Genomic DNA, 84,839 nt, shown 5'->3' with positions numbered 1-84,839 from the left:
GGTCGGCGGGGGGGGGGTGTGGGTGCGGTGACGGGCCTGCGGGGCCGGTGTGTGGGACTGCTTCGCTTTACGTCCCACACACCGGCCCCTCCGGCCCGTCCCCTCCCGTGGGTGGGGTGTTGTCCGTTCGGTGGGGATGCTCGTGGGTGGTTCGGTGCGGCTGGGCCCCGCAGTCCGCTACCCCCACGGCATGCGCCCACGTACGGTGAACTCATGACGAGCATCGGTGGAACCGAGATGGTCGACTGGAATCTCGCGGTCGCGACCGCGACCCGTTTCGTGCGGCCGGGCCCGGAGGTGAGCCGGGACGAGGCGCGCGCGATCGTCGCCGAGCTGCGCAAGCACGCCAAGTCCTCCGAGGCGCACGTCCGCGCCTTCACGCGGATGGCACAGTCCGACGAGGCGGACGAGGCGCCGCACGACACCCCGGTCCTCGTCGTGGACCGGCCCGGCTGGATCAAGGCGAACGTGGCCGGTTTCCGGGCCGTGCTCAAGCCGCTGCTGACCAAGATGGAGGACCGCCGCTCGGCGGTGCCCGGCGGCGCGGTGCTCGGCGCGGTGGGCGGCAAGGTCACCGGCGTGGAGCTGGGCATGCTGCTGTCGTTCCTGGCCTCGCGGGTCCTCGGCCAGTACGAGACCTTCGCGCCGGCCTCCCGTGACCTGCCGGCCGCGGCACAGGGCGGGCGGCTGCTGCTGGTCGCGCCGAACATCGTGCACGTGGAGCGCGAGCTGGAGGTGGAGCCGCACGACTTCCGGCTGTGGGTGTGCCTCCACGAGGAGACCCACCGCACCCAGTTCACCGCCGTCCCGTGGCTGCGGGACCACATCGAGGGCGAGATCCAGGCGTTCCTCGGCGAGACCGACATCGATCCGGGCGCCCTCCTGGAGCGGCTGCGCGAGGCCGCCCAGTCGCTGGCCGGAGCCAAGCCCGAGGGCGAGGAGGGCGAGGACGACGGCGGCCGTTCCCTGGTCGATCTCGTCCAGACGCCCGCCCAGCGCGAGATCCTGGGCCGGCTGACCGCGGTGATGTCCCTGCTGGAGGGCCACGCCGACTTCGTGATGGACGGCGTGGGGCCGGAGGTCGTGCCGTCGGTCGCCGAGATCCGCGAGAAGTTCCAAAAGCGCCGGGCCAGCGGCGCCGGGCGGCTGGACCAGGCGCTGCGCAGGCTGCTGGGCCTGGACGCCAAGCTGCGGCAGTACCGCGACGGCGAGCGGTTCGTCAGCGCCGTCGTCGAGGAGGTCGGCATGGACGGCTTCAACCGCGTGTGGACCTCGCCGAACACCCTCCCGACCAAACAGGAGATCGCGAAACCGGCGGACTGGATCGCGCGGGTGCACCGCAAGGCGGACGGGGCACCGTAAGCGAACGGCGTGAGCTGGGCACGCCGGGTGGCAGTAGCGCGCCCCTTCAATCACCCGTCTGAGGGACCGTTACGGATGGATAGGCGTGCAATGCTCGGGGAACCGCTCGCCTCTGTCACCATCTAGGCACTCTGTGTGACGAGAGCCCTCACCGGCCCGAGGCTCCCAGCTGAACGATTGGAAACGGACATGGGTCCCCATCCAGCGGTCGCCGCGATACGCCTGGCGGTCCGCCGCGTACTCCACGACGTCCTCACCCACCACTGCGCGCAGGACCGGCACGAGCCCCCGCTCGTGCTCGTCGCGTGCTCCGGCGGCGCCGATTCGATGGCGCTCGCCTCCGCTCTCGCCTTCGAGGCCCCCAAGCTCGGGGTCCGCGCCGGGGGCGTCACCATCGACCACGGCCTCCAGGAGGGCTCGGACCTCCGCGCCGCCGAGGTCGCCCTGCGGTTGCGGGGCCTGCGGCTGGACCCGGTCGAGGTCGTCGCCGTCCATGTCGGAGAGTCCCACCCGGTGGCGCACGGCGCCTCGCACCGCGGTGGCGGCGGGCGGGCGGTGGGCGGGCCGGAAGCCGCCGCCCGTGATGCCCGGTACGCCGCCCTGGACGCCACCGCCGAGCGCCACGGCGCCGCCGCGGTCCTCCTCGGCCACACCCGCGACGACCAGGCGGAGACGGTGCTGCTCGGTCTCGCCCGCGGCTCCGGGACCCGCTCGCTCTCCGGTATGGCCGCGACCAGCGGCAGGGACGGCCGCTACCGCCGGCCCTTCCTCGACGTGGACCGCCAGACCGCCCGCAAGGCCTGCCTGATCCAGTCGCTGCCCGTCTGGGACGACCCGCACAACGCCGACCCCGCCTACACCCGCTCACGGCTCCGCCACGAGGGCCTGCCCGCCCTGGAGAAGGCCCTCGGCAAGGGCGTCGTCGAGGCCCTGGCCCGTACCGCCCAGCTCTCCCGCGACGATGCCGACGCCCTGGACGCCTGGGCCGCCGACGCGGAGGGCGCGGTCCTCGACGACTCCGGCACCCTCGACATCGCCGCCCTCTTCGCCCTGCCCCCCGCCGTGCGCCGCCGGGTGCTGCGCCGGGCCGTCATCGGCGCCGGGTCACCGGCCGGTTCGCTCTTCGCCCGCCACATCGAGGAAGTCGACCGGCTGATCACGGCCTGGCGGGGCCAGGGGGCCATCAACCTCCCCGGGCGAGTAGGTGTGCGACGGCAGGGTGGCAGACTGGTGATTCGGCAGGGCTGAGCCGCAGACGCTGCCCCGCATCCGAAGTCTCACGACTGACGCGAACACCGAACAGAGCGAGAGTGGCACGGGTGGACGACAAGGACATGGGTTCCGACCTTCAGTCGGTACTCATCAGCAAGGAAGAGATCGACGCGAAGCTGGCGGAGCTGGCGGCGAAGATCGACGCGGAGTACGCGGGCAAGGACCTGCTCATCGTCGGCGTCCTCAAGGGCGCCGTGATGGTGATGGCGGACCTGGCGCGCGCGCTGTCCACCCCCGTCACGATGGACTGGATGGCCGTGTCGTCGTACGGCGCGGGCACCCAGTCCTCCGGCGTGGTCCGCATCCTCAAGGACCTCGACACCGACATCAAGGGCAAGCACGTCCTGATCGTCGAGGACATCATCGACTCCGGCCTGACGCTGTCGTGGCTGCTGTCGAACCTCGGCTCGCGCGAGCCGGCTTCGCTGGAGGTCTGCACGCTGCTGCGCAAGCCGGACGCGGCCAAGGTCGCCATCGACGTGAAGTGGATCGGCTTCGACATCCCCAACGAGTTCGTGGTCGGGTACGGCCTGGACTTCGCGGAGAAGTACCGCAATCTGCCGTTCGTCGGTACTCTCGCGCCGCACGTCTACGGCGGCTGAGGGCGCTGCCCGTGCCCGTCCGGCCGGCGTGGCCGGGCGGGACCCGAAACGGGCTGCCGCGCGGCGGCGGGAACCCTTCGGGGCCACCCGCCGTTGGAGCAGGGAGAGCGGAATCCTCGGCTTCGTGTTCACCGTCGGCGCAGGCGCCGGGTGACAATGCTGGGGTACCGTCCGAAGGCAGTTCTTTATTCGGGCCAGTAATACACCGTACGCAACGCACGACCAGCCCTCCCGAGGGCGTTGTGCCTCACTGTGGCAGGAGGGACGGGGCCTCAGCGGCTCCGTATGGATGGACGTGAAGCGATACTTCCGTGGGCCGGTCATGTGGATCGTGCTGGCCGTCCTCGCCGTGGTCGTGTTGATGCAGGTCGTCGGCTCGTCCGGCGGCTACAAGACGGTGGACACCGGTCAGGTCGTCAAGGCGATCGCTGACAACAAGGTGAAGTCCGCCGAGCTGACGACCGGTGACGAGAACAAGATCAAGATTGAGCTCTCCGGCTCCAACAAGATCGACGGCTCCAACAAGATCCAGGCGAGCTACATCGGCGACCAGGGCGTCGATCTGGCGAAGAACCTGCAGGCCAAGTACCAGACCGGCGACATCAAGGACGGGTACACCGTCTCGCCGGAGAAGCAGAACCCGTTCGTCGGGATGCTGATCTCCTTCGTGCCCTTCGTCGCCATCGTGGTCATCTTCCTGTTCCTGATGAACCAGGTGCAGGGCGGCGGCTCCCGGGTGATGAACTTCGGCAAGTCGAAGGCGAAGCTGATCACCAAGGACACCCCCAAGACGACGTTCTCGGACGTCGCCGGGTCGGACGAGGCCGTCGAGGAGCTCCACGAGATCAAGGAGTTCCTCCAGGAGCCGGCGAAGTTCCAGGCCGTCGGCGCCAAGATCCCCAAGGGCGTGCTGCTGTACGGCCCGCCCGGAACGGGCAAGACCCTGCTCGCGCGCGCCGTCGCCGGCGAGGCGGGCGTCCCGTTCTACTCGATCTCCGGCTCCGACTTCGTCGAGATGTTCGTCGGTGTCGGTGCCTCCCGGGTCCGTGACCTCTTCGAGCAGGCCAAGGCGAACGCCCCCGCGATCGTCTTCGTCGACGAGATCGACGCCGTCGGCCGGCACCGCGGTGCGGGCCTGGGCGGTGGCCACGACGAGCGCGAGCAGACCCTCAACCAGCTGCTGGTCGAGATGGACGGCTTCGACGTCAAGGGCGGTGTGATCCTGATCGCCGCCACGAACCGTCCGGACATCCTCGACCCGGCGCTGCTGCGTCCCGGCCGTTTCGACCGGCAGATCGCCGTCGACCGTCCGGACCTGCAGGGCCGTCTGGAGATCCTCAAGGTCCACCAGAAGGGCAAGCCGGTCGCGCCGGACGTCGACCTCTCGGCCGTCGCCAAGCGCACCCCCGGCTTCACCGGTGCCGATCTGTCGAACGTCCTGAACGAGGCCGCGCTGCTGACGGCCCGGAGCGACGAGAAGCTGATCAACAACCACTTCCTGGACGAGGCGATCGACCGCGTCGTGGCGGGCCCGCAGAAGCGGACCCGGATCATGTCCGAGAAGGAGAAGAAGATCACCGCGTACCACGAGGGCGGACACGCCCTGGTCGCGGCGGCCTCCCCGAACTCCGACCCGGTCCACAAGATCACGATCCTGTCCCGCGGCCGGGCCCTGGGCTACACCATGGTCCTGCCCGACGAGGACAAGTACTCCACGACCCGCAACGAGATGCTCGACCAGCTGGCGTACATGCTGGGCGGCCGCGCGGCCGAGGAGCTGGTCTTCCACGACCCGACCACCGGCGCCGCGAACGACATCGAGAAGGCCACCGCCACGGCCCGCGCGATGGTCACGCAGTACGGCATGACCGAGCGGCTCGGCGCGATCAAGTTCGGCACCGACAACTCCGAGCCCTTCCTGGGCCGTGAGATGGGTCACCAGCGCGACTACTCGGAAGAGGTCGCCGCGCTGGTCGACGAGGAAGTCAAGAGGCTGATCGAGACCGCGCACAACGAGGCGTGGGAGATCCTGGTCGAGAACCGCGATGTGCTGGACAACCTGGTGCTGACGCTGCTGGAGAAGGAGACCCTCAACAAGGAGGAGATCGCCGAACTCTTCAAGCACGTGGTCAAGCGCCCGGCCCGCCCGGCGTGGACCGGCTCCTCGCGCCGTACGCCCTCCAGCCGCCCGCCGGTGCTCTCGCCGCGGGAGCTGGCCCCGGCCAACGGCTCGGTGACCACGACCGCCACCGTCTCCACGGAAAAGGCGGAGGCCCCCGAGGAGCAGCGCCCCGAGAGCTGATCCCGAGGCCCCCGGGCCCCGGAATACGCGCCGCGCCCTCCAGGTTTAGCCTGGGGGGCGCGGTTTTTCGCTTTTCCACCGCGATTTCGAGCGGGCACAGAAGGAACGAGGCACCACATGACCGACCCTGTGACGCTGGACGTCGCCGGCAAGATCGGCACTTTCGACGAGAAGCGCGCGGAGAACGCCGTCCGCGAGCTCCTCATCGCGGTGGGCGAGGACCCGGACCGCGAGGGACTCCTGGAGACGCCGGCCCGGGTGGCGCGGGCGTACAAGGAGATCTTCGCCGGGCTGTGGCAGAAGCCGGAGGACGTGCTCACCACCACATTCGACCTCGGTCATGACGAAATGGTGCTGGTCAAGGACATCGAGCTGGTCTCGAGCTGCGAGCACCACCTCGTGCCCTTCGTCGGTGTGGCGCACGTCGGCTACATCCCCTCCGCCGACGGCAAGATCACCGGGCTGTCCAAGCTGGCCCGGCTGGTGGATGTGTACGCCCGGCGTCCGCAGGTCCAGGAGCGCCTGACCACGCAGATCGCGGACTCGCTGATGGAGATCCTGGAGCCGCGCGGCGTGATCGTCGTCATCGAGTGCGAGCACATGTGCATGACGATGCGCGGGGTGCGCAAGCCGGGGGCCAAGACGACGACGTCGGCCGTGCGCGGCCAGCTGCGCGACGCCGCCACCCGCGCCGAGGCGATGAGCCTGATACTGGCCCGCTGAGGCACCCGGCCGGGTACGCCGGCGGCCGGGCCCCTCGCCTGCTGCTGAGGGACCCGGCCGCGCGGCGGGCCGTACGGGACGGGCGGCCGGCCCGTCAGGCCTTGAGGTGGTTGCCCAGCCACTCCAGGGCGGCCGGGATCTCCCGGCGCCAGGTGTTGAAGTTGTGGCCGCCGCTGTCGAGGATGATCGACGAGATCCGGCTCGGCGACTTCGTCTGCTGGATGAACCGCAGCGTCTGGTGGTAATTCCCCTCGCCCTGCTTGCTGCTGGTGACCAGCAGGTTCACCTCGGGGGCGGGCAGGTGCCGCTGACGCCACAGCAGGTTGTTCTCGCGCTGCAGCTGCGGGTTGCCGCCGAAGAGGTCGCCGGTGGTGGCGTCGAGGGGAGCCTTGTAGGCACCGGAGAGGGCGACGGCGGAGGAGTACGCGTCGGGGTGGCGCATGGTCATCTTCAGCGCGCAGTAGCCGCCGGTGGAGTCGCCGATGACGCCCCAGTTCCTGGCCTCGCGCCCTATTCGGTAGTGCGCGGCGATATCCGCGCGCAGGTCCTTGGTGAAGAAGGTCTCGGTCTGCGGGCCGTTCGGTATGTCCACGCACTCGGTGTCGCGCGGCGGCGCCACGGTCGGGCGCATCATCACCAGGACGGTCGGCTGCATCCTGTGCTTCTTGAGCAGTTCGTGCTGGGTCTGCGGGAAATGCAGCTTTTTGTAGAGCGCCTCCGCGGTGCCCGGGTAACCCGTGAGCACCAGTGCCGCCGGGAATTTCTTGTGCGCGTATTTCTTCTGGAAGTACTGCGGCGGCAGATAGACGAACGCGGGGCTGGCGATCTGGGAGTGTTCGCCCTGGATCACCACCTTGTCGATCCGGCCGCCCGCCGCCGGGCGCGAGCCGTTCTGGACGCTGACCCGTTCGGTCCCCAGCATCTGCAGCTTGGTGCCGTTCGGGCCGGTCTGGTAGTTGGTGACCACGCCGGGCTCCTGCTCCTGGCCGAAGAGGTCGGCCCAGGACGCGTAGAAACCGAAGGAATTGTTGGCGTAGAGGCCGACCGCGGCGAAGAGGGAGAGCTGGGTCGCCGCCAGGAGTCCGACACGGCCGAGCACGGCACGCCAGTTGCCCTTGGACAGGCGGGGCCAGAGCCACACGGTGAGGATGAACAGTGCCACCGCAACAAGGACGGCAAGAAGCAGCACTTTCTTACTGGTGAGACCCATGCGGTGCTTTCTTCCGGGCGGCCGGGCCATCCGTACCGCTGGTGGAACCCCGAGCCCTGAAACGCCGTCATACAGGGCGCAAAAAGTCCAGATGCTGCGACAAGGCTCGCACGTTCTCTCGACCGGGGCGACGGGAAAGTGATGTCTGACAGGCTAGATGGCGAAAAGTCGGAGAAGGTTGCGTGGCGAACGCCACGCTGGCTCCGCGGCCCGCGGCCCGAAGCGGTGCCGGGGTGCGTCGGCACGGCCGGCGTCATCGTCGGTCTGTTGAACCTGGCCGCGGGCGTGTTCCCGCGGTTCCGGCACAGCCGGGTGCACGCCCTCGCCGAGGTGCTGCCGGGTGCGGTGAGCCCCCTCGCGGCCGCCGCGTCCATCGTAGTGGGCATCCTGCTGCTCCTTCTGGCCCACGGGCTCAAGCGGCGCAAGCGGCGGGCCTGGGGCGCGGCCGTGGCGCTGCTCCCCGTGGGCACCGCCGCCCAGCTGGTCTACCGCCACTCCGTGTTCGGCGCGGTGCTCTCGATGGCCCTCCTGGCGTTCCTGGTGTGGCACCGCAAGGAGTTCGCGGCGCTGCCCGACCCGCGCAGCCGCTGGAAGGCGCTGGCCAACCTCGTCGTCCTGGGCGGCGCCGCCTTCGCCATCGGCATGGTCGTCGTCAGCTCCCACCCCAACAAGATCGTCGGCTCGCCCTCCGTCTGGGACCGCGTCCAGCACGTCCTGTGGGGCCTGTTCGGCTTCGAGGGCCCGATCGGCTACACCCACCAGGTGGACTACACCGTCGGCTACTCCCTCGGCGCGCTCGGTCTGCTGACGGTGGCCACCACCGCGTACCTCGCCTTCCGCCCCGAGCACCCCGCGGCCCGGCTGACCGAGGACGACGAGCGGCAGCTGCGTGAGCTGCTCGCCCGGCACGGCGCCCGCGACTCGCTCGGCTACTTCGCGCTGCGCCGCGACAAGGGCGCGGTCTTCTCCCCGACCGGCAAGGCCGCGGTCTGCTATCGCGTGATCTCCGGTGTGATGCTCGCCAGCGGCGACCCGATAGGCGATGTCGAGGCCTGGCCGGGCGCCATCGAGCGCTTCATGGAGGAGGCCAGGGCGCATTCGTGGACCCCGGCGGTCACCGGCTGCAGCGAGACCGGCGGCCAGGTGTGGACCCGGGAGACCGGCATGGACGCGCTGGAGCTCGGCGACGAGGCGATCGTCGACGTGGCCGACTTCACCCTCACCGGCCGCGCCATGCGCAACGTCCGGCAGATGGTCAAGCGCATCGAGCGCAACGGCTACGAGACCCGGGTGCGGCGGGTGCGCGACCTGGCGCCGGCGGAGCTGGCGCGGCTCCAGCAGGCCGCGGACGCCTGGCGGGACACCGACACCGAGCGCGGCTTCTCCATGGCGCTGGGCCGGATCGACGCGGTGTCCGACGGCGACGCGGTCATCGCCACCGCGCACCTGGCGGCCGGCGAGGGCGAGGAGGACGGCCCGTACGGCGACCTGAAGGCGATGCAGCACTTCGTGCCGTGGGGCGACAGCGGGATCTCCCTGGAGCTGATGCGGCGCGATCGCGGCGCCGACCCCGGCATGAACGAGCTGCTGATCGTCGCCGCCCTGCAGGCCGCCCCGGACCTCGGGATCAAGCAGGTGTCGCTGAACTTCGCGGTCTTCCGATCCTCCCTGGAGCGCGGCGAGAAGCTGGGCGCCGGCCCGGTCATCCGGGTCTGGCGCGGGATGCTGATCTTCCTGTCCCGCTGGTACCAGATCGAGTCGCTGTACAAGTTCAACGACAAGTTCCGGCCGCGCTGGGAGCCCCGCTTCGTGGTCTTCCGCAACAGCCGTGACATCCCCCGGATCGGCCTGGCGGCGCTGCAGGCCGAGGGCTATCTGGAGCTGAGCCTGCCGCGCGTGCTGCGGCGGCGGAAGCCCGCCGAGCCGCGGCCGTGCGCGCACACGCCGGAGCCGGTCGGCGCGGCGGGCGCGGTCGGACGGGCGGCCTGACCGGCTGCCGGACCGGGCGCCGGAGAGAGCCGTTCCGCATCGCCGTGGCGCGGGCCGGCGTCCGGGCGGCCCCGCAGCCGACGGCAGCAATCCGGCCGGTCGGCACACGGCCTACGCTGGTGCCATGAGTACCTTGCGTGGCCGGGTGGCCGGACTCCCGGACTGGGAACGCTGCGCGGTGATGGGCGTCGTCAATGTGACGCCCGATTCGTTCTCCGACGGCGGTGACTGGTTCGATACCGAACTCGCCGTCAAACACGGTCTCGACCTGGTGGCGCAGGGCGCCGACATGGTGGACGTGGGGGGCGAGTCGACCCGGCCGGGCGCGGCGCGGGTGGACGAGGCCGAGGAGCTGCGCCGGGTCGTCCCGGTCGTGCGGGAGCTCGCCGCGGCGGGTGTCGTGGTCTCCGTCGACACCATGCGCGCCTCGGTCGCCGAGCAGGCGGTGGAGGCCGGGGCGTGCCTGGTCAACGACGTCAGCGGGGGCGCCGCCGACCCGGCGATGGTGCCCGTGGTGGCCGCGCACCACGTCCCGTTCGTGGTGATGCACTGGCGCGGCCAGTCCATCGACATGAACAACCGCGCCGTCTACGGGGACGTGGTCGCCGAGGTCGTCGACGAACTCGGGCGGAGCATGGCCCGTGCGGTGGCCGGCGGGATCGATCCGGACCGGATCGTCCTCGACCCCGGCCTGGGCTTCGCGAAGCAGGCGGAGCACGACCTCGCGCTGGTCGCCGGGCTCGCACGGCTGCGCGCGCTGGGCCGTCCGTTGCTGGTGGCGGCATCGAGGAAACGGTTCCTGGGCAGGGTGCTGGCAGGCGACGAGCAAGCCGCCCCGCCGCCGGCCCGGGAACGGGACGCCGCGACGGCGGCGGTGTCGGCGATCGTGGCGCGAGAGGGGGCCTGGGCGGTGCGGGTGCACGAGGTCAGGGCGAGCGCGGACGCGGTACGGGTGGCCCGTGCCGTGGAGGACGCGGCAGCGGCCGCGGCCGGTACGGACGAGATGAGCGACACGACGGGAACGGTGTGAGCGGCTTGGGCCCACGGACGGACATCGAGCTGGTCGAGCAGGCGAACACCACCCTGTACGAGACCATCGAGCGCGGCGATCACGAGGCGCTGTCCGGGCTGTGGCTGGACGGTCAGGTGAGTGTGGTCCACCCCGGGTGGCCGGTGTTGCGCGGGCGCGGTGAGGTGCTGCGCTCGTACGCCCTGATCATGGCGAACACCGAGTACATCCAGTTCTTCCTCACCGATGTGGAGATCGATGTCGTCGGTGACACCGCGCTGGTGACCTGCACCGAGAACATCCTCAGCGGCGGGCCCGCGGAGGACGACGGCTCGGTGGGGCCGCTGATCGGCCAGCTGGTCGTGGCGACCAATGTCTTCCGGCGCACGGACGACGGCTGGCGGGTGTGGTCGCACCACGGCTCGCCGGTGCTCGCGGACCGCGACGACGACGAGGACGACGGCGCCGACGATTCCGGGGGCGACGGCGAGGGCGACGCGGACGCGCTCTGAGCCCGCCGCCGGGGGCAGCGCACCCCGGGGAGGCGCGAGGGGCACGGGCGGGGTGTGAGCCTCGCCATGCCGCCCGCCCCGGCGTCCGGGCGCGGGCCGGGCCCCTCGTCAGTCGTGGGGGTCAGCCATCCGGGCGAGGGCGCACCCGTTCGAGCCAAGTGCGGTACGGGTAGGGGTGGGGCGTGGGCAGGGGGGTAAGAGGCCGCGCGGACGATCTCCCGGTTTGCCGGATGCTGTCCCTGTGGCGGCTGCTAGCAGGCGGGCGGGGTCTTGTCCATAGCCCCCGTAGGCGAGGACTGTCGTTCCTCGAAGGTAGATTCGACGGCGGGGCAGTGTTGCCGGATCGCTCCGGCGGCTGCCCGGAATCCGACGAACAGTGGCGCCAGAGGTGCCGTGGACCAGTGGGAGTGATTCGCGTGGATCGTGTCGCGCTGCGTGGGCTGAAGGCCCGGGGCCACCACGGGGTGTTCCCCCGGGAGCGCGAGGAAGGCCAGACCTTCATCGTCGACCTGGTGCTCGGCCTGGACACCCGCCCGGCAGCGGCCTCCGACGATCTCGCGAAGACCGTGCACTACGGCGTCGTGGCCGAGGAGGTGGTGGCCGTCGTGCAGGGCGAGCCCGTCGACCTCATCGAGACCCTGGCGGAGCGCATCGCCGGCCAGTGCCTCAAGCACGAGGGCGTGCAGGAGGTGGAGGTGGTGGTGCACAAGCCGGACGCGCCCATCACCGTCCCCTTCGATGACGTGACCATCACCATCACTCGGAGCCGAGTATGAATTCCGCCCGTCAGCCGACCGCCACCCCTGATGGAGCCGCGGTGCGGCGCCCCCAGCCCGGTGACCCGACCGTCCAGCCGGTGCCCGCCTCCGTCGTGGAGCAGGTGGACGCCGCGGACGTGACGCTCTCCAACCCCAAACGCGCCGTGATCTCGCTCGGCAGCAACCTCGGCAACCGCCTGGAGACCCTCCAGGGCGCCGTCGACGCGCTGGAGGACACCCCCGGCCTGCGGGTCAAGGCGGTCTCCCCGGTCTACGAGACCGAGCCCTGGGGCGTGGCCCCCGGCTCCCAGCCGACGTACTTCAACGCCGTGGTGCTGATCAAGACGACGCTGCCGCCGGCCTCCCTCCTGGAGCGCGGGCACGCGATCGAGGAGGCCTTCGAGCGGGTCCGCGACGAGCAGTGGGGGCCGCGCACGATCGACGTCGACATCGTCGCGTACCAGGACGTGCTCTCCGACGACCCGCGGCTGACGCTGCCCCACCCGAGGGCCCATGAGCGGGCGTTCGTGCTGGCGCCGTGGTACGACATCGAACCGGAGGCAGAGGTTCCGGGGCACGGTGCGGTGGCCGCGCTGCTGTCGGCGCTCGGCCGCGACGGGGTGGCGCCCCGCTCGGACCTGGAACTGCGGCTGCCCGAGTAGCCGTTAGGGTTGCGGGTCCGTTCCCTGCGGGAGGCATCCGTACGGGACGGACACGGCGGCCGTCACGACAGCAACGGCCGCAGGCATGGTCAGGACGGCGCGAGGGGCGATCGCTCGGTGAAGCAGCTACACATCAAGGTGCTGGTCGGGCTGTTCCTGGCGGCCGGGGTGCTGGCCTGGGGCGGCGCCCGGCTGTGGGACGCCCTCGGCACCCTCCCCGGCGTGCCGGTGGCGGCGCCGGTGGTACTGGCATTGATCGCCGCCGTCCTCGTCTACACCGCGTTCTCGCTCCGGTCCCGGCTGCGCGCCCAGCGCGAGCGCCGGCCGGGCGCCAAGGGCGTCGATCCGCTGGTCGCCGCCCGCGCGGTGGTCTTCGGCCAGGCGAGCGCGCTGGTGGCGTCGCTGGTCGCGGGGCTGTACGGCGGCGTCGGCGTCTTCCTGCTGACCACCGGCCTCGATGTCGCACCCCGCCGGGACCAGGCGATCTACGCCGGCCTGTCGGTACTCGCCGGCGCGGCGGTGGTCGCCGCGGCGATCTTCCTGGAGCGGGTGTGCAAGCTGCCGGAGGACGACGGCAACGGGAACGGCGACGGCGGGGCCGACGCGAGGGTGTGACCCGGGCAGGGGGCTCGGGCGGGGGCGCCCCCGTGGGCGGGTCAGGCGTCGTCGTCCGGGGCGCCGGCCGGGGCCGTGACGGTGCCCGGGGCTCTGACGCCGGCAGTGGTGGCCCGGACGGCCGGGCCCGGGACCGTGTCGAGCGCCACCTCCGCACGCGGGACGTCCGTGGCGTCCGCCGTGGTGGACCGGCGCAGCGCGGTGTGCAGCCGGGCGGGGGTGAGGACGCCCAGGTAGCGGTCGCCGTCCTGGACCGCGATCCAGCCCGCGTCGTGCTGCAGCATCGCGCTGAGCGCCTGCTTGAGCGGGGCGCCGAGCGGCAGGTGCGCGTCCATCGGGCGGGCGTGGGCGCGGACGGTGGCGGTCCGGGGGGAGGGCCCGGCGGGGCCGGTGGGGCCGGTGGGCTCACTGTTGTCGTCGAGTGCGGGTGCGGTTTCCGACGATTGCGGCATTTGCGGCGATTGGTTTGATTTCGACACCTCCGGGGCTTCCGGCGCGTCCGGTGCCTGCGGTGTGTCCGGTGCTTGTGCTGCGTTCGGTGCTTGCGGTGTCTCCGCGGCGCCCGTGAGGGACTCGGCAGGGACCCAGCCGTACAGCGCTTCCCCGGCGTCGAGGACGACCGCCCAGGTGGCACCGTCGGCGGCGAGGCGGTCGGCGGCGCGGGCCGCCGGGTCGTCGAGGTGGACGACCGGGGGCCGTTCGAGGTCGCCGGGCTCGACGGGCGTGACGGAGAGCCGCTTCAGGCCCCGGTCCGCGCCGACGAATGCGGCCGCGTACGGGGTCGCGGGGGCGCCCAGCACCGTCGCGGGGGTGTCGAACTGCTCGATGCGCCCCGCCCCGTAGACGGCGATGCGGTCGCCGAGCCGGACCGCCTCCTCGATGTCGTGGGTGACGAAGAGGACCGTTTTGCGGAGCGTGGACTGCAGCCGCAGGAACTCGTTCTGGAGGTGTTCGCGCACCACCGGGTCCACCGCCCCGAACGGCTCGTCCATCAGCAGCACGGGCGGGTCGGCGGCGAGCGCGCGGGCCACCCCGACGCGCTGGCGCTGTCCGCCGGAGAGCTGGTCGGGGTAGCGGTCGCCGTACACCGACGGGTCCAGGCCGACCAGGGCGAGGAGCTCGGCGGCGCGCGCCCTGGCCTGCTTGCGGGGCCGGCCGAGGAGGTGCGGGACGGTGGCGGTGTTGTCCAGGACGGTCTTGTGGGGGAACAGCCCGACCTGCTGGATGACGTAGCCGATCCGGCGCCGCAACTGGACGGGGTCGAGGGCGGATATGTCCTCGCCGTCGAGGAGGATGCGGCCGCTGGTGGGCTCGATGAGCCGGTTGACCATCTTCATCGTGGTGGTCTTGCCGCAGCCCGACGGCCCGACGAGCGTGACGAGTTCGCCCTCGGCGACCTCGAAGGTGAGGTCGTCCACGGCCGTGGTGCCGTCGGCGTAGCTCTTGGTGACGTGCTCGAAGCGGATCATGCGTTCCCCCAGGTGTGGACGGGCCCATTGTGGCCGGGCGGTCGTGAACGCGGTGTTGCGCGCGGATGGCGATGTGGCCGATGAGCTGCGGGACCGGTCCGATTGTCAGTGGCGGGGGTTAGGGTCGCAGACAGTCACCGAAAAGGTGAGCGAACGGGGCGGGGGAGGTGACGAGCCATGAGCGGCGGTGCCGCCGGGCCGGGCTGTCTGGCGCGGAACGACTGGATCTGCGGTGAGTATCTGCGCACCCGCAGCCAGGAATTGATGGACGCGACGGTCCAGCACCTCGGCATCACGGCCGTGTCGGTGCTGATCGGCCTGCTGATCGCCTTTCCGCTGGCGCTGGTGGCGCGGCGGTGGCGGGCCGCCGCCGGACCGGTCCTGGGGCTGACGACCGTGCTCTACACCGTCCCCTCGCTGGCGATGTTCGCGTTGCTGACGCCGGTCTTCGGGGTCTCCGCTGCCGTGGTCGTGACGGGCCTCGTGCTGTATTCGCTCACGATCCTGGTGCGCAACATCCTCGCCGGTCTGCAGGCGGTGCCCGCCGAGGTGCGGGAGGCCGCCCGCGGGATGGGGTACGGCCCGGCGCGCCTGCTGTACGAAGTGGAACTCCCGCTCGCGCTGCCCGCTTTGGTGGCCGGGCTGCGCATCGCCACGGTCTCGACGGTGGCGATGACGACCATCGGCTCCGTCGTCGGCTACGGCGGCCTCGGCAACCTCATAGCCAGCGGCATGGAGGGCTTCTTCAAGGCGGAGGTGCTGACGGCCTCGGTGCTGTGCGTGCTGCTGGCGCTGCTCGCCGATCTGCTGCTCATGGGCCTGCAGCGGCTGCTGACGCCCTGGACGCGGGCGCGGGGGCGGGCCCGGGCGCGGCGGGGCGCCCGTGCGGCGAAGGCGGTGGGCTGACCATGGGAGCGGTCACCGGAGCCTGGCAGTGGCTGACGACGGCCGCCAACTGGGCCGGGGAGAAGGGCGTCTGGCACCGCCTGGCCGAGCATCTGTGGCTCAGCGCGCTGTGCCTGGTGCTGTCCTGCCTGATAGCCCTGCCCGTGGCGCTCTGGCTGGGGCACCTCGGCAAGGGCGGGGCGCTGGCGGTCAACCTCTCCAACGTGGGGCGCGCGGTGCCGACGTTCGCGGTCCTGGTGCTGCTGACGCTCAGTCCGCTGGGGACCCGGGGCGACTGGCCGACGATCATCGCGCTGGTGCTGTTCGCGGTGCCGCCGCTGCTGACCAACGCCTATCTGGGAATGCGGGAGGCGGACCGCGACGTGGTCGAGGCCGCGCGCGGGATGGGCATGTCGGGGCCGCAACTCCTGCTGCGGGTCGAGATACCCCTGGCCTATCCGCTGATCATGACGGGCCTGCGCTCGGCAACGGTCCAGGTGGTGGCGACCGCGACGCTGGCCGCGCTGGCCGGCGGCGGGGGCCTGGGCCGGATCATCACCGCGGGCTTCGGCAACTACGACACCGCACAAGTGGTCGCGGGCGCGCTCCTGGTGGCCGTGCTCGCCCTGACCGTGGAGGGCGTCCTCGTCCTCGCGGAGCGGCTCTTCGACCCGATGCGGGGGCGGCGGCGCGCAGCCCGTACGGCCCGGGGCGGGCCGTCGGATACGTCCGAGGATGCGGCCGGGGGCCCGGGGGCGAGCCGGGCGGCACCGACCCCGGCCGGCGTCCCGTAGGCGTGACGCGAGGCGATCCGGCCTCACCGGCCGACCCCGGCCGACCCCGGCCGACCCCGGCCCGACGGGGCCGGGGCGACCGCCTCGGCCCGGCAGGCCCGACCTCCGACCGACCCGACCCGACCCGATCCGACCCGATCCGAACGGACTGAATGGTGGCATCCATGAGCAGCAAGTCGCGTGTGGCGCGTACCGCGGTGGCCGCGGGCGCAGTGATCACACTGGCGGCCGGACTGGCCGCGTGCGGTGGCCAGAGCCTGGAGGAGAAGGGCGGCGGCAACGGCAAGGGCACGGGCGACGAGATCGTCATCGGCTCGGCCGGTTTCACCGAGTCGAAGGTGCTCGCCGAGATCTATTCCAAGGTCCTGACGGATGCCGGTTACCGCACGCGGGTGCAGACCCTGGCCAATCGCGAGCTGTATGAACCTGCCCTGGAGAAGGGGCAGATCGATGTCGTTCCGGAATACGCCTCGACCCTCGCCGAATTCCTCAACGCGAAGAAGAACGGCAGCAAGGCGAAGCCCGTCGCCTCCAGTGACATCGGCAAGACGGTGACGGCGCTGAAGAAGCTCGCCGGGCCGCGCGGTCTCAAGGTGCTGGCGGCCGGCGGGGCGACGGACCAGAACGCGTTCGCGGTCACCAAGGAATTCGCCGCCGACCACGACCTGAAGACCCTCTCCGACCTCGGCGCATCGAAGCAGAAGGTCAAAATAGCGGCGGGTGAGGAGTGCGAGACCCGGGTGTTCTGCAAGCCCGGCCTGGAGAAGACCTACGGCATCGACATCACGGCGCTGGATCCCAAGGGCGTCGGGACCCCGCAGGCCAAGCAGGCGGTCAAGGACGGCAACGACCAACTGGTGCTCACCACGACCACGGACGCCACGCTCGGCAACTTCGGGCTGGTGCTCCTCAAGGACGACGAGAAGCTCCAGAACGCCGACAATGTGCTGCCCGTGGTGAATGCCAAAAGCGCAGGTGACAAGGAGATCGAGACCGCCCTCGGGAAGCTCACCCGGACGCTGACGACCGAAGATCTGATCACGTTGAACCGCAAGGTCGATGCCGAGCGGCTCAAGCCCGCGGATGTCGCGCAGGCTTATGTGGAGTCCAAGGGCCTGGTCAAGAAGTAACCACCGGGAAACGGATTGGTGTGCGGGGCCCCATAGGTCCCGCACGCACGGTAAGTTTCTGGCCATGCCACGAGGACGCCACCGCCATTCACCACCCCTCCACCGGCTGCTTCCTCCCGTGACGGTCGCCGGTGCGTCAATAGCCTGCGCCGCGGGCGCGTGGTTTGTCGGCGACGATCTGGTGCAACGGGTGCTCGCCGCGGGCGCGGCCGCCGCCGCCCTCACCGGCGCCGTCCTTCTGCGGACCTGGGACCGTACGGCCGGCCGACGGGTCGCCGAACTCGACCGCGCCCGGGTGCGCGACGAGTGGCGCACCGAGGAGCGGATCGCCGAGCTCGAAACGGATGTGGAGGAATCCCGCGAGCGCCGCGCCGCCCTGGAGGCCAAACTCCGCTCCAAGCGCGCCGAATTGGCCCGGCTGCGCAGCGAACACGCCGCGCTGCTGCGCCGATACGCGACCGCCGAGACCGAGCGGGCCAGCGCCCTGGAGGGCCGCCGGCTGCTCGCCATCGAGGCCGCCGCCCCGGCCAAGGCACTGCCGGCCGCCGCCACGCTTCCCCGGGCGCTCCACTTCGTCCGGGCGGGGGAGACGTCCGCCCCGGCCCGGCACGAGCCCGTCGCGCACGGAGACGGCCCGGCACGCACCACCGCCACCTACGCCGACGCCGACCGGGCGCTGCGCCAGCTGGCACGCAACGCCGCCCGGCAGCGCACCGCCCGGAAGGCCGCCCGCACGCCGCGGGACGGCGCCGGTACCGGGTCCGGAGCGGCCGCGGGCCGCGATGCCCGGGGCGGCCGGGGCGGTGAGGACGGCCGGGGGAACCCGCCGGCGGCAGCCGGGCAGCGCACGGGCGACGCAGCTGCCCGTACAGCCGCCGCCGGACCCGCGCTCCGTCCGGTCCCGGCCACCGCCGCCGCCTTCGCCCCGTCCCGCCCCGCCGCCGCCTCCCGCGCGCAGGGCGGCTTCGACTTCTTCGGCAATGCCACCGGCCCCGCCCCCCGGGAGCTGACCGCGCCGCTGGAGGACGATCTGGCGGATGTCGTCGGCGACGAGGCCCTCGCCGAACAGTCGGCCCGTGCGCGGGCGCGCACCGCCCGCGCGGCCCGTTCGGACGCCCGCCCCCAGCCGTCCGCTGAGCAGACCGACGCCGACGGCGGGCACGCGGAACCTGAGCGTGCGCAGGACAAGCCATCCGACGGCAAGCGGGCCGACGGCGAGCAGGCGGACGGCCGGCAGGCGGACGGCGAGCAGGCGGACGGCCGGCAGGCGGACGGCGAGCAGGCGGACGGCGAGCAGTCCGCCGGTGCGACGACCGCAGGTTCCGGCGAGGTCATCGACCTGACCGCGCACGACGAGACCGACCAGTTCGAGGTCGGCGCACTGCGCAGCGCCATCTCCTGAACCGGACCCCGCGACTGAGCGCGATCTGACAGCAGCCCGGCCCCGGAGCGTTCATCCGCTCCGGGGCCGGGCTGCGTCGGGTACGTCGCGCGGCTCCCGGCCGGCCGGGAGCCCCCGGCCTGTCCACAGGTGTGGACGAGGGGGCGGGAGAAGCCGCGCGTTGCGTCTGCTTGTCGCTGTCCCCGACTACTTGTCGATGTCCCCGACGACGAAGAACAGCGAGCCGAGAATGGCGACCATATCGGCGACCAGCGTGCCCGGCAGCAACTCCACCAGCGCCTGGATGTTGTTGAACGACGCCGAGCGCAGCTTGAGGCGGTAGGGCGTCTTGTCCCCCTTGGAGACGAGGTAGTAGCCGTTGATGCCGAGCGGATTCTCCGTCCAGGCGTACGTCGCGCCCTCCGGAGCCTTCAGGACCTTCGGCAGCCGCTGGTTGATCGGCCCCGGCGGCAGCTCCGCGATCCGGTCCATGCAGGCATCGGCGAGATCGAGCGCATTGTGGCTCTGCTCCAGCAGGCACTCGAAGCGCGCCAGGCAGTCGCCCTCCTCACGGGTGACGACCTTCAGCGTGGACTGCAGCTCCCCGTACGCGAGATACGGCTCGTCGCGCCGCAGATCGAAGTCCACGCCCGAGGCCCGCGCGATCGGCCCCGAGACGCCGTACCCGTGCACCGTCTCCGGCGCGAGCACCCCGACCCCGCGGGTACGGCCCCGGAAGATCTCGTTGCCCAGCACCAGATTGTCGAAGACGTCCATCCGGGACCGCACTTCCGCGACGGCCTGCCGGGCCCGGCCCAGCCAGCCCGCCGGCAGGTCCTCCTTGAGGCCGCCGACCCGGTTGAACATGTAGTGCATCCGGCCGCCGGAGATCTCCTCCATGACGGCCTGGAGCTCCTCCCGCTCACGGAAGGCGTGGAAGACGGGGGTGATGCCACCGAGCTCCAGGGGGTACGAGCCGAGGAACATCAGATGGTTCAGCACCCGGTTCAGCTCGGCCAGCAGCGTCCGCATCCACACGGCGCGCTCCGGCACCTCCATGCCGAGCATCCGCTCGACGGCCAGCACCACGCCCAGCTCGTTGGAGAACGCCGACAGCCAGTCGTGCCGGTTGGCGAGCATGATGATCTGCCGGTAGTCGCGCGCCTCGAAGAGCTTCTCGGCGCCACGGTGCATGTAGCCGATCACCGGCTCGGCGTGCTGGATGCGCTCGCCGTCCAGGACGAGGCGCAGCCGCAGCACGCCGTGCGTCGAGGGATGCTGCGGGCCGATGTTCAGCACCATGTCGGTGCTCTCCGCCGCGCCGCCGATGCCGACCGTCGTCTCCGTCATGGGAACAGTCTTGCAGCATGCCCGCGCGGCCCCCGCCCTGGCCCTCAGGGCCCTCAGGCGGCGCCCACCGCCCCGAGCAGGTCCGTACCCGCTTCGCCCACCGGCTCCAGCAGCCACCCGAAGCCGCCCAGGCCCGCCGGATCGGTCAGCTCCCCCGCGGCCCCCGCCGCACTCAGGGCCCGTACGTACCCGGAAGGGTCGGTGGCGGCCAGGGCGAGCGGCGGACGCCGGCCGTCCACCCCCAGGGCGCGCAGTGCCGCCCGCTGGGTCAGCCGCCGCGCCGACGGCCCGGCACAGGCGTCCAGCGCCACATGCGCCGTGATGTCGCAGCTCCCGTCCGGGACCGGGGTCACCTCCCGGCCGTCACGGAAGCCGGTGAGCGTGCCGAAGGGCGGCCGGTCGCCCCGCTCGTGCGCATAGTCGGCGGCGACCGCGAGCCCCGCGCGCAGCGTACGGACGGCCTGCGCCCAGGCCTCGTCCCGCGGCCGGCCGATCTCGGCGCGCAGGCCGGGAGAGCGGGCGGCGTCCGCGGCGGCAGAGCGGGACGCGGCGCCGCCGGCGGCGTCCGGGACCCGCTCCACGGCGGCGTCCGGGGCCGCAGCGGGGGACCACCACCGGCGCAGCCACTCCGCGTCCGCGCCGTCCACCGGCCCGCCCAGCCGCTCCGTGCCGTCGGCCCGTACGAGGACCCGGCGCGGCACCCCGTCCGCATCCGTCTCGACGACGTCCACCGGCACGTTGTCGAGCCACTCGTTCGCGAACAGCAGACCGGTGACCGACCCCGCAGCGGGCAGCTCGCCCCGCCACTCGATCCGCGGATCGAGGCCGGCCGGGCGCGCGGCGCGCTCGACCGCGCACGGGCGCAGCCGCGCCGCCACCTCACCGGGCAGCGCGGCCAGCACCCCGGTCAGCAGCTCCCCGCGCCCCGCGCCCACATCGACCAGCGCCAGCTCGTCCGGCCGGCCCAGAGCGGAGTCCACGCGGCACAGGAGGGTGGCCACGGCGCCCGCGTACAGGGGAGAGGCGTGCACGGAGGTACGGAAGTGACCGGCCGGGCCAGGGCCCCCGGGGCGCGTGTAGAAGCCGTCGCCCGGACCGTACAGCGCCCGCTCCGTGGCCTCGCGCCACCCGCACCACTCGTTCGTCACCCGCCCCACGGTACGGGCGGCCGCCGACCCGCGCGGACGGGGCGCCGCGCAGGCCGTCCCCCGTTCCGACACATTTGGCGCATGGAGTCTCCACCTTGGGGAGTAGGCCCCGCGCACAGGATCGCTCCTCCGGTTGACTCGTACACGTATTCACGGTGCCTACGCTGGGTTACGTGCAGCGCCTCTATGACTTCCTCCGCAGGCACCCGACGGGAGTGGACACCTTCTGGGCCGTCCTCCTGCTCGGGTTCGGCAGCCTGTGGGTCGTGGCCGACGCCGTCGGCGGCATCACACGGATCTTCGCCGCGATCTTCACCGTCGGCCTCTGCCTGGTCGTCGCGCTGCGCCGCAAGGCCCCCGTGCCCATGCTGCTGCTCACGGCGGCCATCGGCATCGGGCAGCTGATCTGCGGCATCCCCACCATGGCCGCCGACTTCGCCATGTTCGTGATCACCTACACCGTCGCATCCGCACCCGCCGTCCCCCGCTGGGCCTCCCGCTGCGCCCTGGCCGGCGCCCTCTTCGGGCCCGCCCTCTCCGCCGTCCGCTTCAGCGACACCTTCGGCAGCCGGACGATCTCGCAGAACGTGATCTTCACCGTGCTGCTCACCGTGCCCTTCGTCCTGGCCTGGGTGCTCGGCGACTCCATGCGCACCCGCCGCGCCTACTGGGCGCAACTGGAGGAGAGGGCCGCCCGGCTGGAGAAGGAGCGCGAGACACAGTCCCGGATCGCGGTCGCCGCCGAACGCGCCCGGATCGCCCGCGAACTGCACGATGTCGTCGCCCACAACGTCTCGGTCATGGTCGTCCAGGCCGACGGCGCCGCATACGTCCTCGACGCCGCGCCCGAGCAGACCCGGCAGGCACTGGAGACGATCTCCGGCACCGGACGCCAGGCGCTGGCCGAGATGCGCCGGCTGCTGGGCGTGCTGCGCACCGGCGAACAGCCCGAGGGCGGCGAATACGTCCCCCAGCCGGGCGTGGACCAGCTCGGCGACCTCATGGAGCAGGTGCGCGGCGCGGGACTGCCCGTCGACTACCAGGTGGAGGGCGACCCGCGGGAACTGCCCAGCAGCGTCGAACTCACCGCGTACCGCATCGTCCAGGAAGCGCTCACCAACACCCGCAAACACGGCGGCCCCGCCGTCGGTGCCACCGTCCGCCTCTCCTACAAGGACGACGACCTCGATCTGCTCATCGAGGACAACGGGCGCGGCGCCCAGCGCGAGCTCTACGAGGAGGGCGGGGCGGACGGCCTCGGCCACGGCCTGATCGGGATGCGCGAACGCGTCGGCATGGTCGGCGGCACCCTGGCCGCCGGACCACGGCCGGGCGGCGGCTTCCGGGTCAGCGCCGTCCTGCCGCTCAAACCGGCACGGTGAGCGGTGCGGTCCCCGAAGACCGGCCCGCCCCACCCCGTACGCTCGGCCCCCACTCCTGCACGAAAGGACCCCTCCCCATGACCATCCGCGTGATGCTCGTCGACGACCAGGTGCTGCTGCGCACCGGTTTCCGGATGGTGCTGGCCGCACAGCCCGACATGGAGGTCGTCGCGGAGGCGGGCAACGGCGTGGAAGCCCTCGACGTGCTGCGCACCACCCAGGTCGACGTGATCCTCATGGACGTACGGATGCCGCACCTCGACGGCGTCGAGGCCACCCGCCGGATCTGCGAGGGCGGGCAGAAGGAAGACGCCCCCAAGGTCCTCATCCTGACCACCTTCGACCTCGACGAATACGCCTTCTCCGCGCTGAAGGCCGGGGCCAGCGGCTTCATGCTCAAGGACGTACCGCCCGGCGAACTGCTGGCCGCCATCCGCGCGGTGGAGAGCGGCGACGCGGTCGTCGCCCCCTCCACCACCCGCAGGCTGCTCGACCGCTTCACGCCGATGCTGCCCGCCACCTCCGCCGAGCCGTCCCGGCCCGAACTGGAACGGCTGACGGAGCGCGAGCGGGAGGTACTGCTGCTGGTCGCCCAGGGCCTGTCGAACGGCGAGATCGCGGCACGGCTGGTGCTCTCGGAGGCCACCGTCAAAACCCATGTCGGCCGCATCCTCACCAAGTTGAGCCTCCGCGACCGGGTCCAGGCAGTGGTCCTCGCCTACGAGACGGGGCTGGTGCGGGCCGGGGGAGCGGGGGCGTAGCGGGACGGCGCGCCGCGGACGCGGTGGGGCGGCCGGGGAGGTCGAAGCGAGCGCGGGGGCGGGAGAGGGCGTGTAGGCCTCCGGCACAGGACGCCCTCGCCGTGGCACGCCTGCACCACCCCACGCCTGTACCGCTCCACGCCTGTACCGCTCCACGCACCGCCCCACGCCGTCAGCGCAGCACGCCTTCGAGGAAGTCGCTGCCCAGCCGGGCCACCACCTGAAGGTCCAGCTGGTGCAGCACATAGCGCCCGCGACGCCGCGTCTGGATCAGCCCGGCCTTCTTCAACAGGGCGACATGCCGCGACACCTCCGGCGACGTGATGCCGAACGCGGTCGCCAGCTCCCCCGTCGTATGCGGCCCCCGCGACAGCGTCCGGCACAACTGCATCCGCATCGGGTGGCCCAGCGCCTCCAACCGCTGGCGGACGAGTTCCAGGGCGGCCGGCGCCGGCAACTGCGGTCCGGCGACCGGGTACTGGAGCACGGGGCGCCAGCCCGGGGCGTGGCTGAACACCAGATGCGGCCAGCCGAACGACGTCGGCAGGAAGGTGACCCCCGGATCCCCGGGGCTCGCGAAGGCCGTCGTACGTCCCTGGGCCAGCTTGTCGACCAGGATGCGGGTGCCGCCGCTGCCGTCCTGCGCCTCCTCCAGGGACAGCGCCTTCGACGTCGCGGACAGCGTCTCGGCCAGGCCCTTGCGGCGCAGCAGCTCGGTCTTGTGCCGGGCGTCGGCCGCCAGATGGATGCCCTCCCGCCGCCAGATGTCCCCGAAGAACGCCTCCTCGCAGTCCTCCAGCAGGCGGCGCAGCCACACCCGCAGGCCGTCGGGGTCGGTGAGCATCCGGTCGGTGAAGGCCGCCTGCCGCGGACCGCGCGCGGCCGCCATCTCCCGTACCCGCGCCCGCTCGTCCGCATCGACGAGCGGCGAGGGCGTGGGGCGGGTGTACCGGGCCGAGCAGGTGATCTCGAACGCGGCCGCCACGAACCGCTCGTCGTCGATCTTGTCCAACTCGTCCAGCTCCTCGGCCAGCGTCGCCCCCGGACGGGCCGGCAGCAGGATGTCGGTACGCGACGACCGCCACAGGAAGTCCGCCTCGCACAACCGGTCGGCCAGGTCGGTCCTCAGCGCCGCGTTGGTCGCGGTGACCCAGCCGTGCAGCCCGGGATGGTGGCCCGGCTCGGAGAGCGCATGCAGCGCGGCGCCCAGCTCCGCCAGCGGCGAGGGGCAGAAGACGATGCGCTCCGGCGGCAGCCCGGTGATGTCGATGACGTTGGCCATGCGCCCATCATGCGCGAGCCCGCCACCTGCACGGACGTCGATTGACAGCTCCCGTCAATCGACGGGCCACGGGCCACGGGACCGCCCCACAGTGAGGCACATGAACGCCGCTCAGCAGCACCTCCTCGACAGCTACCGGGCCGCCCAGCGGGGCGAGCCGGCCCCGCCCGCGCCGGGCGTCCACACCGTCCGCACCGCCCGCGAGATCAAGCAGTGGCGCCGCTTCCTGGCCGTGGTCACGGACCCGGAGGAACGGGTTGCGGGGCGTGTGCGGCGGGGGGTGGGGGCGGGGGTGGCGGCTTTGCTCCGTCTTCCCCGCGGCCCCCTCCCCCCGCCCCACCCCGCCCCTCCCCAGGCCCCCGCCCCCGCCTCCGCCCAGCCCACCCCCACCTCCGCCCAAGCACCCGCGCCCGCGCCCGTCCCCACCCACCCCGACGGCACCCCGCGCCCCGACGGCACCCCGCACCCCGCCCCGAGGCTCCCCTCCGACGCGACGCCATAGGCCGCCCCGGGCCCGCGGTCCTCCCCTCCGCCGTCGGCCGAACGGCGGTCCGCCCCTGCCCGGGGCGCACAGATCACCCCCTGACGCGCCCCACGTACTCCACGAACTCCCCGACGGCCGCCCGCATCTCGTCCGCCGTCCAGTCCAGGGCGGCGGCGGTGACCGTCACCTCGGTCAGGGCCACCCCGGGCGGCCCGGCAGGGGTGGGCTCGAACCATTTCTGGAACAGCGCGGTCCGCGTCTCCTCCGCCTGGCGCACGGCGGCCTCGTCGAGCAGTTCGGGCGGGTGCGGAAGCCAGACCTGGAACTGATGGGTGTGCGGCACTTCCGGGTGCACCCGGAACCACGGGACGCCGGCCTCGGCCAGGCCCTCGCCCAGCGCCCGGGCCACCACCTTCGCCCGGGCCACATATTCCGGCAGCCGCGGAAGCTCACGGTCCAGGCCGATCAGGGCCGTCAGCGCGGCCGGCCACTGCTGGAACAGCTGGCCGCCGTACCGGTGCCGCCAGGTCCGCGCCTCCTCGATGAAGTCCTCGCTGCCCGCGAGCGCGGCGCCCGATATGCCGTCCAGCGACTTGTAGAAGGAGACATAGACACTGTCCGCGAGGGCCGCGATCTCCGGGAGCGTGCGGCCGAAGTGCGGGCCGGACTCCCACAGTCGCGCGCCGTCGAAGTGCACCACCGCATCACGGTCCCGCGCCGCTGCCACCACCGCCGTCAGCTCGTCCCACGACGGCAGTACGAAGCCGGCGTTCCGGAGCGGGAGTTCGAGCGCCAGGGCCCCGAACGGCTCCGCCAGGTCGTACACCTCCGACGCGGTCGGCAGGCGTGGAGCGTCCGTCGGATGCACCATGCGCAGCCCGCTGACCACTGCGAAGGCGTCGCGCTCGTGCACCTCCAGATGCGACAGGCGATGGCCGGCGACCGTGGCGTTGCCCGTACGCCCCGCCCAGCAGCGCAGCGCCACCTGCTGGGCCATCGTGCCGGTCGGGAAGAAGGCGGCGGCCTCGGTGCCCAGGATCTCGGCGGTCCGGCGTTCCAGCTCGCCGACCACGCCGTCGTCGTTGCCGTAGAAGTCGGGACGGTCGTCCAGGTCGTAGGAGGCCGGAGCGTCGGCCACCAAGCGGTCCAGCCGCTCGCGGATGGTCTCCAGGAACGCGTCTCTCGCCAGCATCCGTTCCGCGCCGCGGAGCGCGGCCCGCATCCGGGCCCGCGCGGCCGACGCGGCGTCCCCCTCGCCCGGGCCGCCGCCCGCGGCAGTGCTGCCCTCGTCCGTTTCCGTGCGCCGTTCGCTGTCCCGCATGCGCCCCCCTGGCTGCTGCTTCTCCCGCGCTCTCCGCGCGGCACCGCACCGAGCATGGCTCAGGCCCGCGCCGAGCCGCGACCCCTGTGGACAACTCTCGCGAGAGACCCCCGTCTCACCTTCCGTACAGCTCGGAAAGCCGCCGGAAACACTCGCGTAGCATGGCGAGGAATCGTCCGGTACCCCCCGCGGACTGGAACGGAAGGCCATCGCCGCGTGAATGCAATGCCACCCACCGAGGCCCAGGACCGCCCCGCCCGGCTGACCGTCGGAGTCGTCGGCGCGGGCCGTGTCGGGCCCGCTCTCGCCGCTTCGCTGCAGCTCGCGGGGCATCGCCCGGTTGCCGTGTCGGGCGTCTCCGACGCCTCCGTACGACGCGCCGCCGCACTGCTGCCCGACGTCCCGCTGGTCACCCCGGCCGAGGTGCTCGCCCGCGCCGACCTCGTCCTGCTGACCGTCCCCGACGACGCCCTCGCCGGCCTGGTGAGCGGCCTCGCCGAGACCGGCGCCGTGCGGCCCGGCCAGCTGCTGGTGCACACCTCGGGCCGGTTCGGAACCGCGGTGCTGGACCCGGCCACCCGCGCCGGCGCCCTGCCGCTCGCCCTGCATCCGGCCATGACCTTCACCGGCACCTCCGTGGACGTCCAGCGGCTGGCCGGCTGCTCGTTCGGGGTGACCTCGCCCGACGAGCTGCGGATGGCCGCCGAGGCGCTGGTCATCGAGATGGGCGGGGAACCCGAGTGGATCGCGGAATCGGCGCGTCCGCTCTACCACGCGGCACTCGCCATCGGCGCGAACCACCTGGTCACGCTCGTGGCCCAGTCGATGGACCTGCTGCGCGACGCGGGTGTGCAGGCCCCGGACCGGATGCTGGGACCGCTGCTCGGCGCCGCCCTGGACAACGCCCTGCGCTCCGGCGACGCGGCCCTGACCGGCCCGGTGGCACGGGGCGACGCCGGCACCGTCGCCGCCCATATCGCGGAGCTGCGCCGGCACGCGCCCCAGAGCGTCGCCGGGTACGTCGCCATGGCCCGGACGACCGCGGACCGGGCGCTGGACCACGGTCTGCTGAAGCCGGAACTGGCCGAGGACCTGCTCGAGGTGCTCGCGGACTCCGGCGACGGCCCGCGCCCAGGCTCCGCACCGAGCACCTCCGCTCCCGACGCCTCCGGCACGCCCGGCGAGGACCGGGCCGCCCCCGGCCCGGCCCCCGAAGCGGACGCCGAGGGTCCCGACCACGGCCCCGGCCCCGACGGCCCCGACGCCCCCGACCCCGGCCCCGAAGGAGGCGACCGATGACCTCCTCGCCGCAGAGCCCGGACCCGGCCGAGCCCACGGACGCGAGTCGCCCGGCCCGGCCCACGGACACGAGCAGCCGGACGGCCCCGCCCATGGACGCAAGCCCCCCGACGGCCCCGCCCGCGGACGCGCCCCACCCCACCCGCCTCGTCCACACCGCCGCCGCCCTGCGCGAGCTGCCCCGCCGGGCCGGGGCCCGTGCCGTCGTCATGACCATGGGCGCGCTCCACGAGGGCCACGCCACCTTGATCCGCGCCGCCCGCCGCCGGGTCGGTCCGCAGGGGCAGGTCGTCGTCACGGTCTTCGTCAACCCGCTGCAGTTCGGTGCCGGGGAGGACCTGGACCGCTATCCGCGCACCCTGGACGCGGATGTCGGGCTGGCCGCAGCGGCCGGCGCGGACGCGGTGTTCGCCCCGTCCGTCGACGAGGTCTACCCGGGCGGGGAGCCGCAGATCCGGATCGCCGCGGGCCCCATGGGGACCCTCCTGGAGGGCGCCAGCCGCCCCGGGCACTTCGACGGCGTCCTGACCGTCGTCGCCAAGCTGCTGCACCTGACCGCGCCGGACGTCGCCCTCTACGGGCAGAAGGACGCCCAGCAGCTCGCGGTGATCACGCGGATGGCCGCCGACCTCAACTTCCCCGTCGAGATCGTCGGTGTCCCCACGGTGCGCGAGGAGGACGGTCTGGCCCTGTCCAGCCGCAACCGCTACCTCTCGGCCCCGGAGCGGAGCACCGCGCTCGCGTTGTCGGCGGCGCTGTTCGCGGCCCGTGACCGGCTCGCCGCCGAGGAGGCGCTGCGCGCCCGCGCCGCCTCCGTGGGCCATGCGGCACAGCACCGCTCCGCGGCCCTGGCAGCCCTCGGCGAGGACCGGGCGGCCGCCGACGCACACGCGGTCGCCTACGCCGCCGCAGGGCCCCCGCACGGCCCCTGTGTGGCGCGGGCCGCGGCCCGCGCGGTCCTGGAGGACGCCGCCCGCCTCGACCCGCCGCTCACACTGGACTACCTGGCGCTGGTCGACCCGTCGGACTTCACCGAGATCCCGGACGCGTACGAGGGCGAGGCCATCCTCGCGGTCGCCGCGAAGGTCGGCACCACACGGCTGATCGACAACATCCGGCTCGTCTTCGGGGCCGGACGCCCCCAGCCGGCGACCGCCCACCAGGACAGCACCACGCCGCAGGACAGCACCACGCCGCAGGACAGCACCACGCCGCAGGATGGAACCACGGGGCAGGACGGGACCACGGCGCAGGACGGGACCACGGGGCAGCACGGCACCACCCCGCAGGACTCCCGCACCACGCCGGCCCCCACCCCCACCGCCCCCACCACACCCCCGACCACCCCCCAAGGCCCCCTCGGAGCGACCCGATGACCGCCACCGGAACAGGCACCGGCCCCGGCCCCGTATCAGGCACCGGCATACGCCTGAAGGCCCCAGCCCCCGGCTGGTCCATCGAAGCGGACGTCGTGGTGGTGGGCTCCGGGGTGGCCGGGCTGACCGCCGCGCTGCGCTGCGCCGCGGCCGGGCGCCGTACCGTCGTGGTCACCAAGGCCCGCCTGGACGACGGCTCCACACGCTGGGCCCAGGGCGGTATCGCGGCGGCTCTCGGCGACGGCGACACCCCGGAGCAGCACCTGGCCGACACGCTCGTGGCGGGCGCCGGGCTGTGCGACGAGGCGGCCGTGCGGACCCTGGTCACCGAGGGCCCGGACGCCGTGCACCGGCTGATCCGCTCCGGTGCCCGCTTCGACACCGCACCGGGCAGCGACGAGATAGCGCTCGCCCGTGAAGGCGGCCACCACCGCCGCCGGATCGCGCACGCCGGCGGCGACGCCACCGGGGCCGAGATCTCCCGCGCGCTCGTCGAGGCGGTCCGCGACGCCGGGCTGCGCACCATCGAGAACGCGCTCGTCCTCGACCTGCTCACCGACGCCGACGGCCGTACGTCCGGCGTCACCCTGCACGTCATGGGGGAGGGCCAGCACGACGGCGTCGGGGCCGTCCACGCCCCGGCGGTGGTGCTCGCCACCGGAGGCATGGGGCAGGTCTTCTCCGCGACCACCAACCCGGCGGTCTCCACCGGCGACGGGGTGGCGCTGGCGCTGCGCGCCGGCGCGGAGGTCTCCGACCTGGAATTCGTCCAATTCCACCCCACCGTCCTGTATTTGGGCCCGGAAGCGGAGGGCCAGCAGCCGCTGATCTCCGAGGCCGTACGGGGCGAGGGCGCACACCTCGTCGACGCCGACGGCACCCGCTTCATGGTCGGGCAGCACGAACTCGCCGAGCTGGCACCGCGCGACATCGTCGCCAAGGCGATCATGCGCCAGGCGCACGAACAGGGCGTCGAGCACATGTATCTGGACGGCCGGCACTTCGGCGCGCAGATGTGGGAGACCCGGTTCCCGACCATCCTGGCCGCCTGCCGCAGCCACGGCATCGACCCGGTCACCGAGCCGATACCGGTCGCCCCGGCCGCGCACTACGCCTCCGGCGGCGTACGCACCGACCTGCGCGGACGCACCACCGTCCCGGGTCTCTACGCCTGCGGCGAGGTCGCCTGCACCGGCGTCCACGGCGCCAACCGCCTCGCCTCCAACTCCCTCCTGGAGGGCCTGGTCTTCGCCGAGCGGATCGCCGCGGACCTCACCGAGGGCCCCGTGCCGGATCCCGCGCCGGATCCCGCCGGGGACCGCGCTCCGGCGTCCGCGCCGCGCACCACCCTCCCCCTCCTCGCCCCCGAGAGCCGTACCGCCGTGCAGCGGATCATGACCGCCGGGGCGGGCGTGCTGCGCAGCGCCGAGAGTCTCGCTGGGGCCGCCGCCGCACTGGACCGCATCCACCGCGAGGCGACGGAGCCGAGCGCCGGCACCGCCCACAAGTCCCCCGAGCCCGGTGTGGAGGCGTGGGAGGCGACCAACCTGCTGTGTGTCGCCAGGGTGCTGGTGGCCGCGGCACAGCGCCGCGCGGAGACCCGCGGCTGCCATTGGCGCGAGGACCACCCGGACCGCGACGATGCCTCCTGGCGCCGGCACTTCCGCATCACCCTGGACGCGGACCGCGCGCTGACCCTCCGTACGACGGCGACCGCCGACTTCCCGCCGACCACGGCCCCGTGACCACCGATGACCGCCCACCCCGCCCCTGACCACCGGCCCCCCGACGCGCACCGGCCCGCCGGCCCCAGCGCCCGCCGGGACAGCCCCGCGCAACCCCCCGCCCCCTTCCTCCCCGAAACCGGAGCCCAGCCCGTGAGCAGCACCCGCGACGACCTCCCCCTCCTCCAGATCGGCCGGCCCACCGGCGGCGGCTGCGGCGACGCCTGCGGCTGCGGCGGCGACGAGGGCGCGTACGAGCTCGACCCGCTGACCTGCGGTCTCGACCCCGACCTGGCAGCCCTCCTGGTGGCCGCCGGGCTCGACCCCGTACAGGTCGAGGACCTCGCGCACCTCGCCATCGAGGAGGACCTCGACCAGGGCGTGGACGTCACGACCGTGGCCACCGTCCCCGAGGACGCGGTCGCCACCGGCGACTTCACGGCCCGGCAGGCCGGTACGGTCGCCGGGCTGCGGATCGCCGAGGCGGTGCTGTCCATCGTGTGCACCGACGAGTTCGCGGTCGAGCGGCACGTCGAGGACGGCGACCGGGTCGCGGCCGGCACCCCGCTGCTGAGCGTCACCACCCGCACCCGCGACCTGCTCACCGCCGAGCGCAGCGCGCTGAACATCCTGGGCCGTCTGTCGGGCATCGCGACCGCCACCCGGGCCTGGGCCGACGCGCTCGAAGGGACGAAGACCAAGGTCCGCGACACCCGTAAGACGACGCCGGGGCTGCGCGCCCTGGAGAAGTTCGCGGTGCGCTGCGGCGGCGGCGTCAACCACCGGATGTCGCTGTCGGACGCGGCGCTGATCAAGGACAACCACGTGGTCGCGGCGGGCGGCGTCGCCGAGGCGTTCACGGCCGTACGGTCCGAGTTCCCCGGGGTGCCGATCGAGGTGGAGGTCGACCGGATCGACCAGATCCCGCCGATCCTCGCCGAGGGCGCCGACCTGATCCTGCTGGACAACCTCACCCCGGAGCAGACCCGCGAGGCCGTGGAGCTGGTCGCCGGGCGCGCCATGCTGGAGTCGTCGGGCCGGCTGACCCTGGACAACGCCCGCACCTACGCCGAGACCGGCGTCGATTACCTCGCGGTGGGTGCCCTCACGCACTCCTCCCCGGTCCTCGACATCGGCCTCGACCTGCGCGAGGACGGCTGACCGTCATGCTCGCGACCATCGACGCAGGAAACCCCCGCCCGCCCGTCGCCCCGCCCGCCACCGCGGGCGGGCCGTTCGGGCGTGATGTGACCCGGAGGCGGTGCGGAGCATGCTGCTGACCATCGACGTGGGGAACACCCACACCGTTCTCGGCCTGTTCGACGGCGAGGAGATCGTCGAGCACTGGCGGATCTCCACCGACGCCCGGCGCACCGCCGACGAGCTCGCCGTCCTCCTGCAGGGCCTGATGGGCATGCACCCGCTGCTCGGCGACGACCTGGGCGACGGCATCGAGGGCATCTCCATCTGCTCCACGGTCCCCTCCGTCCTGCACGAGCTGCGCGAGGTGACCCGCCGCTACTACGGCGACGTGCCCGCGGTCCTGGTGGAGCCGGGCGTCAAGACGGGGGTGCCGATCCTCATGGACAACCCCAAGGAGGTCGGCGCCGACCGGATCATCAACGCCCTGGCGGCCGTCGAGCTCTACGGCGGCCCCGCGGTGGTCGTCGACTTCGGCACGGCCACCACCTTCGACGCGGTCAGCGCGCGCGGCGAGTACGTCGGCGGCGTGATCGCCCCGGGCATCGAGATCTCCGTGGACGCGCTGGGCGTCAAGGGCGCCCAGCTCCGCAAGATCGAACTGGCCCGGCCGCGCAGCGTCATCGGCAAGAACACCGTGGAGGCCATGCAGTCCGGCATCCTCTACGGCTTCACGGGCCAGGTCGACGGCGTGGTGCAGCGGATGGCGCGCGAGCTGGCCGAGGACCCGGACGAGGTGACCGTGATCGCCACCGGCGGGCTGGCGCCGATGGTGCTCGGCGAATCGTCGGTGATCGACTCGCACGAGCCCTGGCTCACCCTCATCGGGCTGCGGCTGGTCTACGAGCGGAACATCGCCCGGTCGTAGCGGAGCGCCGGGCGGGGTGCGGCCGAGCGGTCCGCGCCGTCGCGGCGCAATCCCGGCCCGGGAGCCCTTTCCGGCGCCGGATGTGCGGTGGTGCGGCTCGCTGCCGCGCCACCGTTCACGAATTAAGCGGCTTTTGTCGAAAACGGTCGTAAAGTCGCCACATGCCAATGCCAAACGGAACCCGCGGCGGCATGGCGTTCAGCGCCGATGAGTTGCGTGTGCTCCGTCGCGCCCTCGCCCATGCCCTGCAGACAACGCCCCACCCCGCCCCGCTCGGCGCCCCCGGGCCCGAGCGGTCGCAGGACATCCAGGAATATCTCCGGCTGGCCGAGGCGGTCGACGAGGCGGTCCGCGAAGGCGGCCGGCTGCGCGCCTTCCTGCTCGCCGACCTCGCCCGCTACCGCGAAGCCCTGCCCGGCTCGGCCGCCGGCTACCTCGCGCAGCTGACCGAGGCGCTCTCGGCCGGGCACGTCCCCGGCCCCGACGACCTCGCCGCCCTGCGCTCCCTGACCGCGCGGCCCGCCGGCCGGGCCGAGCGCGAACGCCGCAGCGCCCTGCTGCGGCACTGCGAGCAACTGGCCGAACAGTCCGTACGGACCCGGCTGCGCGCGCTCCCGGGCGGCCGCTCGGCGGCCCGCGACGGGCGGGAACCGGAGCCCGAGCGGAAGCCCGAACCGGAGCGCAAGCCCCAGCCCGCGCCCTCGCCCCCCAAGACGCCGCGCAGGGACCGGCCGATCCCCACCCCCGGCGAGGTGTTCCCGCCCCGCCGCCGCCCCGCCCCGCCCCCCGAGAGCCGCACCGCCTGAGCGCTGCGTACTCTGGAATCTCCCCGCCCAAAGGAGGCCGAACGCCATGGATTACGTCGCAGCGCTGCTCCCGCCGGTAGTGATGGCCGTGGCCTTCACCGCCCTGATCGTGACGATCGTCAAGAGCCAGGGCGGGGCGAACAAGGCCAAGGAGGACGCCGCAGTGGACGCCGCGCTCTCGCGCACCGAATCCACCGGCCAGGAGGCCACGGCGCACGGCGCCTGAGCCGCCCGCCGCCCGCCGGGCGGCCCGCGCGCACCGTACGGCCCCGGAGGCTCCCTCCCGGGCCGTACCGCCTTTTTCCGGCCCAAACGCCACGAGATCAACGGGCATACGCGACATCTCCCACTATTGTTCTTGTGTGCCGAGACGCTTGGGTGATCTGGAAGACGCGGTCATGACGCGTGTCTGGGAGTGGAACCGCCCGGTCACCGTCCGAGAAGTCCTGGAAGATCTGCAGAAGGAACGGTCGATCGCCTACACCACGGTCATGACCGTATTGGACAACCTGCACCAGAAGGGCTGGGTGCGCCGCGAAGCGGAAGGCCGCGCCTATCGATACGAGGCGGTCTCCACCCGCGCCGCCTACGCGGCCGCACTCATGAACGAAGCATGGTCCGCCAGCGACAACCCCGCGGCCGCCCTCGTGGCCTTCTTCGGCATGATGTCGCCGGAACAACGGCACGCCCTGCGCGACGCCGTACGGATGGTGCAGGTCGACGAACCGGCGGACGGCACGGAACAACAGGCACCACGGCCCGCACCGGCCGCTCCCGCACAAGAAGGCGGAGCACCCGCGGCAGCGGAAGGCGCCGGGGACGCCGGGCCGGCCGGAGGGGATGAACCCGGGGCGGATGCCACCGGCAACGGGCGATAGCGTCCCGGCATGCCTCCGCATTCAAAAGGCCTCACCGTCCGCCGCGCCAGAACCGCCGATGTACCGGCCGTACGCCGCCTCATCGACTCCTACTCGCGCGACGGGATCCTGCTCGACAAAGCCACCGTCACGCTTTACGAGGACATCCAGGAGTTCTGGGTGGCCGAGCGGGACGAAGACGCCGAGGTCGTCGGCTGCGGAGCACTCCACGTCATGTGGGAAGACCTCGCCGAGGTACGCACCCTGGCCGTGGATCCGCGCCTGAAGGGATCGGGCGTCGGCCACCAAGTCCTGGAGAAGCTGCTGCGCACTGCCAGCTGGCTCGGAGTGCGGCGCATTTTCTGTCTCACCTTCGAAGTCGACTTCTTCACCAAGCACGGCTTCGTGGAGATCGGCGAAGCTCCGGTAGACGGTGATGTCTACAGTGAGCTGCTGCGTTCCTATGACGAGGGCGTTGCGGAGTTCCTGGGCCTCGAACGAGTGAAGCCCAACACCCTGGGTAACAGCCGGATGCTTCTGCACCTGTGATGAGTGTTCTATGTCCGAATCGCTCCCCTATCTCATGGCTACGGAAGCATGCGTTCCCCGGTCTGCGGGCAAGTGAACCCTACCCAAGGGTTTGTGTTTTTCCCGGAAAAGCGGTTTGCTTTCCGTCGTAATCCGCATTCGATGAAAGGGAAACCGGTGGCACAGAAGGTTCAGGTTCTTCTTGTCGACGACCTCAACGGTGGCGAGGCGGACGAGACGGTGACGTTCGCTCTCGACGGCAAGTCCTACGAGATCGACCTCTCCGAGGGCAACGCGCAGAAGCTGCGCGACTCGCTTGCCGACTTCGTGAAGGCGGGTCGCCGCACCGGTGGCCGCGCTTCTTCGGGCCGCGGCAAGTCGCGTGGTGCGGCTTCCGGCGGCAGCCAGGACACTGCGAAGATCCGCGCCTGGGCGAAGGAGAACGGCTACAACGTCAATGACCGCGGCCGCGTCCCCGCCGACATTCGCGAGGCATTCGAGAAGGCCAACGGCTGATCTCCGTACGCGCGGTCCGATTGGTCATTACGAGCACGCCGCAACCGGGCACGGTGGCACTCCGTCGCCGCCGCGCTCACGAGCCGTACGAGGTCGGGGGCGCCCCCAACGTCCCCGATTCCTGTCCCGAACCCCGTGGTGGGCAGGGAATTCCCCGCCTCGTACCCGGGCCGGGGAGGCCGCACCCATCCCGCGGCCTCCCACGAGCCGAATCCGTATGACAGTGCCGGGCCGCCCGGGAACGCCGGAGCGGGCATACGGTCTCCGGCCCCCCGCGCCGTGAGATCCACCGCCAGTGCGCCCCACTCCAGCCATTCCAGGATTCCCGGAAGTTCTTCCGCACCCCCGGCCGCGATGAGCATGAGCAATTTCGGCCGATCAGCCGGGTGTTTCCCGCCGCTTCCGGCCCGGACCAGTGCCACGGGGCCGGTGCGCGGCAGCCGCCGCAATACGGCATCCCCCGCATCGGCCGGCATCTCCAGGACGTCGAAAGACAGCCCCGTCAGCAGCTCCACCGGCCCCGTGGCGGTGGTGGGCCAGCCCAGCTCCTCCTCGTACCGGCGGCGAAGCGCGGCGAGGGGAGCGGGAGGCGTGAGGGGGACGAAGGGGCTGCGGGGGCGCGGAAGCACGCGGGCCATGCCCCGTGCAACTCCCGACGATCCCGGAAGTTACGCTGAGTGGAAGTGTCAATACGCACCGTGCCCGCGCAAGAGGGCGCGAGGGGCTTTCGGTGGCGTGCGGATGTTCGCCCGTAGCGGATGGAAGGGCCCTGCGCCGCATGGAGTGTCAGTGCCGGCGGGTAAGACAGTGTCAGTGGGAAGAGACGGTGTGACCGGCGCCCGAGGCGCCTCCGCCGGGCCGAGGGCCGGCGGCGGACGGCGTGTCGGTGCAGGGCGCGTTCGCCATGGGCGTAGTGGCAGTGGGCGTATATACCTGGCCTGCGGGAACATCGTCTCGCACCATCGAGTTGGAGCAGATGTCAGCTGTTCGGCAGTAAATTTCCCCGCCGGAGCGGGGGTGATCCGGACGGGTGTCGGCAGTTGGAATGAGCTGTCCCGCCCCGCGGGACTAGCATGCGGAAGGACAGGGAGGGGACCGACCCCTAACTGCCTGACCGCTCTGAGGAGCGATTAACGATGTTCGAGAGGTTCACCGACCGTGCGCGGCGGGTTGTCGTCCTGGCTCAGGAAGAAGCCCGGATGCTCAACCACAACTACATCGGCACCGAGCACATCCTCCTGGGCCTGATCCATGAGGGTGAGGGTGTCGCCGCTAAGGCCCTGGAGAGCCTCGGGATTTCGCTCGAGGCGGTCCGCCAGCAGGTGGAGGAGATCATCGGCCAGGGCCAGCAGGCCCCGTCCGGGCACATCCCCTTCACCCCCCGTGCCAAGAAGGTCCTGGAGCTCTCGCTCCGCGAGGCCCTCCAGCTCGGCCACAACTACATCGGTACGGAGCACATCCTGCTCGGCCTGATCCGCGAGGGCGAGGGCGTCGCCGCCCAGGTCCTGGTGAAGCTGGGCGCCGATCTGAACCGGGTGCGGCAGCAGGTCATCCAGCTGCTCTCCGGCTACCAGGGCAAGGAGGCCGCCACCGCCGGCGGCCCCGCCGAGGGCACCCCCTCGACCTCCCTCGTCCTGGACCAGTTCGGCCGCAACCTGACGCAGGCCGCCCGCGAGACCAAGCTCGACCCGGTGATCGGGCGCGAGAAGGAAATCGAGCGGGTCATGCAGGTGCTCTCCCGCCGTACCAAGAACAACCCGGTCCTCATCGGCGAGCCCGGCGTCGGCAAGACGGCGGTCGTCGAGGGCCTGGCGCAGGCCATCGTCAAGGGCGAGGTGCCCGAGACCCTCAAGGACAAGCACCTCTACACCCTCGACCTCGGTGCCCTGGTCGCCGGCTCCCGCTACCGCGGTGACTTCGAGGAGCGCCTGAAGAAGGTCCTCAAGGAGATCCGCACCCGCGGCGACATCATCCTGTTCATCGACGAGCTCCACACCCTGGTGGGTGCGGGCGCCGCCGAGGGCGCGATCGACGCCGCGAGCATCCTCAAGCCCATGCTGGCGCGAGGCGAGCTGCAGACCATCGGCGCCACCACGCTCGACGAGTACCGCAAGCACCTGGAGAAGGACGCGGCCCTGGAGCGCCGCTTCCAGCCGATCCAGGTCGCCGAGCCGTCGCTCCCGCACACCATCGAGATCCTCAAGGGTCTGCGGGACCGCTACGAAGCGCACCACCGCGTGTCCATCACGGACTCCGCGCTGGTCGCGGCGGCCACCCTCGCCGACCGCTACATCTCCGACCGCTTCCTGCCGGACAAGGCGATCGACCTGATCGACGAGGCCGGCTCCCGGATGCGGATCCGCCGCATGACCGCACCGCCGGACCTGCGCGAATTCGACGAGAAGATCGCCGATGTGCGCCGGGAGAAGGAGTCCGCGATCGACTCGCAGGACTTCGAGATGGCCGCGGGCCTGCGCGACAAGGAGAAGCAGCTCCTGGCCGCCAAGGCGAAGCGGGAGAAGGAGTGGAAGGCCGGCGACATGGACGTCGTCGCCGAGGTGGACGAGGAGCTGATCGCCGAGGTCCTGGCCACGGCCACCGGCATCCCGGTCTTCAAGCTCACCGAGGAGGAGTCCTCGCGGCTGCTGCGCATGGAGGACGAGCTCCACAAGCGCGTCATCGGCCAGAAGGACGCCATCAAGGCGCTCTCCCAGGCCATCCGCCGTACCCGTGCCGGCCTGAAGGACCCCAAGCGTCCCGGCGGCTCGTTCATCTTCGCCGGCCCGTCCGGTGTCGGTAAGACCGAGCTGTCCAAGACGCTGGCGGAGTTCCTCTTCGGCGACGAGGACGCGCTGATCTCCCTCGACATGTCGGAGTTCAGCGAGAAGCACACCGTCTCCCGGCTGTTCGGTTCGCCCCCCGGCTACGTCGGCTACGAAGAGGGCGGCCAGCTCACCGAGAAGGTGCGCCGCAAGCCGTTCTCCGTCGTGCTCTTCGACGAGGTCGAGAAGGCCCACCCGGACATCTTCAACTCGCTGCTGCAGATCCTGGAGGACGGTCGCCTGACCGACTCCCAGGGCCGGGTCGTGGACTTCAAGAACACGGTCATCATCATGACGACCAACCTCGGCACCCGGGACATCTCCAAGGGCTTCAACCTGGGCTTCGCGGCCCAGGGCGACACCAAGTCCAGCTACGAGCGGATGAAGAACAAGGTCAACGAAGAGCTCAAGCAGCACTTCCGCCCCGAGTTCCTCAACCGTGTGGACGACACGGTCGTCTTCCACCAGCTCACCGAGGAAGACATCATCCAGATCGTCGACCTCATGATCGCCAAGGTGGACGAGCGGCTCAAGGACCGCGACATGGGCATCGAGCTCAGCGGCGAGGCCAAGTCGCTGCTGGCCAAGCGCGGGTACGACCCGGTGCTCGGCGCCCGTCCGCTGCGCCGCACGATCCAGCGCGAGATCGAGGACGCCCTCTCGGAGAAGATCCTCTTCAGCGAGCTGCGTCCGGGCCACATCGTGGTCGTCGATGTCGAGGGCGAGGGTGACACCGCCAAGTTCACCTTCCGCGGCGAGGAGAAGTCGGCACTGCCCGACGCCCCGCCGATCGAGTCCGCCACCGGCGGCTCGGGCCCGAACCTGAGCAAGGACGCCTGACGGCACCGCGTATATCGCACATACGGCACTGCCCCGGAATCGTTTCTCACGGTTCCGGGGCAGTTCCGTATGCGGCAGAGAAATTCAGCTCCGAAATTGCTAGGTCATTTTCGGCCGTTTCTGGACAACGCCACCGATGCCCGGCCGCTCCCTCTGCCCGATGCTCATTCCGCCGGCAACACCGCACCCCGCGGAATACGCCGGCGGCACACCGGCGCGTCCGGAGCACGTCCAGTTCCGGAAAGGCCGGCAGCCACTCCGGGGAAACCCCGAGAACCCCGGGGCCGTAAGCGAACCGCCCTCGGGCGCACGTCTCGGCGGGGAAGACGCCCGTTTCGAGCACGGCCGGAAGTAATTGCCCGGCGATCAGCAGATGCGGGCGGGTGCCCGTCGGCCGCGCACGTGCCGGGGCGGTCCGACGGCACCGGCCGGCCTATGTGCGGGGCCGGGGGAAGTAAGTGAGTTCGATATCCGGCGGGAGTGCGGGGGCGGGCTCGGGGCGGAGGTAGGAGAGGAAGACCTTCCGCAGATCGGGCAGGCCGGTCAGCGGTGGAAGGGCGACGGGGCCGCCGGTGAGACCGTAGAGCTGGAGGGTGCGCAGGGCGGGGAACGCCGGGAGGGCGGCGGCCACGGCACGGCTCAGGCCCGCGAGCGGGCCCCGCGCGACATTGATCGCGCTCAGCGTCGTCACCTGCGGCAGCCGGAGGCCCGCGGGGATCCGCAGGGTCTGCCCGGCCGCCAGGCCGAACGCGAACTCCTCCAGGCCGGGCAGGTGCGCCAGGGCGTCCCAGGCGTCGTCGGGGAAGGCTTCCGTGAGACTCCGCAGTTGCAGGATCCTGAGCTCCGGCCAGTGGCGCAGCGCGCAGAACCCGGCCTCGACCGGGCCTTCGATCAGCAGCGTGTCCAGCGGGGCGTCCGCCGGCAGCGCCCGCAGCCCCTCGGGCGGGAGGGGAGCCAGGAGGCGCAGGTGGCGGAGGCGCTCCAACAGGTGCAGCCCGTCCGGGCAGCGCACCCCGGCACGGTCCCGTGCCGTCACCGACAGCATGGTCAACGGCATCCCGGCGAGTGGGGCGAGGCTGTCGATCTTCGGGCAGTCCACCAGCGTCAGGGAGCGCAGGGCGGGGAACTCCGTGAGGAAGTCCAGGCTGCCGAGCGCGTCGTTGTCGGTCAGCGTCAGTTGGGTGAGCCGCTCGGTGGGCAGCCCGGCCACCAGCTCCCGGGCGGTGAGCGGGCCGGCGGCGCTGATCCGGGGCCGGTCGCCGGTCCGCCGCAGCGCACGCATGTCCTCGGGGCTGCGTACGGGGAACGTCGCTCGGTCCGAGAGGTGCCGGAGCACCTCCTGCGCGTACCGCTCGGTGTCGAACAGCGGCCAGGACAGGGCGAGTTGTTGCTCACACGATGAGGTGCGCCGGAAGCGCTTGAGGACCTCCAGGGCGCCGTCCGAGGCGAGCAGCGCCGCGGTGGCCACCACCTCTTGGGCCTCGTCCTTCTCCAGACCGTCGGCCGGGCCGGGCAGCAGCTCCAGGACGAGCGGCCCCACCAGCGCGAGCAGGTTCGCCTCCTCGCGGTCGCGGGGCGGCAGGATCGCCCCGGCCCGGTCGTGCACCTCGGCGCGCACCAGCGGATCCAGCTCCGTGGCGTGCTCCAGGCAGGCCAGGGCGAGGAGATGGACACGCACCCGGGTCAGGTCGTCCTCGATGCCGTCCCCGCGGGCGAGCAACCCCCGCAGGAGCTCCGCCCGTTCGCGCGGCCGCGCATGGGCCACCGCCATCCGGATCACGTCCTCCCACTGGGAGTCCTCGGCATGCGCCACCAGCAGCCCGAAATCCCCGTCCTCCACGGCGGCCTTGGCGCCGAGGTAGTCCTGGAAGGTCCGGTGGACGAAGTCGACGGAGCCGGGGGCCGGTTCGCGCAGGAGGCCGCTGCGCAGCAGGAGATGGCGGAAAATGGCCGTCGCGTCGCCCTGCTCCGCGGCGGCGGGCACGGCCGGCAGGGCCTCGCCGACGATGCGCTCGGCCCGTTCGCGGTCGAGTTCGTTGCGGCCGTTGCGGATGAGCCAGTACGCGAGCCGCTGGAGGAGCTGGATCTGCGGCTCGTCGCCCAGCTCGATGCCCGTGGGGGCGGCCATGTCGCGTTCGCGGTCCCGGCGGGAGAGCAGCATGCCCAGGGCGGCGTCGTAGAGCTCCTTGCGGCCGGTGGGCAGATAGCCGCGGCGGTCCCGGTGCAGGGCACAGATCAGGCCGCACATGAGGGGGTTGGTGGCGAGCCGGGCGAGGTCCTGTGTGGTGTGGACGGCGGCGAGGAGGGACTGCTCGTAGGCGTCGAGGCGTTCGGGGTCCTCGGCGTCGCAGCGGGCCGCGGCGTGCCAGCGGCCGATGAACGCCGCGACCTCGGTACGGCTCATGGCCGACAGCGTGAGTTCGCCGAAGCCGTCGGCGGCGAGCCAGTCGTCGCGTACGGCGGAGGGGCGGGAGGTGACCAGCCACAGGTTGCCGGGGAAGGCGTCGGACAGATCGCGCAGCCAGCGGCGGGTGGGCTCGCGCTCCCGCTCGGGGATCTCGTCCAGGCCGTCGACGAGGAGGAGCGCCCGGCCGCCGGCCAGGACACGGTCGGCCCAGCCGGCGGGCTGCGAGCCGGACACGGGGCAGCCGACGGCGGCGAGGAACCGGTCGGGGGTGGGCAGGGGCGCCCCGTCGCGGGTGAGGGTGCGCAGGGGGAGGACGAAGGGGATCCGGCCGTAGAGGTGGGGGAGGGCCGTCTCGCCGGGGGCCTTGGTGCAGGAGACGGCCAGCCACTGGACCAGCGTGCTCTTGCCGGAGCCGGCGACCCCGCGCAGCAGCACCCGGTCGCGGCCGGCCAGAGCCTGGTCGGCGGGGACGGGAAGGGGCGCGGGCGGCCCGGGCCGCGGGCCGGCCCCGTCGTGGAGGGGGCCGGCGGCGGTGGCCTCCGGGGCGGTCGCCGCCAGGCTCAGGTAGGCCGCGTCCAGGGGCCAGCGGTCCGGGGAGTGGGTGAGGTCGATGCCGTAGATGGTCAGCCGGCCGTGCTTGCGGGCCAGGTAGGCGAGGTAGTCGCGCTCGAAGGCGGTGTCGGCGGCCTGCGGGGAGGGGTGCCGCGCGAGGACGGCGTCCATGGCGCCGACCAGGCCGTCGAGGGTCCGGCTCTGCGCCACGAGGGTGCGGGCCACGAAGGCGGACCGCCGGGTGAAGAAGTGCACGATGTGCAGGCAGGCGAGGCCCAGCAGGGTGTCGTGCAGCAGCTCGGCGTCCCGGGAGAGGCCGCGGACGGCGGCGGGGCTCGCCGCCCTCAGACGCCCGGCGAGGGCGTCGGCTCCCAGATGGACGGCCTGGACGTCGTCCATGTCGAGGCTGCCCAGCCCGCGCAGCGTGGCGGCCAGGGCACCGGCCACGGCGGGCTCCTCGTCCGCGGGCAGCGGGCGCTCGCCGGGGCCCGCGGACCGTACGGCCCGCTCCACCAGCTCCCGCGCGAGCCGGTGCAGGTCCTTCTCGGCGAGGGTGCGTTTCTCGCCCGTGAAGGTGACCAGCCCCGAGATCCGTACCGGCCGGTCCACCAGGGCGGCGCCGGGCCCCTCCTGGACGAAGAGCCTGCGTACGAGCGGGGCGACCACGCCGGAGGCGAGCCGGATACCCAGTGCTGTCGGGTCCATCGTGCGGTCGCCCTCCCCCTGGCCGGTGCTGCGGTCGCGCCAGGCTAGAGGGGCGGGCGGGGCAGCGGGCGGGGATCGGCCAGATCGCGCCGGGGACGGGCTGGGGCGGTGGTGGCGGTGGTGCGACTGCGGCGCGGCGGTATGGCTGTGGTCGGGCGACGGTGTGGTGACGGTGTGGTGGCGGTCACGGAGATCTGCCCCCCATTCACCCTTAATTCGGACATTTGCCAATCCCGAGTAATCCAGGCCACAAAACCCCGGCAGCCCGCAACGCAAAGCCCGAGTAGCCCAGGTCACAAATTGCGGGTAACTCAGGTCACAAAGCGCGGGTAATCCGGTCCGCAAAGTGTCGCGGGGGTGACTCCACGGGGCTCGGAGTTGCCCGCGTCACAAACACTCCGGGCCCGAATCGGGCGCCCGAAAGGGGTGCGGAAAGGGGTTGGATCTTGCTTATCGGTGACATGGCGCACAGCCGATTTGAGGCCTACTAAAAGTATTAGGGGGAGCGGACGGCGGAGTCGCGGGGGTTGCGGGGCCGGGGAGCGGGAGTCGCTGGGGGTTGCCGGGGCGCGAGGGGCGCCACCCGTGCGACATATGGCGAAAATGCCTGTTCAAGTGACCCGGAAGGGGCTCATGGACGGGTGCGAGATGTCCGATTTTGAGTGTTTCGTGCAGTGCTCTAGAGGGCACGCAAGGGCCTCGCTCACTCCGCTCCTGGTACGGACCTGGTTAGTAGAAAGGCCCCTTGGCGGGGCGGCAAAGGCGGGTTACCAAGGAATGGCAATCCCGGACCGCAGCCGGGAAACAAGCAATTCACTGGAGGAAACCCGCATGTCGAAGTTCACCGCTCTCCGCAATGCCAAGAAGTCCGCGCTGCGCAATCGCGTGGCCGTTGTCGCCGCCGGTGCCGGTGTTGCCGCCGCCCTGGGTGCCGGTATTGCCGGCGCTGCCGACACGGGCCTGCAGAACCTCACCTCGGGTGTCGGTTCCGCCGTGACCGCACAGGCCGACGCGCAGGCGAAGTCCGCGGCCGCCGCGAAGGCCGCCGCCGTCAAGGCCGAGAAGGACGCGGCCGCGAAGCCCGACGCCTGGGTCAAGCCGGTCAGCAACTACACCCTGGGCGAGCCCTTCGGCATCGCCGGCAGCCACTGGTCGCACAAGCACAGTGGCCAGGACTTCGTCGTGCCGACCGGCACCGCCGTCAAGGCCGTCCACAAGGGCACCGTCGTCAAGGCCGGCCCCTGGGGCGGCGGCGACGGCCCGGCCTACGGCAACGCCATCGTGATCCAGCACGACAACGGCACGTACACCCAGTACGCGCACCTGTCACAGATACAGGTCCGGGTCGGCCAGCAGGTCGGCGCCGGCCAGCAGATCGGCCTGTCCGGCAGCACGGGTAACTCCACCGGTCCCCACCTGCACTTCGAGGTCCGCACCGGCCCCAACTACGGGACGGGCATCGAGCCGACCGGATTCCTGCGGGCTCACGGCGACGCCGTCTGAGCTGAGTCCGGCCGGGCTGGCCGGCGGTTCGGCGGGTTCGCCGCCGTGACCAGTTCTGTGGCGACCTCGAGGATGGCCCTGCGCTTCTCCTCGGGGTCGCCGCTCACGCCCTGCATCACGAACATGCCCGCATGCATGGAGAACAGCGCCGTGATGCAGCGCACCTGATCCGTCAGCTCCGCGTCGGGCTCCTTGAGCAGCCCGAAGAGCGCCAGCATCCGCGATTTGAAGGTCTCGCCGATGCTCAGATTGCGCACCTCCGCCTGGTTCTCCTGCATGAAGCGGAAGAGGGGCTCGGCCGAGCGCAGCGACTCGCTGTAGCGGCGGATCAGCTCCTGCTTGGTCTCCAGGGTGCGCGGCTGCTCCTCGGCCCAGGCGATCAGTTCGTCGATGGGCCTGCTCAGGTCCTGGAACAGGCTGATGACGATGTCTTCCTTGGTCTTGAAGTGGTAGTAGAGCGCCGCCTTGGTGACCTCGAGCCGCTCCGCGATCTCGCGCAGCGACGTCTTGTCGTAGCCCTGCTCGGAGAACAGCTCCAGAGCGACGTCCTGGATGCGCTGGCGGGTGTTTCCCTTGCGCGCCTGTGTGCTCATGGTGCTCTCTCCTGCGTTGTCGGTCCTGGTCAGAGGGCTGCCCAGCCGGGCACCCGAGAAACTTACTTGACGCCCGGCTAGTTGTCCGCTTACCTTCCGTACCGTACCGAACTAGCCGGGCGGCAAGTAAGTAGGAGTGAGTGATGGGGAAGTCGCGACACGCGACCCCGACGGGGGACAAGCAGATGACGGACACCGGGAAACCCGACGCGGCACCGGACCCGGGCACGGCCAAACAGCCGCCCGGCGTCCGCGTGGTGCTCTTCGCACTGATGATCGCGATGCTGCTCGCGATGCTGGACAACATGATCGTCGGCACCGCGATGCCCACGATCGTCGGCGAACTGGGCGGGATGGACCACCTGTCCTGGGTCGTCACCGCCTACACCCTCGCCACCGCCGCCTCCACGCCGATCTGGGGCAAGCTCGGCGACATGTACGGACGCAAGGGCGTCTTCCTGTCGTCCATCGTGCTCTTCCTGATCGGCTCCGCACTGTCCGGCATGGCGCAGGACATGGGCCAGCTGATCGGCTTCCGCGCCGTCCAGGGCCTGGGCGCCGGCGGTCTGATGGTCGGCGTCATGGCGATCATCGGCGACCTGATCCCGCCGCGGGAACGCGGCAAGTACCAGGGCATGATGGCCGGCGTCATGGCCGTCGCCATGATCGGCGGACCGCTGGTCGGCGGCAGCATCACCGACCACCTCGGCTGGCGCTGGAGCTTCTACATCAACCTGCCGCTCGGCGCGATCGCCCTGGTCATGGTGACCGCGGTGCTGCACCTGCCGAAGAAGCGGGCACAGACCCGCATCGACTACGCCGGCGCCGCGCTGCTCACCCTCGGCATCACCTCGCTGGTGCTCATCACCACCTGGGGCGGCACCGAGTACGCCTGGCTCTCCGGCGAGATCATCGGCCTCGGGATCCTCGGCGTGGTCGCCCTCGCCCTCTTCCTGGTCGTCGAGCGCAAGGTCAGCGAGCCGGTGCTGCCGCTGCACATCTTCCGCAACGGCAACTTCTCCCTCGTCACCCTCATCGGCTTCCTGGTCGGCTTCGTGATGTTCGGGTCGATGACGTTCCTGCCGCTCTTCCAGCAGACCGTCCAGGGCGCCTCGGCCACCAACTCGGGCCTGCTGCTCCTGCCGATGCTGCTCGCCATGATGGCCGTGTCGCTGTTCGCCGGCCGGGTCACCACCCGGACCGGCAAGTACAAGATCTTCGTCGTGGTCGGCGGCGGACTGATCACCGCGGGCCTGGCCCTGCTGTCCCTGATGGACACCGGCACCACCCGCTTCACCTCCGGTGTCTTCATGGCGGTGCTCGGCGCCGGCATGGGCTTCCTGATGCAGACCACGATGCTGATCGCCCAGAACAGCGTCGAGATGAAGGACATGGGCGTCGGCTCGTCCTCCGCCACCCTCTTCCGCACGATCGGCGGCTCCTTCGGCGTCGCGATCTTCGGCGCGATCTTCACCCACCAGGTGCAGTCCACGATGGCCGAACGGATCGGCAAGGCCGGCGAGAAGATGACCAGCGGCGGCGCCCAGATGGACCCCAAGAGCCTCGCCCAGCTCCCCCCGATGATCAAGGACGCCTACGCGCATGCGGTGGCCTCCGGCACGCATCACGTCTTCCTCTGGGGCGCCGTGATCAGCATCATCGGCTTCGCCGCGGCGTGGTTCCTCAAGGAGGTGCCCCTGCGGGGCGGTCCGGCGCCGGCCGCCGCGGACGAGGGGGCCGCGGGGGACCGGGACCGGGTCGCGGTCGTCGAAGCGGTCTGATTTCTGGCTTGCGGCCCACGTTTTTGGCTTTCCCGTCGTGGGTTTCGCTGCGCTTGGCTTTCGGCCCACGTTTTTGGCTTTCCCGTCGTGGGGGTTGCTCGCCGTTCTTCGCCCGCTGCGGTGCCGCTGCGCGGGGCTGGGTGCGGTGGGTGGCGCCTGCGGCGGGCGGGGTCCGCTGCGCGGGGCTGTGGGTGCGGTGACGGGCCTGCGGGGCCTGGTGTGGGGACTGCTTCGCTTTACGTCCCCACACCAGGCCCCTCCGGCCCGTCCCCTCCCGTGGGGGAGTTGAGTGAACGTGGGTGGGGGCGGGCCGTAGTCGTGGCCCGCCCCTACCTTGTCGTCACGGGGTGACCCGTTTTCGTGTGATCGCGAGGCGCACCGGACCAGCTACCTGCACCCCCACCGGCCTTCTTTCACCACCCCTCAACGGGAGGGGACGGGTCGGAGCGGGTGGGTGTCCGGACGTAAAGCGAAGCAGTCCGGACACCCACCCGCGCAGGCCCGTCACCGCACCCGACAGCCCCGCGCAGCGGCACCGCCCGCCGCAGGCGCAACGGCGAGCGCACCGCGCAGCGGGCGACAAACGGCGAGCAACCACCACGGCGGGAAAGCCAAAAACGCGGGGCAACCAAAAACGCGGAAAAGACAAAAACGCGGGACAACCAATCGTCACCGATCAGGCAGCTGCAGAACCGGAAAGCTCCCCGTACTCGTCGGCGCGTTCTCCGGCAGCCACAGGACGGAGACCGCCCCTGTCGACCCGTCGGTGAGTTCATCCGCGTTGCGGAACGTGAGGCGGGCGCCGAGGACGCGGGCCTGGCCCGCGGCGATGGTCAGGCCCAGGCCGTGCCCGCGCCCGGCACGATCGCTGCTGCCGGTGCGGAACCGGCTGGGGCCCTCGCGCAGCAGCGCCTCGGGGAAGCCGGTGCCGTGGTCGCGGACCCGCAGCACCCGGCCCTCGACGGTGACTTCGATGGGCGGCTTGCCGTGCCGGGCGGCGTTGGCGATCAGGTTGCCGAGGATCCGCTCCAGGCGGCGCGGGTCGGTGGTGACCTCGGCGTCCCGTACGACGTCGATGGTGATGTCCGGGTCGAGGGCGCGCACCCGCCGGGTGACGAACTCGCCGAGCGCGACGTCCTGCAGTTCGGCGCGCTCCGCATGGCCGTCGAGCCGGGCGACTTCCAGGACGTCCTCGACGAGGGTGCGCAGCGCCTGCGCGCGGTCGCGGACGAGCTCGGAGGGGCGGCCGGGCGGCAGCAGTTCGGCGGCGGTCAGCAGGCCGGTGACGGGGGTGCGCAGCTCGTGGGCGATGTCGGCGGTGACCCGCCGCTCGGCCTCGATGCGTTCCTGGAGGGCGTCCGACATGGCGTCGACGGCGAAGGCCAGGTCGTCGGTCTCGTCGCGCACCCGTCCGCTGCCGACCTCGTCGCGGATGCGGACGGCGGTGTCGCCGTCGGCGAGTTTGCCGGCGGCCGCGGCCGCCTTGCGCAGCCGCTTGGAGAGCCGCCCGCCGACCAGCACCCCCAGTGCGCAGCCGCCGACGACCACCGCGGTCGAGCCGATGACCAGTGCCTGGTCGAGGTCGTCGAGGACGGCGAAGCGGTCGGGGAAGCGGTCGTGGACGGACAGCACCCGGCCGTTGCTGAGCGGGGAGGCCGCCCACACCTCGGGGGCGGTCTGCCCGGTGTCCTGGAGGTAGGTGGCGCGCTTGTTCTTCTCGACCTCGTCGCGCAGCGCCTCCGGCAGCGCCGGATCGTCGATCTTCGCGCCGAACTGCAGCCGGTTGGTGGAGATGAAGATCTTCTGGGTGAAGTTGAGCCGCTCGATCTGCACGTCGCGGCTGTTGTCGAGCATGGAGTGCCGGGCGGCGTTGTGCACGACAAGGCTCAGCGCGATCGCGACCAGCGCTCCGACGAGCGCGATCGCGGCGCTGAGCTTCCATCTCAGCCCCGTCCGCAGGGCCAGCCTGACCACCGGCGGTGTCAGCCTCTCAGCTTGTATCCGAAGCCGCGGACCGTCTCGATCCGGTCCTGGCCGATCTTGCCGCGCAACCGCTGGACATGGACGTCCACCACCCGGGTGTCACCGCCCCAGCCGTAGTCCCAGACCCGCTCCAGCAGCCGGTCGCGCGAAAGGACCGTACCCGGTGCGTTGGAGAACTCCAGCAGCAGCCGCATCTCGGTCGGCGTCAGGGCGACGTTCGTACCGCCCTTGCGGACCTCCATGCCCTCCGTGTCGACCTCCAGGTCGCCGAAGCGCAGCACCGGCTCGGGGATGTCGGCCGGGTCCGCCGACGCACCGCCGGCCCGGTCCGGGCCGCTGGCGTGGCCGAAGCGGCGCAGCACCGCGCGGATCCGGGCGACCAGCACCGCGCCGTCGAACGGCTTGGTCACATAGTCGTCGGCGCCGGCCTCCAGGCCGAGCACCACATCGATCGAGTCGGCGCGCGCCGACAGCATGATCACGGGAACGGTCGACTCGTCGCGGATCCGCCGGCACAGGCTGACGCCGTCGAGCCCCGGCACCATCACATCGAGCAGCGCGATATCGGGACGGTCGGCACGGAACGCCTCCAGGCCCGCGAGCCCGTCCGGCATCGCGGTGACGGTGAAGCCGTCCCGTTCCAGTGCGAGCTGGGTGGCCTCGCGGATGACGTCGTCGTCCTCGACGAAGAGCACATGGGTCTCGGCCATGCGGTTGTCTCAACCCTCCGTTCCCGTGTCGTCGTCCGGCGCGGTGCCGTCGGCGGTGGTCTTGCTGTAGTCGGTGTGGTAGGGGCGGCCGCGCTGGCTGAAGCGGTCGTCCGCCCAGTGGTAGGTCACCACGTCCTCGCCGGAGGGGCAGCACACCTTGTCGCCCGCGGCGTAGGTCTGCTTGGAGACCTCCAGGTCGCCCTTGTTCACCCCGGCGTAGACCGACGGCTGTTCGTTGATGTACACGGTGTCATACCCGCCCGGGGCGCCCGGGCGCCTGCGGAACACATACGCGCCGATGCCGACGGAATCCGCGCAGGTCATGACGTTGACGATGACATCGGGCGACTTCGCGCCGGTCAGCGACGCATACGTCACCTCGACCGGGTACTCGTCCGCGGCGCACGGCTTGGCCAGCGACCTCTTCACGTCCGGGCCGACCTTCGGGGCGTGCTTCAGCAGCTTGACGGCGTCGACCTTCTTGTAGCGGGCGGTCGCCGACGGGCTGGGGGTGGTGTGCAGCGCGCCCTTGGGCGCGGGGGTGGTGCCGGCCGATCCCTCGCTGCGGACGCCCTCGCCCCCCGGATTGCATCCGGCCAGCAAAAGGCCGACGGCGGCCACACCTGCCGTGGCCGCGCCGCCTCTGGTCAACCCGATCCTGGTCAACCTGTTCCTGGTCAATCCGCTCCCGCTCACCGTGCTGCTCGCACAGCTGCCGATGCCGCCGCTGTTCCTGAGGAGATTGTCGCGCGTCGGGCTGCGAGCCGTAAGGCGCCTGGCGCTGTGTCCGTTTTCATCGGTAAAGACGTGCTTCGTCTCGTGCGTGGTGGGATGTCGGTTGTGCCGCTCGCCGGGCCGCGGAGCGCCGCGCGCCGCCGGTCAGGCCGCGCACCGCTCCCGCCCCCGCTCGCCGCGCTCCAGCATCCGCGCGTCGATGTCACGCATCTGCAGCTCCTGACGCAGCCGGGCCAGCGCACGGTGCAGCGTGCTCTTGACCGTTCCCGTGGACATGCCCAGCGCCGCCGCGGTCTCCTCCGTGCTCATCTGCTCCCAGTGTCGCAGCACGACGACGCTGCGCTGCTTGGGAGCCAGCACCCCGAGGATGTCCATCAGCAGGGCGCGGTCGGCGCGCTGCTCCGTGCCGTCGTCCACGCTCGCGTCCGGAAGCTGCTCGGTGGGCACCTCTTCCAGCTTGCGCGCCCGCCACCACTCGGTCCGCGTGTTGATCATGACGCGGCGGAGGTAGGCGTCGGCCAGCGACTTGTCCGCGATGCCGTCCCAGCGGCCGTACGTGCGGACCAGCGCCGTCTGCAGCAGATCCTGGGCGTCGACCGGGTCGGGCACCAGGCGCCGGGCGCTCCGCAGCAGGGCCTCCTGCCGGGTACGCACATACTCTTCGAAGTCCAGTACCTTGCCGCCGCTGGTCGCCATTTCGACGCCTCCGATCCGCTTACGATTCCCCACGTTGACCGTGCTGGCGGTCATCTCCAGCACGAGGAAGACGCTACGGAGGGGGTGTTGCGGCGTAATGTGCGTCGGCCCCACAGCGAGTGCACGGAAAACCCTCGGTTGTGTAACAGCCCGCCAGGGGTCATACCTCGGACGGACGACGGCCTGCCGCACGTCATCCTCCGGGGGGAGGGGCACCCCCACCAGAAGGCCGACCGGCCATGACGCGGCGGCAACCGCACAAAGGGAAGGTCTTCTTCCGGTCGTATCGGGGACACTTTCCGGTCAAGCGAGGCGAAAGGTGACACGCGGTCAGACAGGGGCACCCGACGCCGAAGGGCGCGGCCGCCGAAGTGACCGCGCCCTTCTTCCGTCTTACAGGCAATCCCGTACGGGTGAGTGCCGCGCTACGTGAGCGGCAACCGATAGCGGCCGCCGCCGAGCGGCTCCACCAGACCGTCCGAGACCAGACCGTCCAGCGCCCGCGCCCGCTGCACCGGCTCGTCCCACACCGCATCCAGCGCCTGCTGCGGCACCGGCGAGACCGCCTCGCGCAGCACCGCGAGCAGCTTGCCCCGCACCTGCCGGTCCGTACCGGCATACGTCTGCGTACGACGCGCCGGACCGTCGTGCGCCGGCGACCCGGCCCGCCGCCAGGCGCACTGCGCGGCGATCGGGCAGCGCCCGCACTCCGGAGCACGCGCCGTGCACAGCAGCGCACCCAGCTCCATCGTGGCCGCCGCCCAGCGCGCTGCCAGCTTCTCGTCCTCGGGCAGCAACTGACGGGCGAGCTTGCGCTCCGCCGCGGTGGTCGCGTTCGGCGGGAACTGGCGGCCGGCCACCGCGCGCGCGAACACCCGGCGCACATTGGTGTCCAGCACCGCATGCCGCTGCCCGTACGCGAACGAGGCGACCGCGGCCGCCGTGTACTCGCCGACGCCGGGCAGCGCCAGCAACTGGCCGTGCTCGCGCGGCACGTCGCCGCCGTGCCGCTCCTGTATCGCGGAGGCGGCGGCGTGCAGCCGCAGGGCGCGGCGCGGATAACCGAGCCGGCCCCAGGCCCGCACCGCCTCGCCCGGCGCCTCGGCGGCCAGGTCGGCGGGGCGGGGCCAGCGGGCCAGCCACTGCTCGTAGACCGGCAGCACTCTGCTGACCGGGGTCTGCTGCAGCATGAACTCGCTCACCATCACACCCCAGGCGCCCGCCTCGGGGCGGCGCCAGGGCAGATCGCGGGCGTGCTCGTCGAACCAGTCGGTGACCGGGCCGTGCAGCGCGGTCCCGTCGGCTTCCGCGGCCGCACCGGCGGCGGAAGCGGTCTCGGTGGCGGCGGTCGTGGCAGTGGTGGTGACAGGCGTCGAAGTCATGGCACTGCCGATCCTGGCACGTCCGACGCCGCCCAGGAAACGCACCGGGCCCGCCCCGCCGCGCGCCCACCCGCACGCAGGACGACCACATACGCACGGGTGGCGGCTACCGGCGGTAGGGGGAGGGGGCGGCCCCGGAGGGCGGCGCGAGGCCCCCGGCGGCCTGATTACCTTACGAGGGAACTGGTCACTCTCCGTAATCGTTGCTGGAATATATGGAGGCGGCAAGCAAGGAAAGCGAGGATGCGGGCATGGAGCGGATGCGCGAGACGGACGATACGAGCGGTGTGGCGGAGCGAGGTGGACCGGCCGGGCGAGGCGGCGCGGCCGGGCGGGAGGGGGCGGCCGGACGGGGCGGCACGGCGGAAGAGGGCGTGGCGCGCTTGGGCGTGGCGGGAGCGGGCAGGGCCGGCGCGGCGGGCGCCGGTGCATCGGGTGGCGCCGGCGCATCGGGTGGTGTCGGGGCGTCAGGTGGTGCTGTGAGGCCGGGCGGCGCGGGGGGCGAGATGGTGCCGGGGGACGAGGTGGGATCGGGCGACGCTGCGGGCTCGGGCGATGCTGCGGGCTCGGGGGACGAGGGGGGATCGGGCGATGCTGCGGGCTCGGGGGGTGGTTCGTGTCCGGAGGCGATCCGGCGGGCGCTGGCCGCGCATACGACGATGACGCTGGCGTACGGGGACGAGGAAGGGCCGCAGGCGTGCGCGGTGCTGTACGCCACCGACGCGCAGGGCGGCGGGGCGGCCGGGGCGGGGCCCGCGCTGTACTTCGTCACGTCGGCCACGACCCGGCACGGCCGGGCGCTCGCGGAGCCGGGGGCGCGGGTTGCGTTCACGGCGCAGCGGGACGGTCAGGAGTGGACTGGCCTGACCGGGCTTCAAGGGCGGGGCGGTTGTCGCACGCTGACCGGTGCCGAGCGGGAGGCCGGCTGGCGGGTCTATCTGGAGCGCTTCCCCTTTGTCGCGACGAGCGACCGGCTGCGCGACGCCCTGGAGCGGACCGCGCTGTGGGAGCTGCGGCCCGACTGGCTGCGGCTGATCGACAACGGGCAGGGTTTCGGTCACAAGGAGGAGTGGTCGGCGGGCCGGTGAGGAGTGGTCGGCGGGCCGGTGAGGCCGGGGCGGGACGGGTTGCCCGGTTGGCGGGCGGGGGGCGGCTGGGCCTGGCGAGGGGGATCCGGGTGGTGAGGGGCATCCAGGTGTCGGGGGTGTGCCGGGCGGAAGTGGGGCCGGGGTGAGCGGAGTGTGACCTATCCGAACTAAGCCTGTATCAGGGGCGTTAGGGCGGGATGGGGGGAGGAAACGGTGTCGGGGAGTGGTCTGCGGGGGGATTGGGGGGTGGCTCCGGGCTGATCATGGGAAAAGTTGCAGTCGGATGCGGCGGGTACTGGCCGGTGCGGCTGCCGATCTCTCGTAGAGTTTCCGCGTGGGATCACTGCGCAATCCGATCGGGCCGCTTCCCTCCTCCATCTACTGGCGGCGGAGGGCCGTTGCGCTGGCCATCGTCGTACTGCTCGCCCTTCCGGTCGTGTGGGCCCTCAACTTGGGGGCGAGCGGCGGCAAGAGCGGCGATGAGGGCAAGGGGGACCACGGAAAGGGACCCGCGACCTCCATCACGCCCGGGCCCTCCTCCAGCGGGTCCGCGAATGATCAAAAGCCGGGCGGGCGCGACGAGTCGAGCGGTGGCGGAGGTTCGGACTCCGGTTCCGGCGGTGGTTCGGGCGCGGCGGGCGGGGACGACGAGTCCGGTGGTGGCTCCGGGGGCGGTTCCGGCAGTTCGGGTTCCGTTCCCGATGGGCCGCTCGGCCAGGGCTCCGGCAAGAACGCCGTCGAGGCGCGATCCTCGCTCCCCAACTGCGTATCGGACGAGGCGGAGTTGGTGCTCCACAGCGTCAAGAAGTCCTATGCGCCGGACGTCATGCCGAAGTTCGAGCTGACGGTCAAGAACGGTGCCGGTGCCGCGTGCAAGGTGGACCTCGGGCAGAAGGCCGCGGTGCTCACCATCACCGACACCGCGGGCGACGACCGGGTGTGGGCCTCGAACGACTGCCCGTCGGGTACCCGGCCCGCGCTGCTGCAGGTGCCGGCCAAGGGTTCCGTGAAGCGCACCATCGTGTGGGACCGGCGGGCCAGCGGACCGCAGTGTGCCACTCCGAGCTCGGCCACGGTGCCGTCCGGCAAGTACCTGATCGAGGCGAAGGTGCCCGGGCTGGACACGGTCCATACGACGTTTGTTCTGGCCGAGGGCTGAGGCGCAGCAGAGGCGTCACCGGGGCGCCACCGAGGCGTTGAGGGCCACCGAGGCGTTGAGGGCCGCTGAGAGTCGAGGGCCGAGCGTCAAGGGTGAGGTGTCGAGGTCGGGGAGCCGGCGAGCCAACGGGTGAGGGCGCCGGGAGGGCCGGGCTTTCCGTGGAGGGCCATGTCGTCCGGGTGCCGCGTCGTCCGGGTGCCATGTCGTCCGGGACCGTCTGAGCGCCGGGCGCCCCGTGTCCGTGCGCCCCCATCCGGCTCTGCTCGTCTGCGCCTGGCTTGTACGCGCCTTGCTCGTACGTGTCTTGCTCGTACGTGTCTTGCTCGTGTGCGCCTGGCTCGTACGTGTCTTCGGGGTTCCGCTCGTAGCGGTTCTGCTGGGAGCGAGCGGGGCTGCTGGGCGCGGGGGCGTCCGGGATAGTCGGCATCATGAAGCTACTGATGCTGGGCGGAACGGAGTTCGTGGGACGGGCGGTCAGTGAGGCGGCGGTGGCGCGCGGTTGGGAGGTGGCGGTCTTCCACCGTGGGAACCATGCGCCGCCGGAGGGTGTGACGGCGCTGCACGGCGACCGTGGGGACCCGGCGGGGCTCGCGGCCCTGGAAAAGGGCGAGTGGGACGCCGTGGTGGACACCTGGAGCGGTGCGCCGTCGGCGGTACGGGATAGTGCGCGGCTGCTGGCCGGGCGGGCGGGGACGTATGCCTATGTGTCCAGCCGCTCGGTGTACGCCTTCCCGCCCACGGCCAGGGTCGATGAGCGGGCGCCGCTGGTGACGGGCTCCTCGGATGCCACCGATGCCGAGGACTATGCGCAGGCCAAGCGGGGTGGTGAGCTGGCCGCGGGCGAGGCGTTCGGGGAGCGGGCGCTGCTGGTGCGCGCGGGGCTGATCCTCGGGCCGTACGAGAATGTGGGGCGGCTGCCGTGGTGGCTGGGGCGGATCGCGCGCGGCGGTCCGGTGCTCGCGCCGGGGCCGCGGGGGATGGCGTTGCAGTACATCGACGTCCGTGACCTGGCCGAGTGGACGGTGGACGCGTTGGAGGCCGGGCTGGGTGGGCCGTACGGCCTGGTGAGCGAGGCCGGGCACGCCACCATGGGCGAGCTGTTGGAGAGCTGCGTAAAGGTCACCGGCTCGGACGCGGAGTTGCGCTGGACCGCGCCGGAGGAAGTGCTCGCCGCCGGGATCGAGCCCTGGACCGAACTGCCGGTGTGGCTGGCGCCCGGTGAGCTGAGGGACGCGCTCTTCGGCGTCGACGTGTCCAAGGCTCTGGCGGCCGGGCTGCGGTGCCGGCCCGTCGCGGAAACCGTTGCCGACACCTGGGCCTGGCTGCAGGCGGTCGGCGGGGTGGCGCCGCAGCGTCCGGACCGTCCCGTGCTCGGGCTGGATCCGGCGAAGGAGGCGGTGGCGCTGGCGCTGCGCCGGGCGGACTGATGGCCGGCTGACGGGCCGGTTGGTCGGTCAGGGCCCGCCGTCTCTCTCGCGATGACGGCGCACGTCGGTGGCCGGGCGGTCATATGGGTGGGTGGGGAGGCCCGTCGGCGGTGGCGTGTTCGTCGAGGCGGCGGGCCAGGGCGCGGATGAGGTCGCGGAGGGCCGTGGGGTGCTCGATGACGAACGGGCGGTCCAGGGCGGCGAGTACGGGGGGTATCCAGTCCAGCCGTTCGGCCCGGAGTCGGACGTGGACCCATCCGGTGTGGTCGCCGGCCTCGTCAGGGGCGCTTGAGCCGTCGGGGCGGGGCTTTGGGGTGGTGTCGGGCGGCTGGGCGTCATCAGGGGTGGCGGTGGCTGCGCGCGTGGCCGGGCGCGTGACCGGGGCAGTTCCCATATCCGCACCCGGATCCGCACCCGGATCCGCACCTGTTCCGGTGCCGGTGGCCGCGGCGGTGCCTGTTCCCGTCCCCGTGCTCGCGCCCGCATCCCGGTCCGGGATCGCGGACAGCGTGGCGACCCCGGCCGGCAGGTGCTTTCGGATGTGCTCGATGCTGTCGTGGATTCGGAGGGAGACCTCGTGGGCCCAGGGGGTCTGGGCGAGGCCCTCCAGCAGGGTGGTGACCGGGTCGAAGTCCGGCGGGACGGTGAAGGAGCCGGGCTGCACGGTCAGGGCGGCGATCCGGTCCAGGCGGAAGGTGCGTATCCCCTCGTCCGCCGGGGCCGCGGGCTCCCCGGCGGGACCGGCGGAAACGGCGAGGGAGCCGGGGTCGCCGGCGGGACCGGCGGCGGGGGATCCGGTGCCGCCGGCAGGATCAGCCCAATCGCCGGCGGAGGCGGTCCCGTCGCCATGACCGGGGGACCCAGCAGGATCAGCAGCACCAGACGAATCAACGGGCGCCGCGCCGCCCGCCATGCCGCCACCCACCGCACCGCCACTCGCCATGCCGACACCCACCGCACCGCCACTCGCCGCGCCACCACCCACCACTCCGTCACCACCCCCCACCCCGGCCGTCAGATACCACCGCCCTGAGTGGGCCACGAGGCCGTAGGGGAGGACGGTGCGGGTGGTGGTGCGGGCTGTGCGGTCGGTGTAGTGGATGGTCACCGGGCGCTGGTGGCGGGCGGCTTCGGCGAGTTCGAGGAGTATGCGGGTTTCCGGGGGCGGGGTGGGGCGGGGGCGCGTGGTGAAGCCGGCGGTTTCGCGCAGTGCGTCCAGGCGTCGTCCCAGTGGCTTGGGCAGTACGCGGCGGATTTTGGCGGCGGCGCTCTCGTTCGCGGCGGCGGACGTGGTGGCCGGGCCGGTGCTCCGGCCGGACAGGAGGCCGAGCAGTACGGCGAGGGCCTCTTCGTCGGTGAGCATCAACGGGGGCATCCGGTAGCCGGGGGCGAGCCGGTAGCCGCCGTAGCGGCCGCGTACCGACTCGACGGGCACGCCGAGGTCCAGCAGGTGGCCGGCGTAGCGGCGGACGGTGCGTTCGTCGACGCCGAGGCGTGCGGCCAGGTCGGGGACGGTGTGGCGGCCACTGCCCTGGAGGATCTCCAGCAGCGCGAGCACGCGGGCGGTCGAGGTGGTCACGCCGGAAAGTGTGCCGCGTATACCGGGCGGTTTCTGTCCGGTATCGGCTCTACGTTCGTTCGAGGCGCCCCGCCTCCGGGGTCGTACCGCGGTGCCACCCCGTTGCCACCGCGGTGCGGCCCCGGAGGTTCTCCGCGCGCCGCCCCGGTGGACCTCCGGGGCACTCTCTGACAGGAAGCCGCTCATGAACGTTGTCTCGCTGCGTGTGATCACCCACGACGTCGCCGGTCTCGTCGAGTTCTACGAACGGGTCACCGGTGTTCCGGCGGCGTGGTCGACCCCTGACTTCGCCGAGCTGGTGACGCCGGCGTGCACGCTGGCGGTGGCGAGCAGCCGCACCGTGGCGCTGTTCGGTGCCGACTCCGCCCGCCCGGCCGCCAACCACACGGTGATCATCGAATTCCGGGTCGCGGACGTCGATGCGGAGTACCGGCGTCTGGCGTCCCTGGGCTGTGCGTTCGTGCAGCAGCCGACGACGATGCCGTGGGGCAACCGCTCCCTGCTCTTCCGGGACCCCGACGGGAATCTGATCAACTTCTTCACGCCCGTCACGCCGGAGGCCGTGCGGCGGCAGGAGCGCCGGGCGGGCGTCTAGCCGCCGGGCGGGCGCCTGGCGGGGATTCCGTGGGCGCATGGCCGGATCCAGGAGCCGTCGCTCCCGGCTTCACCGGCCTGGCTCCACGCCCTGGCTTCACCGGCCCCGGCTTCTCCGCCCCCCCGGATCAGACGTACCGCTCCAGGATCGACGACTCCGCCAGGCGGGACAGGCCCTCGCGGACCGAGCGGGCGCGGGCCTCGCCGACGCCGTCGACGGTCTGGAGGTCGTCGACGCTGGCCGCGAGGAGCTTTTGCAGGCCGCCGAAGTGGTCGACGAGGCGGTCGATGACCGTGCCGGGGAGCCGGGGGACCTTCGCCAGCAGGCGGAAGCCGCGCGGGGAGACCGCGGAGTCCAGGGTTTCGGGGGCTCCGCTGTAGCCCAGGGCGCGGGCGACGGTGGGGAGTTCGAGGAGTTCGGTGTGGCTGAGCGCGTCGAGTTCGGCGAGGGCCTCGGCCACGGTGCGGGAGCGCTTGGCGGTCGGCTGGGGGACGTAGTCGCGGACGACCAGTTCGCGTTCCGGCTCCACGCCGGCGATCAGTTCCTCCAGCTGGAGGGTGAGCAGCCGGCCGTCCGTGCCGAGTTCGACGACGTATTCGGCGATTTCCGTGGCGATCCGGCGGACCATCTCCAGGCGCTGGGCGACCGCGGTGACGTCGCGGACGGTCACCAAGTCCTCGATCTCCAGGGCGGAGAGGGTGCCGGCGACCTCGTCGAGGCGGAGCTTGTAGCGCTCCAGGGTCGCCAGCGCCTGGTTGGCGCGGGAGAGGATCGCGGCGGACTCCTCCAGGACGCGGCGTTCGCCGTCGACGTAGAGGGCGATCAGGCGCATCGACTGGCTGACGGAGACGACCGGGAAGCCGGCCTGGATGGAGACGCGCTGGGCGGTGCGGTGGCGGGTGCCGGTCTCCTCGGTGGGGATGGAGGCGTCCGGGACGAGCTGGACGCCGGCCCGCAGGATCTTGGTGATGTCCTTGTCGAGGACCAGCGCGCCGTCGAGCTTGCACAGCTCGCGCAGCCGGGTCGCGGTGAACTCGACGTCGAGGACGAATCCGCCGGTACACATGGTTTCGACGGTCTTGTCGAAGCCCAGCACGATCAGCCCGCCGGTGTTGCCGCGGAGGATGCGCTCCAGGCCGTCGCGCAGGGCCGTACCGGGCGCGACGGCGCTCAGCGAGGCGCGCATCAGGCTCTCGGTACCGGAACTGCCGCCGGACCTGCCGGGAGTCGATGCCCGGTCGTTGGCTGCCACTGCACTCCTCCGTCGCAAGGTCTGTCGGTCCGCAGGCCGCCCGGTCCATGCTGTGTTGACGTACCAGCGGAGCGTACGTGGCCGACAGGCAATTCTGCGGTGACGGGCGAGACCAGGGCAAAGTCTACCGGCGTGCGCCCTCTTCCTGTGGGGCCTCCCGGCGCACTCGCTTGGGCAGGACGCTGAGGGCCGCTCCGACGTCGGCGACCTCCAGTACCCGCATCCCGTCGGGGATCTTGCCGGGGTCGGAGGGGACGAGGGCGTGGGTGAAGCCGAGGCGGGCCGCTTCGGACAGCCGGCGCTGGACGCCGGTGACCCTTCTGACCTCGCCCGCGAGGCCCACCTCGCCGATGGCGACGAGGTTCTTGGGCAGGGGGGTGTCGCTGGCGGCGCTGGCGAGGGCGAGGGCCACGGCGAGGTCGGCGGCGGGTTCGGTCAGCTTCACGCCGCCGACCGTCGCGCTGTAGATGTCGCGTTTGCCCAGGGCGCTGATGCGGCCGCGCTGTTCCAGTACGGCGAGCATCATCGAGACCCGGGAGGTCTCCAGGCCGGAGGTGGTGCGCCGGGGGGAGGGGATCTGGGAGTCGACGGTGAGCGCCTGGACCTCGGCGACGAGGGGGCGGCGGCCTTCCAGGGTCACGGTCAGGCAGGTGCCGGGAACGGGTTCGGCGCGGCGGGTGAGGAAGAGGCCGGAGGGGTCGGCGAGGCCGGTGATGCCTTCGTCGTGGAGCTCGAAGCAGCCGACCTCGTCGGTGGTGCCGTAGCGGTTCTTGACGCCGCGGACCAGGCGGAGCCGGGCGTGCCGGTCGCCTTCGAAGTGCAGGACGACGTCGACGAGGTGTTCCAGGAGGCGGGGTCCGGCGATGGCGCCGTCCTTGGTGACGTGGCCGACCAGGAGGGTGGACATGCCGCGTTCCTTGGAGGCCCGGATCAGTGCGCCGGCCACTTCGCGGACCTGGGCCATGCCGCCGGGGGCGCCTTCGATCTCGGGGGAGGCGACGGTCTGCACGGAGTCGAGGATCAGCAGCGAGGGCTTGACCGTGTCGAGGTGGCCGAGGACGGCGGAGAGGTCGGTTTCGGCCGCGAGATACAGGTGGTCGTCGAGGGCGCCGATGCGGTCGGCGCGCAGCCGTACCTGGCTCGCGGATTCCTCGCCGGTGACGTAGAGCGTGCGGTGGGCGTCGGAGGCGGCCTTCGCGGCGACGTCCAGCAGCAGGGTGGACTTGCCGACGCCGGGTTCGCCGGCCAGCAGGACGACCGCGCCGGGGACGAGTCCGCCGCCCAGGACGCGGTCGAGTTCGGGCACGCCCGTCATGCGGGCGGTGGCCTGCCGGCCGTCGACCTCGCCGATGGGCAGGGCCGCGGTGGTGACCCGGCCGGGGGCGGTCGTGCGGACCGCGGGGGCGCCGCCGAACTCCTCGACCGTGCCCCACGCCTGGCATTCGGGGCAGCGGCCGAGCCACTTCGCGGTGGTCCAGCCGCACTCCGTACAGCGGTAGGAGGGGCGCTCCTTGCCCGAGGATTTACGCGTTGCCATGGGGCCACCGTAGCGGCGGGGTCCGACAACGCCCGCCGGAGCTGTGGAGAAGCCGGGGAGGAGGGGGCGGAGCGAGGGGAGGAGGGGGCCCGGGAAGGGGGCGGCCGGGGCCGGCCGGGGGAGGCTTCCGCGTCGCCGTTGTGCGCCGGGCCGGGCGGCGCAAACGGAGTGCGGCCGCGGTGTAAAGAGCTGTTCGTGTCCTCTTTTGAGGGAGATGGTCACCCGTAAGGGTTAAAAGTGTCCAACGCGAGCAAGACCGGCTGCATCATCCGCCTACCGTCGCCGGGGTGATGAGCAGCAGGCCCGAGCACCCCACGCACTCCACCGGCGCACACCGGTCGCGCGGCGACGGCCGGCGCCGGAGCCGGCCGCAGCCCTCCGAGCGGCCCGGCCCGGACGCCGTGCGCCCCCCGGACAAGCGCCCCGACGGCTACGAGCCTTATCTGGACGGGCTGTTCACCTACTGCCTGTCGGTGCTGTGCGAGCACGACGCGGCGACCGCGGTGCTCGGCGAGATGCTGGCGCTCGCCGAGCGGCACCACGGCAGGCGGCCCGCCGAGCGCACGCAGTACCGCTCCTGGCTCTACGCCCTGGCCCGCTGGGCCTGTCTGCGCCGGCTCGCCGAGCGGACCGGCCCGGCCGCCCGGGAGCCGGACGCGGCGGGCGCGGGCCCGGACGCCGCCGAGGCGGAGCGCCGGCGGCGTGAACTCGCCGCGCTGGCCTGGCCGGAGGCCGCGGGCACCGTCCCCGAGCAGCGCGAGGCGCTGGAGCTCGCGGTGCGTCATCAGCTCTCGACCGACGAGGTCGCCGCGGTGCTCGGCGCCGACCCGATCGCCACCCGCACGCTGCTGGCCACCGCGGCCTGCGAGGTGGAGCGGACCCGGGCCGCGCTGGCGGTCGTCGAGTCCGGCCGCTGCCGCGAGGTCGCGCGGCTGGCGGGGGACACCCAGATGCTGCTGGGCGCGGCGCTGAGCCGGGAGCTGGTGCGGCATGTCGACGACTGCGCCGAGTGCCGGCGGGTGGCCGAGCGGGCCACCGCCCCGGGGACCTGGCCGGGCACCGCGCCGGTGGTCCGGGGGGCGCTGCCGCTGGTGGCCGCGCCCCGTGAGGCGGTGCTGTGCGCGCTGGCGGCGGCCCGGCGCGCCAAGTCGGGCCGCGCGGAAGGGGTGGCGGGTGCGGGACGCGGTGGCCGGGCGGGTGGGGCAAACGGTTCTCCTCGCTACGACCGCAGCGGCTTTCCCGTCGGCCCGCCGACGGACCGGGTGGCGCGCCGGCGCAGGCTGCGCGGCCGGGCGCTGACCACGACCGTGGTCGCCACGGTCGTCGCGGCGCCGGTGCTGGCCCTGTGGGCGGCGTACCACGGTGGCCCGGCCACCGGCGAGGCGGCGGACGTCTCGCCGTCGGTGACGGCCAGCGACACGGGTCCCGGGGAGCGGCTGGGCGGCCGGCCGTACGAGAACGCCGGCAATGCCAGGACGACGCCCGATCCGGTCTTCCGGGGCGGGGCGGGCGGACCCGATGTGTCCGTCGAGGTGATCAGCGCGGACGGCACCCCGCAGCGGACGGGCGCGCCGGGCAGCCGCGCGGAGTCGGGCCCGGGCCGGCTGACGGTCGCGGCCCGGCCCAGCGGCCGGACCACGCTGATCACGCTCACCGCCGCGGGCGGCGCCGCGGTGCGCTGGCACGCCGCGGCGGGCGCGGCCTGGCTGCAGATGAGTCATACGGCGGGCACGCTGCGACCGGGCGAGACCACGACGATCACCGTCGACATCGATCACGACCGGGAGCCGGCGGGCCACTGGCGGGCCCGGATCGCCCTGGAGCCGGGCGGCACCGTCGTCACGTTGGAGGGCCATGGGGCGACCGGGCCCGCGCCGGGTCCGCAGCGTCCGACGCCCCCGAGGCCGACGCCGCGCCCCTCGCACCCGAAGCCGACCCCCACGCCGACCCCGACGTCCCCGGCGCCCACCTCCGCGCCGCCTTCGCCGACCCCGCGGCCGACCGGCCCGGAGCCGAGCTCGACCCCGTCGAACACGACACGCCCGGCCCGCTGAGCGCGCCGGGGACCGCGGCGGCCCCGGCGCGCGCCTAGTTCTGCGGCTTCTTCGGGGGCCGGGGGTCCGCCGGGTGGGGCGCCATCGGCAGCGTCGCCGCCAGGCGCTCCTCGCACAGTTCGGCGAGCTTGGCGTAGCCCTTCTTGCCCATCAGCTCGGTCAGCTCCGGCTTGTACGAGACGTACACGGGGTCGCCCGCGCCGTGCGCCGAGGTCGCGGAGGTGCACCACCAGTGCAGGTCGTGGCCGCCGGGGCCCCAGCCGCGCCGGTCGTACTCGCCGATCGTCACCTGGAGGATCTGGGTGTCGTCCGGCCGGTCGATCCAGTCGTAGGTACGGCGGACCGGCAGCTGCCAGCAGACGTCCGGCTTGGTCTCCAGGGGCTCGCGGCCCTCGCGCAGCGCGAGGATGTGCAGGGAGCAGCCCGCGCCGGCCGGGAAGCCGGGGCGGTTCTGGAAGATGCAGGAGCCCTCCCAGCGCCGGGTCTGGCGCTCGCCGTCCTCGTCCTCCTGGGTCCAACCGGTCGTGGTGCCCACGTCGTGGTGCTGCCACACGTCGGGTGTGAGGCGTGCCACGTGTTCGGCCACCCGCTTCTCGTCGTCCTCGTCCGAGAAGTGCGCGCCGAGCGTGCAGCAGCCGTCGTCCGCGCGCCCGGCCTGGATGCCCTGGCAGCCGCTGCCGAAGATGCAGGTCCAGCGGGAGGTCAGCCAGGTCAGGTCGCAGCGGAAGAGCTGTTCGTCGTCGGCCGGGTCCGGGAAGGTGACCCAGGCGCGGGCGAAGTCGAGGCCGACCTCGTCGGCCGGGGCCTTCTTCGGGGACCGCGCCTCCTCAGCCGCCTGGGCGCGCCGCTTTTCTTCCTTGTTGCGGGCTTTTTCGTGCTTCGCCTTTTTCGTCTTTGCCACGGGTCCAGCCTACGGCGCGTCACGGTGGGGACCGCGACGACAGGAGTGCGCGGGGCCCGCAGTAGGTTTCCCCGTATGAGACTCGGTGTCCTCGATGTGGGTTCGAATACGGTCCATCTCCTGGTGGTGGACGCACACCCGGGCGCGCGCCCGCTGCCCGCCTATTCGCACAAGGCGGAGCTGCGCCTCGCCGAACTCCTCGACGAGGCGGGTGCGATAAGCGACGCGGGGGTGGAGCGGCTGGTGGCCACCGTCCACGAGGCGCTCCAGGTGGCCGAGGACAAGGGTGTCGAGAGCGTGCTGCCGTTCGCGACCTCGGCGGTCCGCGAGGCCACCAACGGCGAGGACGTGCTGCGCCGGGTCGCCCAGGAGACCGAGGTCGAGCTGCAGGTGCTGTCCGGCGAGGACGAGGCGCGGCTGACCTTCCTCGCCGCCCGCCGGTGGCTGGGCTGGTCGGCCGGCCGGCTGCTGGTCCTCGACATCGGCGGCGGCTCGCTGGAGATCGCGTACGGCCTGGACGAGGACCCGGACGTGGCGGTGTCGCTGCCGCTGGGCGCCGGGCGGCTGACCGCGGGCGACCTGCCGGGTGATCCGCCGGAGGCCGACGACGTGCGGACGCTGCGCCGCCGGGTGCGGGCCGAGATCGCCAGGGTGGTGAGCGAATTCAGCCGCTACGGCACTCCCGACCGGGTCGTCGGCACGTCCAAGACGTTCCGGCAGCTGGCCCGGATCGCGGGCGCCGCGCGCTCGGCGGAGGGGCTGTACGTCCAGCGGGAGCTGACCCGCAAGAAGCTGGAGGAGTGGGTGCCGCGGCTGGCCGGGATGTCCGCGGAGGAGCGGTGCGCGCTGCCCGGGGTGTCCGAGGGGCGCTCGCGGCAGCTGCTCGCCGGGGCGCTGGTGGCCGAGGCGGCGATGGACCTGTTCGGGGTCGAGACGCTGGAGATCTGCCCGTGGGCGCTGCGCGAGGGCGTCATCCTGCGGCGGCTGGACCACCTGCCGTAGACGGCTGTGGCGGACCGCCCGGCGGGCGCCCGGCCGCCGTGAGTCTCGTCACGCCGCGGCGGGCCCCGCCACACCCGTTGTCCCCTGTCCCACCGTCCCCCGGCCTCACCGAACGGGGGCCGCGGGGGCCGGACCTCCTGCCCCGCGCCGGGTCCTGGCCCGTACGCTGTCCCTCGTGACAGAGCCAGTGGTGCGCATCCCGGATGCGAAGGTCGCGCTGTCCACGGCCTCGGTGTATCCGGAGTCGACGGCGACGGCCTTCGAGATCGCCGCGCGCCTCGGCTACGACGGCGTCGAGGTCATGGTGTGGACCGACCCGGTCAGCCAGGACATCGAGGCGCTGCGCCGCCTGTCGGACTACCACGGCGTGCCGGTGCTGGCCGTGCACGCCCCGTGCCTGCTGATCACCCAGCGGGTGTGGTCCACCGACCCGTGGGTCAAGCTCCAGCGTGCCCGTACCGCCGCGGAGAAGCTGGGCGCCTCGACGGTGGTCGTGCACCCGCCGTTCCGCTGGCAGCGCAGCTACGCCCGGGAGTTCGTCCGCGGGGTGTGGCGGATGGCGGGCGAGACGGACGTGAAGTTCGCCGTCGAGAACATGTACCCGTGGCGCTACCGGGACCGCGAGATGCTCGCCTACGCCCCGGACTGGGACCCCACCAACGACGACTACCGGCACTTCACCGTCGACCTCTCGCACACCGCCACCGCCCGCAGCGACGCGCTGGCGATGGTGGAGCGGATGGGCGACCGCCTGGGGCACGTCCACCTCGCCGACGGCAACGGCTCCGCCAAGGACGAGCACCTGGTGCCGGGGCGCGGCAGCCAGCCCTGCGCCGAGGTGCTGGAGCGGCTGGCGGCCACCGGCTTCGACGGCCATGTGGTCGTCGAGGTCAACACCCGGCGGGCGATGTCCGCGGCGGAGCGCGAGGCCGACCTGGCCGAGGCGCTCGCCTTCACCCGGCTGCACCTCGCCTCGCCGACCCGGGTCCCGGGCTCGTGAGCGGCAGCGGGCAGGGGCCGGACGACGCCCCCGCGCCCGGTACGCCGCCCGCGCCCGGTACGCCGCCCGCGCCCGCCCGCCGCCGGGGCCGTCCGGCCCGCGCCGCCGCCGAGGCCGGGCCCGGTGCCCGTGAGCGGATCCTGGCCGCGGCCCGTACGGAGTTCGCCGAGCGCGGCTACGACAAGACCTCGGTGCGGGGCATCGCGAAGGCGGCCGGGGTGGACGCGGCGCTGGTGCACCACTACTTCGGCACCAAGGAGCAGGTCTTCGCGGCCGCCATCGAGCTGACCTTCGCCCCCGCGCTGACCATGCCCGACGCCCTCGCGGGCGGCGGCGCGGACGTGGGCGAGCGGATGGCCCGCTTCATGTTCGGCGTCTGGGAGAACCCGGTCAGCCGGCCGTCGCTGCTGGCGATCATGCGCTCGGCGCTGACCAACGAAAAGGCCGCGGCGGTGCTGCGCGGGCTCATCGAGCGCCGGATGCTGCAGCGGGTGGCGGGCGAACTGGACGTCCCCGACCCGGAGTTCCGGGCGCAGCTGGCCGCGGGGCACCTCATCGGGATCGCCATGCTGCGCTACGTGATCAAGATGGACCCGGTCGCCTCCGCGGACACCGAGGAGATCATCGCCATGGTCGCGCCGGCCCTCCAGCGGTACCTGACGCAGCCCTGAGGCCCTGGGGGCCGGGTGCGGCGGCCCTGCCGGGCGGGTCCGGGCCGCTCCGGGGACCGGCTGCGGCGCGGCCCTCGCCCGGGGCGGATCTGACACAGCCCTGACAATCGGCCCGGACGCCGCCCCGGAGGCCCGATCGCCGCCATGGCCTGCACAAACGGCCCGCTCCCCGCTGTCCGCACTCCGGGCAGGCGTCTCACATCCCGGAGAGACTGTCCAGATCTTGGATCAGGAGCGTAATCTCGACTGGAGCTGATATATGACGCCACCCGGTACGGGGCCACGGGCCCGGGTACCGGCACCGGCGGTCGTACGGACGTAATCCCGAGGGAGTGACCATCGTGCCCGAGCTGAGGTCCCGCACCGTTACCCATGGCCGCAACATGGCCGGCGCCCGAGCCCTTATGCAGGCCTCCGGCGTAGCGCGGGAGGACTTCGGCAAGCCGATCATCGCCGTCGCCAACAGCTTCACCGAGTTCGTGCCCGGACACACCCACCTCCAGCCGGTCGGCCGGATCGTCTCCGAGGCGATCCACGCGGCCGGCGGCATCGCCCGCGAGTTCAACACCATCGCGGTCGACGACGGGATCGCCATGGGCCACGGCGGCATGCTCTACAGCCTGCCCTCCCGCGACCTGATCGCCGACTCCGTCGAGTACATGGTCGAGGCGCACTGCGCCGACGCGCTGATCTGCATCTCCAACTGCGACAAGATCACCCCGGGCATGCTGATGGCCGCGATGCGCCTCAACATCCCGACGGTCTTCGTCTCCGGCGGCCCGATGGAGTCCGGCAAGGCGACCCTCGTCGACGGCACCGTCCGCACCCTCGACCTGGTCGACGCGATCTCGGACGCCGTCAACGACAAGATCTCCGACGAGGACATCCTCCGCATCGAGGAGAACGCCTGTCCGACCTGCGGCTCCTGTTCCGGCATGTTCACCGCCAACTCGATGAACTGCCTGACCGAGGCCATCGGCCTCTCGCTGCCCGGCAACGGCTCCGTGCTGGCCACCCACACCGCCCGCAAGGCGCTGTACGAGAACGCCGGCCGCACCGTCGTCGAGATCACCAAGCGGCACTACGACGAGGACGACCACACCGTCCTGCCGCGCAACGTCGGCACCCGCGCCGCCTTCGAGAACGCCATGGCCCTCGACATCGCCATGGGCGGCTCGACGAACACGATCCTGCACCTGCTCGCCGCGGCCCAGGAAGCCGGTCTCGACTTCGACCTGGAGGACATCAACGCGGTCTCCCGCCGGGTGCCCTGCCTGGCGAAGGTCGCCCCGAACGTCGCGCCGGGCGGCACGTACTACATGGAGGACGTGCACCGGGCCGGCGGCATCCCCGCCATCCTCGGCGAGCTGTGGCGCGCCGGACTCCTCAACGAGGACGTCCACACCGTGCACAGCGCCTCCATCGAGGAGTGGCTCAAGACCTGGGACGTGCGCGGCGGTTCCCCCTCCGACGTGGCCGTAGAGCTGTGGCACGCGGCCCCCGGCTGCAAGCGCTCGGCGACCGCCTTCTCCCAGTCCGAGCGCTGGGACAGCCTCGACGTCGACGCCGAGGGCGGCTGCATCCGCGACCTGGCGCACGCCTACTCCGTCGACGGCGGCCTCGCGGTCCTCAAGGGCAACCTCGCCGAGGACGGCTGCGTCGTGAAGACCGCCGGCGTCGACGAGTCCATCTGGACCTTCGAGGGCCCGGCCGTGGTCTGCGAGTCGCAGGAAGAGGCCGTCGACAAGATCCTCAAGAAGCAGGTCAAGGAGGGCGACGTCGTCGTCATCCGCTACGAGGGCCCCAAGGGCGGCCCCGGCATGCAGGAGATGCTCTACCCGACGTCCTTCCTCAAGGGCCGCGGCCTGGGCAAGACCTGCGCGCTGGTCACCGACGGCCGCTTCTCCGGCGGCACCTCCGGCCTGTCCATCGGCCACGCCTCCCCCGAGGCGGCGTCCGGCGGCACCATCGCCCTCGTCGAGGACGGCGACCGCATCCGCATCGACATCCCCAACCGCACGATCGAACTCCTCGTCGGCGAGGTCGAGCTGGAGTCCCGCCGGCTGGCCCTCGAAGGCGTCTACGCCCCGAAGAACCGCGAGCGCAAGGTCTCCCAGGCCCTGCGCGCCTACGCGGCCATGGCCACCAGCGCCGACAAGGGCGCGGTGCGCGACGTGAGCAAGCTGGGCTGAGGCGGGGGCCGCACCCGGCAGGCCACCCGCAGGACAGGTCAGCAGGACACGGCAGGACGCAGCACGGTGCCGGCGGTCGTGGGATACGACCGCCGGCACCGTTTTGCGCTGTGGCTACGGCCGGTGAACCGGAACAGCGCTGACTGCACATCTGCATTCATGCAGCCCCTTCAGTTTCATCAGCGTCCCAACCACCGTGGCACGCCCGGGAATTGGGATTGAAAGACGAGTGCCCTTTGATGTTCCAATGGCTCTGCGGAACGGTGGACCTGGCACTCCTCCGCTTGTTACCCCGACCACCGGTTGCCAAGATCAGGGTGAATTCCTGGTGGCACTGGCAGACCAAGGACGGCCTCGACGTCGTGAACACCGCCCGACTCGCACTTCCAGGGAGAATCGGTCACCGTGGTTGAGGACGACCCCACCGCCGGCCGAACCCCGCGCGACGTTCTCCTGGAGGGCCTGTTGGGGAGGCTGCGAGAATTCGTGGCCGCCCCTTTGACGCCGGGTTCGCACGTGGTGCGGGGGCTGCTCCCACCGACAGAAATGGATCGCGGGGCGAGAGTCGTCTTGTGGGACGGCCGAGACCTTGGCACCTCGTATGCCCTGGAGGTCCCGCTGCTCGACGGTGACGGCGGGGAAATCCCCCACGATCAGGTCATCGGCGCGCTGCGCGTATGCATTGCCCAGCGTGAGGTTCTCGGTCCGCCCTTTCTCGATGATGGATTCGCGGTGCCGGTGTTCGATGCCCGGTGTCACTTCCTTCGTACCGTCGATGCTCCGCCGCTCACGTTGGCGGATGCGGTGTACCTGCCGCTGCTGTCCCTCGGTCCGGCGAGCGGGGCGGCGCCCGTTTCCGACGACGTGGAAGAGGACGCCGAAGCGGATGGGGATGGGGATGGGGATGGGGCGGAGTGGCGGCTCCTCGGCTTCATGCTCGTCGACGAGCGGTACGCCCGGTACTACGTCAGATGGACGGAAACCGGCGAGGTCTGGGGGCTCGACTTCTGTATGCGCGACGAGGCGGGGAAGGTCGACTCGCGCGGAGGGACCGCCGACATGATCTTCCCGGCGCTGGCCTCGTCACACGACCTCGGACGTTTCCGGCGACCGGTCTCCGATATCCGCTGCCAGGCCGTTTACGACCTCACCGCCTGGTGCTGACGGTCGGCGGCTGCCCGAGGCCCAGCGTTACGGCGACGGCCCCCGTCGCGGGCGAGCGACGGGGGCCGGTCTGTGCGGCGCGGGCGCGGCGGTGTCAGGCGCCGGGCAGCTGCCCGTTCTTCACGGCGGTGACGAAGGACGACCAGGCGGGGGCCTCGAAGAGGAGCGCGGGGCCGTGGGGCTGCTTGCTGTCGCGGACGGGGACGAGGGCGGGGAAGTCGTCGGAGACCTCCAGGCAGTTGCCGCCGTCCTGGTTGCTGTGGCTGGACTTGCGCCAGGTGGCCGCGGTCAGGAGGTCGTCGGAGACTTCGAGGCAGGCGCCGCCGTCCTGGTTGCTGTGGCTGGACTTGCGCCAGGTGACGTTGCTCAGGTCGATGGCTCGCACGGCACTTCCTCCCACATCCGCATGACGAACTTCCGTGATTCGGCCGGGCTCAACGCCAGGTCACGAACCGCATCGTACGCGCGTTGAAGACGCTCCACCGAGGCGATTTCCTCGATGAGTTCGCCATGGTGGGCGTTCTCGGTATAGGCCACTGTGCGGCCATCCGGCAGCCGCAGGAACATCACATCGGTGCTTACCAAGCCATGTGGCCCGGAGCCGTAGGGGAGGACGTGAAGCGTCAGATTCGGGCGCTCTGCTGCCTCGGCCAGGTTCTCCAACTGCTTCCGCCACTGCGCGGTGTCCGCCAATGACGTCCGCAACACAGCCTCGGACAGGATGGTGCGGAAGGGGGGAGCGTCTTCCCCACCAGCAATTCGCGACGCCCTATGCGCGCTTGAACCTGTCGCGTCAGCTCGTCTCCCTTTGCGCCGCCCACCGCGAGTACGGCATGGGCGTACTCCTCCGTCTGCATAAGCCCGTGAACGGTACTGACCCCGAAGTGCCAAAGACTCACTGCCTCGGCTTCCAAGGTCATGTACCGCCGGTACCGCTCGCGGAACTGCTTGGGGTCCCCGGCCGCCAACTCCCACAGCGTCAGCAGCAGATCCTTCGTCCCGTAGTACTGGTCCAGCGCCTGCGCCACCTCCGGGCCGCCCAGCGTCTGGCCGGCCTCCATCTTGCCGAACAGGGACCAGTCCCAGCCCAGGGCCTCGCCGAGCTGTCGCAGGCTGTCGCCCTTCTGGCGCGCAGTAATCGCAGCTCTTCCACGAAGCGTTGGCGTGGCTCCTGGCTCCGACCGGTGACCGCTCGCCTCGGCGGCATGGCGACCTCCTCCGTGGAAGGTGTGGAACTAACGGTGCGTGGTCGCGAAATACAGCCCGCCAGCAGCATTCGCGCCCTTTTCCGGGTCCATTCTCGTAAGGGCCGGAACACACACGGTAGTTGCGCTCCGGCCCTCAGGCAGGAAAACGGCAGACAGGAGCGGTGCTGATGGCGACGGAACCACGGGCGGCGGGCGACAAGCGGGCGGAGGCCGAAGCGGCCTGTGCCGAACTGGCGGCCGTGTGGAAACGGGCCGGCATCGTGTTGCCGTCACTCGGCGTCGATCCCGTGTCGTACGGCTATGCCGAGCCGCGTCCGCTGATCGAGCTGGGGCGCTGCAACCTGGAGACGACGCACCGGCTCCTCGCCGTGCTCGACCGGGCCGCCCCGTGAGCGAGCGCGTCCCGTACGTCTCCCCGGCGTGCCATGTCGGGTCGCATACGAGGTGCACCAAGGGCAGCCCCGCGCCGGGGGACGCCGCCGTGCCGGGAGTCCGGCGGGAAGCCTGTACCTGCCGTTGCCACGCGCCGGGCGGTGCGCGGCCCGGTGGTCACCAGGCGGCCGGGTCCCCGGCCGCTACGGCGAAGACCGTGCCGTTCGGGGCGGCCGCGTAGATCCGGTCGTGGGGCGCGTCCACCTGCGGGGCGGGCAGCATCTGCAGGTAGCCGTTGTGGCGGCGGCCGTCGAGCCGGGGCGGGGTCTGGCCGAGCAGGCCGCCGTTGCGGGTGTCGACCGCGAGCAGCCGGCCGTCCGCCGCGGTGAAGTACAGCCGGTTGCCGCTCACCACGGGGGCCGAGCCCCGGCTGACCGAGGTCTCGGTGTCCCAGGTGTGCGACCCGACGGCCTGCAGTGCGCCTCCCTCGGCCAGCAGATACACCGATTCGCCGTGCACCACGGCGGCCGCCTGGTCGAGCGGTGCGGCGAGCGGGAGGCGCCGGGTGCGGCCGGTGGCGGGGTCGTAGCGGACGACGGCGGTGGTGCGGAAGGTGAACTTCGGGTCGGTGGCGGTGAGATAGAGCGCCCCGGACGTACCGGTTCCGGCCGCGGCGAGGGTGCCGGGCAGCTGCCGGGACCAGCGGACCGAGCCGTCGGCGGGGTCGATGGCGGTGACCTGGGTGGCGGTGCCGTCGGGGGTGTTCTCGGCGGCGTAGGCGGTGTGCGCGTCGCCGAAGGAGGAGAAGAGCGGCAGGTGGTGGCCGGAGAAGCGTTTGTGCCAGCGCTGCCGGTGGGTCGCGCTGTCCAGCGCGGTGACCGTGCCGTCCGCCGCCGTCAGCAGGACGCGGTTCCCGACGATCCTGGTCTGGCCCTCGTAGGCGGAGACGTCCTTGGTCCAGCGGGTGGCGCCCTTGCCGTGTGCCGACGGGTCGAGGGCGCTGAGCTGCTTGCCGTCGGCGGAGAAGACGTACAGCAGCCCGCCGGAGAGCACCGGCGGGGTCGGCGACGCGGCGAACTTCGCGGCGTTCTCGCCCCGGCCGCGGCTGTCGGTGCGCCGCCATGCCGGGTGGCCGGTGTCCGGATCGAGCCGGGCGGCCGGGACGCCCGGCTGGCCGCAGAAGACGGCGCCGGAACCGGCGGTGCAGAACGGCATTTCGGCATCGTGGCCCTGGGGGCGCTCGACGAGCGCGGTCCGCCACGGGTGGAAGTCGGCCCGCCCGACGTGCGACGGACGGGTCTGCAGCGCGGGGTCCTGCCCGTCCCCGCCCGGGGCCAGGGCCCGCACGCCCGCGTACACACCGGCGCCGGTGACGACGAGGGCGAGCGCGGCCCGCCGGGGCCAGCGGCGGGCACGGGAACGGGCGGGGCGGCGGGGGCCGGTGGGGGTGCCGGGGGTGCCCGGGGTTCGGGGCGTGGTGGCTTCGGGGGCGGGGGGTTCGGGGGCGCCCGCTCGGGGGCCGGTGGCGTCGGCAGGGCCGTCGGCGGAGTTCTCGGCGGGGTGCTGGACGGGGACGGAGGCGCGGACGTGCGTGGTCTCGGCGCGCGGCGGGGCGGCCTCGGCCCGTACCGGCGGGAGCTGTTCGGGAGCGAGCTGTTCGGCCGCGAGCCGCTCGGGCGCGAGCCGCTCGGGCCCGGGAGGCGCCGGCTGCCGCTGCGCCGGCTGCCGCTGTTCCGGTATCCGGACGCACGGCACCGGGCCGTCCGGCACCACACCGTCCGCGGGTGCCGCGTCGGCCGCCGCCGCACCGGCTGTTGCCGCGCCCGCTGCCGCCGCGTCCGGCACCAGGCCGCCGGGCGCGCCCGCTGCCGCCGCGTCCGGCACCAGGCCGCCGGGCAGCAAGCCGCCCGGCACCGATCCACCGGGCAGCAAGCCGCCCGCTACCGGTCCGCCCGGCACCGATCCACCGGGCAGCAAGCCGTCCGCTACCGGTCCGTCCGCTACCGGTCCGCCCGGCAGCCCGGTGCCCAGCGGTGCACCGGGCGGCGCGTCGGTCCGCAGCAGTTCCATGAGCGCGTCCGGCGTCGGCCGGTCCGCCGGGTCCTTCGCCAGGCAGCTCTCGATCAGCGGCGCCAACTCGGCCGGCACGCCCGAGAGATCGGCGTCGTCGTGCACCACCTGGTACGCGACGATGTAGGGGCTCTCGGAGTCGAACGGGCCGCTGCCGGTGGCGGCGTGCACCAGGACCGAACCCAGCGCGAAGACGTCCGCCGCCGGGCCCACCTCGCGCGGCCGCTGGAACTGTTCGGGCGCCATGAAGGGCGGCGTACCGATCAACTTGCCGGTCTCGGTGCGCATTTCGCTGTCCGAGGGCCGGGAGATGCCGAAGTCGATGACTTTCGGGCCGTCGGCGGCCAGCAGCACGTTCCCCGGCTTGAGGTCGCGGTGCACCACCCCCGCGCGATGGATGTCGCGCAGCGCCTCGGCGAGCCCCGCGGCCAGCCGCCGTACCTCCCCGACCGCCAGCGGGCCGTTCCGCTTCACATGGTCGGAGAGGGTCGGGCCGGGGATGTGGAGGGTCGCCATCCAGGGGCGCCCGGCATCCGGATCGGCGTCCACGACGGGTGCCGTGAAGGCCCCGCTGACCCGCCGCGCGGCGGCCACCTCCTGCCGGAACCGCCCCCGGAACTCCGGGTCCTGGGCGAATTCGGCATGGATGACCTTGACCGCGAGCAGCAGCCCGGAGGACGAGCGCGCAAGGTGGACCACGCCCATGCCGCCGGAGCCGAGCCGGGCCTCCAGGCGGTATTGGCCGGCGTATTCCGGATGCTCCGCTTCCGGGCCGACCCCGGAATTGCGCAGCGATGGCATGGTCCCCACCCCCGTGTTGTTCCCTTGCCATTCGGTCGCAGGTGCGACGCGCGGAGCCTAGTCGATGGCGCGTACGAGATGAGTGAGGCTTGCTAGCGTGCCGTGGCAGAACCGCACCGCAATGGGTCGCGGGCATCATCGCGAGCGCCGTCACGCGCTCGGTCAACGGGGGAGAACAGCATGACGACTCAGGACGAGCTCGGCTCCGCAAAACCGGCCGGCGACCAGGCGCTCGCCGCCGCGGCCGGCGGCGTCACCTATCCCGTCGCACCCGGCTACCGCGTCAAGGTCCGCCAGGGCCCCGGCACCAACCACCCGGCCGTCCGCACGCTGGCGGAGGGCGCCCGGATCCAGATCCGCTGCCAGCGGCACGGGCAGTCGGTCAGCGGCCCGTACGGCACCTCGGACATCTGGGACTGCATCGGGGCCGGCCAGTACGTCTCCGACGCGTACGTCCGGACGGGCAGCAGCGGCATGGTCGCGCCGCGCTGCACGAACTGAGCCGCACGGCGCCGCACGACCTGCCCTGCCCTGGCCTGGCCCGCCCCGGCCTGGCCCGCCCCGCCCCGGCCTGGCCCGGCCCGCCCCGCCCCGGCCTGGCCCGCCCCGGCCTGGCCCGGCCCGCCCCGGCCCGAACCGGGCTGCGCGCACCGCGCCGCGGGCCCGGAGCGTCGTACCGGGCTCCGGGCCCCGCGGGCATGCCGACGGGGATAATCGCCGGTATGAGCGATGAGCAGACGCCCGCACCGAGCCCGGAGCCCGGTGGCCCGGAGCCCGTCGGCCCCTGGGCCGACGGTCCGGGGCGCGGCGGTCCGGAACCGGCCCAGATCCGGTTCTTCGGCACCACCTGGGTCCACCACGACGGCGGCTACGGCCTGCGCCGGGCCGGTGTCGCGGTGGGCTCGCTCGCGCTCGCCGCGGCCGGCGCGCTCGTGCTGCGCTTCGCCTTCCAGGGCCTGGAGATCGCCGCCGTCGGCCCGTTCGTCGGCATCCTCGTCGTGGCCGGCTTCGCCATCTGCAGCGCTCTGGCCTTCCGCCGCACCTGGGACGGCTTCGTCCGCCGCCCCGACCCGGCCGGCCGGGCCGACACGTCCTCCCAGGGCCTGATGATGATCGGCTTCATCGGCTCGCTGCTCGCCTACTTCTGCCGCAGCCTCGTCGAGGCCCCGGGGGAGAAGCTGCACCGCGCCGAGTACGCCGCGGCCCGTGAGCGCCACGAGCGCCGCCGCGGCGCCCGCACCGGCAATCCGGCCGCCAAGAAGCCCCGCCCCAAGAAGCGCCGCTGACCTGCGGGGCGGCCGCGGACCCGGCAGGGCCGGCCGCGGGGGCGGGCCACCACGGGCGCGCCATGGACGCCGGGGCCCGGCCCTCCGCGTCCGTGGCGCCCCGGGCCCGGACCACGCCGTGAGAGCAGGAAACGAACCCGCCCGACCTTTCCCGGGTCCCTGCGCGCTCCCCGCGCGCCGGGCAGGATGAACCGTATGCCGCACCCCACGCCAGAGGATCAACTGCCCCCGACGTCACGGTCGTTGCCGCGCGCCAAGCCGCCGGAACCGGCCGCCCTCGCCCGGTCCTTCGACGCGGTGGCCGCCCAGTACGCCGCCGCCCGCCCCGGCTACCCGCCGGCCCTCTTCGACGCGGTCGAGGAGTTGGCCGGGCGGTCGCTGGCCGGGGCGCGGGTCCTGGACGTCGGGGCCGGCACCGGGATCGCAACGGGGCTGCTGGCCGGCCGCGGGGCGCGGGTCACCGCCGTGGAGCCGGGTGCCGCGATGGCTGCCGAGCTGCGCGCCGCCCACCCCGGCACCCCGCTCGTCCGCGCCCTCGGCGATGCGCTGCCGTTCTCCGACGACGCGGGCTTCGACCTCGTCGGCTACGCCCAGGCCTGGCACTGGACCGACCCGGCCCGCTCCGTCCCGGAGGCCATGAGGGTGCTGCGGCCCGGCGGTGCGCTCGCGCTGTGGTGGAACATCCCCGACCCGGACGTCGGCTGGGCGGCCGAACAGGAGGCCCGGATCGCCCGCCGGATGCCCGGCTACCACCGCCACGGCGTCTCGCTGGAGGCCCCCGACCTGATCCGCGGGCTCGGCCTCGGCCTGGAACCCGCCTCCCGCGTCCTGCACTGGACGCGTACGGTTCCCCTCGGCACCCACCTCGCGATGCTGGGCAGCCGCTCGTACTTCTCCGCCATCGGCCCGGCCGCCGCGGCCCCCGTGCTGGCGGAGGAGCGGGCCGCGCTGCTGGAGGTCTTCCCCGACGGCGTCGTCGAGGAGGCCTACGTGCTCGATCTGACCGTCACCCGCCGGCCGCCCGCCTCGCCATGAGGGGCGGCGCCCCGGCGCCTGCCCTCAGCCCTCCCGCTGCGGCTTGCCCTTCCCGTACAGCCAGGCATTGAAGAGCGGCCCCAGGTCCTCGTCCGTGTGCTCCTGGCAGAAGTCGATGAAGTCCCGCGCATCGGCGTTGCCGTAGCGGTACTTGGCGGGCCACTCGCGCAGGATCGCGAAGAACGCCTTGTCGCCGACGGTGTTGCGCAGCTCCTGGAGCAGCATCGCGCCGCGCTCGTATACGGGGGTGCCGGTCACGTTCTTCGCCCGGCCGGGATCGGCCGGCGGGAAGGCCCAGCGGGACGGGTCCGTGGTGTCGTCGTAGAGCGCGTCGAACTGCTGCTGCGGGGTCTTGCCGCCCTCGCGTTCCTCCCACAGCCACTCGGCGTACGTCGCGAAGCTCTCGTTGAGCCAGGTGTCCGCCCAGGTCTTCGGCGTCACCGAGTCGCCGAACCACTGATGGGCCATCTCGTGCACCACGGTCACGGTGTCCGGTGCCCCCGCGTAGACCGGCTTGGTCTGGGACTCCAGGGCGAGCCAGTTGATCCGCTTCGGGGTGTCGTCGACGATCGCGCCCGCGGAGGAGAAGGGGTAGGGCCCGAAGAGCTTGCTCTCCCACGTCACGATCTCCGGCAGCTTCCCCAGCGGCCCCTTGCTGGCCTCGGCCTCCGCCGGGTCCACCGCCACGTACAGCGGCAGCCCGCCGGGCGTACGGGAGGTGTGGACCTCGAACCGGCCGATGCCGGCCGTGGCGAGGTAGCTGGCCATCGGCCGGCCGCTGTGCCACACGAAGGTGGACCGGTCGCCGGCGGTCTTCTGCGACCGCAACTCGCCGTTGGCGACGGCGGTGTAGCCCTTCGGCACGGTGATCGTGAAGTCGTAGGTCGCCTTGTCCGCGGGGTGGTTGTTGCCCGGGAACCACGTCATCGAGCCGGCCGGTTCCCCCGAGACGAACGCCCCGTCACGCGTCTTGACCCAGCCCTCGGTCGTGCCGTCCGGGTCCTTCATCTCCTGCGGGGTGCCGGCGTAGGCGACCCGGGTACGGAACCGCGCGCCCTTCCTGAGCACCTCCGCCGGCCGGACGATCAGCTTGTGGCCCTTGCGGGAGAACGCGGCGTCCGCGCCGTCGACCCGGACGTGCGAGACCCGCAGCCCCTGGAGATCGAGCTGGAAGGACCGCAGGTCCTCGGTGGCCTCGGAGGTGAGCTCGGCGGTCGCGTCGAGGTGCCTCTTCTTGACGTCGTAGTCGAGGTCGAGCCCGTAATGGCGCACCTGGTAGCCGCCGTTGCCGAGCGCGGGGAAGAGCGGATCGCCCACCCCGCCCCTGCCCGCCGCCCCCCGCACGCCACCGCTCGTGCACGCGGAGAGCAGCAGGGCGACGGACAGGACGGCGGTCGCACCGCACCTGCGAAGGGGCCGGCGGTTCACAGCACTCCCGGAGTCGGCGGACATCAGCATGCCGACCCTACGGTCATTTCCGCCGGAACACCGGCCCTTTCCGGCGCGGTCGTCCTACGGGGCCGCGGACCGGGCCGCCTGCCGTGCGGTCCCCTCCGGGCCGCGGCGCTGCTCCTCCCAGGCCCCGAGGGCGGCGGCACACGCATGGTCGAGGTGCCGCAGCCCGGACAGGTCCAGCTCGACCTCCCGGTCCTCGGGCAGCGCCTCCAACTGGTCGAGGAGCTTCGGCAGCCGCAGGAAGGTGGCGTTGCCCAGGGCCCGTACGCGGATGGGGCGCCGGGCGGCCGGCCCGCCCGGTTCCCGCCCCGCCGTGCCCCGGTCGTCCGGTCCGCCCGCGGCCGGCTCGTCCAGCCCCACGATCTCCAGGTGGACGTGCGAGGTCTCCCAGGCCGACTTGGCCACCGCCATCAGCAGCCCCAGCAGCACCCCCTCGAACATGTTGGTGGCCACGATCGCGATCGCCGTCGCGGCGAGCACCACGGCCTCGCCCCGGTGCTCGCGCCACAGCGGCCGCCACTGCTTCACCGCGAGCAACTTGCCGCCCGCGTGCACCAGTACGCCGGCCAGCGCCGCCACCGGCACCACGCCCAGCGCCACCGGGAAGGCCACCGCGAAGACCAGCAGCCACACGCCGTGCAGCACCCGCGAGGCCTTCGTCCGCGCCCCGGCGTGCACGTTCGCGGCGCTGCGGACGATCACCGCGGTCATCGGCAGGGCCCCCAGCAGCCCGCACACCGTGTTGCCCGCGCCCTGCGCCATCAGCTCCTTGTCGTAGTCGGTCTTCGGCCCGTCGTGCAGCCGGTCCACCGCGGCCGCGCTGAACAGCGACTCGGCCGACGCGATCAGGGTGAACGCCAGGACGGTGCCCAGCGCGCCGGCCACCGCCCCCGCCTCCGTCAGCCGCAGGAAGTCCGCGCCGCCCGGCGGCCGGACGACTTCCAGCAGCCCCGCCACCTCGACCCGGGCCACCGGCAGATCCAGCACGAACACCACGGCCGTCGCCAGGGCCACCGCCACCAGCGGCGCCGGCACCACGCGCGCCGCCCGCCGCCACTTCGGCCACAGCACCAGCAGCACGATGGTCCCCGCGCCCACCGCCAGCGCCGTGAGCGCGGCCGGCGACCCGGCGGTGTCCGCGGCGAGCTTCGGCAGCCCGCCCAGGTTCGCCGGCCCGTTGCCCGGCGCCTTGGCGTCCGCCAGGGCGTACAACTGCCCGGCGATCAGCACCAGTCCGATGCCGGCGAGCATCCCCTGGACGACCGCCACGGAGATGGCCCGGAACCAGCGGCCCAGCCGCAGCGCCCCCATGGCCACCTGCAGCACCCCGGCGATCAGCACCAGCGCGCCCAGCGTGCCGAGGCCGTACTCCTGCACGGCCTCGTAGACCAGCACGGTCAGCCCCGCGGCCGGGCCGCTGACCTGCAGGCTGCTGCCGGGAAGTAACCCGGTGAGCAGCCCGCCGACGATCCCGGTGACCAGCCCCAGTTCGGCCGGCACACCGGAGGCGACGGCCACCCCGACACACAACGGGACGGCGACGAGGAAGACCACGAGCGAGGCGGTGACATCGGCGCGCCACAGCGACAGCGTCCGCCGTGACGGTATCGACGGCCGGAAGGGGTGGGGACGGGCAACACGGAACTTACGCATGGGGATGCCTCCAGCGAGTGCGAGATGCGGCGGCGCACGGACACGCACGGATGCGCACGGAGACGCCCGAGCGGACGCGGAGCGGGGCGGGCGGCGGCCGGCGGCCGGGGACACGGGTCCGCGAGCGCCTGCTGCCGCGCACCGCCGCGCACAGTCGCGCGGTGCGCGCCATGAACGGATGACGGCTGGATCCGTCGGATGCGCGGGCCGGGGGAGGCCCTTGGGGGCGGCGCTCGGTCCTCAGCAGCGGAAGACGAGGTGCTGAACCGGCAGTTCCCCGGATCTCGACAGGGGTACGGCCTGCCGGCCGGTCAGCGGGGCGGTCACGGTCAGGGCGCCCTCGGCCCGCACCGGGCCGGTGGTCGACACGGTGGTGAGCGGTGGTTGCGGTGCGGACAGCGTGGCCGCGGAGCGTCCGCCGCGGCGGGGCTGGCAGCGGTCGCTGCCGGATTCCGGGTTCTCGGAGAGGTCCGATCCCCATCGCGCGGTGCCCGCGGGCTCGGCCCGGCCGGCGGCGGACGGGGCCCTGGTGCCCTCCCCGTACGCGGGGTGGGCGACCAGCGGCAGTGCCAGTGCGACGGCCACGACGATCAACAGGAGCCGGCCGAGGCCGCCGACCCGGATCTTCGCCATCGTCGCCCCTTCCGGCGCGGCTGGACAGGTCGTTCCATTGTGTCCAAGCAGGCAGGTCTGGCCCCACCTCGGGATGTAACCACCTTGTAAACGCGGAGTTATCGACCCGGAGTGGCCGGTTTCGTGCACTACGGCGCACCGCCGGTGCGCAGCCCGACGCGGAATGCGCCGTTCCCGCACGACACCCGGCCGCCGCACCACCCTCGGGCCGTCGGCCCCCGCCGCACCGCCCACCGCACACCGCCCGTCGGCCCCGCGCCACCGGCTGCCCGGCCCCGCCTTCCGCCCCTGCGCCCCGTCCGCGGCCTTGACGCCCCACCCCGCCGGGAGCATTATTCATCGCATGATGAATTACGGCCGTGGCCCCGACGGCCCCGACGACCCCGCCGTCCGTGCCCGCGACCTCACCGTCGCCCGCGGCGGCCGCACCGTCCTCGACGCCCTCGCCTTCGATGTGCCCCGCGGCCGGATCACCGGCCTCCTCGGCCCCTCCGGCTGCGGCAAATCCACCCTGATGCGCGCCGTCGTCGGCACCCAGGCCAAGGTCACCGGCACCCTCCACGTCCTCGGCCGCCCCGCCGGCGACCCCCGGCTGCGCCCCCGCATCGGCTACGTCACCCAGGACCCGTCGGTCTACGACGACCTCACCGTCCGCCAGAACCTCGACTACTTCGCCGCCGTCCTGCACCCCGGCCGGTCCGCCCGCGCCCGGCGCCGCGAGACGGTCGCCCGCGTCATCGACGACGTCGGCCTCACCCCCCGCGCCGACGCCCTCGCCGGCAACCTCTCCGGCGGCCAGCGCAGCCGGGTCTCCCTCGCGGTGGCCCTGCTCGGCGCCCCCGAACTCCTCGTCCTCGACGAGCCCACCGTCGGCCTGGACCCCGTCCTGCGCCGCGACCTGTGGCACCTCTTCCACTCCCTCGCCGCCGACCGCGGCACCACCCTCCTCGTCTCCTCCCACGTCATGGACGAGGCCGAGCGCTGCCACCGGCTGCTCCTGATGCGCGAGGGCCGCATCCTCGCCGACGGCGCCCCCGACGACCTCCGCGACCGCACCGGCGCGGCCACCGTCGAGGCCGCCTTCCTCCACCTGGTCGACGCGGCCGCGGCCGGGACGCCGACGCCCGCCGCCCCCGCACCCGCCCCCGAGGAGTCCGCGCGATGACCACCACCCCCCTCCCCGGCACCGCACCCCGCCCGGCCGGCGCGCCGCCCTCCGCCACCGCGCCCTTCTCCCCGTCCCGCACCCTGGCCACCGCCGCCCGCGTCCTGCGCCAGCTGCGCCACGACCCGCGCACCATCGCGCTGATGCTCGTCGTCCCGTGCGTGATGATCGCCCTGCTCCGCTACGTCTTCGACGCCCGCCCGGAGACGTTCGACAGCATCGGCGCCTCGCTCCTCGGCATCTTCCCGATGATCACGATGTTCCTGGTGACCTCCATCGCCACCCTGCGCGAGCGCACCTCGGGAACCCTGGAGCGCCTGCTCGCCATGCCCCTCGGCAAGGCCGACCTGATCAGCGGCTACGCCCTGGCCTTCGGCCTGCTGGCGATCGTGCAGTCGGCCCTCGCCACGGCCCTGTCCGTCTGGGTCCTCGGCCTCGACATCACCGGCTCCGCCTGGCTGCTGCTGCTCGTCGCCGTCCTGGACGCCCTCCTCGGCACCGCCCTGGGCCTCTTCGTCTCGGCCTTCGCCGCCTCCGAGTTCCAGGCCGTCCAGTTCATGCCCGCCGTCCTGATGCCCCAACTGCTGCTCTGCGGCCTGTTCACCCCGCGCGACACCATGCAGCCGGCCCTGGAGGCACTCTCCGACGTCCTGCCGATGTCCTACGCCGTCGACGGGATGAACGAGGTCCTCACCCACACCGGCGTCACCGGCGACTTCCTGCGCGACGTCCTCATCGTCAGCGGCTGCGCCCTCCTCGTCCTCGCCCTCGGCGCCGCCACCCTCCGCCGCCGCACGGCGTGACGCCACGGCCGTGGTGCGAGGATGGCCGGGAAACGCCCAGCGCAGCGGAAAGGTGAACCCGCACGATGACCCAGAAGGTCGCAGTACTCGGCACCGGCAAGATCGGCGAAGCCCTGCTCAGCGGAATGATCCGGGGCGGCTGGGCGCCCTCCGACCTCCTGGTCACCGCCCGCCGCCCGGAACGCGCCCAGCAGCTCCGCGACCGCTACGGCGTCGAGGCGGTCAGCAACGCCGAGGCCGCCAAGGCCGCCGACACCCTCATCCTCACCGTCAAGCCCCAGGACATGGGCGCCCTGCTGACCGAGCTGGCCCCGCACGTCCCCACCGACCGCCTGGTCATCAGCGGTGCCGCCGGCATCCCCACCTCCTACTTCGAGGAGCGCCTGGCCGCCGGCACCCCGGTCGTCCGGGTCATGACGAACACCCCCGCCCTCGTCGACGAGGCGATGTCCGTCATTTCCGCCGGCACCCACGCCACCGGCACCCACCTCACCCGCGCCGAGGAGATCTTCTCCGGCGTCGGCAAGACCCTGCGCGTCCCGGAGTCCCAGCAGGACGCCTGCACCGCCCTCTCCGGCTCCGGCCCGGCCTACTTCTACTTCCTCGTCGAGGCCATGACCGACGCCGGCATCCTCCTCGGCCTGCCCCGCGACAAGGCCCACGACCTCATCGTCCAGGCCGCCATCGGCGCCGCCGTGATGCTCCGCGACAGCGGCGAACACCCCGTCAAGCTCCGCGAGAACGTCACGTCCCCGGCCGGCACCACCATCAACGCCATCCGCGAACTCGAGAACCACGGCGTACGCGCCGCCCTGATCGCCGCCCTGGAGGCCGCCCGCGACCGCAGCCGCGAACTCGCCTCCGGCAACGGCTGACACGGCCGGCGGGTGAAGGGCCCGCCCACACCGCGGGCCCTTCACCGCACGGGACCGACAAGAGGTCCGGGCCGGCAGGAGGCGGGCGCCCCGACAGGCCGCCCGCCCCACCTCCCGTCACCTCTTGGGCAGCAGCCCCACCGCCTCGAACGCGGCGTCCACCCGCGGCCCGGCCAGTCCCCGCGCCCGCTCGGCCCCGGCCAGCAGGACCGCATCGACCTGCCCCGGGTCCGCCGCCAGCTCCGCATGCCGCGCCCGCACCGGCCGGAGCATCTCCACCACGGCCTCCGCCGCATCCTTCTTCAACGCCCCGCACGAGTCGTACTCCTCGGCCAACCGCTGTGGCTCACCCCCCGCACACGCGGCCAGCACCTCCAGCAGATTCGCCACCCCCGGCCGCCGCTCCGGCTCGTACGAGACATCCGGCTCCGCGTCCGTCACCGCCCGCGTCACCTTCTTCTGCACCGCCTCCGGTTCGTCCAGCACATAGACGACCCCCGCGGTCCGGGCGTGCGACTTCCCCATCTTCGACGTCGGGTCCTGCAGATCCTTCACCCGCGCCGCCACCGGCGGATGCACGGTCCTCGGCACCACGAACGTCGCCCCGTACCGCCGGTTGAACCGCACCGCCAGATCCCGCGTCAGCTCCACATGCTGCGCCTGGTCCTCCCCGACCGGCACCTCGTGCGTCCCGTACGCCAGGATGTCCGCCGCCATCAGCGCCGGATACGTCAGCAACGACAGCCGCACGCTCCCGCCCCGCGCCTGCTCCCGCGCGGCCTTCTCCTTGTACTGGATCATGCGCCGCATCTCCCCGTCGGAGGCCGTGCACTCCATCAGATACGACAGCCGCAGATGCTCGTCCACCTGGCTCTGCACGAACACCGTGCAGACCTGCGGATCCAACCCCGACGCCAGCAGCAACGTCGCCGCCTGCCGACTGAGCCGCCGCACCCGCGCAGGATCGTGCTCCACGGTCAGCGCATGCAGATCCACCACGCAGAACAGCGCATCCGCCCGGTACTGGTCCACCTCGGCCCACCGCCGCATCGCCCCGAGGTAGTTCCCCAGCGTCAGATGCCCCGTCGGCTGCACCCCACTGAAGATCCGCGTACGCGCGCCGTCCGCCCCGGCTTTCTCGTTCATCCTTCTTCTCTCCCGAACTCCCGCACTCCGCAAAGTGCGTATCGAGACCGCCGACTTCACCGGCCGGCTGCGGGAAGGAGAAACGCGAACGGCCGCCGAAGCGGCGGCCGTGGTCCTGCATGCGCTGCTGGTCGGCCGCCGTCAGGCGAGCCACCACAGCTGTACGAGCGCATGCGTAGTCATGGGCCCCAAAGTACCCCGCACACCCGCGCCCCGCACGGGTTTGAACAACCCCGACCCCTCGTGTAGTGTCCTCCGAGTTGCCACGGAGCCGACCGGCCCCACGGCAGCCATCCCGCCGCTTCGCGGCACACCACTACTGCACGGCCCCTCATCGGGACCAATTTCGGCATGCCGAAATTCGACCGTGACGTGATTATGCGTCAACGAGGAATTCCGCTAACGTAGTGATCACGCCGAAAGGCGCGGC

The 84,839-nt window shown here is 72.6% G+C and carries 72 protein-coding genes and 3 pseudogenes; 48 read left to right on the top strand and 27 right to left on the bottom strand.

Going from position 1 to position 84,839, the window contains the following annotated elements; genetic code table 11:
- Positions 1 to 213: 213 nt before the first annotated feature.
- The 5 genes from AB0411_RS34540 (at position 214) to folE (ending at position 6,261) form a co-directional block, all read left to right on the top strand.
- Positions 214 to 1,362 carry a zinc-dependent metalloprotease gene (locus AB0411_RS34540; protein ID WP_366421192.1) on the top strand — a complete coding sequence of 383 codons (1,149 nt, stop codon included), beginning with the start codon at positions 214 to 216 and terminating at the stop codon, positions 1,360 to 1,362.
- 189 nt (positions 1,363 to 1,551) lie between these two features.
- Positions 1,552 to 2,610, top strand: a complete 1,059-nt coding sequence (tilS, locus tag AB0411_RS34535) for a tRNA lysidine(34) synthetase TilS (protein WP_366421191.1) — start codon at positions 1,552 to 1,554, stop codon at positions 2,608 to 2,610.
- Positions 2,611 to 2,696: 86 nt separating this feature from the next.
- Positions 2,697 to 3,236: a hypoxanthine phosphoribosyltransferase gene (hpt, locus tag AB0411_RS34530; RefSeq protein ID WP_030077134.1), complete on the top strand. Its 540-nt coding sequence runs from the start codon at positions 2,697 to 2,699 to the stop codon at positions 3,234 to 3,236.
- Between the two features lie 289 nt (positions 3,237 to 3,525).
- The gene (gene ftsH, locus AB0411_RS34525) at positions 3,526 to 5,538 is read left to right on the top strand and encodes an ATP-dependent zinc metalloprotease FtsH (protein WP_366421190.1); all 2,013 of its coding nucleotides are present in this window, start codon (positions 3,526 to 3,528) and stop codon (positions 5,536 to 5,538) included.
- Positions 5,539 to 5,655: 117 nt separating this feature from the next.
- Positions 5,656 to 6,261, top strand: coding sequence for a GTP cyclohydrolase I FolE (gene folE / locus AB0411_RS34520; RefSeq protein WP_086718890.1), 606 nt, complete (start codon positions 5,656 to 5,658; stop codon positions 6,259 to 6,261).
- Between the two features lie 94 nt (positions 6,262 to 6,355).
- Here the strand turns inward: folE and AB0411_RS34515 are convergent, their stop codons facing one another.
- Positions 6,356 to 7,471, bottom strand: coding sequence for an alpha/beta hydrolase (locus AB0411_RS34515; protein WP_366421189.1), 1,116 nt, complete (start codon positions 7,469 to 7,471; stop codon positions 6,356 to 6,358).
- 141 nt (positions 7,472 to 7,612) lie between these two features.
- Between AB0411_RS34515 and AB0411_RS34510 the strand changes: the two genes are divergently transcribed.
- The 6 genes from AB0411_RS34510 (at position 7,613) to AB0411_RS34485 (ending at position 13,016) form a co-directional block, all read left to right on the top strand.
- Entirely contained in the window at positions 7,613 to 9,460 is a 1,848-nt protein-coding gene (locus AB0411_RS34510) for a phosphatidylglycerol lysyltransferase domain-containing protein (protein WP_366421188.1), read from the top strand.
- A 124-nt stretch (positions 9,461 to 9,584) separates the two neighbouring features.
- A complete protein-coding gene (gene folP, locus AB0411_RS34505; RefSeq protein WP_366421187.1) occupies positions 9,585 to 10,490 on the top strand; it encodes a dihydropteroate synthase in 906 nt (301 codons plus the stop codon).
- Positions 10,491 to 10,495: 5 nt separating this feature from the next.
- Positions 10,496 to 10,981 carry a nuclear transport factor 2 family protein gene (locus AB0411_RS34500; RefSeq protein WP_366421186.1) on the top strand — a complete coding sequence of 162 codons (486 nt, stop codon included), beginning with the start codon at positions 10,496 to 10,498 and terminating at the stop codon, positions 10,979 to 10,981.
- 416 nt (positions 10,982 to 11,397) lie between these two features.
- Positions 11,398 to 11,757, top strand: a complete 360-nt coding sequence (gene folB / locus AB0411_RS34495) for a dihydroneopterin aldolase (protein ID WP_030077148.1) — start codon at positions 11,398 to 11,400, stop codon at positions 11,755 to 11,757.
- Positions 11,754 to 12,401 carry a 2-amino-4-hydroxy-6-hydroxymethyldihydropteridine diphosphokinase gene (gene folK, locus AB0411_RS34490; RefSeq protein WP_366421185.1) on the top strand — a complete coding sequence of 216 codons (648 nt, stop codon included), beginning with the start codon at positions 11,754 to 11,756 and terminating at the stop codon, positions 12,399 to 12,401. Before folB ends, folK begins: the two co-directional genes overlap by 4 nt.
- A gap of 117 nt (positions 12,402 to 12,518) precedes the next feature.
- A complete protein-coding gene (locus AB0411_RS34485; protein ID WP_366421184.1) occupies positions 12,519 to 13,016 on the top strand; it encodes a DUF3180 domain-containing protein in 498 nt (165 codons plus the stop codon).
- A gap of 41 nt (positions 13,017 to 13,057) precedes the next feature.
- Here AB0411_RS34485 and AB0411_RS38190 read toward each other — a convergent pair whose 3' ends face one another.
- Positions 13,058 to 14,485 (bottom strand): ATP-binding cassette domain-containing protein, encoded by a 1,428-nt coding sequence (locus tag AB0411_RS38190; RefSeq protein WP_437044303.1) that lies wholly within the window; start codon positions 14,483 to 14,485, stop codon positions 13,058 to 13,060.
- A 177-nt stretch (positions 14,486 to 14,662) separates the two neighbouring features.
- Between AB0411_RS38190 and AB0411_RS34470 the strand changes: the two genes are divergently transcribed.
- The 4 genes from AB0411_RS34470 to AB0411_RS34455 all read left to right on the top strand — a co-directional run bounded on the left by AB0411_RS34470 (position 14,663) and on the right by AB0411_RS34455 (position 18,696).
- Positions 14,663 to 15,391: an ABC transporter permease gene (locus tag AB0411_RS34470; RefSeq protein ID WP_366421183.1), complete on the top strand. Its 729-nt coding sequence runs from the start codon at positions 14,663 to 14,665 to the stop codon at positions 15,389 to 15,391.
- Between the two features lie 2 nt (positions 15,392 to 15,393).
- On the top strand, positions 15,394 to 16,164 hold the full coding sequence (locus AB0411_RS34465) for an ABC transporter permease (protein WP_366421182.1): 771 nt from the start codon (positions 15,394 to 15,396) through the stop codon (positions 16,162 to 16,164).
- A 164-nt stretch (positions 16,165 to 16,328) separates the two neighbouring features.
- Complete coding sequence (locus AB0411_RS34460; RefSeq protein WP_366421181.1) at positions 16,329 to 17,294, top strand: ABC transporter substrate-binding protein; 966 nt, start codon at positions 16,329 to 16,331, stop codon at positions 17,292 to 17,294.
- A gap of 64 nt (positions 17,295 to 17,358) precedes the next feature.
- Positions 17,359 to 18,696 (top strand): hypothetical protein, encoded by a 1,338-nt coding sequence (locus AB0411_RS34455; RefSeq protein ID WP_366421180.1) that lies wholly within the window; start codon positions 17,359 to 17,361, stop codon positions 18,694 to 18,696.
- 186 nt (positions 18,697 to 18,882) lie between these two features.
- Here the strand turns inward: AB0411_RS34455 and AB0411_RS34450 are convergent, their stop codons facing one another.
- Positions 18,883 to 20,025: an NADH-quinone oxidoreductase subunit D gene (locus AB0411_RS34450; RefSeq protein ID WP_366421179.1), complete on the bottom strand. Its 1,143-nt coding sequence runs from the start codon at positions 20,023 to 20,025 to the stop codon at positions 18,883 to 18,885.
- 53 nt (positions 20,026 to 20,078) lie between these two features.
- Positions 20,079 to 21,173 (bottom strand): SAM-dependent methyltransferase, encoded by a 1,095-nt coding sequence (locus tag AB0411_RS34445; protein WP_366421178.1) that lies wholly within the window; start codon positions 21,171 to 21,173, stop codon positions 20,079 to 20,081.
- Between the two features lie 173 nt (positions 21,174 to 21,346).
- Here AB0411_RS34445 and AB0411_RS34440 point away from each other — a divergent pair, with 173 nt between their 5' ends.
- Positions 21,347 to 22,555: a sensor histidine kinase gene (locus tag AB0411_RS34440; protein WP_366421177.1), complete on the top strand. Its 1,209-nt coding sequence runs from the start codon at positions 21,347 to 21,349 to the stop codon at positions 22,553 to 22,555.
- Positions 22,556 to 22,632: 77 nt separating this feature from the next.
- The gene (locus tag AB0411_RS34435) at positions 22,633 to 23,316 is read left to right on the top strand and encodes a response regulator (protein WP_152104642.1); all 684 of its coding nucleotides are present in this window, start codon (positions 22,633 to 22,635) and stop codon (positions 23,314 to 23,316) included.
- A gap of 172 nt (positions 23,317 to 23,488) precedes the next feature.
- Here AB0411_RS34435 and AB0411_RS34430 read toward each other — a convergent pair whose 3' ends face one another.
- A complete protein-coding gene (locus tag AB0411_RS34430; protein WP_366421176.1) occupies positions 23,489 to 24,598 on the bottom strand; it encodes a DUF5937 family protein in 1,110 nt (369 codons plus the stop codon).
- A 100-nt stretch (positions 24,599 to 24,698) separates the two neighbouring features.
- Here AB0411_RS34430 and AB0411_RS34425 point away from each other — a divergent pair, with 100 nt between their 5' ends.
- Positions 24,699 to 25,100 (top strand): hypothetical protein, encoded by a 402-nt coding sequence (locus tag AB0411_RS34425; RefSeq protein ID WP_366421175.1) that lies wholly within the window; start codon positions 24,699 to 24,701, stop codon positions 25,098 to 25,100.
- 73 nt (positions 25,101 to 25,173) lie between these two features.
- Here AB0411_RS34425 and AB0411_RS34420 read toward each other — a convergent pair whose 3' ends face one another.
- Positions 25,174 to 26,403 (bottom strand): threonine aldolase family protein, encoded by a 1,230-nt coding sequence (locus AB0411_RS34420; RefSeq protein ID WP_437044297.1) that lies wholly within the window; start codon positions 26,401 to 26,403, stop codon positions 25,174 to 25,176.
- A 216-nt stretch (positions 26,404 to 26,619) separates the two neighbouring features.
- Here AB0411_RS34420 and AB0411_RS34415 point away from each other — a divergent pair, with 216 nt between their 5' ends.
- From AB0411_RS34415 to AB0411_RS34370, 10 genes are all read left to right on the top strand, one after another.
- Complete coding sequence (locus AB0411_RS34415; RefSeq protein ID WP_403146118.1) at positions 26,620 to 27,702, top strand: Rossmann-like and DUF2520 domain-containing protein; 1,083 nt, start codon at positions 26,620 to 26,622, stop codon at positions 27,700 to 27,702.
- A gap of 92 nt (positions 27,703 to 27,794) precedes the next feature.
- The gene (panC, locus tag AB0411_RS34410) at positions 27,795 to 29,078 is read left to right on the top strand and encodes a pantoate--beta-alanine ligase (protein WP_366421174.1); all 1,284 of its coding nucleotides are present in this window, start codon (positions 27,795 to 27,797) and stop codon (positions 29,076 to 29,078) included.
- The gene (locus AB0411_RS34405) at positions 29,075 to 30,823 is read left to right on the top strand and encodes an L-aspartate oxidase (RefSeq protein WP_366421173.1); all 1,749 of its coding nucleotides are present in this window, start codon (positions 29,075 to 29,077) and stop codon (positions 30,821 to 30,823) included. Before panC ends, AB0411_RS34405 begins: the two co-directional genes overlap by 4 nt.
- A gap of 132 nt (positions 30,824 to 30,955) precedes the next feature.
- Complete coding sequence (nadC, locus tag AB0411_RS34400) at positions 30,956 to 31,963, top strand: carboxylating nicotinate-nucleotide diphosphorylase (protein ID WP_366421172.1); 1,008 nt, start codon at positions 30,956 to 30,958, stop codon at positions 31,961 to 31,963.
- Between the two features lie 109 nt (positions 31,964 to 32,072).
- Positions 32,073 to 32,870 carry a type III pantothenate kinase gene (locus AB0411_RS34395; protein WP_086721871.1) on the top strand — a complete coding sequence of 266 codons (798 nt, stop codon included), beginning with the start codon at positions 32,073 to 32,075 and terminating at the stop codon, positions 32,868 to 32,870.
- 191 nt (positions 32,871 to 33,061) lie between these two features.
- On the top strand, positions 33,062 to 33,676 hold the full coding sequence (locus AB0411_RS34390; protein WP_366421193.1) for a hypothetical protein: 615 nt from the start codon (positions 33,062 to 33,064) through the stop codon (positions 33,674 to 33,676).
- 46 nt (positions 33,677 to 33,722) lie between these two features.
- Positions 33,723 to 33,902 carry a hypothetical protein gene (locus tag AB0411_RS34385; RefSeq protein ID WP_152104645.1) on the top strand — a complete coding sequence of 60 codons (180 nt, stop codon included), beginning with the start codon at positions 33,723 to 33,725 and terminating at the stop codon, positions 33,900 to 33,902.
- A gap of 172 nt (positions 33,903 to 34,074) precedes the next feature.
- Positions 34,075 to 34,554, top strand: coding sequence for a BlaI/MecI/CopY family transcriptional regulator (locus tag AB0411_RS34380; protein WP_403146122.1), 480 nt, complete (start codon positions 34,075 to 34,077; stop codon positions 34,552 to 34,554).
- Between the two features lie 9 nt (positions 34,555 to 34,563).
- Positions 34,564 to 35,082: an amino-acid N-acetyltransferase gene (locus tag AB0411_RS34375; RefSeq protein WP_086720450.1), complete on the top strand. Its 519-nt coding sequence runs from the start codon at positions 34,564 to 34,566 to the stop codon at positions 35,080 to 35,082.
- Between the two features lie 156 nt (positions 35,083 to 35,238).
- The gene (locus AB0411_RS34370) at positions 35,239 to 35,577 is read left to right on the top strand and encodes a histone-like nucleoid-structuring protein Lsr2 (protein WP_086720451.1); all 339 of its coding nucleotides are present in this window, start codon (positions 35,239 to 35,241) and stop codon (positions 35,575 to 35,577) included.
- Here AB0411_RS34370 and AB0411_RS34365 read toward each other — a convergent pair.
- Positions 35,508 to 36,215 carry an SCO3374 family protein gene (locus AB0411_RS34365; protein WP_366421170.1) on the bottom strand — a complete coding sequence of 236 codons (708 nt, stop codon included), beginning with the start codon at positions 36,213 to 36,215 and terminating at the stop codon, positions 35,508 to 35,510. The genes AB0411_RS34370 and AB0411_RS34365 overlap by 70 nt on opposite strands.
- A gap of 498 nt (positions 36,216 to 36,713) precedes the next feature.
- Here AB0411_RS34365 and AB0411_RS34360 point away from each other — a divergent pair, with 498 nt between their 5' ends.
- Complete coding sequence (locus AB0411_RS34360) at positions 36,714 to 39,239, top strand: ATP-dependent Clp protease ATP-binding subunit (RefSeq protein WP_086720454.1); 2,526 nt, start codon at positions 36,714 to 36,716, stop codon at positions 39,237 to 39,239.
- A gap of 433 nt (positions 39,240 to 39,672) precedes the next feature.
- Here the strand turns inward: AB0411_RS34360 and AB0411_RS34355 are convergent, their stop codons facing one another.
- Positions 39,673 to 42,903, bottom strand: a complete 3,231-nt coding sequence (locus AB0411_RS34355; protein WP_366421169.1) for an NACHT domain-containing protein — start codon at positions 42,901 to 42,903, stop codon at positions 39,673 to 39,675.
- An 831-nt stretch (positions 42,904 to 43,734) separates the two neighbouring features.
- On the opposite strand from AB0411_RS34355, the gene AB0411_RS34350 reads away from it, so the two are divergent.
- Positions 43,735 to 44,406 carry a M23 family metallopeptidase gene (locus AB0411_RS34350; RefSeq protein WP_366421168.1) on the top strand — a complete coding sequence of 224 codons (672 nt, stop codon included), beginning with the start codon at positions 43,735 to 43,737 and terminating at the stop codon, positions 44,404 to 44,406.
- Here AB0411_RS34350 and AB0411_RS34345 read toward each other — a convergent pair.
- Positions 44,388 to 44,999: a TetR/AcrR family transcriptional regulator gene (locus tag AB0411_RS34345; protein ID WP_366421167.1), complete on the bottom strand. Its 612-nt coding sequence runs from the start codon at positions 44,997 to 44,999 to the stop codon at positions 44,388 to 44,390. The genes AB0411_RS34350 and AB0411_RS34345 overlap by 19 nt on opposite strands.
- A 185-nt stretch (positions 45,000 to 45,184) precedes the next feature.
- Between AB0411_RS34345 and AB0411_RS34340 the strand changes: the two genes are divergently transcribed.
- Entirely contained in the window at positions 45,185 to 46,780 is a 1,596-nt protein-coding gene (locus AB0411_RS34340; RefSeq protein WP_403146126.1) for an MDR family MFS transporter, read from the top strand.
- Positions 46,781 to 47,449: 669 nt separating this feature from the next.
- Here AB0411_RS34340 and cseC read toward each other — a convergent pair.
- The 5 genes from cseC to AB0411_RS34315 form a co-directional block, all read right to left on the bottom strand.
- Positions 47,450 to 48,754, bottom strand: coding sequence for a two-component system sensor histidine kinase CseC (gene cseC / locus AB0411_RS34335; RefSeq protein WP_366421165.1), 1,305 nt, complete (start codon positions 48,752 to 48,754; stop codon positions 47,450 to 47,452).
- An 8-nt stretch (positions 48,755 to 48,762) separates the two neighbouring features.
- Positions 48,763 to 49,473 (bottom strand): two-component system response regulator CseB, encoded by a 711-nt coding sequence (cseB, locus tag AB0411_RS34330; protein WP_366421164.1) that lies wholly within the window; start codon positions 49,471 to 49,473, stop codon positions 48,763 to 48,765.
- 9 nt (positions 49,474 to 49,482) lie between these two features.
- The gene (locus AB0411_RS34325) at positions 49,483 to 50,130 is read right to left on the bottom strand and encodes a hypothetical protein (protein ID WP_403152871.1); all 648 of its coding nucleotides are present in this window, start codon (positions 50,128 to 50,130) and stop codon (positions 49,483 to 49,485) included.
- Between the two features lie 222 nt (positions 50,131 to 50,352).
- On the bottom strand, positions 50,353 to 50,958 hold the full coding sequence (locus AB0411_RS34320) for a SigE family RNA polymerase sigma factor (RefSeq protein ID WP_381854933.1): 606 nt from the start codon (positions 50,956 to 50,958) through the stop codon (positions 50,353 to 50,355).
- A gap of 371 nt (positions 50,959 to 51,329) precedes the next feature.
- Positions 51,330 to 52,286 carry an A/G-specific adenine glycosylase gene (locus AB0411_RS34315; protein ID WP_086721825.1) on the bottom strand — a complete coding sequence of 319 codons (957 nt, stop codon included), beginning with the start codon at positions 52,284 to 52,286 and terminating at the stop codon, positions 51,330 to 51,332.
- A gap of 659 nt (positions 52,287 to 52,945) precedes the next feature.
- Here AB0411_RS34315 and AB0411_RS34310 point away from each other — a divergent pair.
- The 3 genes from AB0411_RS34310 (at position 52,946) to AB0411_RS34300 (ending at position 55,960) form a co-directional block, all read left to right on the top strand.
- Positions 52,946 to 53,374 (top strand): pyridoxamine 5'-phosphate oxidase, encoded by a 429-nt coding sequence (locus AB0411_RS34310; RefSeq protein ID WP_366421162.1) that lies wholly within the window; start codon positions 52,946 to 52,948, stop codon positions 53,372 to 53,374.
- Positions 53,375 to 53,708: 334 nt separating this feature from the next.
- Complete coding sequence (locus AB0411_RS34305) at positions 53,709 to 54,533, top strand: hypothetical protein (RefSeq protein WP_366421161.1); 825 nt, start codon at positions 53,709 to 53,711, stop codon at positions 54,531 to 54,533.
- Positions 54,534 to 54,961: 428 nt separating this feature from the next.
- A complete protein-coding gene (locus tag AB0411_RS34300; protein WP_366421160.1) occupies positions 54,962 to 55,960 on the top strand; it encodes an NAD-dependent epimerase/dehydratase family protein in 999 nt (332 codons plus the stop codon).
- 79 nt (positions 55,961 to 56,039) lie between these two features.
- Here AB0411_RS34300 and AB0411_RS38185 read toward each other — a convergent pair.
- Together AB0411_RS38185 and AB0411_RS34285 are read right to left on the bottom strand one after the other, a co-directional pair.
- Positions 56,040 to 56,669: pseudogene (locus AB0411_RS38185) on the bottom strand (WYL domain-containing protein); the annotation flags it as partial.
- 282 nt (positions 56,670 to 56,951) lie between these two features.
- Positions 56,952 to 57,539, bottom strand: a pseudogene (locus AB0411_RS34285) (helix-turn-helix transcriptional regulator); the annotation flags it as partial.
- Positions 57,540 to 57,723: 184 nt separating this feature from the next.
- Between AB0411_RS34285 and AB0411_RS34280 the strand changes: the two are divergent.
- Positions 57,724 to 58,134, top strand: a complete 411-nt coding sequence (locus AB0411_RS34280; protein ID WP_366421159.1) for a VOC family protein — start codon at positions 57,724 to 57,726, stop codon at positions 58,132 to 58,134.
- Between the two features lie 127 nt (positions 58,135 to 58,261).
- Here AB0411_RS34280 and disA read toward each other — a convergent pair whose 3' ends face one another.
- Both disA and radA read right to left on the bottom strand, forming a co-directional pair.
- Entirely contained in the window at positions 58,262 to 59,386 is a 1,125-nt protein-coding gene (gene disA / locus AB0411_RS34275; RefSeq protein WP_366421158.1) for a DNA integrity scanning diadenylate cyclase DisA, read from the bottom strand.
- Positions 59,387 to 59,510: 124 nt separating this feature from the next.
- On the bottom strand, positions 59,511 to 60,923 hold the full coding sequence (radA, locus tag AB0411_RS34270; RefSeq protein ID WP_366421157.1) for a DNA repair protein RadA: 1,413 nt from the start codon (positions 60,921 to 60,923) through the stop codon (positions 59,511 to 59,513).
- 290 nt (positions 60,924 to 61,213) lie between these two features.
- Here radA and AB0411_RS34265 point away from each other — a divergent pair, with 290 nt between their 5' ends.
- Positions 61,214 to 62,977 carry a sigma-70 family RNA polymerase sigma factor gene (locus tag AB0411_RS34265; protein WP_366421156.1) on the top strand — a complete coding sequence of 588 codons (1,764 nt, stop codon included), beginning with the start codon at positions 61,214 to 61,216 and terminating at the stop codon, positions 62,975 to 62,977.
- A 34-nt stretch (positions 62,978 to 63,011) separates the two neighbouring features.
- Here the strand turns inward: AB0411_RS34265 and AB0411_RS34260 are convergent, their stop codons facing one another.
- Positions 63,012 to 63,878, bottom strand: coding sequence for a hypothetical protein (locus AB0411_RS34260; RefSeq protein ID WP_366421155.1), 867 nt, complete (start codon positions 63,876 to 63,878; stop codon positions 63,012 to 63,014).
- Positions 63,879 to 63,953: 75 nt separating this feature from the next.
- Between AB0411_RS34260 and AB0411_RS34255 the strand changes: the two genes are divergently transcribed.
- The 5 genes from AB0411_RS34255 to AB0411_RS34235 all read left to right on the top strand — a co-directional run bounded on the left by AB0411_RS34255 (position 63,954) and on the right by AB0411_RS34235 (position 69,907).
- Positions 63,954 to 64,880, top strand: coding sequence for a Ppx/GppA phosphatase family protein (locus AB0411_RS34255; RefSeq protein WP_366421154.1), 927 nt, complete (start codon positions 63,954 to 63,956; stop codon positions 64,878 to 64,880).
- Between the two features lie 175 nt (positions 64,881 to 65,055).
- On the top strand, positions 65,056 to 65,880 hold the full coding sequence (locus tag AB0411_RS34250) for a sugar phosphate isomerase/epimerase family protein (RefSeq protein WP_366421153.1): 825 nt from the start codon (positions 65,056 to 65,058) through the stop codon (positions 65,878 to 65,880).
- Positions 65,877 to 66,551 (top strand): TetR family transcriptional regulator, encoded by a 675-nt coding sequence (locus tag AB0411_RS34245; RefSeq protein WP_366421152.1) that lies wholly within the window; start codon positions 65,877 to 65,879, stop codon positions 66,549 to 66,551. Before AB0411_RS34250 ends, AB0411_RS34245 begins: the two co-directional genes overlap by 4 nt.
- 341 nt (positions 66,552 to 66,892) lie before the next feature.
- Positions 66,893 to 68,743, top strand: a complete 1,851-nt coding sequence (gene ilvD / locus AB0411_RS34240; protein ID WP_366421151.1) for a dihydroxy-acid dehydratase — start codon at positions 66,893 to 66,895, stop codon at positions 68,741 to 68,743.
- A 405-nt stretch (positions 68,744 to 69,148) separates the two neighbouring features.
- Positions 69,149 to 69,907, top strand: a complete 759-nt coding sequence (locus AB0411_RS34235) for a hypothetical protein (protein WP_366421150.1) — start codon at positions 69,149 to 69,151, stop codon at positions 69,905 to 69,907.
- 94 nt (positions 69,908 to 70,001) lie between these two features.
- Here AB0411_RS34235 and AB0411_RS34230 read toward each other — a convergent pair whose 3' ends face one another.
- The 3 genes and pseudogenes from AB0411_RS34230 to AB0411_RS34220 form a co-directional block, all read right to left on the bottom strand.
- On the bottom strand, positions 70,002 to 70,292 hold the full coding sequence (locus tag AB0411_RS34230) for a DUF397 domain-containing protein (protein ID WP_366421149.1): 291 nt from the start codon (positions 70,290 to 70,292) through the stop codon (positions 70,002 to 70,004).
- Positions 70,274 to 70,798: a DUF5753 domain-containing protein gene (locus AB0411_RS34225; protein WP_366421148.1), complete on the bottom strand. Its 525-nt coding sequence runs from the start codon at positions 70,796 to 70,798 to the stop codon at positions 70,274 to 70,276. The genes AB0411_RS34230 and AB0411_RS34225 overlap by 19 nt, the downstream gene beginning before the upstream one ends.
- Positions 70,705 to 70,968: pseudogene (locus AB0411_RS34220) on the bottom strand (Scr1 family TA system antitoxin-like transcriptional regulator); the annotation flags it as partial. The gene AB0411_RS34225 and the pseudogene AB0411_RS34220, both read right to left, overlap by 94 nt.
- Before the next feature lie 314 nt (positions 70,969 to 71,282).
- Here AB0411_RS34220 and AB0411_RS34215 point away from each other — a divergent pair.
- Entirely contained in the window at positions 71,283 to 71,507 is a 225-nt protein-coding gene (locus tag AB0411_RS34215) for a hypothetical protein (protein WP_366421147.1), read from the top strand.
- A 157-nt stretch (positions 71,508 to 71,664) separates the two neighbouring features.
- Here AB0411_RS34215 and AB0411_RS34210 read toward each other — a convergent pair whose 3' ends face one another.
- A complete protein-coding gene (locus tag AB0411_RS34210; protein ID WP_366421146.1) occupies positions 71,665 to 74,358 on the bottom strand; it encodes a serine/threonine-protein kinase in 2,694 nt (897 codons plus the stop codon).
- A gap of 180 nt (positions 74,359 to 74,538) precedes the next feature.
- Here AB0411_RS34210 and AB0411_RS34205 point away from each other — a divergent pair, with 180 nt between their 5' ends.
- From AB0411_RS34205 to AB0411_RS34195, 3 genes are all read left to right on the top strand, one after another.
- On the top strand, positions 74,539 to 74,859 hold the full coding sequence (locus AB0411_RS34205) for a peptidase (protein ID WP_366421145.1): 321 nt from the start codon (positions 74,539 to 74,541) through the stop codon (positions 74,857 to 74,859).
- A gap of 221 nt (positions 74,860 to 75,080) precedes the next feature.
- Positions 75,081 to 75,644 (top strand): hypothetical protein, encoded by a 564-nt coding sequence (locus AB0411_RS34200; protein ID WP_366421144.1) that lies wholly within the window; start codon positions 75,081 to 75,083, stop codon positions 75,642 to 75,644.
- 195 nt (positions 75,645 to 75,839) lie between these two features.
- The gene (locus tag AB0411_RS34195) at positions 75,840 to 76,679 is read left to right on the top strand and encodes a class I SAM-dependent methyltransferase (protein WP_366421143.1); all 840 of its coding nucleotides are present in this window, start codon (positions 75,840 to 75,842) and stop codon (positions 76,677 to 76,679) included.
- A 24-nt stretch (positions 76,680 to 76,703) separates the two neighbouring features.
- Here AB0411_RS34195 and AB0411_RS34190 read toward each other — a convergent pair whose 3' ends face one another.
- The 3 genes from AB0411_RS34190 to AB0411_RS34180 all read right to left on the bottom strand — a co-directional run bounded on the left by AB0411_RS34190 (position 76,704) and on the right by AB0411_RS34180 (position 80,420).
- On the bottom strand, positions 76,704 to 78,107 hold the full coding sequence (locus AB0411_RS34190) for a M1 family metallopeptidase (protein WP_366421142.1): 1,404 nt from the start codon (positions 78,105 to 78,107) through the stop codon (positions 76,704 to 76,706).
- 84 nt (positions 78,108 to 78,191) lie between these two features.
- Positions 78,192 to 79,787, bottom strand: coding sequence for a SulP family inorganic anion transporter (locus tag AB0411_RS34185; RefSeq protein WP_366421141.1), 1,596 nt, complete (start codon positions 79,785 to 79,787; stop codon positions 78,192 to 78,194).
- 240 nt (positions 79,788 to 80,027) lie between these two features.
- Positions 80,028 to 80,420: a hypothetical protein gene (locus AB0411_RS34180; RefSeq protein WP_366421140.1), complete on the bottom strand. Its 393-nt coding sequence runs from the start codon at positions 80,418 to 80,420 to the stop codon at positions 80,028 to 80,030.
- A gap of 343 nt (positions 80,421 to 80,763) precedes the next feature.
- Here AB0411_RS34180 and AB0411_RS34175 point away from each other — a divergent pair, with 343 nt between their 5' ends.
- From AB0411_RS34175 to proC, 3 genes are all read left to right on the top strand, one after another.
- The gene (locus AB0411_RS34175) at positions 80,764 to 81,585 is read left to right on the top strand and encodes an ABC transporter ATP-binding protein (RefSeq protein WP_366421139.1); all 822 of its coding nucleotides are present in this window, start codon (positions 80,764 to 80,766) and stop codon (positions 81,583 to 81,585) included.
- Entirely contained in the window at positions 81,582 to 82,388 is an 807-nt protein-coding gene (locus AB0411_RS34170) for an ABC transporter permease (protein ID WP_366421138.1), read from the top strand. Before AB0411_RS34175 ends, AB0411_RS34170 begins: the two co-directional genes overlap by 4 nt.
- A gap of 65 nt (positions 82,389 to 82,453) precedes the next feature.
- Positions 82,454 to 83,263, top strand: coding sequence for a pyrroline-5-carboxylate reductase (gene proC, locus AB0411_RS34165; RefSeq protein ID WP_366421137.1), 810 nt, complete (start codon positions 82,454 to 82,456; stop codon positions 83,261 to 83,263).
- A gap of 117 nt (positions 83,264 to 83,380) precedes the next feature.
- Here proC and trpS read toward each other — a convergent pair whose 3' ends face one another.
- Entirely contained in the window at positions 83,381 to 84,409 is a 1,029-nt protein-coding gene (trpS, locus tag AB0411_RS34160; RefSeq protein ID WP_366421136.1) for a tryptophan--tRNA ligase, read from the bottom strand.
- Positions 84,410 to 84,839: the final 430 nt, after the last annotated feature.

Source organism: Streptomyces angustmyceticus, assembly GCF_040701845.1.
GTDB lineage: Bacteria > Actinomycetota > Actinomycetes > Streptomycetales > Streptomycetaceae > Streptomyces > Streptomyces angustmyceticus_A.
This window is presented reverse-complemented; position numbering and strand designations above follow the sequence as displayed.

Excerpts from the sequence above, each read along its gene's own strand:
- AB0411_RS34215 (WP_366421147.1), top strand. The coding sequence starts at position 71,283 with ATGGCGACGGAACCACGGGCGGCGGGCGACAAGCGGGCGGAGGCCGAA.
- AB0411_RS34435 (WP_152104642.1), top strand. The coding sequence starts at position 22,633 with ATGACCATCCGCGTGATGCTCGTCGACGACCAGGTGCTGCTGCGCACC.
- AB0411_RS34300 (WP_366421160.1), top strand. The coding sequence starts at position 54,962 with ATGAAGCTACTGATGCTGGGCGGAACGGAGTTCGTGGGACGGGCGGTC.
- AB0411_RS34355 (WP_366421169.1), bottom strand. The coding sequence starts at position 42,903 with ATGGACCCGACAGCACTGGGTATCCGGCTCGCCTCCGGCGTGGTCGCC.
- AB0411_RS34375 (WP_086720450.1), top strand. The coding sequence starts at position 34,564 with ATGCCTCCGCATTCAAAAGGCCTCACCGTCCGCCGCGCCAGAACCGCC.
- AB0411_RS34420 (WP_437044297.1), bottom strand. The coding sequence starts at position 26,403 with ATGCGGGACAGCGAACGGCGCACGGAAACGGACGAGGGCAGCACTGCC.
- AB0411_RS34365 (WP_366421170.1), bottom strand. The coding sequence starts at position 36,215 with ATGGCCCGCGTGCTTCCGCGCCCCCGCAGCCCCTTCGTCCCCCTCACG.
- AB0411_RS34340 (WP_403146126.1), top strand. The coding sequence starts at position 45,185 with ATGACGGACACCGGGAAACCCGACGCGGCACCGGACCCGGGCACGGCC.
- AB0411_RS34175 (WP_366421139.1), top strand. The coding sequence starts at position 80,764 with ATGATGAATTACGGCCGTGGCCCCGACGGCCCCGACGACCCCGCCGTC.
- AB0411_RS34465 (WP_366421182.1), top strand. The coding sequence starts at position 15,394 with ATGGGAGCGGTCACCGGAGCCTGGCAGTGGCTGACGACGGCCGCCAAC.
- AB0411_RS34315 (WP_086721825.1), bottom strand. The coding sequence starts at position 52,286 with ATGACTTCGACGCCTGTCACCACCACTGCCACGACCGCCGCCACCGAG.
- AB0411_RS34310 (WP_366421162.1), top strand. The coding sequence starts at position 52,946 with ATGACGCTGGCGTACGGGGACGAGGAAGGGCCGCAGGCGTGCGCGGTG.
- AB0411_RS34395 (WP_086721871.1), top strand. The coding sequence starts at position 32,073 with ATGCTGCTGACCATCGACGTGGGGAACACCCACACCGTTCTCGGCCTG.
- AB0411_RS34380 (WP_403146122.1), top strand. The coding sequence starts at position 34,075 with ATGACGCGTGTCTGGGAGTGGAACCGCCCGGTCACCGTCCGAGAAGTC.
- AB0411_RS34360 (WP_086720454.1), top strand. The coding sequence starts at position 36,714 with ATGTTCGAGAGGTTCACCGACCGTGCGCGGCGGGTTGTCGTCCTGGCT.
- folP (WP_366421187.1), top strand. The coding sequence starts at position 9,585 with ATGAGTACCTTGCGTGGCCGGGTGGCCGGACTCCCGGACTGGGAACGC.
- AB0411_RS34460 (WP_366421181.1), top strand. The coding sequence starts at position 16,329 with ATGAGCAGCAAGTCGCGTGTGGCGCGTACCGCGGTGGCCGCGGGCGCA.
- AB0411_RS34350 (WP_366421168.1), top strand. The coding sequence starts at position 43,735 with ATGTCGAAGTTCACCGCTCTCCGCAATGCCAAGAAGTCCGCGCTGCGC.
- AB0411_RS34205 (WP_366421145.1), top strand. The coding sequence starts at position 74,539 with ATGACGACTCAGGACGAGCTCGGCTCCGCAAAACCGGCCGGCGACCAG.
- proC (WP_366421137.1), top strand. The coding sequence starts at position 82,454 with ATGACCCAGAAGGTCGCAGTACTCGGCACCGGCAAGATCGGCGAAGCC.
- AB0411_RS34390 (WP_366421193.1), top strand. The coding sequence starts at position 33,062 with ATGGCGTTCAGCGCCGATGAGTTGCGTGTGCTCCGTCGCGCCCTCGCC.
- folK (WP_366421185.1), top strand. The coding sequence starts at position 11,754 with ATGAATTCCGCCCGTCAGCCGACCGCCACCCCTGATGGAGCCGCGGTG.
- AB0411_RS38190 (WP_437044303.1), bottom strand. The coding sequence starts at position 14,485 with ATGATCCGCTTCGAGCACGTCACCAAGAGCTACGCCGACGGCACCACG.
- AB0411_RS34210 (WP_366421146.1), bottom strand. The coding sequence starts at position 74,358 with ATGCCATCGCTGCGCAATTCCGGGGTCGGCCCGGAAGCGGAGCATCCG.
- AB0411_RS34170 (WP_366421138.1), top strand. The coding sequence starts at position 81,582 with ATGACCACCACCCCCCTCCCCGGCACCGCACCCCGCCCGGCCGGCGCG.
- hpt (WP_030077134.1), top strand. The coding sequence starts at position 2,697 with ATGGGTTCCGACCTTCAGTCGGTACTCATCAGCAAGGAAGAGATCGAC.
- radA (WP_366421157.1), bottom strand. The coding sequence starts at position 60,923 with ATGGCAACGCGTAAATCCTCGGGCAAGGAGCGCCCCTCCTACCGCTGT.
- AB0411_RS34470 (WP_366421183.1), top strand. The coding sequence starts at position 14,663 with ATGAGCGGCGGTGCCGCCGGGCCGGGCTGTCTGGCGCGGAACGACTGG.
- trpS (WP_366421136.1), bottom strand. The coding sequence starts at position 84,409 with ATGAACGAGAAAGCCGGGGCGGACGGCGCGCGTACGCGGATCTTCAGT.
- AB0411_RS34515 (WP_366421189.1), bottom strand. The coding sequence starts at position 7,471 with ATGGGTCTCACCAGTAAGAAAGTGCTGCTTCTTGCCGTCCTTGTTGCG.
- AB0411_RS34320 (WP_381854933.1), bottom strand. The coding sequence starts at position 50,958 with ATGACCGCCAGCACGGTCAACGTGGGGAATCGTAAGCGGATCGGAGGC.
- ftsH (WP_366421190.1), top strand. The coding sequence starts at position 3,526 with ATGGACGTGAAGCGATACTTCCGTGGGCCGGTCATGTGGATCGTGCTG.
- AB0411_RS34510 (WP_366421188.1), top strand. The coding sequence starts at position 7,613 with ATGTCTGACAGGCTAGATGGCGAAAAGTCGGAGAAGGTTGCGTGGCGA.
- panC (WP_366421174.1), top strand. The coding sequence starts at position 27,795 with ATGGACGCAAGCCCCCCGACGGCCCCGCCCGCGGACGCGCCCCACCCC.
- folE (WP_086718890.1), top strand. The coding sequence starts at position 5,656 with ATGACCGACCCTGTGACGCTGGACGTCGCCGGCAAGATCGGCACTTTC.
- AB0411_RS34345 (WP_366421167.1), bottom strand. The coding sequence starts at position 44,999 with ATGAGCACACAGGCGCGCAAGGGAAACACCCGCCAGCGCATCCAGGAC.
- cseB (WP_366421164.1), bottom strand. The coding sequence starts at position 49,473 with ATGGCCGAGACCCATGTGCTCTTCGTCGAGGACGACGACGTCATCCGC.
- AB0411_RS34180 (WP_366421140.1), bottom strand. The coding sequence starts at position 80,420 with ATGGCGAAGATCCGGGTCGGCGGCCTCGGCCGGCTCCTGTTGATCGTC.
- AB0411_RS34200 (WP_366421144.1), top strand. The coding sequence starts at position 75,081 with ATGAGCGATGAGCAGACGCCCGCACCGAGCCCGGAGCCCGGTGGCCCG.
- tilS (WP_366421191.1), top strand. The coding sequence starts at position 1,552 with ATGGGTCCCCATCCAGCGGTCGCCGCGATACGCCTGGCGGTCCGCCGC.
- AB0411_RS34385 (WP_152104645.1), top strand. The coding sequence starts at position 33,723 with ATGGATTACGTCGCAGCGCTGCTCCCGCCGGTAGTGATGGCCGTGGCC.
- AB0411_RS34265 (WP_366421156.1), top strand. The coding sequence starts at position 61,214 with ATGAGCAGCAGGCCCGAGCACCCCACGCACTCCACCGGCGCACACCGG.
- AB0411_RS34450 (WP_366421179.1), bottom strand. The coding sequence starts at position 20,025 with ATGACGGAGACGACGGTCGGCATCGGCGGCGCGGCGGAGAGCACCGAC.
- AB0411_RS34540 (WP_366421192.1), top strand. The coding sequence starts at position 214 with ATGACGAGCATCGGTGGAACCGAGATGGTCGACTGGAATCTCGCGGTC.
- AB0411_RS34425 (WP_366421175.1), top strand. The coding sequence starts at position 24,699 with ATGAACGCCGCTCAGCAGCACCTCCTCGACAGCTACCGGGCCGCCCAG.
- AB0411_RS34195 (WP_366421143.1), top strand. The coding sequence starts at position 75,840 with ATGCCGCACCCCACGCCAGAGGATCAACTGCCCCCGACGTCACGGTCG.
- AB0411_RS34405 (WP_366421173.1), top strand. The coding sequence starts at position 29,075 with ATGACCGCCACCGGAACAGGCACCGGCCCCGGCCCCGTATCAGGCACC.
- AB0411_RS34430 (WP_366421176.1), bottom strand. The coding sequence starts at position 24,598 with ATGGCCAACGTCATCGACATCACCGGGCTGCCGCCGGAGCGCATCGTC.
- AB0411_RS34280 (WP_366421159.1), top strand. The coding sequence starts at position 57,724 with ATGAACGTTGTCTCGCTGCGTGTGATCACCCACGACGTCGCCGGTCTC.
- AB0411_RS34255 (WP_366421154.1), top strand. The coding sequence starts at position 63,954 with ATGAGACTCGGTGTCCTCGATGTGGGTTCGAATACGGTCCATCTCCTG.
- AB0411_RS34185 (WP_366421141.1), bottom strand. The coding sequence starts at position 79,787 with ATGCGTAAGTTCCGTGTTGCCCGTCCCCACCCCTTCCGGCCGTCGATA.
- AB0411_RS34455 (WP_366421180.1), top strand. The coding sequence starts at position 17,359 with ATGCCACGAGGACGCCACCGCCATTCACCACCCCTCCACCGGCTGCTT.